The following is a 113,040-nucleotide window of genomic DNA, read 5'->3' on the forward strand; positions in this document are numbered from 1 at the left end:
TGCTACCCGCTCGATCAGCCAATCAGCTCGTTCCGCAACCCGAATGTCGCCGAAAGACATCTTGTGCCTCCGCCAAATAGGTCGAAAGCCCTTGAATCATATTTGCAAAATCCGGGGAATCACTTTTGGGGATCCCGTAGCCCCCGCAAGGGGGGAGGGAACCCGTCCACCGGTGCGTGCCTTACTCGTCGCGCTGCTACCCCAGCAGCACCGCATCCGCGCCGTTCACGGCGTCGGCCGAGTCCGTCACCGTCTTCTCCAGCGAAGGCGCCGCGACCGCGATATTCTCGGCAAAGAACCGTGCCAGCGCCACGTGGCGTTGCGGATCGCCCTCGCCAAGGCCCTTGGCGGCGAGCGCTTCTCCGGCCAGCATGCAGCCGCCGAGGGTGGCGCCGAACAGGCGCAGATAAGGCGTGGCGCCGGCGAGCGCATCGTTTGGCGCAGCAGCCAGCTTCTCCAACAGCCACTTGCTGGTGCGCTCGGTGGCCGCCAGCGCCTCGCGCAGCTTTGCGCCCGTGGTGCCGAAGGCCGGATCGTTCGAGGTCTCTACGCGGCTGACGATCCCGCTGAGCTCGTCGAGCAGCTTCCACACCGACTCGCCGCCATTGGCGCCGAGCTTGCGCGTCACCAGGTCGATCGACTGGATGCCATTGGTGCCCTCGTAGATCGTGGTGATGCGGGCGTCGCGATAGTGCTGCGCCGCGCCGGTCTCCTCGATGAAGCCCATGCCGCCATGGACCTGCACGCCGAGATAGGCGACCTCGTTGCCGATGTCGGTGGAGAACGCCTTCGCGATCGGCGTCAGCAGCGCGCCGCGCGCCGCCGCATCGTCGCGTACCCCGGCGTCCTTTGCCCGCACGGCGACGTCGAGCGCCACCGCCGTGGCGTAGCAGATCGAGCGCGCCGCAGCCGTCATGCTCTTCATCTGCATCAGCATGCGCTTGACGTCGGGGTGCACGATGATGGGATCGAGTCCGTCGCCCTTCCTGCCCGTCGCGCGGCCCTGCTTGCGCTCCTGCGCAAAGGCCAGCGCCTGCTGGAACGCGCGGTCGGCGATCCCTACGCCCTCGAGCCCGACGCCGAGCCGCGCCTGGTTCATCATGGTGAACATGCAGGCCATGCCCTTGTTTTCCTCGCCGATGAGGTAGCCGACCGCGCCGCCCTTATCGCCCATGGTCATGGTGCAGGTCGGGGAGGCGTGGATGCCGAGCTTGTGCTCGACGCCGGAGGCATGGATGTCGTTGCGCGCGCCGAGCGAGCCGTCCTTATTCACGAGGAACTTTGGCACCAGGAACAGCGAGATTCCCCGCGTGCCCGCGGGCGCATCGGGCAATCGCGCGAGCACGAAATGCACGATGTTGTCGGTCATGTCGTGCTCGCCATAGGTGATGAAGATCTTGGTGCCCTTGAGGCGATAGCTGCCGTCGCCCGCCCGCTCGGCGCGGGTGCGCAGCGCGCCGACGTCGCTGCCTGCGCCGGGCTCGGTGAGCTGCATGGTGCCGGTCCATTGGCCGGACACCAGCTTGGCGAGATAGATCTGCTTCAGCTCGTCCGAGCCGTGCGCATCGAGCGCCTCGATGGCCCCGAGCGTCAGCAGCGGGCAGAGCCCGAAGGCGATGTTCGACGCGCTCCAGATTTCCGTGCATGCCGCGTTGATCGCGAGCGGCAGGCCCTGACCGCCGAATTCTTCCGGCCCCGACACCGCGTTCCACCCCGCATCCGCCCAGCGCTTGTAGGCATCCGGCCAGCCCGGCGCGGTCGTCACCACGCCGTTGTCGAGCTTGATACCGTGCTCGTCGCCGACACGATTGAGCGGCGCCAGCACGTCGGCGGCGAACTTGCCGGCTTCTTCCAGCACGGCGGCCGTGATGTCGCCGTCGAAATCGCCGTAATGCCCGGCCTCGACGGCGGCCTTCAGCCCCGCGCCATGGTTGAGCGAAAGCAGGATGTCGGAGATCGGCGCGGTGTAGGTCATGGTGGTGCCCGGGCTGGTGACTGGATAGGGGACGATAGACGATACGCTGCCGTATCACGAACCCGCCGGGCTCTCAATGGGCGGATGGGGGCGGCATGGAAGACTACGGCCCCGGATACCGCCGGTTTCCGGGCGATGGGGCAGGCAAGGGTCGTGCCGCGCTGCGCCGGTCGACCCTCATGGTGAGGAGGCGCGAATCGCCGTGTCGACCATGCGGCCCGGCTCCGGCCCCTGACTTCCATATTAGGGGTCCGAAAGCCGGGCCGGAGCGGTGCAAATCCTTTCTCCCGCCTGTTGAACTCGGTCCACCGGCCCTATAGACCGGCGTGGCCGAAGGGCGCTCGCGACGCGGCCATTGCCGCGCCGTTCCCGAACGGCCCGTTGGGGCGTAGCCAAGCGGTAAGGCAGCGGATTTTGATTCCGCCATTCGGAGGTTCGATCCCTCCCGCCCCAGCCAGCATCGAGCGAGAGCATCCGGCGGATGGTTCCAGCGACGGCGCGCGCCATCGGCAGTTTTCTTGCGGCCATCGCCGCCGCAATGCTGCTGCTCGCCCTTCCCGCCGCCGCCGATCCCACGGCGGACGCCGCGCCCAAAGATCTTCCGGCGTCAACTCACCTTCTTCTTGATCAAGCGAGCGCCAATGTGCCGAGGCTGCTCGCTGCGCAGCACAACGCTGGTCGTGACGGCACCGTAGCCGGCAATACGATCCACGATCGTTTCGAGTTCCTCGGGCGCGGGAACGATGACCTTCAGGATGAAGCAATCCTCTCCGGTGACGCGGTGCACCTCAATAATGTTCGGAACATCCGAGAAACGCTTCAGGCAGGACTTGATATGCTCATGGCTCGTCCGCAGGCGGACGATCGCCATCATGCCCAGGCCGAGGGCACGAGCATTGATGCGGGCCCCATAACCTTCGATGATGCCGGTTTCTTCCAGGCGTTTCACACGCTCGGAGATCGCCGGTTGTGATAGGCCGATCCGTCGCCCAAGTTCCGAAAGTGGCGCGCGCGCATTGGCCTGCAACGCCTCGATGATCTGGAGATCCTTGTCGTCGATGCTGCCGAAGCGATCCAAGTCGAAACTCCTGTCGCACTTTGAAATCATCGGTCAACGGCCTCTGCGGCCGATGACCCTCTATGCAGGTTCGGATTGCTGCGGGCTACAATGCACCCATCGGCGATCAGCTCAAGGGGGTACAATGGATATTGCGTTTGTTACGTTGCCTGGCATCGGCGGCTCAGGCGAGCAGCATTGGCAGACGCATTGGGAGCGTGCGGACACTCGCTTCAAGCGCTTCAAGCCTACGAGTTGGGATGCGCCGGACGTGAGTGACTGGACTGCTGCCGTCGATCGCGAGCTTGGACTCGCGCCGCAATCGGTCGTACTAGTTGCACACAGTCTTGCGTGCTTGCTCGTTGCGCATTGGGCGCAAAAGACTCTGGCGCGCGTTGCTGGTGCCTTTCTCGTGTCAGTGCCGGATCCGGCGGCTACGAAGTTTCCGGCGGCGGCCGCGTCGTTCGCTGCCGTGCCTGCGACTGCCTTGGTGTTTCCGGCTCTCATCGTTGCGAGCACTGACGACCCCTATGGGACCCTTGACTACGCACGTCAGCGAGCTGGCCAATGGAAGGCCGGCATTGTGGAAGTGGGACCCCTCGGGCACATCAACGGAGCAAGTGGCCTTGGCGATTGGCCGCAGGGCCGCATGCTGCTCGAGGCGTTCTCCAGCGGCTTGGGGATGGGACGGTGAGGCTATGACTTGCCGCTGCACTTTGTGCGGCATCGCGTAACGCCCAACTCACGTCCTAACTGCTCGTGCGGAATCTACCGAACATATCTCGGGTGAGGTCGTTGATGCGTCGCAGCAGGTGTTCAGAAACTTCGAGGCCGTTGCGAGTGCAACAGATCCACTCATCTGTCGGCAAGATGGTAATCTTGTCGATGAAGCGAATTCAACGCGCCCAGTCTAATTGAAATTTGACCCGTCCGGTCCCGAACATCAGCCAATGCTGGTGGCAAAGGCAGGTGATGTCGAGCGTTACGCTACGGCGGCTACAGCGCACATTTTTGATGGCAGGCCATACAGGCCGGAGAATTTGGTCGGCGGCCTGCTTGGTGCGCCCGACGAACAGATTTGGGGCGAGGCTGGGCAGGCCCAGCCCGGCTTGGATCATCCTCAACGGGCCTCGTGCGTTGCTTCGGATGTATGGTCAAGATGACCGCAGAGCCCCAGCCAATCCTCCTGTGGGGACTTTTCTCGCTTGGAATGAGTGTCAAGCAATTGAAATTGCTAGAAGGTTGCTCTAAGCGGATTTTGACTCCACCATTCGGAGGTTCGATCCCTCCCGCCCCTGCCAACGTAGTCAGAAGTAGGGGTGCCTGCGTACTCGCCTCGATCTCGATTGCTGCGTTGCGGTCAAACGCCGTCCGTTCGCCCCGTACTTCTTTGAAAGAGTTGATTTGTTGCAATGACGCTCACTCGGCTCCCATGCTTGTCTCGTCGCATCGTGCTGCTGCTGTACCCTGGAATCGAGCTGCTTGATGTAGTGGGGCCGTTGGAGGTCTTCGAATTCGCCAACAGAGTCGTCAATCGTGACTGCGACAGCCGGCGCACCTATTCGATCGAGATGTGGGCCGCGGAATCGGGCGTCGTTCTTAGCCACTCAAACGTCGGGCTTATGGCAAGTCATTCCTTTGGGGATGAGCCCAACTCCCAAGCTATTGACACGCTCTTGGTACCCGGATGCCCTTCACCTAAGACGGGAGGCGAGAAACGGTGTGTCGATTGGATCAGAAAGGTCGCTCCACACGCGCGTCGCGTCGGCGGCATTTGCACCGGTGCCTTTCTTTTGGCGGAAGCCGGATTTCTTGGCGGCCGAAGGGCGACGACTCACTGGGCGTTCTGCAAGGAACTCGCCCGGCAATATCCAGCCGTGGAGGTCGATCCAGACCCCATCTTCATACGCGATGGGCGCTTCTATACATCAGCCGGTGTCACGGCCGGCATGGACCTCGCGCTAGCTATGGTCCAAGATGATCTTGGACGAAAAGCGGCCCTCGCTGTTGCGCAACGACTTGTATTGTTTCTGAAGCGACCTGGTGGGCAAGCGCAATTTAGCGCAAGCCTGAACGCGCAAGCCGCAGGTACAGAGAAAATCGAGGAAGTGCAGAACTGGATACTGGACAATCTTGACCGGGATCTGGGAGTTGGCTGTCTCGCAGACCGCGCTGGAATGAGCCGGCGGAATTTTGTCCGTGTATTCACAAAACGGACAGGCCAGTCGCCTGCTTCGTTTGTTGATGCCGCGAGGCTGGAATCTGCGCGTAGGCAGCTTGAGGACAGTCAGGATCGAATCGAAGTGATCGCTATGCGATCGGGCTTTCACACCCCAGAGACGATGCGAAGAGTATTTCAACGCAGGCTCGGCGTCTCCCCCAAAGCGTATCGAGATCGCTTCCACTCTGCCAATTGAATTGTATCGACTGCTTGAAAGGGAGGAGCGGGATTGCATTGCCCGCGCCTTCTAGTCGGCTGCGTCACGCCAGAGTGCCACGGGAAGTTTCGCGATTTTGGCCCAAGGAGTGGGATGTTTGGCCTATGCTCGATCGAGAGCGAGTGGGAGAGAAGTAGCCTCGACAAGACACTTCAATGTGGGACGAAGCCATGCACGTCTTTATCGAACTCTGGAAGGCGAAGCCTTCCTGGATATCCCTTGCGCTTCCGGAACGAGAGAAGTTCATGGAAGCGATGGGCAGTGCGACCAAGCTGGTATTTCAGCGCGAAGGAATTGAGATCGCCGGTTGGGGCTTCTGCGCTCCAGCGGTGGATCATCGGGCGCCATACGGCTTCTTTGCCTTGTACCGGTTCGAGCGCCTGGAGGCGTTCGCCTCTCTCCAAACCGCCATCATGGGGGGGCTGGTACGAGTACTTCGAACAAGTAAACGTCGTTGGTGAACTCGTTCCGCCGTCGACCATTATTGAGCACCACATCAAGAGCGATGCCTGATCGCGCGCGGCAAGAATTGTGGAGAATATAGCATGAATTGGGAAACTTCATTCCCGAAGGAAATCGCAGGTGTTCGTGTCCCTGACACCTCTCTCGTTCTCGGCGCGATACGATTGGCAAGAGAGGTATCTTCGCCCTTGCTCTTCAATCACTGCATTCGAACATTTGTCTTTGGCTCGCTGATTGCGGAAAAGCACAGCGTAAAATACGATGCAGAAGTTGCTTGCGTTGCAGCCGTCCTGCACGATTTGGGTCTGACCGACCATGCGCATGGTCCGCGTAGATTCGAGGTTGAGGGTGCCGACGCGGCGAAGCGCTTTGCTCTCAAGCATGAAATGTCGGAAGAGAAGGCGGAGATCGTCTGGGATGCCATTGCGCTTCATACCGCATCCGGGATTTCAATCGAGAAGCGCATGGAGATCGCGCTGACGCAAATTGGTGCCTCGGTCGACGTCTTCGGTCGAGGACTGGAGTCGATTAGCGAGTCCGGTCTGAAGGCGGTTCTCGAGCAATTCCCTCGGCTCGACTTCAAGAACGGCTTTCTGGAGTTGCTCACCCGGAGTTGGAGCTCAAAGCCGCCGATGGTGACCGCGTTTACGTTTGGTGCAGAAATCTGCCGAAACCACATTCCTGGCTTTCAATGTCCCACCTTCAGCCAGGCGATGCATGGCGCCGGATTTTCTAGCTAGCGTTTGCCTGGGGGCGATGGTGACGGAAGTTCTGCAGAATTATCTTGGCGGCCGCTGGATCGCGGGTGCGGGCAGCGGTGCGGCATTGTACGATCCGGTTCGCGGCACGGAGTTGGTTCGGGTTGACTCTAGTGGGCTAGACATAGCCGCAGGGTTCAACTTTGCGCGGAAGGAAGGGGCAGAACTCAGAAGCCTCACCTATCGGCAACGCGGAGAGATGTTGAGCGCCATCGCCAGGATGCTTCAGGGGCGCCGCGAGATCTATTTCGAAATTGCGCAGGCCAACAGCGGGACCGTAAGCAATGACTCGGCCGTGGACATTGATGGCGCCATCTACACGATCTCAACCTACGCGAAGCTGGCGGAAACCCTGGGTGACCGGCAATTCCTGTTCGACGGCGAAGCGACGCCGCTTGCTAAGGAAGCCGCTTTCCAGGGCCGTCACGTCCTTGTTCCGACACGCGGGCTTGCCCTGCTAATCAACGCCTTCAACTTTCCCGCTTGGGGTCTGTGGGAGAAGGCGGCCCCTGCCTTGCTCTCTGGAGTACCTGTTGTTGTGAAGCCAGCGACAGCCACGGCTTGGCTCGCGCAAGCCATGGTGAGGGACGTAGTTGCAGCCGGAATTCTGCCGGTAGGTGCGCTTTCCGTAATCTGCGGAAGTTCAGCGGGATTGTTGGACGCTCTAGAACCGTTCGACCTGGTCTCCTTCACGGGCTCAGCGGAAACTGCGAGCACGGTCCGTTCGCATCCTGCCATTGCAAGGCGCTCGGTTCGTGCCAACATCGAGGCGGATAGCGTCAATTCAGCGATCCTTGTCGATGGCGAAGCTGGCGGCGGGCCAGCATTCGACCTTCTGGTGCGGGAGGTCGTTCGCGAAATGACGGTGAAGTCTGGACAGAAATGCACGGCCATCCGTCGTATTCTTGTTCCTGCCAGTCAATATGACGCTGTTGCGGATGCCATATCCTCGCGCTTGAGCAAAGTCACTGTCGGCGATCCCCGAAACAATAGGGTACGCATGGGTGCCCTCGTCAATCGTGCTCAGTACGTCGCCGTGCAGGAGGGGCTTGCCCAACTACGCAAGGAGACGAAGATATTGCACGATGGCGCGAGCCATGACCTCATTGATGCAGACCCTGCGGTCGCATGCTGTCTCGGTCCGACATTGCTGGGGGCGCCCGATCCCGATCGCTCCGAGATCGTGCACGACATCGAGATATTTGGACCGGTTGCAACCTTGATGCCTTACCGAGATGAGGCCCACGCGTTGGCACTGGCGCGCCGGGGGCAGGGATCGCTGGTCGCCTCCGTTTACGGATCGGGGGCCGCGGCGTTATCGCGTGTGGCGCTTGAATTGGCGGACAGTCACGGTCGTGTTCACGTTGTGAGCCCCGAGGTAGCGGACGTTCAAACTGGCCACGGCAACGTAATGCCGCAATCGCTGCATGGTGGTCCTGGCCGTGCCGGCGGGGGCGAAGAACTCGGCGGCGCGCGCGCGCTGAATTTCAGCCACCGGCGTGCGGCGTACAGGGGTCGAAGGTAGTCATCGCCGCCCTTGGTTCTTAGAGATAAGCTAGAGGAGCCGATTGATATCAACCCCTGCCAGGCATCAGAGGAGCTGCTACAGCTCATCAGCAGTGCCTGATGATAGACCTTGCGCCGCATGCTTTCGTCGAGGCCAGCAACCTCGGCGAAGCGCATCGCCAGCACACAGGATCGAAGCGCGAAATCTCGGGAATGGCCCGTAGCCAAGTCCGTGGCGTAGGCCAGCGCCATGAGAAAGTCTGCCCGCCTGACCGCCGGTGCCGTCATGCCTCATTCCCCCGACACCCGCCCGAGTCTTCGAGCCTTCCGGTTGGTGGCTTGTAAGGCCGAAAAGTCTCCGGCGCCAGAATCCGGGCAAATGTGCTGAAATTTCCCCGGTATTTCAAAGGCCTTCTTTCAACCGGGAAGGTGCGAGTTCGATCCTCTGGACGGCAGCCACTTATTCGTGGGTTTCGGCCAGGCTCCTAGCGGGACGCGAGAATGGGCCGGAAATCCCGGCTCGATCCGTTCGCGACCAAGTTGCTTCGTGACAGGTACTACCCGGTCAGCAATCTGCGTTCGAAAAGCGGGCAGAAATTTGCGCTGTCCGGCAAGATTGCGAACCGCGCGGTTTAAATTGGGACTTGAAGCGGAGAAACGACGCTGCTATAATTTAAACGACCAGTCGGATTATTATTAGGCCCAGCCAGAAACGGGCGGATTCCGGATGCAAGGGGAGGAACGGCGATGAACGTGATGCCGCGCGCGTCGCAATGGGAGGAACTGATCCGCCCGGACCGGGTGCATGGCTCGCTTTACAGCGATCCGGCGATCTTCGAGGCCGAGCTGCAGAACATCTGGTACCGCACCTGGGTCTATGTCGGCCACGAGAGCGAGGTTCCGGAGGCAAACGACTACGTCGTCAAGTCGATTGGCCCGCAATCCGTGATCATGACCCGCGACGAGAAGGGCAAGATCAATCTTCTGCTCAACCGCTGCTCGCACCGCGGGAATCAAGTTTGCTCCTACGACAAGGGCAATGCGCGTTCCTTCACCTGTCCGTTCCACTCCTGGACGTTCGCCAATGACGGCCGGCTGGTGGGTTACGCCTTCCCCGACGGCTATGAAGGGCAGGACAAGTCCCAACTCGCGCTCGGCCGCGTCACGCGCGTCGAATCCTATCGCGGGTTTGTCTTCGGCTCCTTCGCAGCGGAAGGGCCGACACTGCAGGAGCATCTCGGCGGCGCTGCAGAGACCATTGATCGTCTTGTCCGCACCTCGCCGGAGGGTGAGGTCGAGATCACTGCAGGTTTTCTCAAGCATCGGGTAAAGGCGAACTGGAAGTTCATCCTTGAGAATGAATGCGACGGCTACCACCCGGCCTTCGTGCATTCTTCGATCTTCAACGTTGCCGAAAGCTCGATCGGGAAACTCTACGGCGGCTCGTCCACTGCGCTGACGCGCGACTTCGGCAACGGCCATACCGAAGTCGACTTGCGCCCGGAGTTTCGGAAGCGCGACGTGCCGATGAGCTGGTTCGGAACGACCGCAGATCGTTTGCCGGACTACACGGCGCGAATGAATGCTTCTTACGGCGAGAGGAACGCGCGCGAGATCATGATCGACGGCACGCCGCATGTCATGATCTTCCCGAACCTGTTTATCGCCGAAATCCAGATGTTCGTGATCCAGCCGCTCGCGGTCGACGATAGCGTGCAGCACGTCACTGCGCTGCAGTTCAAGGGCGCGCCGGACCTCAATCGCCGGCTGCGACAGCAGACCATGGGATCGGTAGGACCGGCCGGCTTTCTGCTGGCCGACGATTCCGAGATGTACGAGCGCAGCCATCGCGGCGTGATGGCGCGCAATCCGGAATGGGTGTTCCTGGGAAGAGGCGAGAAGCGCGAGCGCATCGACGAGCTCGGCTTCAAGGTAGGCCACGTCACAGACGAGGTGCCCTCGCGCGGAATCTGGAGCCATTACCGCAAACTGATGGAGGCGCGCTGATGCTGTCGCGTGAGAGCAGCGCCACGTTGCTGGGCGCCGTCACGGAGTTCATCTACAAGGAAGCGCGTCTCCAGGATGAGCATCAATATGAGGCGTGGGAAGCGCTGTGGACCGATGACGCCATCTACTGGGTGCCGGCCAATGGCGCCGATATCGACCCCGAAAAGGAGATGTCGATCATCTACGACAACCGCTCGCGCATCGCGCTTCGTGTCCGGCAGTACCTGACCGGCAAACATTTCACCCAATCGCCGCAGTCGCGGCTGCGGCGGCTGGTGTCCAACATTGAGCTGCTGGACCAGCAGCCGGGCGGCGACATCGCCGTCGGCAGCAACAGCATGATCTACGAGTCGAGCCTGCGCGACGACACGATCTGGGCGGCCCGCAACGAGTATCGGCTGCGTCATGTCGATGGCGAGCTGCGGATGGCCTACAAGAAGGTCACACTCGTCAACAACGAGAAGGCCATTTACACGCTTTCCTTCCTGGTGTGAACGCGATGATCGACAAGGGGCCGGTTCTCCTCGACGTGGCCGACGGCATCGCGCGCCTGCGCCTCAACCGGCCCGATGCCGCGAACGGCATGAGTGCGGAATTGCTGAGCGCGCTGTGCGACGCTATCATGGCCTGCCACGGCCATCCCGATCTGCGCGTCGTGCTGCTGACCGGCGAAGGCGCGAACTTTTGCGCCGGCGGCGACGTCCGCGCCTTTGCCTCCAAGGGTGAGAAGCTGCCGGACTATATCCGTCAGGCAACCGCTTATTTGCAGAATGCAGTCACCGGACTGCTGCGGCTGGAAGCGCCCGTGATCGCCTCGGTGCAGGGCTTTGCCGCGGGCGGCGGCGGCTTCGGACTGGTCTGCGCGTCCGACATCGTGATCGCAGCCGAGTCCGCCAAGTTCCTCGCCGGTGCGACCCGTGTTGCCATGGCGCCGGACGCCGGGGTTTCCGTCACGCTGTCGCGGCTGGTCGGGTTGCGCAAGGCCATGTCGATCCTGCTGACCAATCCCGTGATTTCTGCGGCCGAAGCGCTCGCGATGGGCATCGTCACCAGGGTCGTGCCGGATGCGGAATTGGCGAGCGCCTCGCTGGCGCTGGCGCAGGAGCTGGCGGCCGGGGCGCCGAAAGCGCTTGCCGCGACCAAGCGGCTTGTATGGGCCGGCACCGGCACCAGCATCGAGCAGTGCCTGTCGGAAGAGGCGCGCACGGTGTCGGAGCTCTCCGGCATGGCGGATGCGCGCGAAGGCCTCGCTGCCGTGATTGAGCGGCGCAAGCCAAGATTCACGGGACGCTGACGCGTGCCGGCCGCGAGCCCGCTGCCCTTTGGACGGCTGGACGGCCGCCGCGCCCTTGTCACCGGCGGCGCGAACGGGATTGGCGCTGCGATCGTGCGCGGCTTTGCTGCGGCGGGCGCAACGGTCGTGATCGCCGATCTCGATGCGATGGGCGCCGCTGCGCTCGCCAGGGAAGCGGGTGCCAGTGCAGTGCGGCTCGATGTCAGCGACACCGGCCAGGTGCACGAGGCCGTGGCGACGCATGGTCCGTTCGATATCCTCGTCAACAACGCCGGTATCGACCAGCATGCCTTCTTCTCCGATACCACGGAGCAGGACTGGGCGAAGCTGATCGCCGTCAATCTCGTCTCCGTGCTGGCCTGCACCCACGCCGTGCTGCCCGCGATGCAGGCGGCCGGTTTCGGACGCATCATCAACATCGCCTCGGAGGCCGCGCGGCTGGGCTCGAAGGGCGGCGCCGTCTATGCCGCCGCCAAGGGCGGGGTGATCTCCTTCACCAAGAGCATCGCGCGCGAGAATGCGCGCTACGGCATCACGGCGAATGCGATTACGCCGGGACCGATCCGCACGCCGATGCTGGAACAGGCGGTAGCCGAAGGCGGCGACAAGCTGCTTCGCGCCATGACGGATACGACGCTGCTGCGCCGGCTCGGCGAACCCGAGGAGGTTGCGGCGGCGGCGCTGTTCCTTGCATCCGACCAGGCAGCCTACATCACCGGCGAGACTCTCGGCGTCTCCGGCGGCATGGGGCTCGGCGGATGACGCTAGCCGCTGACGACATGGCGATCGATCCCGTCGAGCGCGCCATCGGGCGCATCCAGTCCGTGTACGGAAGCTGGAGCCGCAACACCTCCGTGGCGCAGATGCGCAGCGATTGGGATACGGCCTTCGCCGGCTGCACGGTGCCGGTGTCATGCCGGCCGGTTGCCGCCGGTGGCGTCGATGGCGAATGGATCGTCCCCGCCGATGCGGCGCCCGGCAGGGCAATACTGTATTTCCACGGCGGCGGGTTTCGTCTCGGTTCGGTCGCCTCGCACCGCGATCTGATTGCGCGGATCGCGGCAGCAAGCGGCTGCCGCGTGCTCGCCGTCAACTATCGCCTCGCGCCGGAGCATCGCTTTCCGGCGGCGCTGGAAGACGCAGTCGCGGCCTATGCGTGGCTCCGCGAGCAGGGCCTCAAATCGGGGAACATCGCGCTTGCCGGCGACTCCGCCGGCGGCAATCTCGTCCTCACCGCGATGCTCAGCCTGCGCGACCGCGGCGAGCCTCTGCCGGCGGCCGGCGTGCTGATGTCGCCATGGACCGACCTCGCCGCCACCGGCGGGAGTTATGAAAGCCGCGCTGCCGCCGATCCGACCCACCAGCGCTCGATGATCCTGGCGCTGGCGAAGGGATATCTGGGCGAGGACGGCGATCCCAAGAATCCGCTGGCTTCGCCGCTCTACGCCGATCTCTCCGGCCTGCCGCCGCTCTTGATTCATGCCGGAGATCGCGAGACGGTGCGTGACGACGCCACGATGCTGGCGGAAAAGGCAAGCGCCGCCGGGGTCGAAACCGAATTGCAGGTGTGGGAAGGCATGATCCACGTGTTCCAGATGTTCCCCGAAATCCCGCAGGCGAGGGAGGCCGTTGCTGTCATCGCGGCCTTCCTGCGCCGGCACCTTCACGTCAGCGCCGAGAGGGCAAAATGAATGTCATGAGCGCCGATCCCCGCGCATCGCACGAAGCGGAGTTTCACTTCGCCGATCCCCCGAACCTCTCCGAGGAGCTCAGGATGCTGCGCGAGCAGGTCCGCCGCTTCGTCGAGAAAGAAGTTCTGCCGCATGGCGAGGCGTGGGAGCGCGACGGCAAGATCCCGCGCGAGATATTCCGGCGCATGGGCGCGCTCGGCTTCCTCGGCATGCGCCACGAGAGCGAATATGGCGGAACCGACATGGGGCCGCTCGCCTCGATGGTGTTCGCGGAGGAGCTCGGGCGCTCCAGCTTCGGTGGATTCACATCATCGACCCTGGTGCATTCCGACATGTCAGCGGTGCACATCACCCTGCGCGGCACGCCTGAACAGAAGCGGAAATATTTGCCGGCGATCATCCGCGGCGAGACGGTTTGCTCCATCGCGGTGACCGAGCCCGACGCCGGCTCCGACGTGGCCGGCCTGAAGACGCGCGCGCGCCGCGACGGCGACTCCTGGGTGATCAACGGCTCGAAGATGTTCATCACCAACGCGGTCTATGGCGACATCCTGATCGTGGCCGCGCGCACCGACCCGGCGGCAAAGGGCAGCCGCGGCATTTCGCTGTTCATCGTCGAGCGCAACACGCCCGGCATTTCCGCGACCAAGCTCGACAAGCATGGCTGGCTGTGCTCCGACACCGCCGAGATTGCCTTCCAGGATGTGCGCATTCCCGCCGAAAACCTGCTCGGCGAAGAGAACCGCGGCTTCTACGGCATCATGGAGACGTTCCAGAACGAGCGGATCTGCATCGGCGGCATCTGCGCCGGCGAATCCGCCAAGGCAATCGAACTGACGACGAACTACGTGAAGAGCCGGCAGGCCTTTGGCGGCCCGCTGTGGAACCAGCAGGGGGTCCGCCTGAAGCTGGCGTCGCTGGCCGCCAAGGCCGCCGCGGCGCGGGCGTTGTCCTATCACGCCGCCGAGCTCGCCGAAGCCGGCAAGCCCTGCGAACGCGAGGTCTCGATGGTAAAGGCGCTGTCGCCGGAAGTGCTGCACGATGTTGTGCACGGCTGCCTGCAGTTGCATGGCGGCACCGGCTTCATGCGGGGAACGCCGATCGAGCGCATGGTCCGCGATGCGCGGGTGCTCACCATTGGCGGCGGCGCCACCGAAGTGATGCTCGAGGAAGTGGCTAAGCGGATGTAGGCGGCCGCAAGCGCACTATGCCGTCGTTGGTTTTCCCTGACCGACGGCACGCGCGACGACGTCGGGCTTGAGCCGCCAGTCCGGGCCGAAATCCTGCAATGAATGAAAGAACAGCGGCTCGGTCGTCTCGATCTGCGTCAGCCTTGCGGCATAGTCGTCGAGATAGCGCCGCCGCGTCGCCTCGTCGACGAAATTGACCGACCAGGACACGAAGGGTGGCAGCACCTTGCAGCCGGCATAGGCCAGGGCGCCGTTCTGGATTGGCCAGAGGATGACGTCGAGCGCGCCGACCAGGCCATCGGCAGCGCACATGTCGGGATAGGCTGCGGTACTGGTCACGACCATCGCGCGCCGTCCTTTGAGCCCGCCGGTATCGTAGCGGCGGCCGCTGCCGTAGACCGCGCCGTTGACGAAGACGCGATCGATCCAGCCCTTCATGATGGCGGGTACGGAGAACCACCACAGCGGAAACTGCAGGATCAGCATGTCGCACCACAGCAGCTTCTCGATCTCGCCCGATATGTCGTCGCTCAGGCTGCTCTTCTCGTAATTGTACTTCTGCTCCCTGTCGTATTGCAAAACGGCGGGAAACCGCCGCTCGCGAAAATCCTCGGCGGTCGCCACCGGGTTGAAGCGCATGGCATAGAGATCGGAAACCCTGATCTCATGCCCGCACGCGGTCAGCACCTCGACCGACCGCGTGAGAAGCGCAGCGTTGAAGGACTGCGCTTCCTGATGGGCGTAGACGATCAGGATCTTCACGATTGCCTCAGTTCACCGGCTTGAAGCTGATCGTCGCTGTATCGGCCTGCATGATCTGCAGCTTCTGGTTCGAGAAGCGCACGCCCGGACCGAAGCTGATCGGCGCCATCACGCCGGTTGCGACGTTCTTGGTCTTCTCCAGTTCCGCGATGGTGCAGGCCCAGGTCGGCTGCTTGCCGCAACGCTCGATCGCCGAGATCAGCACCTTGGCGGCGGCATAGCCGGTCATGGTGTAGCGGTTGATGCCCTTGAACTCGGCTTCCGACACCAGCGGCTTCGCCTTTTCCAGGAATGCCTTGCCGGCTTCGCCTGCGAACGGCTCGACGTAGTCGACGGCATAGATGCCGTTGCCGGCCGGGCCCATCAGCTTCAGCACCGGCTCGACGCGGCCGGGCCAGAAGATGCCGGTCACCGGCTTGACGTTGAGCTTCTCCAACTCCTTCATCATCGCGATGTTCTCCGAGATGATGCCGCCGGCCAGGAAGACTTCCGCGCCGGAATCCTTCAGCTGCAGCATGTCGGACGAGAAGTCCTGCTGGCCCTTCTTGTAGTTGCCGCTGTAGACGACGTTCAATTTCTTCGCCTTGACGACGCTGTCGAAGCCATCGCGCACGGTGATGCCGTAATCGTCGTCCTGCGTGATCAGGCCCCATTTCTTTCCGGGGTTCTTGTCGGCGAGGTATTTGACGAGGTGGATGATGCCTTCCTCATAGGACTGGCCGACCACGAACACGTTCTTGCGCGGCGGCTCCCAGAGGAATTTCACCGGCGCCACGTCGATCACCGTGGGGATGCCGGCCTTCTCCAGCACCGGCATGACCGCAATGGACTGGCCGGAGCCGGAAATGCCGAGCATGGCAAAGGCCTTGTCGACCTCGATGACCTTCTTGACGCCCTGGATTGTGCGCGCGGTGACGTAGCCGTCGTCTTCCAGCACATACTTGATCTTGCGGCCGTTGATGCCGCCGGCGTTGTTGGCCTCCGCAATCGCGATCTTGTGGCCGATCGAGGCGGCGACGCCGAGCAGCGCCGGGGGGCCGGTGAGCGGCTCGACGTCGCCGATCACGATTTCGGTGTCGGTGATGCCTTGCTGGGCGAGAGCAGGCCCGCCGGCGAACAGAACGGTTGCGAGCAGCGATGCGGTCGCCAGATACTTCCTCATTCCTACCTCCCTTTGTGTTGTTGCCTTGGTCAGTAACGCAGCGGCCAGTGCACCCATGTCCGCCTCAAATCGTGCCAGACGCCGACCAGCCCGCGCGGCTGGAAGCGCAGGAACAGGATGATGACGAGGCCGTAGAGCATGCTCTTCAGCTCCTGCGCGCCGGTGGAGAACAGCGCGTCCATCTGGGCGCTGAACAGGCTGAAGACGAGGCGCGCGACTTCCGGCAGCAGCACGATGAAGACGGTGCCGAGCACGGCGCCGAGCGCCGAACCGAGCCCGCCGACGATCAGGATCGCCAGCGCCTCGATCGAGAGCAGGAAGGGAAAGCCTTCGACGCTGACGAACGACAAATAGATGCCGTAGAGCGCGCCCGAGATGCCGGTGATGAAGGCGGAGGTAACGAAGGCGAGCAGCTTGTAGGCGTGCAGATTGATACCCATGACGCGCGCGGCGGTGTCGTTGTCGCGGATTGCGACAAAGGCGCGGCCGACCCGGCTGCGGCGGATGTTGAGGGTGGCGAACAGCGTGGCGATGGCAAAGCCGAGGCAGAGCCAGGTGAAGGCCGCGTCGCTGTCGAAGCTGATGCCGAAAATCTCCGGGCGCTGCACGGCGATGCCGCGGGCGCCGTTGGTGAGCGTGCGGGCTTCCAGGATCACCGTATTGATGATGAAGGAGAACGCCAGCGTGGTGATGGCAAGATACAGACCCTTCAGCCGCAGCGACGGCGCGCCGACGATCAGACTTGCAGCGGCCGGCACCAGACCGGCGCCGAGGAAGCCGACGAGCGGGTGCATCTGATATTTGGACACCAGCACGGCATAGGCATAGGCGCCGGTGACGAGGAAGCCGACATGGCCGAGCGAGATCAACCCGGTATAGCCGGTCAGGATGTTGAGGCCGAGCGTGCCGACCACCGTGATCAGGATGATCGTCACGAAGGAGAGCGCATAGGCGTTCATCGCATAGGGCGCGGCGATCAGGGCGGCGACCAGTACGACCGACCACAGCCAGACCGGCGGTGAATCGACGAGAGCCGTGAGTTCGCCATAGGTTTGCTTGTAGTCGCCGGTGCGCATCGCCTAGACCCTTTCGATGTCGCGTTCGCCGAAAAGGCCGAACGGACGGACCATCAGCACGACGATGATCATCAGGAAGCCCGCCACTTCCTTCATTCCGGAGCCGAAATAGCCGCCGGCGAGATTTTCCGTGATGCCGATCAGCAATCCGCCGATGCCCGACCCGAGCACGGCGTCGAGCCCGCCGAGAATCGTGGCCGGAAACGCCTTCAGGCCAAGCTGGAACATCGCCGGCGACAGGTCGTAGGTGATGGCGAAGAAAACGCCGGCGATACCGGCAATGACGGAAGAAGCCGCCCAGGCCGCGGCGTGAACGCGCGGCGCACTGATCCCCATCAACAGCGCGGTGCGGTCGTCGGCTGCGACCGCGCGCATGGCGACGCCGAACTTGCTGTAACGGAAGAACGCCCAGATGGCGGCCAGCAGCACCAGCAGGGTGGCGATGACGGCAATCTGCCCGGTGCGGACGCCGATGTTGCCGACGCGGACGATATCGCGCCCGAAGCCGACGTCGAGCCCGTGCGGATAGGCGTCCCAGATGAAGTTGATGGAAGAACGCAGGATGACTGCCAATCCGATGGTCACCATCACCGTGGCGAATACCGGTTCGCCCAGCATCGGCCGCATCACCACCCGCTCGATGACGAGGCCGAGCACGATCGCGGAGATGATGGCGCCGGCAGCCACGATGAACAGGTTGCCGCTGATCGTCGTCGAAATGGTCCAGGCGATATAGGCCACGATCATGGTCATCTCGCCCTGGGCGAAATTGACCAGGCCCGTCGACTTGTAGATCACGGCAAAACCCATCGCGATCAGGCCGTAGATGGCGCCGATGGCGAGGCCGGAGATCAGAAGCTGGGTGAGGTACTGCATCAGGCCTCCGCCGGATAGATGATCGATAGCTCCCGCGCGAACTTCTTCTCGATCATGGCGCGCCGGACCTTCTGGGTAGCCGTCAGCTCGCCGTCGTCGTGATCGAGTTCCTTCTCGAGGATGGCGAAGCGGCGTATGTTCTCGACCCGCGCAAAGCGCTTGTTGGTCTCGCCCACGATGCGCTCGACCAGCTCGTGCACCTCGGGGAGTTGCGACAGGGACTTGTAGTTGGTGTAGGCGAGTGCCTTGTCGCGGGCCCAGCGGCCGACATTGTCGTAATCGACCTGGACGATGGCGCCGAGATACTTCCTGGCCTCGCCGACCACGATGGCTTCCTTGATGAACTCGCTATCCTTCAGCGCGTTCTCGATCTCTGAGGGCGCGATGTTCTTGCCGCCGGCGGTGATGATGATCGCCTTCTTGCGGTCGATCACCGCGATCTCGCCATTGTCGAGCACTTCGACGATGTCGCCGGTGCGGAGCCATCCACCCGGCTCGAGCGAGGCGGTGGAGGCCTTCTCGTCGAGGAAATAGCCTTTGAACACACCCGGATTCTTCAGCAGGATCTCGCCGTCCGTGTCCTGCTTCCACTCGGTTTGCGGCATCGGCAGGCCGCAGCCGCCGAGGCGGTGATGGCTTTCGGTCTGGATGAAGGCGACGCCGCCACTCTCGGTGAGTCCATAGCCCTGCGATACCGGCCGGCCGATGATGTCGAAGAAGCGCAGCGTCTCCGGGGATATCGACGCGCCCGCGCAGAGCCGGTGCCGGCTGCGGGCAAGGCCGAGATGCCGCTGCAAGTTGCGGAACATCAGGACGTAGAGCAGGGCATAGGCAAGGGAATCGAGCCACCCGGCGCTGCCGTCCTGCCGGCGGTCCGACAGGGTCCGGCCCCAGGAGAGGCAAGCCTTGGTGAACCACTGGCGCAGCCTGCCGCTTTCGCCGAGCCGGAACAGGAATCCCTGCTGCAGCTTCTCGTAGATGCGGGGGACGCCGACGAAGAAGGTCGGCGCGATCTCGCGGATGTTGAGCGCGACCGTGTCGATCGACTCCGCGAAGCTGACGGTGCCGCCGAGCACGAGCTGCGTCACCGCGCCGTAGCAGCGCTCGGCAACGTGGCAAAGCGGCAAATAGCTCACGGCCTCGAACGGCTTGTCCGATATCCCGACGGTCTCGGCATAGGTCCATGCCGCGTAGATCAGGTTGCGATGGGTGAGCATCGCGCCCTTGGGCGGCCCGGTGGTGCCCGAGGTATAGACGAGGATGCAGACGTCGTCGGGAGCGCCTTGCGAAATCAGCCGGTCGAGCGTCGCCTCAGCATCTGGGTTCTCGCGCGCAAAGGCGCGGCCGCGCTCGCAGAGCTTTTCGAACGACATCAGCTCCGACTGGCGATAATGGCGCAGGCCCTTCATGTCGATGCAGACGATGGCTTCCAGCGCCGGCAGGCCGCCATTGTGGCTGATAGCATCGAGCACCTTGTCGGTCTGCTCCTGATCGCCGGTGATGACGACGCGCGAGCCGGAGTGCCGCACGATGTATTGCAACTCGACCCATGGATTGGTCGGATAGATCCCGACCGCGACGGCGCCGATCATCTGCGTGCCGAGATCGGCGTAGAACCATTCCGGCGTGTTCTCGCCCGCGATAGCGACGCGGTCGCCGGGCTTGATGCCGAGCGACATCAGCCCCAGCGCAACGGCCCGTGCGGTCTCGAAATAGTGGCGCCAGGAATAGGGATTCCAGATGCCGAATTCCTTTTCGCGCAGCGCCAGCCCGTCGCCATGCATGTCCGCGCGCTGGCGCAGCAGTTGCGGAATGGTGATGGCTGCGTTGTGCAGGGCCGTGCGCAAGGCGGCGGCGCCGCTATCCGGGGCGGCCTTCGCCGGGTTCGCGACCGTTGGCTGCGCTGTGCGCATGGTATCGATGGCGGACATCACGCGCTCGCCTTGGCTGGATGGGCGCGCTGGCTGCCGAGATAGGCTTCCGTCACCGCCGGGTCGCGCCGCACTTCGGCGGGCGTGCCTTCGGCGATCTTGCGGCCAAAATTCAGCACGTGCACGCGGTCGGAAATATCCATGACGATCCGCATCTCGTGCTCGATCATCAGCACGGTGATGCCGAGCTCGTCGCGGATATCCAGCACGAAGCGGGCGATGTCCTCGGTTTCCTCCTGGTTCATGCCCGAAACCATCTCGTCGAGCAGCAGCAGTTTCGGCTCGCAGGCGAGTGCGCGCGCGAGCTCCACGCGCTTTTGCTGGCCATAGGAAAGGGTGCCGACGATGGCGTCGCGGACATGCTCGATCTCGAGAAACTCGATGATGTGCTCGACCCGCTGCCTCGCCTCGATCTCCTCGCGTCTGGTGCGGCCGAGGAACAGCACGGCGTCCAGCACGCCCGAGCGCAGATGGGTGTGGCGGCCGGTCAGGATGTTCTCGACCACGGTGCCGTGCTTGAACAGCGCAAGGTTCTGGAAGGTGCGGCCGATCCCGAGCGCGGCAAAGCGCCAGGGCGACACGGTCGCAAGATCGATGCCGTCGAAGACGATCCGCCCGCCGCTCGGCCGCAGCACGCCGGAGATCATGTTGAACAGGGTAGTCTTGCCGGCGCCGTTGGGGCCGATCACGCTGCAGATCTCGCCAGGCGTCACGGTCAGGCTGACGTCGGCAACGGCCTGCAGGCCGCCGAAGCGCTTGCTGAGGTTTTCGGCTGTGAGGAGGGAGGTCACGACAGCCACCTCTTGCGCCGCTTGTAATGCTTGACGTCGCGCAGGCTCTTGCGGCCGGAAGAGGAGACGCCGAGGTAGAACTCCCGCACGTCCTCGTTGGCGGCGAGCTTCCTGGCCGTGCCGTCGAGCACGACGCGGCCGGTCTCCAGGATATAGCCGTAGTCGGCGATATCGAGGGCGCGCTGCGCGTTCTGCTCCACCAGCAGCACCGTCATTTTCATTTCGTCGCGCAGCCTGACGATCACTTCATAGATGCGGTCGATGATGAGGGGCGCGAGGCCGAGCGACGGCTCGTCGAGCGCGAGGAGCACCGGATCGGTCATCAGCGCGCGGCCGATGGCGAGCATCTGTTGTTCGCCTCCGGACATGTAGCCCGCGATCTGGTCGCGCCGCTCGAACAGGCGGGGGAACAGCGCAAACACCTTGTCGCGGCGCTCGCGCGCCTCGGCCTTGGTCCTCGTGTAGCCGCCCATCTGCAGGTTTTCATCGATGGTGAGCGCGGGAAAGACACGCCGGCCCTCGGGCACCTGCACGATGCCGCGGCGGACGAGTTCGTCCGGAGCAAGGCGATGCACTTCCTGGTCGCGGAAGCGGATCGAGCCGTTCTCGACCTCGCCCTCTTCGGTATGGAGGATGCCGGACATCGCCTTGAGCAGCGTCGATTTGCCGGCGCCATTGGAGCCGAGCAGCGCGACGATGCTGCCCTCCGGGACCGCGATGCTGACGTCGCGAATCGCCTCGATCGCATTGTCATAGACGATGCGGATGTTGCGGAACTCGAGCAGGCGGGCGTCCTCCGCCCTGGTATGGCTGCCCACCGTCTCCGCTTGCGTCGTCATCGCCATCGGCAAGACTCTCAGCCGGCCAGCGGCACGCGCCGCTGGCTGAGGATCGCGTCGGTGACGAGCTTGGCCGTCTCGGCGCAGGCCTGCGTGCCGCCGTTCCCGTATTGCTTGACGGCATCGCCGACGCACCACAGCCCCTCGATGCCGGTCTCGCGCGGCAGGTCGTAACCGGCGCAGCTTCGTTGCGCCGGCCAGTCGTCGCGCATCACGCGGATGGAGAGAATTTTCGCCTGGCCGAAATTGGGGAACTGCTCGCGCAAGTCCTCCAGCGCGAGCGCCACTTCGGCGTCGGAATCGAAGTCGCCGAGCGCGGGCACCGGAACGGCGTAGGCGACGTAGAGATTCCAGCCCGGGGGCGCCAGCTCCGGGCAACTCGCCGAGAGGTTGGCCATGTTGCAAAGCCGCCGCGTCTTGCCGAAGGTGACGATCCCGGGATGGGAGATCAGCGGCTCGCGAGTTGCGATGTTGATGACGATGTTGGCGGCCGGGCGCAGGTCGCGCCGCACCTGTTCGACATAGGCGGGCGGGAAGGCGGCCTCGCCGCCGAGCGCGACCGTGGCTTTGGGGCCGGCATTGCTGATGACGAGATCGGTATCGATCCTGAACTCCTGCCCGTCGCGCAACACGGTGACGCCTTCAACGCGGCCGCCGGCGCTGTGGATCTTCACCGCAGGCGTCGCGAGCCAGATGTCGCCATTGCGCCTGACGACCGAAGCCAGCGAATTCCAGACTCCGATCGTGCCCTCGGGGCAGAAGCCGAAGCGCTTGAACGCGCCCTTGCCGGTGAAATAGGTCAGGAATGCGCGGGCCGGCAGCTCGTTGGCATTGCAGGCAAAGATCGCTGCGCAGAGATTGCGGAACAGCGCATGGACCGTGGCGTTGCTGGTATAGGCCTTGAGCCAGTCCTCGGTCGATTGCCGGCCGTCCGGCAGGTTCCCGGAACGGGCGTCGGCGAATTTTTCCAGGATGCGGGCGGCCTGTTTGGTCAGTTGGCCGAGCAGCAGCGACCAGCCGCCGCGGCCGACATCCACCAGCTTGCCGTCGATGAAGAATGAGCTCGCCGGCTCCGGCGCCCGGATATTGAGCGGCGCGCCGACGGTATGAAAGGTTTCCTCGAACACACCGCCGTATTCGATCGCGATCGCGCCGATATTGACCTTGAAGCCGTCGATTTCCTCGGTGGAGGCGCGGCCGCCGATGCGGTTCTTGTCGTCGACGACGAGCGTATGAAGTCCGGCATGGGCCAGCCGCGCCGCGGCACAAAGCCCGCCGGCGCCGGCACCGATTACGACAGCATCCACCCGTGGCTGGCTCACAGCGTTTTCCTCCCCGAGAGCGCGGCCGCCGGTTTGTCCCGGCGTGTCCGGCTTGTCTGACGGAGAGGGATCATATTATAATCCGACCGGCCGTTCAAATAATTTTTTCGAGGTCGATGCCGGTCGGGTCGATCCCGTTGCGGGGAGGTCAACCGGGGCCGGGATTGGGGCGGTATGATAATGAAGGTGCAGCAGGGGATTCGGGTGCCGCGGCGGCAACCGATCAGGAGAGGCTCGCATGGCGCGAACGCGCTCTGAACATTACGACGACATCCAGCGCGGCATCCTGAACGCGGCCTGTGCGCTGTTTGCGCAGCTGGGCTATATGCGCGCCTCGATCGCGGACCTGGCGGAGGCCTGCCAGATCTCGCGCGGGGCGCTCTACCACTATTTCGATTCCAAGGAAGCGATCCTGTTTGCGATCCTCGATGCGCATGTCCGCCAGATGATCGCCGACGTCGAAGCCACGATGGCGCGCCAGTCGACCAGCCTCGATCGCTTCCGCGCCGCGATCCGCGCCATCGTCGAGCTGAACGCGCGTTCCTCGAACGAGCAGCGCCTGATCCTGAACGATCTTTCCTTCCTCGCCGAAGCCGAGCAGAAGGCCTTGAAGGCCCTGCAGCGTCAGCTTGTTGACACCATCTCGGACCTGCTGATCCGGCTCGACACCGAGGGCAAGATCGTCAAGCGCTCGAAGAAGGTCTACACCATGATGCTGTTCGGCATGCTCAACTTCAGCCACACCTGGTACGACCCCAAGGGCGATATCGAGCCGAAGGAGTTTGCCGACATGGTGGTCGACCTGTTCCTGTACGGCTTCGCAGCGCCTGCTGCAAAGGGAACGGTGTCCCGCAGGCAGCACGCCTGAAACGGCGAACCTGCGTCAGCTCGCTCCTGTCGCCCGTTCCGGCTGTTTCCGAGTCAATTCGGGTTCGATGACCGCAACCACGGCATTGCGATCGACGGTATCGCCGGCGTCGAAGTGCACCGCCGTGACGATGCCGTCGACCTTGCTGGTAATCCGCAACTCCATCTTCATCGACTCCATGACGATGGCGGCATCGCCCGCCTTGATACGATCGCCGCGGGCAACATTAACCTTCAACACGACGCCCGTCAGCGGGGCTCGCAGCTCCCCGCTCGCTTCGGGTGCCGCGCTGATATGTTTCAAATAGGTGATTGCCGTCATCGTGTGGACACCGCGCGGGTTCCGCACGAAGATGACATTGTCTTTCCGCCAAATGCGCACGATTTCGCGGCGCGTGCCCATGCTGGCGATGAACTTGTCGTCCGGAAGCGCTGCAAGCCGGACGGGGATTTTGACGTCGTTTACGCCGACCAGCATTGAGCCGTCAGGTTTCAAGGGAGCGAACCGGATCTCGGCGCTGTTCCCTGCGCTTTCGAGGTGCAAGACCGGAATCGGCGACATTCCTTCATCGTCAGTGCCCATTTGCCAGCCGGTCATCCCGACCGATTGCCACGGGTTGTCCGGTGAAGGCTGCCGCTGGCGCATCATCCAGAAGTACGCTCCCAGGGCCAGCGCTTCGGGATCCGCTGCATCGGCGCGTTGCAGGAGAGTGTCGAGCTGTTCGTCGATCAGGCGCGTATGAAATGTCGCCGCCCGCGTTGCGGGCAGGCCGAGCAGGCGTACGAGGAATTCGCGGTTGGTCGTGACGCCGAGGATCGACGTTTCGTTGAGCGCGCGGCCGAGCAGGTCGAGCGCCTGATCGCGGGTTTCCGCGTGGGCGATCAGCTTGGCAAGCATCGGGTCGTAATAGGGCGTGACGGTCGAACCGCTTTCGATGCCGGTTTCGACACGGACGCCGTCAGGCGGAAAGCCCGCATACGCGATCTCGCCGGTGCACGGCATGAAAGCCTGGTCCGGATCCTCGGCGCAGATGCGGGCTTCGACCGCATGTCCGGCGCAGACGACGTCATCTTGCGCAAACGGAAAGCCCTGGCCCGCGGCGATGCGCAGCATGATTTCCACGATGTCGATGCCGGTCACCATTTCGGTCACGGGATGCTCGACCTGGAGCCGGGGGTTCACCTCGAGGAAATAGTAGTCGCCGCCGCTGACGATGAATTCGACAGTGCCGACCCCGCGGTAATTGAGGCGATGCCCGAGCCGGACGGCGTCTTGCAGCATCCGTTCGCGCAGTTCCGAAGAAAGGTTGGCCGCGGGGGCTTCCTCGATCAGCTTCTGGTGACGGCGCTGCAGCGAACATTCCCGCTCGAACAGGTGAATGACGTTGCCGTTGCCGTCGCCGGCGATCTGCACCTCGATGTGCCGGCCCTGCTGCACCAGTTTTTCGACGATCAGGCCTGCATCTCCGAAGGCGTTCTTCGCCTCGCGCATCGCAGATTCGATTCCCTCCTGCAACCTCTCGAGCGACGTAATGGACCGCATGCCTTTGCCGCCGCCGCCGGCGGCGGCCTTCAGCATCGCGGGCAGTCCGAGCTGGCGGACCGTCCGTTCGATCTCCCTGGGGTCTTCGCTCGGCGTGTCGCTGCCGGGTATGGTGGGAATGCCGGTCGCAACGGCTTCGCGCTTGGCGGACGCCTTGTCGCCGAGGCGCTCGATCGTCTCCGCCGTGGGTCCGATGAAGGCAAGGCCCGCGGCCTCGACCGCGCGCGCGAAGGCGGCATTCTCGGCCAGGAAGCCGAAACCCGGATGAATGGCTTCGGCGCCGACTGCTCTCGCGGCGGCAATGATGGCGTCAATCCGCAGATAGCTCTCGGAAGCCGCCGCGCCGCCGATCTCGATGGACTCGCCGATCGTCTTGACGTGCAGCGCGTCCGCATCCGCCGTGGAATGAACGCCCGCCACCGCGATGCCGAGGCGGCGGCAGGTGCGGGCGATCCTGCATGCGATCTCGCCGCGGTTGGCGATCAGTATTTTCCTGAACATGGTTCGACCCCGCGCCTACATTCGCAACACGCCGAAGTCGGTATGCTGCTGCGGCAGCCTGCCGGCGAGGTCGAGCAGCAGCGCCATCACGCTGCGGGTTTCGAGCGGGTCGATCACCATGTCGCACCATGTGTTGCGGGCGAAGTTGTAGGCATTGGCGAACTGCTCGAACGTCTGCCGGGTCGGCGCCATGTAGGCCTCGCGCTCGACGTCGGTCCAGCTCGTGCCTTCGCGCCGGTGCACGTCATCCCGGACCATGGCGAGCGTGGTTGCGGCCTGATCGGGGCCCATGATCGCCGAGCGGGCGTTCGGCCACATCATCATGGCATTTGGGCGGAATGCGCGCCCGCACATCGCCAGATATCCCGCACCGTAGGCGTTGCCGATGATCAACGTGTATTTCGGCACATTGGCGCTCGCCATTGCCGTGATCATCTTCGCCCCGTCCTTGGTGATGCCGCCTTCTTCGGCCTCGCGGCCGACCATGAAGCCGGTGACGTCGGCCATGAACAGGAGCGGGATGTTGCGCTTGCAACAGAGATCGATGAAGTGCGTGGCCTTCAGCGCACACTCGGAAAACAGCACGCCGTTGTTGCAGAGAATGCCGATCTCGAAGCCCATGATCCTGGCAAATCCCGTCACCAGCGTATCGCCATAGAGCGGCTTGAACTCGTGGAATTCGCTGCCGTCGACCAGCCGCGCCAGGATTTCGCGATTGTTGGTGGGAACACGGGGATCCGCGCTGACGAGACCGTAAATCTCGCTTTGGTCGAACAGCGGTTCGCGGAGCGGCGCAACCGTCCACCGTTGCGGAGGGATCTCGCCGAGATTGGCGACGATCTCGCGCGTAATGGCGATGGCGTGGGCGTCGTTCTCGGCAAGATGGTCGGTCACTCCACTGATGCGGCTGTGCATTTCGCCGCCGCCGAGCGCCTCGACGCCGACCTTTTCCCGCGTCGCCGCATAGACCAGTTGGGGGCCGCCGAGGAACATCGCGCCCTGGTTTCGGATGATGACGGTCTCGTCGCAAAGCGCCGGCATGTAGGCGCCGCCGGCGGTGGAGGGGCCGTGGACGATCGCGATCTGCGGGATGCCTTCGCCCGACATCCTGACCTGATTGTAGAAGATCGAACCGAACTGGCCCTCGTCCGGAAAGATGTTGGGTTGATCGGGCAGATTGGCGCCTCCCGACTGGACCATGGTGATGCAGGGCAGGCGATGCTGCCAGGCAAAGCGCTGGGCGCGCACGTGCTTCTTGCAGGTGATGCCGTAATAGGTTCCGCCCTTCACCGTCGGCTCGTTCGCGATGATCATGCAGGGCCGGCCGGAGATCATGCCGACGCCGGTAATGATACTGCCGCCGGGCGGCACGCCCTCGTACAGGCCTTCGCCTGCAAGCGGGCAGAATTCGAGGAAGGGCGATCCGGGATCGATCAGGGCGGTGATCCGCTCCCGCGGCAGCAATTGACCGCGCTCCTTGTGGAGTGTTCGCGCTCGTTCGGGCCCGCCCAGGGCAGCCTCGGTCCGGCGCCGTCTGAGATCGGCCACCCGCTCGGCATAGGCTCCGCGGTTGACCTCGTATTCCGTGCCCGAGGTGAGGGCTTCCGAATTCATCACTGCCATTTTACCGGTCCTGACAGGGCTGTACGGCAGACCCGTCTGTGAAATTCTAACAAATGTTAGAATCCGCCACACGCTTTTGCAAGGTGACGGCAGGGGTCGCTTATGCAGAAGTCTTCAGCCGGCGTTCCAGCTCGTGGCGCTGAACCTTGCCGCTGGTGGAGCGCGGGAACTCCGCAAATTCGATGAAGCGGAATTCCCGCGGCCGCTTGTAGCCGGCAAGCTCGCGGCGGCAGAGGTCGGCGAGTTCGACCTCCGTCGCCGGTGTGCCATCGCGGCACGCGACGAAGGCGACCGGCGCCTCGCCCCATCTGGAATCGGCGGCACGGACCACCGCGACTTCCGTGACCCGCTTGTCGCTCAGCAGGACACGCTCGATTTCGGCGGGATAGATGTTCTCGCCGCCCGACTTGATCATGTACTTGGCCCGATCGACGAAATCGAGCGAGCCGTCCTCATTGCGCCGGAAGACGTCGCCCATGTGAAACCAGCCGCCCCGGAAGTCGTACGCGTTGGTTTCCCGGGCCTTCCAGTAGCCGGAGAAGAGGGTCGGCCCGCGGATCGCCAATTCTCCGGGCCCGCCGGGTGCGACCTCGTTGTCGGAGGAATCGACCAGCTTGATCTCGCAAAACGCATTTTGTCGCTTGGACAGGCGGTTCGGGAGTTCGCCGGGTGCGATCAGGGCCCTCGTCGCAGGAGGCAGGCCCGTCTCGGTCGAGCCGAAGCTGTTGAGATAGGGCGCCTGCAGGAGTTCGGTGACCGCGGCGATGGAATGCGGTGGCACGAGGTCCGCCATGGCGCCGCAAACCCGTACTCCCCTGGCCTTGACGCGCTGCGCCTTCAGCCCCTCGGTGAAAGCCTCGACCATGCCCGGTATCAGGACAAGCCAGCCGATCTCATGCTCCGACACTGCCTTCAGCAATGGTTCAACCTGAAAACCGTCCACCACGACGACCGTGCCGCCGCGCAACAGGGTGGCGAGCGCGTGGTCGGTCGAAGCCATGTGGAAGAGCGGCGCCCACGCGACGAAGCTCTCGTGCGGAGTAATTCCAAGCTCGGACGTAAAGACCAGCGCCCGCATTACCATGGCGCGGTGGGAGATGACGGCGCCTTTCGGCAGGCCGGTCGTCCCGCTGGTGTAGAGGATGACAAGCCCGTCTTCCGGCTCCGCCGTGGGCGACGGCGCACGCGCAGGCTGCCGCGCGAGCTCTGCCTCGTAGTGCGGTCCGATCTCCAGAACCGGACATGTCCTGCTCTCCGCCGGAACGCCGGACGTCAGGTCGGCCTCGACGATCAGCAGCGTGGGCGAAACCAGTTCGATGCAATAGGCGAGTTCTCGTTCGGACAGTCGCCAGTTCAGGCACGCCGTGATGACGCCCAGATTGGCCGCCGCGAGCTCCACCTCGAGATATTCGGGACGATTCCGCGACAGAATCCCGACGCGATCGCCCCGTTTCAGTCCCCGGGCGGCGAGCACGGCGGTCAGCCGCTTCACGCGGTCGAGCAGTTCGCCATAGGTTATCGAGCTGCCGCGGTATTCGACTGCGACGCGGCGGGCGTGAAGTTCGGCGCAGGCGCTGAACAGGGCGCCCACCGTGCCGATTCCGCACGCAGCGCCGATTTGTGCGTCGAACCCGGATGACATCGACGTTTCCTCGAACGTTGTCTTGGGACAATCTCGTTCCAACGCGGCGCTTGCGCCGGCGGCCCGCGAAATCTAACATCTGTTAGAAAGAATTGATAGCGCTGGCAACAGGAGCATGCGCATGTCCGATCGATACGCCGCCTACACGCGACTGAAGCTCGACTACCCTTCCGAACGGATATTGCGGATCACCTTCGATCGTCCCGAGACCTACAACTCCGTGGACGCCCAAACCCATACCCAGCTCACCCACATCTGGCGCGACATCGACAACGACCCGGACATCAACGCCGTGATCGTGACGGGAGCAGGAAAGGCGTTCTCGGCCGGCGGAGATTTCGAGCTGATCAAGGGCCTGCTCGACAATCCGGCCGCCCGCATGGCGACATGGAAGGAGGCCAAGGACCTCGTCTACAACGTCATCAACTGCAACAAGCCGATCATCTCCGCGATCAACGGCGTTGCGGTCGGCGCCGGCCTCGTCGTCGGCATCCTCGCCGACGTGTCGATATGCGGGAAGTCGGCGCGAATCGTCGACGGTCATACGCGCCTCGGCGTCGCGGCAGGCGATGTCGCCTGCATCATCTGGCCTCTGCTGTGCGGCCTGGCCAAAGCCAAGTACTACCTGTTGACCTGCAAGCCGCTGTCGGGCGAGGAGGCCGAGCGCATCGGACTGGTCTCGCTTTGCGTGGAGGACGCCGAGCTGCAGAAGATTGCGCTCGAAACCGCTCAGGATCTGGCCACCGGCGCCCAGAGCGCGATCCGGTGGACCAAGTACGCGTTGAACAACTGGCTTCGCGTCAATGGGCCGTTGTTCGATACGTCGACGGCCCTGGAAATCCTGGGCTTCGCCGGCAATGAGGCGCGCGAAGGACTCGCATCTCACCTGGAGAAGCGCAAGCCGTCGTTCCCCCGCGATTGTCCGATCTAGGCTGATTTGGAAGTGCCGAGTCGTTTCCGGAACTGATCGATCGCTTCGGGGTTGGCGAGCGCCGACAGGTCGCCTGGATCGCGGTTCTCGTAGACGGCGCGGAGCACGCGCCTCATGATCTTCATGTTGCGCGTCCTCGGCAGGTCATCGACCAGCAGGACCTTGTCGGGGCGATAGGACGCGCCCATTCCGTGCACCAGCGCCCGGGACAGCTCTTCCGAAAGCGCAGCGGGATCCTGCGTCCCGGCCATCGGCACGCAGGCGCACACGATCGCCGAGCCTTTCACGGGGTGAGGGATGCTGAAGACCGCGGCTTCGGCGACCTTGCCGGTGGCCGTCAGCACGCCTTCCAGTTCCGCCGGACCGACGCGTTTGCCCGATATCTTGATGGTGTCGTCGGAGCGGCCAAGAATGTAGTAGAGGCCGTCGCGCCCGCGCATGGCGAAATCCCCGTGCACCCAGATGCCGGGAATCGTGTTCCAGTAACTCTCCAGATAGCGCTGATCGGCCTTCCAGAGGCTCTTGGTCATGCCGATGGATGCGTGACGCAGGACGAGCTCGCCGACCTCCCCGTCGCCGACGCGGTTTCCCGCGAGGTCCACGATGGCGGCTCCAACGCCGAGCGCCGGCCGGGAAAACGCGCACGGGTTCATCGGGTGGTTCGCGGTGCCGGTGAAAATGCAGCCGCCGACTTCGGTGCCGCCGGAAATGTTGATGATGGGGATCTTCGACTTGCAGACGTGCTCGAAGAACCATCGCCATGGCGTCTCGGTCCAGGCTTCGCCGCCGGACGTCGTTATCCGCAGGCTCGAAAGGTCGTAGTTCTCGACCTCCGCGCCATAGCGCATCATGCCGCGCACGATGGTCGGCGATACGCCGAGGTAAGTCACCCGGTGCTCGGCGATCAGCCGCCAGAAGCGGCCGGTGTCGGGATAGTCCGGGGTGCCTTCCGCGACCAGCAGCCTTCCGCCGGCGAAGCTCGGGATGCAGGCGCACATCGCGCCGACCATCCATCCCATGTCGCTGAAGAAGAAGAACAGGTCCGACGGCTTGAAGTCGCCGCAGATGATCACGTCGCGCGTGACCATCGAGCCGATGAAACTGACATGCGTCCACACGCAGCCCTTGGGCTCTCCCGTCGTCCCGGACGTATAGAGGAGGATGGCCGGATCCTCGGCCGCCATTTCTTCGGTCGGAACATCCGCGCCGTCCTGCGCGATGTCGTGCCACCAGTGATCCCGGCCTGGTCGCATCGGCGTCTCGATGTCCAGGCCGCCCCGGTCGACGACGACAACGTGCCGGACGCCGGGCGCGCTTTCGAGCGCCTCGTCGAGAACCGGCTTCAGTGGCGCCGCAATGCCGCGGCGCCACGTGCCGTTTGCGGTGATCACCGCCTTGGCTTCTCCGTGATTGAGCCGCGCTAGGATCGGGCTCGGACCGAAGCCGGAGAACAACGGCATGGCGATGGCGCCGATTTTCAGGATGGCAAAGAACGCCATGAAGGTTTCCGGCAGGTTCGGCATGTAGATCGCGACGACGTCGCCCTTGCCGATGCCGAGACGGCGCAAGCCACTGGCCAGCGCGCCGACGCCCGCAGCGAATTCGCCATAGGTCAATTGCCGCCGCTCGCGCTTGTCCTCTCCCTCCCAGACTAGGAAGGGACGATCCCAAATCGCAGTACCGCGGTGCTTGTCGAGGCAGTTGAGCACGATGTTCGTGGTGCCGCCGACGCACCAGCGGGCCCAGGGCTGCCCCCGCGAAAGATCCAGCATCTTCTCGTAGGGGCGATAGAAGCGGACGCCGCAGAAGCGGAATACTTCTTCCATGAGCCAAGCCGGATCGGCATCGGCCCTGGCGGCCAGGGCATCATAGTCCGCCTGTCCGGTGGCGCGGAGAAATGCGGTCAGGTTGCTGTTGTCGACGAGTTCTGCCGGCGGGGTCCAGAGATACGACATGATGTTCCTCCTCGCCCGCGCCCGGATTCCCGTGTCGGCGGCATGGGCTGTATTCTAACAGATGTTAGAATTTGAGGAAATGCCATCGGCGACAAGCGAAAGCTCCTTGGCGGGCGGGAGCGCTCAGGGCTTGCGGACGCCTTCGAAGATCAGCATCTCGGTGCGGCGCGCCAGTTCGAGCACGGCTTGCCTGTTGTCGAGCCGGAACCACTCGATCGTCCAGTTCAGCGATCCAATGACGAACATGCGCAACGGCACGATCTCCATGTCGGCGCGAATTTCGCCGGCGCGCCGGGCATTGCGGAACAGCCTGTCCCAGTACGCAGCGTAGGCCCGCCGCAGCGGCCGGTGCGGTTTCTTGAGATGTTCCGGCAATTGGCCGTAGATGCGGATGTTGGCCGAGGTGAAATCGCTGGTCTCGAGCAGCGCGACGAGGTGGGCCTCGATGGCGAGGCCGATTCGGTGCCGGTGCGATGCCTTGCCGGCGCGCTCGACCGCGTGCTTCACGGTCTCGAAGACGTGACGCAGGCCACGGTCCAGCACCTCGTCGAGGATCTCCTCCTTGGAATGGAAGTGGTAATAGATGCTGCCGGCCTTGATCTTCGCCCGCGCCGCGATCTGGCGCAGTGTCGTGGCGGAAAATCCCTGGTGACGAAACAATTGTGCCGCCGAGCGCAGGATGAGGTCGCGCGACCGTTCGGACTTCGGCTTGGCGGCGGCCCCGCTGGCGGGCGCGCTCTTCGCGCGCGCGGCCGGCACGCGGGCCGGCCTGGGCTTGGACTTGAGCCCGGACTTGAGCTTGGACTTGAACCCGGACTTGGGCTTGAGTCGGGGCTTGGCCGATCCATCGCGGGACCGGTCACCCCTGCGCTGCAATGACCCTGCCGTTCCCATCTCGCCCGGATATTCCCTGAAATTCAGCGCCACCCGAGCGCGGGGGCGACGTGGGTAAGAATCGCTTCGATCACATGCGCGTTGTACGCGACGCCGAGTTGATTGGGAACGGTGAGCAGCAGCGTGTCGGCTTCGGCGATCGCCTCGTCCGCCCTGAGCTGTTCGACCAGTGCATCCGGCTCGGCCGCATAGGTACGCCCGAAAATCGACCGCGTCCGCTCGTCGATGAATCCGATCTGGTCCTCGCCTTCGCCTTCATGGCCGAAATAGGCGCGGTCGCGGTCGTCCATCAGTGCGATGATGCTGCGGCTGACCGAGACGCGGGGCTCGCGCGCATGGCCGGCCTCCTTCCAGGCCGCGCGATAGGCGCGGATCTGGGCGGCCTGCTGCAGGTGGAAAGCCTCTCCGGTCTCGTCGGTCTTGAGGGTTGAACTCTGCAGGTTCATGCCGAGCCGTGCTGCCCAGACCGCCGTGGCGTTCGAGCCGGCGCCCCACCAGATGCGTTCCCGCAGGCCCTCCGAGTGGGGCTCGAGACGGAGCAGGCCGGGCGGGTTTTGAAACATCGGCCGCGGATTTGGCGGCGCGAAGCCCTGGCCGCGCAACAGGTCGAGGAAGACCGCCGCGTGACGCCGCCCCATGTCGGCATCGCTCTCGCCTTCGGCCGGCCGGTAGCCGAAATGGCGCCAGCCGTCGATCACCTGTTCCGGCGATCCCCTGCTGATGCCGAGCTGAAGCCGTCCGCCGGCAATCAGGTCGGCGGCGCCCGCGTCCTCGACCATGTAGAGCGGGTTCTCGTAGCGCATGTCGATGACGGCCGTGCCGATCTCGATGCGGCTGGTTTTCGCTCCCACCGCCGCCAGCAGCGGAAAGGGCGAGGCAAGCTGGCGGGCGAAGTGGTGCACCCGGAAATACGCCCCGTCCGCGCCCAATTGCTCGGCGGCCACCGCGAGATCGATCGACTGCAGCAGGGTATCGGCAGCCGAGCGCGTCTGCGATTGCGGGGAGGCGGTCCAGTGACCGAAGGAGAGGAAGCCGATTTTCTTCATGGGCGCGGTCGATCTCGACGGAACGAATTCGGGCAGGGCTTGCCCGCTATATGGCTCTCACGCGCCACTTCCGGAAGCAACCGGTCAGCGGCAGGCGAGATACCGCCGCATGTCGATCAGGTCGTGGACGACCCCTGCGCGGCGCCGGCCGGCGAGATCGTGCGCCTGCCGCAGCGCTTCGTCGTCCGACCCGGCCGCGCCCGGCGCGATCCACACGCGAAGGCGGTCCTCGTCCTTGCCGGGCCGACCCAGGATCACCACGAAGGCCGGCCCGGCGACGGTTTGCGGCTTCGACCGTGCCAGGTGATCGCAGGGCAGCCCCGGCTCGCCGATTTCGACTGCCACGGCATCGAAGAACAGCGCGCGTCTCCGGCGCTCTTCCTCCTCGCTTCGCTGTTGCGTTTCGGCGGCGTGGCCCTGAAAGGCCGGGCTCTCGGCCTGGGAGGGCTGGGCGTGTGCGCCGTGGATCGGGCCGAGGGCGGCAAGGGCCAGGGAGAGCGTGAGGGGCAGGGATTTGAGGTTCATGCAGTTGCTCAGGCATGGGCATAGTGGACTAGTCAGCCTTTTCCTCAATCTCTCGTCTGAGTTCGTCCAGGCGCTTACCCTGGTAACTCCATTCCCATGGACCTGAGGCGCTGGGCCACTCATAGCCCTTACCGTTCAAAGCTTGAAGCGCAGCATCAGAAAGGGAAGTGACGTCTCCCTTGAAGTTGACCTTGTTCGTGTCATCGACGGTCGTGCATATAATCGTGGGGTCGACGAAGAGTTGAAGCTCCGTTCCCGGCATTATGCCGACCATTGAGAGACGGAAACGTGATCGACGTTTTGCGGCTTCAACCTCTGCCTTGACCTCACTGCTCTCGAATATTTCGTCTCCGAGTTTTACTTCCTTCACAGCCGCAAGACCCAAAGCAGCGCGGGCTCTCTCAGGTGCGAGTCGAAAAAACTCGCGGTTCTTGCTGAGCCGATGATCTCCAAAGGCCTCGTGCAAGCTGTCTTCCACAAACTTGGAGTTTGCAACCTCACAAGCGTAAAACAGCTCAAACGGCAGCGGGACGCCCGTCGAATAGAGGCCGCGGATTCTAATCGCAAGATCGCCGGTCGTTCGCCCAATCTTGACAAGGCCCGGCATCGCTTCGTTGATCAAGACATAGACAATCTCGGCCACCTGAAATCCCTTTCCCATCGCCAGGCAAGAGCGGGTTGAGCAAGGCCTCTTCGGTCTTGCAAGAGGTTAGCCAAGCGCTTCCTTGCGTTTCAGATTCCGTTTTGTAGAACATGCTTGTCAAGCCCCAAAATCAAAAATATTTCTCTTTACCAGAATTCCGATTTCCGTTATGTGTTACCCCGTCCCGTGCCCCTCAGAGGGGCGCTTCGCGGTCGTCACGGAACGTTGGGCGCGGGATGCGGTGGCCGCAGTGGGTGCAGGTGGTTAATCCACCCGACGAAAGCTTGCTGCGGACGGCGAAATCGTGTGGTCCTGGCGCCGCGACCCTGGCGTCCATCCCCGCCGGCCTGTGCTGGCGGGGCAACGGGGGCAAGACAGGCCGTTCCCCGGGGAGATCACGTATAAGCCGTAAACCCATTGCGCGGGGAAAGCCGGGTCGTCTCGGCTGTACCTGTCAAACCCGTGTGCATTTTTTTGCTACAGATCGCACACGGTTATGCGGGTGCCGCCGGCGCCCGGCTTTCCCTGCGCCCTCTCTTCAATGGGAGGGAGGAAGGAATGGCAAAACCTCGGGCAAACCGTGCCGCGGGAACGAGAGCGTGTGTCTTCCGAATATCCAGGCCGCAATCGACCGCCGCCGCGAGAGCCGCGCGACTATCCCGGCATCAGCCGCAACTGCGCTTCGCTGGCACCGCTGGCGCGGGCCGCTCCCGGCGGAGACGCCATCAGCACCTTCGCAAGATCCTCGGTCAGCTCGATATGCCGCACGATGTCCGGATTGATCGCCTTGGCGTGCGTCAGCGGCAGCATGTGGCCGGCGCCCGGCAGATGTTTCGTCTCCGCGCCCGGAATCAGCGCAGCGAGCTTTGCCACGATGCGCTGGGTCATGTAGGGCGACAGCCCGCCGGAAACCAGCAGCGTCGGCACGCGCAGGCCTGCTGCGGCAGAAGCGATGTTGACCTCGCCGAGAATGGCGGTGAAATCGAACGCCACCTTCTCGATCACCTCGATCATGCGCAGCCGCGCTTCGCCGGGCAGCGTCTCCTGCGGCCCCGAGCCGCGCCAGAATTCCAGGAACCGGTCGAGCGCCTCCATGTACATGCCGTTCCAGAGATCGACATGGACGCGCGTGCCCATGTCGGCGAACACGTCGTGCAGCCGCCGGTCCGCCGCGTTGTCGCGCAGCAGCGTCGGCAACACCGGCTCGATCAGCGTCAGGCTGCGGATGCGGCCCGCCCAGCGCTCGCTGGTCGCCATCTTGAAGGCGACCGCGCCGCCATAGGAATGGCCGACCAGGTGAATCGGCCCTTCCGCGCGATCGATCTCTTCGCCGAGCGCTGCGACCTCGTCGGCCAGCGTCGTCGGCAGGATCGGCCGCCCGACATGCTTGCCGTATCCGGCAAGATCGGGCGCGATCATTTCGAAGCCGTCGCCGAGCGCTTCGCCAAGCCGCGTCCATTGCCGCCCCGAACCGAGCGAGCAGTGCAGGGCGATGACGCTGGGCTTGTTGTCCTGTTGGGTGAAGGCGGAGGTCGCCATGGTGCTGCTTTCCCGTCTCTGGCGCGGCCGCGGCATGCGGCGGCTGTTGCAGGCAGGATGAAGCGGCGCGGCGGCAAAGACTTTCAGCCGGGCGTGACTTGTCCTTGGGATATTCCTGATTTTCCCTTGGGAACCGCCAAGCGCGGGAAGCGGATAGATTATAATACCATCGATTTATCAGATGCTTGGGTCAGAAACGTCACATTCTCGGGCCCCGTGGTATACCAGCAATTGTCAGGTCCCCCGACATGCGATAGACACGCCCGCCCCCACGAAAAAGGGGCTTTCCCCGCGCCATGCATGGCCTCGTCTGCTCGGCTCGCGCGCCGGAAAAATTTGGGGCTTCGTTTGAGAGATTGAGAACATGGCGCGCAATATTCTGATCCTGGGGGCCTCCTATGGCTCCCTCTTGGGGACCAAGCTCCTGATGGCCGGTCACAACGTGACCCTGGTGTGCCGGCAGAAGACGGCCGACCTCATCAATCGCGACGGCACGCAGGTGCGCATCAAGCTGCGCGACGAGGCGGAGCACCGCGCGATCTTCTCGCGCGACCTGCCCGGCAAGCTCGATGCCACCACGCCGCAGGCGGTCGACATCTCCCGCTACGACCTCGTCGCGCTCGCCATGCAGGAGCCGCAATACACCAACCACACCGTGCGCATGCTGATGGTGAAGATCGCGGCCGCTGGGCTACCGTGCCTCTCGATCATGAACATGCCGCCGCTGCCGTATCTCAAGCGCATCCCGGCGCTCTCAGGCATGGATCTCGAGGAGGCCTACACCAATGCCGCGGTGTGGGAGCGCTTCAAGCCGGGGCTGGTGACGCTGTGCTCGCCCGATCCGCAGGCCTTCCGTCCGCCGGAAGAGGCGGCGAACGTGCTGCATGTGGGGCTGCCCACCAATTTCAAGGCCGCGATCTTCGAGGACGAGAAGCACAACAAGCTCTTGCGCGAGCTCGAAGCCGATATCGACGCGGTCACGCTCGACGGCAAGGACGTGCCGGTGAAGCTGAAGGTGTTCGACTCGCTGTTCGTGCCGCTCGCCAAATGGTCGATGCTCTTGACCGGCAACTACCGCTGCATCACGCCCAGCGATCCGCAGTCGATCCGCGACGCCGTGCACGGCGACATCAAGCAGTCGCAGGCCATCTACGACCATGTCGACGCCATCGCCCGCAAGCTCGGCGCCGATGCCGCCGACCAGGTTCCGTTCGGCAAATACGCCAAGGCGGCGGAAAGCCTGCTGAAGCCGTCATCGGCCGCGCGTGCGGTTGCCGCCGGCGCCCCCTTCATCGAGCGCGTCGACCTCCTGGTGAAGCTGATCTCGCATCAGCTCGGTCAGCCCAATCCCGAGATCGACCGCACCGTCGAGATCGTCGACCAGAAGCTGAACGAGAAGATCGTCGGGGGAGGGTCGGGCGCGGCGTGATTGATCCGTCATTCCGGGGCACGCGAAGCGAGCGACAGAGGGTAGGATGGGTAGAGCGAAGCGAAACCCATCATGGCTCCACGACGGAGTGATGGGTTTCGCTGGCGCTCTACCCATCCTACGGCTCCGAGAGAGGGACGACAAAATGGCGCAAGCCGCAAGCCATGGCGTCCGCGCATAAACCCGCTATCCTCCTCGGATTGCTCACCACCCATTTCAGGAGACGCAGGATGCAGGTCTGCAACGTCGTGAAATTCAAGGTCAAGCCCGGTCAGGAAAACGCCTTCCTCGACGCCCACCGCGCCGGCAAGGCGAAGTGGCCGGGCCTGGAGCGCGGCGTCATCATCAAGACCGGCGATCAGACGTTCTGCCTGATCGGCACGTGGCCGAGCCAGGAGGCCATGGTCGCCGCGCGGCCCGCGATGATCAAGACGCTCGACAGTTTCCGCGCCACCCTCGACGACCAGGGCGAGGGCCGCGGCGTCACCGATGCCGTCTCCGGCGCGGTGGTGCTCGATCTGTAATATATTGCGCGCCGCCGGGTCGGCGGCATGTCACGATTTGATTCAGAGCGCATCCTCAATTCGGAGGATGCGCCGGCGATCGAAGGCAAGTAGTTTTCATCGATGCCTGCCGCGGATGAGTTTCGTTCGCAGCAGGCAAGCTTGCCAGCACAGAACGGCGGCTGCTAGAAAATCCCGGGCGTGATTTGCGCCCGTTTGAATTGATGGAGATACTTCGTGAAGTCCTACACCAAACCGACGCTCGTCAAACTGGGTACGCTTTCGCTGATCAAGTCCAACGCCACCGGTCCGAGCACCGACGGCAAGAAGTATTCCGGCTTCTTCAAGTAATATTCTGGATCGAACGAAAATCTCGGCGGCGGGCTTGTCGAAAGCGCGCCGCTTTTTCTTTGTCCCGCTTCAATGATCCGCAAATCGCGCGACCATCAGCCCGGCAACATTCTTCGCCGACGCATGCCGGATGAAGGCTTCGCGCCATCCCAGATAACCCATCAGCGCCATCACGGAACGCGTGGAGCTGGTGGTCATCCCGAACGAGAGCTGCTCCAGCGCGTAGGCCGCCGCGCGGCGGTCGATCCAGCCCTCGGGCACGGTGTGCAGCAGCGCATCGAAATACGGCCGGCCCTTGTTGGCATATTTCAGCAGGAACGAATCGAAGGTGAACGTATCGTTTTGGCGTGCACGCAGCGAATCCGGCACGATGCCCTTCTGGCTTTCCCTGAGCAGCTCCTTGTAACGGCCGTCGAAATCATGCACCAGCAGCGCGCTCACCTCGCCATAGACGAAGTCGAGCAGGGGCAGGTCGCAAAAGGGCGAGGCGTCGGTGAGGCCCTTCGCGGCAAAATGGCTTTGCGTCACCGTCCGCGGTGCGGCGGGATAACCCCAGTCGTCGCAGATGATGCCGTCGCCGACCAGCTCGCGCTCGCGGGCGTATCTCTCCTCGGTATAGGCGCGAAGGCCCTCTCCGCAGCGCAGCCACGGCACCCTGTCGGTCAGCATGCGCTGCATGTTGACGTCGCCGACGTCGAACGGATTCCAGCGCCCACCGGCAAAGGCGCCGTTGAGCCGCTGGTGCAGGGCTTCGGGCAATTGCGACAGCACACTTTGCCAGCCGAGATTGGCCCGGCCGCGCGACAGCAGGCGGCTCGCCGGCGGCAGCGCTCCGGCAAACAGCGCGTATTGGCGATGCCGCAGCAGCCAGGGCAGGAACGACGGCGAGCGCAGGAACAGCTGGTCCGCGCCGAAACCGGTGAACACCAGCGAGCCGGGCTCGGCAACCCCGGCGACCGATCGCGAAAACCAGTCGCCGAACCAGAAGAAATCGCTGGGCTCGTCAGAGTAACCGGGATCGGTGTCGACGGCATCGGGCAACGCTTCCGGCGGCATGATGACGAGATCGATGCCGTAGCGATCGGCGACCTCTCGCGCGTAACCTTCGCTGATCGCGTGCGAGGGCAGATGCGGCTGCGAAAACATCACGCCGCGAATACCGGAGGCCTGCTCTCCCAGGAGGCAGGCGATGAACGACGAGTCGAGCCCGCCGGAGATCTCGACGCAGATCCTGGCATCCGCTGCAGCGGCAAGGCGGCCCTTGATCGAGTCGCGCAGGATCGCGAGGATCTGCGGCGCCACGTCCTCGCGGCGCTGCCCGGCATCGAGAAGATAGCCGTAGCTTCTCCGCACCAGCTGTTCTCGCGTGATGGCGCCCCCGAGGCGGATCAATTCTCCCGGCAGCACGCGGCTGACGTCGCGCAGCGGCGTCTCCCTGGACAGGAACTGATAGCCGGGTACGATGAGCACGTGCCGGGCGAGATAATCCTCGTTCCAGCGCGTCGCGGCGGCGTCGAAGAAAAATCCAAGGCGATTGGCAACCGCGCCGTCCGCTTCGCGGTAGTAGAGCTGGTACTGCGAGGTGAAGCTTTTGAATCCGTAGACCGCGTCATCGGCCGCGATCAGCGCGACAAAGTCGCCTTCCGCCCTGGCGATCGCCTGAGGCCCCTCGCGGCCGATCATCTCGGCGAGGTGCCGAAGCGCCTCCGGGCCGGTCCGACCGTCGAGGCGGAAGACGGCGCCCTCGATCAGGATCTTTCCCAGGGTGCAATCGATGGTGCGGCAGCCGCGATCCGCACTCCACCGGATCGGCGCGGGCCGCGCATCGACGTTTGCTTGCTCCAGCGCAGGGCTCATTGCAGCTTTCGGGCCTTGTTTGCTATGTTTCGCAACGAAGAGCCTTACAGAACCTTTTGCCCATGAGCACGCTCGTTTTATTCCTCTCGCACTTTTCCACGAAGCTGTTCGGCATCGACCGCACCGTTGCGTTTTTCCGATGGCTGGGGCGCGTGGCGGGGCTCGGCCGCTCGGGACTGAGCGCGGAAGAGCTCGCCGAACGCGCGATTCGCGGCATGCAGCTGCTGCCGCTTCGCGTCGAATGTCTCGACCAGGCGATCGTCACCTGGTACGCGCTCAACCGCCATGGTCATCCGGCCTCCTTGCGGATCGGAATGCGGCTGGCTCCGCTGTCGGGGCATGCCTGGGTGACCTGCAAGGAGCAAACGTTCGTCAAAACGCCCGGCATGGAGGATTTCACAATCGTGGCGTCCTATCCGCCCTGGTCGGAACACGCCTCCGCCAGCTTGAGCTGAACCAGCTCGCCGATCAGCACGTCGAGATCGCCCCGCAGTTCCGCGCGCGTGGCGCCATATTCGTCCGCGAGCCTTGCCGACGCATCGTCGAGACCCATCTCGAGCGCCAGCCGCACCATCCGCGCAGCCGTTTCGTTGAGGCCGTAGGAATCGCCGGAGCGAACCGAGAACAGCACGTCCTTGCCGTCCACATTGGTGAGGGTCGTGCCGGGAGCCAGTCGAATGCGCATGTTGATCCGTTTCAATGCGAGGGGTCTTCGGGAGGACGAACGAAGGATGAGTGCTCGCCGCCGGGCAACCGCCCGCCGGTCTGGTGCCGCCAGAGGGAGGCATAAAGCCCGCCGAGCGCGATGAGCCGGTCGTGCGATCCTTGCTCGACGATGCGGCCGCCGTCGAGCACGACGATCCGGTCCATCCGGGCCAGCGTCGAAAGCCGATGCGCGATCGTGATGACGGTCTTTCCGGTCATCAGCGTATCGAGCTGCTCCTGGATCGCGTGCTCCGCCTCGGAGTCGAGTGCGGCGGTGGCTTCGTCGAGCACGAGGATGGGCGCATTCTTCAGGAGTACGCGCGCCAGCACGATGCGCTGGCGCTGGCCGCCCGAAAGCTTCGCACCGCGTTCGCCGGCGCTGGCCTCGAGTCCGGCGCGCCCCTCTTCATCGAGCAAGCCGTCGATGAACTCCGAGACGCGGGACTGGCCGAGCGCGCGCACGAGCTCGTCTCGCGAGGCGTCGGGCTTACCGCACAGGATGTTGTCGCCGATGGAGCGGTGCAGCAGTGCCGTGTCCTGGGTAACGACGCCGATGCGGGAGCGCAGGCTGTCCATCGACGCCGCGCGAATGTCCTGCCCGTCGACGCGGATCGCGCCGCCCTTGATGTCGTAGAGCCTGAGCAGCAGGCTGACCAGCGTCGACTTGCCGGCGCCGGAGCGCCCGACGAGGCCGACGCGCTCGCCCGGCGCGATCGCCAGCGAAAAGCCGGCAAACAGCGGCCTTTCGCCGGAATAGCCGAAATCGATACCGTCGAACTCGATCGCGCCGGCCTTGATGTCCAGCGGCCGTGCATCCGGCGCATCGACCATCGTATTGGGCGCGGCGATCGATGCCATGCCCTGCTTGACGTCGGCGAGATTCTGAAAAATGCCGGACACTTCCCACGCTACCCAGCCGCCGGTGCTCGCCGCCTGCCACACCAGCGGCAGCGCCATCGCCACCGCTTCCGCCTCGATTGCTGCGTTCACCCACAGCGCGACGGCGATGGCGCCCGTTCCCGTCAGCAGCACCGTGTTGAGGAGTGTGAGCGCCGTCATGAAGCGGGTGATCATCTGTGCGTGACGCAGCTGCGCGTCATCGTGCGACAGCAGCGCGTTGCGAACGTGATCCTTGTCGGTCGCCTCATAGGAGAACAGCTTCACCGTCAGGATATTGCTGTAGCAGTCGACGATGGCGGCCATCAGATCGGAATAGGCCTGCGAGCTGCCTTCGGCCCTCGTCTTGAGGCGCGGCACGAACCAGCCGAGCAGCGCGATATATCCGGCAAACCAGCAAAGCAGCGGCAGCGTCAGCCGCCAATCGGCCTCGCCCAGCAGGAAGATGCAGGCCCCGCCATACATCGCCAGATACCAGACCGCGCGAATCGCGGCTTCCGCCGTTTCGCGCAGCGATCCGGCAGTGTGCATCACCCGATGCGCCAGCCGGCCGGGAAAATCGCCCTGGAAGAATTGCCAGCTCTGGCGCACGACATGCCAGTGGCTGACCCAGCGGATGCGCGACGTCACGCCGGGAGCGAGATAGGCGTTGCGCAAGCGCAGGTCGAAATAGATCAGGAGGGGGCGCGCGATCCCGATGGCAATGAGAAATGCGAGCAGCGTCGGCCAGTACTCGTGCCACGCTTTCCAGCGATCGGTCTGACCGACGAATGCAACCACCTTGCCGACGAAGACGGAAACGAGTGCGTCGGCGCAGGCCACGCCGAAGCCGCAGAGGAACAGCCATCCGAGGATGCGCTTATGTTCCGCAAGGAAGTACCGGTAGAATGCCAACAGCGTTGCGGGCGGCGTGCCGGGCGGAGGGGAGGCGGCAATATCCATTCGGCTCATGGCAACGTGATTTGGCAGCAATCTGGCTCTCAGTATCTCTTGGCGTGCGCATTCGCGTCAATTCGTCCCGCGGCCGGCCGGTCGCGCAACCCATGGTAATCGAGGGCTTTCGCCTTGAGGACGCATCCAATGCCGGCTCGCTCGATTTCCCGCATCCTGCCGGCGCTGGCAGTCGCAATGCTGCTCGCGATCCAGCCGACCGCGGCTCAACCTGTGTCACAGGAGTCGGCTGATGGCAAACGGGCAAGCCTTATCGCGGCGGCCGATCTCTATCGCGCGCAGACAATCGTGACGGGGCAGGGCGAAGCCAACCGCATCATCGGCTTCGCCTCATGCCTGGAAGATGTCCTCGTCAAGGTATCCGGCGCGTTGCGGCTCGCCGGCGACCCCCGGCTCGCCCCCTACAAGTCCGAGGCCGCGAAGCTGGTTCGCGGCTTTTCCTATCGCGACGAAAAGGGCGGCAAGCCGAAGAACGACGAACAGGGCACGCGGGACCGGTCCTTCTTTCTGGCCGTTGATTTCGACGAGGCGGCCATCAACGAAATCCTCGCCGCAATGGGCGTTACACCCTGGCTTTCCCGCCGCCCGGTGCTCGGCGTCTTCGTGGAGATGCAGCAGGGCCCGAGAAGATACGTGGTCGCAGCCGACTCGCGGCAGACCGATCTGCAAGGCGCCGCGCTTCTGTCGGCCGCGGCCAAGCGCGGCATGCCCATCATGTTGCCCGATGTCGCAACGCTGGACGAGGTCGGCGCCAATGACATGGTGCTTGCCGCCATCGCGCCCGGGAAGCTGGCGCAGGCCGCGGCCAGGCGAGGCGGAGAGGTCTTGTTGACCGCCCGCCTGGCCTGGGACGACCAGGACCTGCGGTGGACCGCGGACTGGCAACTTGACTGGCACGGCAAGCCGCAACGATGGCGGCTTTCCGCGGTCACATTTGACGAAGCCTTTCGACAGGGCATCGGCGGCGCCGCACAGATCATCGCCGCGCAACAGTAATGCGGCCGTGGGACCCGAGGCCGCGCAAACTTCACGCGGCATTCACGCGCACGTGTGCATGATGTGAACCGCTCGGTGCAATAGAGCAAAGGCATGCGCTCGCGCATGCCTCGCATTCTCACGCGCATCTCAAGCTTATCTGGAGGAAAAATCCTGCCTATCTGAAAGTCCTGGAGGCCGTCTGCATGCATGGTGCAGGCGGGGAAGGGGAGCTTGACCCTCTTCAACAGGATGAAACCACCATGAGCATGCTGAACCACATTTCCGACTCTTCCGCTTCACCCATCGCGATTCGACGGTCGCTCGGGGTTCTGGGCCGCGGCATCTTCCGCGCCGTCAACAACGCGATCGCTGCCATCATCGCGCAGCGCGAGCGTCAGGCGCAGCTGACGATTCTGCGCCGGCTGTCCGACCGCGAACTGCGGGACATCGGGCTTTCGCGCAGCGACATCGGTGCCGGCCTTGCCGAGGCCGCAAAGGACCGCACGCGGTCGCAGCGCCTGCTTGCGGCACGGTCGTGACGCATGGACGATGTTTTTTCGTCGAGCCTTCTTCCCTCTGACCGGCGGCCGGCGCCTGCATGCCGGCCGCCGGCGGGGTTGGGCAGCCGTGGCCGGAAACCCGCCGACGCTGGAATATATTACTGAATTGAACTGCGCAGGCGCCGCTTGCTATGCTGGGGCATGACCGAAATCCTTCCCGACACCATCCGCCGCCTCTATTCCGATCCCGGCGAGTATATCGACAGCGATCATCCCTCCGTCCAGCAATTCGCCCGGGCCGCGGTGCCGGCGAACGCCAGCGACTGCGAAAAGGCGAGCCTGCTCTACACCGCGGTGCGCGACGGCATCCGCTACAACCCTTATGTGGACATGCGCACGCCCGAGACCTTCCGTGCCTCCAGCGTGCTTGCGGCCGGCACCGGCTATTGTGTCGGCAAGGCCTCGCTCTATGCGGCGGCCTGCCGCGTCCACGGCATCCCGGCCCGTGTCGGTTTTGCCGACGTGAAGAACCATCTCACCACGGAAAAGCTCCGCGCCAGCATGGGCACGGATATCTTCACCTGGCACGGCTTCACGGAGGTGTTCGTCGACGGCGCATGGCGCAAGGCGACGCCCACTTTCAACGCCACCCTGTGCGAAAAGGTCGGCGTCAAGCCGCTCGATTTCGACGGCCACAGCGACGCGCTGCTGCATCCCTTCGACGGAGCGGGGCGGGCCTACATGCAATATGTCAACGACCGCGGCACCTACCACGACGTGCCCGCAAAATTCCTGATGCGCGAAATGGCGCGCGACTACGCCAACATGCAGGGCGAGGAGCTTTCCGGCCGCGACATGGAGCGGGAGGCGGCGGAGAGCTGAGCGACACTGCGGCGTTGCTCCGCTTGTGAATTTTTCGTCACGCGGCTAACCGTGGCCAGCCTTTATTTGCGGAAGTATACCGCCGCGGTGGTTTCTTCGCATGAGCCGTTTCCGGAAAGTCCTAGTTGTCCAGGAAGTGTACGCCGACACGGCGCTCGCTGCGCCAGACGAGGTGGCAAGCCTTGCGCAACTGCTCGCTGGCAATCACCAGCGTGAAGCGGTCGGGAAACCATAGCGGACTGTTAATTTCCAGCGCCGCCCCCGAACTGGACAGATTTCGCACCACGCACGGAAGAATGCTGCCCCCGAATTCGATGGTCCCGGTCTTCAATACGCGTCGCCTCGATGCGGCCCGATGCTCGCTCATCCCTCAATCAGCGTCTCCGACGGGGGTGTCCTGGGTGTCCGAGTGGCGCGCGGAGTAGAAGTGTCGCTGGGAGCCGAATTGCTGTTCGCCCGCGGCGCTTCCGGCTGCACGGGCGGAAAATTGCGGGCGATCGCGTGACTCGGCCCGTGAATGCCGTTCATGTGAATCGCGCGCGATTCGCGATCTCATTTCCGTCAGATCGATGAAGTCGTCGGCCTGACGACGCAGTTCGTCGGCGATCATCTGCGGCTGGCTGGCGATTGTCGAAATCACAGTGACGCGCACCCCGCGGCGTTGGACCGCCTGCACCAGAGAACGAAAATCCCGATCGCCGGAAAACAGCACCATCTGGTCAATGTGCCTGGCGAACTCCATGGCATGAACGGTTAGCTCAATATCCAGATTGCCCTTCACCTTGCGGCGGCCGTCCGTGTCGATGAATTCCCTCATCGTCTTGGTGACGACGGTGTAGCCGTTGTAGCCCAGCCAGTCGATCAAGGGACGGACCGAGGAATACTCCTGATCTTCAAGGATCGTCGTATAGTAGAAAGCGCGTAACAGCGTTCCGCGACCGCAGAATTCCGCGAGCAGGCGCTTGAAATCAATGTCGAAGCCTAGCGACCTGGCCGTGGCGTGGAGATTGATGCCGTCTATGAACAGTCCCAGTTTGTTGGCTCGCAAGCTTCTCCCCCAGAGATCAAGCGAGGACGCGTCCATGCTGGTGAAACTTGGTTGTGTCGCGGTTTCTGCCCAGAAAAACTTCGGCGCATGCCCCCTCGATCGAGGTTAGCTGAGTTGCACGTCGAAGTTCCAGCGACCCAACGGGTTCGAGGCGGTTATTTCGATGTCCAGCTTCGGCAAGCTGCCGCGCTGGGATGCATCCGGCGATGCTGAACATGCAGTTTACTCGCAATTGCAATTGCGGCCCGTCGTTGTCCTGTGCACATCCCAACTGACACTATCCGGTTTCTGAAAATGGGATGAAAAGCGACGCTTGCGACGCTTTGCCCGCATCGGCGCCGGATCGTTTCGCCTTGGTTGTATTCATTGCCGGAATCGATAGTATTTCGAAGTCATCAGTTCATTTCACCGATTGTACCCGTGGCACCACCATTCGCTCGTGCTGGCGAACTCGCCGCTTTCAACGCCCGTACAATCAGATTTGAGGAGCCCGGCGAGTTCGCCCGCTCGATGACCGGGTTTGATGCGCGATACCTGCCAACCACGAAGGACCACTGGTTTTCCAAATTGGAGTTGCCGCTTGAGGGCGGCCGAATGGTCGTCGTGACGCGGCCACCGATGCTGTTCGAAGGGGCTGTCGCCGCCGACCATGGCGTCGTGACGTTTCAGCTCGAGGCCGGTCTCGAAGCCCGAGTGAACGGCGGTTCCGCGAATGCCGACACCATCGCACTTTGGAAGAGAGCCACCGATTATCGCGGATACCAGCAGTCTCGGCTCACGCATTGCTCGCTGTTTGTGACCGACGCCTTCTCCACACGCGGTTGGCTGGAGCCGACGCCCGGCGGGCGCATGCTGGCGATTGGGAAGGACAACAGCTCAAACTTGCGGACTTGCGTGGGCGACATCGTGAGGGTGATCCGGCGGGATCCGGTCCGCACGATAAATCCGAATGTGCTGAAGGGAATGGAGCAGAGCATCTTTGGCAGCCTGGATGAGACGTTTTCGAACGTAATGTTGTCCCCCGGCAGGCTTGCTACCGGCCGCCATCTCGCGACTTGCAGGCGCGCCAGGGAGTATTTGCGGGAATCCCGGTTCTCCGTCCAATCCAATATCGAGGTGGCGGCCGCCTGCGACGTGCCCGTGAGAACGCTGCACAATGCTTTTGTGTCGGTGCTTGGCATGAGTCCCCAGAAATATCTCTTGCTCCATCGATTGTGGTCTGTGCGTGAAGCGCTGTTGCGGGCAAGCGTCGGCGATCTCGTCAAGTCGATCGCGCTGGATCACGGGTTCTGGCATCTGGGGCGTTTTTCGAGCGTCTACCAATCAAGGTTTGGGGAGTCGCCGTCGACGACCCTTGCGAAACGCGGTTCGATCCGCTGACATCGGCGTTCCAGTTGCGGGCGATACTGCCCGGCGACGGCGACAGCTGAGCCGCGCCCTCCCTTCGGCATTGGGTGCATTTGCAAAAGCTTTAAGTATAAAATATATTGCCCGCCGCCGACGAATTTTCCAGGGAGAGCCACATATGCCCGCAACGCCGCACGCCTCGCATGCGCTGGTGACCGGTGGCGGCCGTGGCATTGGCCGCGCCATTGCAGCGGCGCTCGCCGGGCAGGGAATGACCGTCACGGTGCTCGGCCGCCGGCGTGCGGTGCTGGAGGAAGCGGTTGCCGCAGGCGATGCGCATTTTGCCGATGTCGCCGATGTGGCGGACGAGGCGGCAATCAAGGCTGCGATTGCGCGCGCCGCGGAGCGGCAGCCGATCGACGTTCTCGTCGCCAATGCGGGGGCTGCGGAATCCGCGCCGTTTGCGAAATCCGATGCGGCGCTGTTCGCCCGCATGATGGACGTCAATTTCATGGGCGTGGTGCATTCGATCCATGCCGCGCTGCCGTCGATGCGGACGCGCCCCTATGGCCGCATTGTCGCGGTCGCCTCGACCGCGGGCCTCAAGGGCTACCCCTACGTCAGCGCCTACACTGCCGCAAAGCATGCCGTAGTCGGTCTCGTGCGATCGCTGGCGCTCGAGCTTGCCAACACGCCGATCACCATCAACGCCGTGTGCCCCGGCTTCACCGACACCGATCTCGTTGCCGGCAGCATCGACAACATCATGCAGAAGACCGGCCGCAGCCGCGAGCAGGCAGCGGCCGAACTTGCCAGGCATAATCCGCAAGGGCGCCTGGTGACGCCGCAGGAAGTTGCCGACACCGTGCTCTGGCTGTGCGGCAAGGGTGCCGGCGCCATCACCGGCCAGGCCATCGCGGTGGCCGGCGGCGAGATCTAGCGCATGATCCGGAAAAGTGTGAAGCGGTTTTGCGAAAAGATCATGCGCAAACAAGAGAGCTTAAGGCGGCGACTGACCGCCGTAGAAAGCAGGGAGTTCCCATGAGCCGACCAGCCAACCCCGTGACGCTGCCGCTCGCCGATTACACGCCGAAGCATTTCCTGCTCGCCGTGGTGGACGGGATCGCAACGGTGACGCTGAACCGGCCGGAGCGGAAGAATCCGTTGACATTCGAGAGCTATCGCGAGCTGACCGACTTCTTCCGCGCCTGCGCCTTCGACGACGAGGTCAAGGTGGTGATCGTGACCGGCGCCGGCGGCAATTTCTCTTCCGGCGGCGACGTGTTCGAGATCATCGGCCCGCTCGTCAAGATGGATACCAAAGGCCTCACCGCCTTCACTCGGATGACGGGCGATCTCGTCAAGGCGATGCGCGCCTGCCCGCAGCCGATCGTGGCCGCGGTCGAGGGCATCTGCGCCGGCGCCGGCGCGATCGTTGCCATGGCCTGCGACATCAGGTTTGCCGCTGCGGGCGCCAAAGTCGCCTTCCTCTTCAACAAGGTAGGGCTGGCCGGCTGCGACATGGGGGCGTGCGCGATCCTGCCGCGCATCATCGGACAATCGCGCGCCTCCGAGCTGCTCTACACCGGCCGCTTCATGACCGCGGAGGAGGGCGAGCGCTGGGGCTTCTTCAGCCGCATCGTCACGCCGGAACATGTGCTGCCGCAGGCGCAGAATCTGGCGCGCCAGATCGCGGAGGGGCCGGCCTTCGCCAACACCATGACCAAGCGGATGCTGGCCATGGAATGGGCGATGTCGGTCGAGGAGGCGATCGAGGCCGAGGCGGTGGCGCAGGCGCTGTGCATGACCACGGCCGATTTCGGCCGCGCCTTCGAGGCCTTTGCCAACAAGGTCAAGCCGGTGTTCCAGGGCAACTGACGAGGGAACCGGGACGGTCTCGAAGGGGCCTTGCCGGGAAATTACTTTAGGCTTAAAATATCTCCATTGGTCCGGCGGCTCGACATGCGGAGGCCTTCATGAAGATCGCGATCATCGGTGGCGGCCCGGCCGGTCTTTACGCCGCGATACTGCTCAGGAAGCAGCGGCCCGACGCCGAAATTGCGGTTTACGAGCGCAACCGTGCCGACGACACCTTCGGCTTCGGCGTGGTGTTCTCCGATGCCACTCTCGATAATTTCGAAGCCTGGGATCCGCCGAGCTATCGTCGCATCACCCAGGAATTCGCCTATTGGGACGACATCGCCGTGCATTTCCGCGGCACGGTCCATCGCGTCGGCGGCAACGGCTTTTGCGGCTGCTCGCGGCGCACGCTGTTGATGCTGCTGCAGGAACGGGCGCGCGAGCTCGGCGTGGTCCTGCATTTCGAGACCGAGATCATGGACGACGACGATCCGCGCATCGCCGACGCCGATCTCGTGATTCTGTCCGACGGCATCAACAGCCGCTTCCGCGAGAAATACACCGCGCATTTCGAGCCCGAGGTCGACCTCCGCTCGAATCATTTCGCCTGGATGGGCTCGACCAAGCCGCTCGACGCCTTCACCTTCATCTTCCAGGAGACCGAGTGGGGCCCGTTTATCGCGCACGCCTATCAATATGAGCCGGGGCACTCGACCTGGATCTTCGAGACCGATCCGGAGACGTTTGCGCGCGCCGGATTGAAGGGCCTCGACGAGCGGCAATCCGCCGATCGCATGGCGAAAATCTTCGGCTGGTTCCTCGACGGCCATCCGCTGCTGATCAACCGCTCGATGTGGCGCAATTTCCCGATGATCCGCAGCAAGCGCTGGGTCAGGGGCAACATGGTGCTCCTGGGCGATGCCAAGGCGACCGCGCATTTCTCGATCGGCTCCGGCACCAAGCTCGCAATGGAAGACGCGATTGCGCTCGCCGAAGCGATGAAGGGCGCGGCTTCGATCGCTGTCGCGCTCGATCGCTACGAGCAGGGCCGGCGCGAGGAGGTGGAGAAGATCCAGCACGCCGCCGACGTCTCGCTGGTCTGGTTCGAGCATGTCGACCGCTTCTGGGAATTCGATCCCGTGCAGTTCGCTTTCGGCGTGATGACGCGCTCCAAGGCGATCACCTACGACAATCTGAACCTGCGCGCGCCGGACTTCGTTGCCGAGGTCGACAAGGCCTTTGCTCGCCAGGTGCGCGCGCGCGGCTTCGATGTCGATGTCGAGCAGCCCGTCGTGCCGATGTTCCAGCCGCTGCGGCTGCGCGAGATGCGGCTGGCCAACCGCGCCGTTGTATCGCCCATGTGCATGTATTCCGCGAAGGAAGGCGTGCCCGGCGACTTCCATCTCGTGCATTACGGCGCGCGCGCTGTTGGCGGCGCCGGGCTGATCTTCACCGAAATGACCTGCGTCGGGCGCGACGCGCGCATCACGCCGGGTTGCGCCGGGCTGTGGACTGACGAGCAGGAAGCAGCCTGGCGCCGCATCGTCGATTTCGTCCACGCCAGTTCGGCCGCGAAAATCTGCCTGCAATTGGGACACGCCGGCCGCAAGGGTGCGACCAAGCTGATGTGGGACGGCATGGACCGACCGCTGGAAGAGGGCGGCTGGGACGTGGTGTCGGCGTCTCCCATTCCCTACTTTCCCGACAGCCAGGTGCCGCGCGAGCTCGATCGCGCGGCGATGGACCGGATCAGGGGCGAGTTCGTCGCAGCCGCCCAGCGCGGCGAGCGCTGCGGCTTCGACATGCTGGAGCTGCACTGTGCGCACGGCTATCTGCTCGCGAGCTTCATCTCGCCGCTCACCAACCGGCGCACGGATGAATATGGCGGCTCGCTGCAAGACCGCCTGCGTTTCCCGCTGGAAGTTTTTGAGGCGATGCGCGCGGCATGGCCGTCGCACAAGCCGATGTCGGTGCGCATTTCCGCCACCGACTGGGCCGAGGGCGGCATCTCGGGCGACGATGCGGTCCTGATCGCGCGCGCCTTTGCGGAGGCCGGCGTCGATCTCGTGGACGTCTCGACCGGGCAAACCGTGCGCGATGCGCAGCCGGTCTATGGCCGCATGTTCCAGACCCCGTTCTCCGACCAGGTTCGCAACGAAGCGCGGGTCGCCACCATGTGCGTCGGCAACATCACGACCGCTGACCAGGTCAACACCATCCTGGCCGCAGGGCGTGCCGACCTCGTCGCGCTCGGCCGGCCGCATCTGGTCGATCCCTCCTTCACCACCAGGGCGGCCGCCTGGTACGGGGCGGACGTGGCCTGCCCGCCGCAATATCTGCCCGGCAAGGAGCAGATTTTCCGCAACAGCGTGCGCGACCGGCAGGATTTCGAGGAGCTGAAGATCAAGGCCAGGCCCAGGACCCGGGGCGAGCTGAAGGCGGAGGGGGCAAAGCCGCTTGCGGCGGAGTAACGGACCGTGGCACCCTGACCCGGTATTGAGAATGCCTGGTCTTGTGTGGAGTAACGGGCAATGAAGGCGATTATCGTTGGCGGTGGAATTGGCGGCCTCACCACGGCCTTGATGCTGCGGGCACGCGGCATCGATTGCGAGCTGTATGAGCAGGCCGACACCATCAAGGAGCTCGGCGTCGGCATCAACACCTTGCCGCATGCCATCCGCGAGCTCGCAGGCCTTGGTTTGCTGGACAAGCTCGATGCCGCTGCGATCCGCACCTTCGAGCTGTTTTATCTGACCCGCCACGGCCAGCAGGTCTGGCATGAGAAGCGCGGGCTGGATGCCGGCCATGAAGTGCCGCAATTCTCCGTCCATCGCGGCCGACTGCAGGGTGTGATCCATCAGGCGGTCGTGGAGCGGCTCGGACCGGAGTCGATCCGCACCAGCTGCCGGCTCGGTTCCTTCACGCAGGACGAGGGTGGCGTCAGCGCGTTCTTCTTCGACCGCAACGGCGCGCATGTGCATACCGCGCGCGGCGACATCCTGATCGGCGCCGACGGCATCCATTCCAGGGTACGCGACACCCTGTTTCCGGAGGAGGGGCCGCCGCTCTGGAACGGCCTGATGCTGTGGCGCGGGGCGCGCGACTGGCCGGTGTTCCTCTCCGGAAAATCCATGATCATCGCGGGCGGCTTGAATGCCAAGGCCGTGGTCTATCCGATCGCGGAAGGCACGAGCCCGGCGACGCGCCTCACCAACTGGGCGGTGCTGGTGAAGATCGGCGACGGCTCGGCGCCGCCGCCGCGCCGCGAGGACTGGTCCCGTCTCGGCAACCGCGACGAACTGATGCCGCATGTCGCGGGCTTCTCGATCCCGCAGGTGGACTTTGCCGGACTCATCCGCGCCACGCCGGAATTCTGGGAATATCCCTGCTGCGACCGCGACCCGCTGCCGTACTGGACCAGCGGCCGCGTCACGTTGCTGGGCGATGCCGCGCATCCGATGTATCCGGTCGGCTCCAACGGCGCCTCGCAGGCTATCCTCGACGCCCGTTGCCTTGCCGACCTGCTGGCGCGAGCCGAGCACCCGCGCCAGGCGCTGGCGGCCTATGAGAAGCAGCGCCTGCCGATGACATCAGACATCGTCGCCTCCAATCGCCGCGGCGGCCCGGAAGGCGTGATCGATGCGGTGGAGCAACTCGCGCCGCAGGGGTTTAGCGGCGACGTCGACGGCGTACTGCCCTACGAACAGCGCGAGGCGATCGTGCGCGGCTATGCGGCCAAGGCCGGCTTTGCGGCGCGGGTGGTGGCGCGGTCGTAGCATCGCCGCAGGGTGGGCAAAGCGAAGCGTGCCTGCCTTTCGTGCGCGGTGCCTGTGAAGGTGGGCACGGCGCGAGTGCGCCTTTGCTCACCCTGCATCCGATGCCTGGTCTACCGTCGCGCAGTGCTCTCTCTTCGCGGCGTCGCTCGCTTTCGCCACGTCAGCAAGTCAGCCATGACTACTATCGCCGCGCCAAGGACGAGTGTGCAAAGCGTTGCTTTCGAGACCGTCTCCATCGTCCCCTCGACCAGCATGCTATGAATCACGCTCCCTCCGACGATGACCACCGCGAGGGACATGTGAGCGATGCGCCACGTTCGCGGTCGCAGTCCCCATCGCCGGCGCAGCGCAGCCAGAAGCGCGACGGCGAAGATGGCCCACATGGCGGTCACACCAAAGGGAGAGAATGGCGTCGGCGATGAGAAGAGGAGGGCGTCAATCATGTCCGGCGGACTGGTGATCCAGAGACCGGCGACGTGGACAACCAACGTCACGACCAGCGCGCCGCCGATCCACTGATGCACACGCCGTCCACGATAAGCCGGCAGTCCCGGCAAGTACCCGCCAATCAGCAAGGGCTGAACGAGCACGAGACCCAGTGCGATGATCCCTGCGAAACAGGCCAGTATGTAGACCGGATCGCGCCATGCGAGCAGCGGGCTCGCCGCGGCAAGCGCGAGCGGCACGCCAACAGCCGCTGCAAGGGCGGCCCAGATCAGGGTCACCCTGGCCAATCTCATCCCCTTGATCCCAACTCGTTCAGGCCGGCTGAAGGACGAAGTGCGCCTCCAGGCTGGTATCCTTTACGCTGCGCATCACCGGACGCAGAAAGACGGCTTTGAATTCACCGCTGTCATAGGCGAGATGACCATGCGGCTGGCCAAAGATGGGAATGATCTGCGGCATCTCGAGACGGAACGCGCCGTTCTTGTCGGTGAGCGTGGCTCCATGGCTCTGCGGCTCGTGCTCCCGACCTTCGGTCGTGTGCGCCCAGATCTGGATGCGCTGCCCGGCAAGCGGAGCCCCGTCGCCTGCGCGGCGTACGGTGCCGCTCATCCAGAAGCCACCCTTGCCGATCCGATCCACGATCGCCGCACCCTTGCGGTAGTTGTTGGTCCCGCCCGGCATCGAATCGGTCGGTGCGAGGCCTTGCGCGCGCGCGGGCAACAGGAGCCCGGAAAGCCCCGTTGCCAGGACGGAGCCGCCGGCGGCGAGGAGGCGGCGGCGGTTGAGCAGGACGCTGGTCATGTCAATTCCTTCTGGCGGCCGTGCCGTTGCTTGACCGAGGGTACAACAACAGGCGCGAGACGCCCAGTTGAGGAAGCGATAGGTTGCCATAACAGAGTTGTGAACGGGTGGGTCGCAGGCGCGAGATTGGTGAGCGGTGCGACGACGCATCCGCATTGGGGAGAGAAACGATGGACCTGAAGGGCAAGGTTGCACTGGTGACGGGCGGCAATGGCGGACTGGGGCAGCGCATTTGCCACGCGCTCGCGCAGGAGGGCGCACATGTGGCCGTCATGTACGCGCGCAGCCGCGACCAGGCGGAAGGCGTCGCCATTGAACTGACGTCGCGTCATCAAGTCAACGCCCGAGCTTTCGCCTGTGACATCACCGACGGTGCGGCCGTGGATCGGCTGGTTGGCGAGGTTACCCGGGCCTTCGGCCGCCTCGATGTTCTGATCAATGACGCCGCTTACAATGTATCGATCCCCTTCGGCGATCTCGACAACCTGACGCAGGAGGTATGGGACAAGATCATGGCCATCAACCTGACAGGGCCGATGCGCCTGACCAAGGCGGTAGCCCCCATCATGAAGGCCCAGGGGCAAGGCCGCATCGTCAACATCGCTTCGGTGGCGGGGCTGAGCCCGACCGGCTCTTCCATCGCCTATGCCGTGTCGAAAGCGGGGCTCATTCATCTGACGCGTTGCATGGCGGTGGCGCTGGCGCCCGAGACGATCGTCAACTGCGTGGCGCCGGGTCTGCTGGAGGGTACGCGTGCGACAGCCAATCTCCGGCCCGAGCAGGTCGAGCGCTCCGCATTGGGCTCGCTCCTGAAGAGGCCGGCCGACAAGGACGACTGCGCAGACATGGTGGTCGCCATGTGCCGCACCGAGACCATGACCGGCCAGACCGTCGTCATCGACTCCGGACGCATCTTCCACTAAGACGACGGACGGCCTCGGACGGGTCATCGCGGCCGGCCGAAATGAAAAAAATCGACGGGCAGGAAAATGAAAAGGCTGACACGGCGAACGTTCGTGACTGGCTCGGCGGCGGTGTTGTACGCCCTGCCCGGGAAGACCAGGGCGCAGTCCTCGTGGCCGACGCGCCAGATTCGCATCATCGTGCCGTATCCGGCGGGCGGCCAGACCGACGGCATTGCGCGGGCTTTCGGTGACTATCTGGCGCGGCAGGTGGGAAAGACGGTCATCGTCGAGAACAAGGCTGGCGCAGGTGGCGTCATCGGCGTGACGGAAGCGAAACGCGCAGAAGCGGATGGCACCACCATCCTGTGCACGATTTCTTCGTCACTCATCCAGAACCGTATCACGGTGAAAGACCTTCCATACGATCCCGAAAAGGATTTCGTCTATCTGACCATGGTCAGCGGCGCCGGAGGCCCGGTGGTAGCGGCGAAGAAGACGGGCGCGACGAATCTTCGGGAGTTCGTTGAATATGGAAAGAAAGTCGGCAGCCTGAACTGGGGATCGTACGGCGTGGGCTCGACGCCGCATGTCCTCATCGAGACGATCGCGAAGCAGTACGGCATCAAGTTTCAGGTCATCCAGTACCGCGGCGAGGCGCCGATGTGGAATGACATCGCTGGACAGACACTGGATGGCGCCTCGGGAAGCTATGCCGCGGCGGCACCCGTCATCCAGGCGGGAACCGGAAACCTGATCGGCGTGGTCGGCAGCCGTCTGCCGCCGTATCCGGACACGCTGACAATGACCGAGCAGGGCGCCGTCGGCGACTTCTACGACCTGCGCGCATTCACCACCTTCGCGGTACCGACCGGCACGCCAAGGGAGATCGTGGAGCGGCTCTCGTCGTTATTGATACAGGCGGGAACCGACTCCAGGGTCCAGCAGATGCTGAACAACTTTCTGCTGTCTTCCCCGGCCGACTTTGAAACGACGGCCCGCATCTTCAAGCGCGACAGCGACGTGATGCTCCGCATCCTGCGCGATCTCGGCGTCAAGCCATCGGAGTAATCGCGGATCCAGCCCTAAAGCTGCTTCGCATATTTTCCCGTAAGCTGCGGGGTCATGTCCGGGTAGAGGCCGGGGGTCTTCTCCCTGGCTTCTTCGTGTACCTGGAGGCGGGTCTTGCGCGCCCAGTTGCGCTTCAGATCGTCCTTGATGCCGAACCTCAACCGGCCGAGCCCTTCGGTTTCGAGCTCGATCGTGTCGCCGTCCATGAACGGGTTGAGGCCCCGGTGATTGGTGCCGGTGGCGACGATGTCGCCGGGCAGCAGCGTGTGGATGCTGGACAGCCAGGCGATGCACTTGGCGATGTTGTGACCCATATCGTCGGTATTGAAGTTCTGCATCAGCTCGCCGTTGTTCCACAGCCTGATTTGCAGTTTCTGCGGGTCCGGGATCTCATCGGCGGTGACGAGATAGGGGCCGATCGGCGCAAACGTGTCGCGGCTCTTCATCTGGAAGAATACGTTGCCGGGCGGCGGCAAGCCGCGCGCCGAACCGTCGATGAAGTTCATGTAGCCGAAGACGTAGCTCAGCGCCTCGGCTTCGCTGACATGGCTGCACTTCCTGCCGATGACGACCGCCATCTCGGCTTCGCCCTCGAAGATCGTGGCCGGTACGTCGGGCAGCACCATCGTGTCGCCGTGTCCGATGATCGCGCCCGGCGATTTATGGAAGGCGTTGATCGGCGCCGGTGCGCTGCGCGTGCCATCTTCCATGTAGTTGACCGCCATGCAGTCGATGGTGCGCGGGCCCGGCACCGGCGGACGGATGCGGACGCTCGCCACCGGCACCCCTGCGCCTCGCGCGACCGCCGCCTCGAGCCGCGGCTTGTAGCTGCTCCAATGTTCGATCAGCCCGTTCATCAAATCGCCGGGGCCGGTATGCGGGATGTCCTTCACCTCGGCACTGACATCGACCACGGCGTCGCCCTTCAGCACGCCGAGCTTGAAATCATCGAAATAGAGTAACTTCATCGTGTTCGCCCCCCTTTTATGCCGAGCCTGCGCCCACGTCGGTCCGGTCGCCGCGGTCGGACGCCGCACCAATCTCTCCGGCGATGAGCTTGCACCGCGCGCGGACAAGAACCGGCTTGTTCGTACACGCCTCAGCCCGGAGGCGGCGGCAGGAAGTGGATGTTGTGCTCGGCGGCCAGCCGGACCACGTCGTCGGGGTTCTGCTGCTTCATGTTGTGGATGGCCCAGAACAGGTCATACAGCCTGCGCGTCGGCGTCACCCAGAACAGCGTCTTGGCCGTCTGCTGCGACTTGTTGAAGATGCCGTGCGGCTTGCCCATCGGCAGCCGCACCGTGTCGCCGGCGGTGGCGTACTCGTCGGCGCCGTCGAGAAAGAAGTCGAGCCGTCCCTCGAGGATGTAGAGATATTCGTCCTGGTCGGGATGGATGTGCGGCGGCACGAAGGTGCCGACCGGGAAGGTGGCGTGCCAGGAGAAGGAGTGCTCGGTGCGGTTCTTCGGCACATAGACCTGGCCGAGGATATTCCAGGTGATGCCCTGAATGCCTTCATTGGCGCGGGTGATGCCCGCGATCTCGTTCAACATCGGCGTATTCCTTCCCTCAACTCTACTCGACTCTACTTTACTTGGCGGGCTTGCAATCCTTGGCGTAGCTGTCGCCAGTTTCCGAAAACACCTTCTCGACGATCTCGGTCTGGAATTTGCCGTCCGGCCGCTTGGCGACCTTGGTCAGGTAGAAATTCTGGATCGGATAACCGTTGGTGTTGAACTTGAAGCTGCCGCGCAACGAGGTGAAGTCGGCCTTCCCCAACGCGGCCGACACCGCCTCCTTGTTGGAGAGGTCGCCCTTCACGGCCTTCACGGCGCTGTCGATCAGCATCGCGGCGTCATAGGCCTGCATGGCATAGGTGCCGGGCACCATGTTGTAGGCAGCTTCGTACGCCGCCACGAATTTCTTGCTCTGCGGGTTGTCGAGATTGGGCGCCCAGTTGGCGCCGCCGAACATGCCGACCGCGGCATCCTGCTGCGCCGGCAGCGTGGATTCGTCGACCGTGAAGGCGGAGAGCACGGGAATGCGATCGGCAAGGCCGGCCTGGCGGTATTGCTTGACGAGGTTCACCCCGAGGCCGCCGGGCATGAAGGTGAACACCGCATCCGGCTTCTGCGAGTTGATCTTGGTCAGCTCCGGCTGGAAGTCGATCGTGTTTAGCGGCAGGTAGCTCTCCTCGACGATCTCACCCTTGAAATCGAGCTTGAAGCCGGCGACGGAATCGCGTCCGGCCTGATAGTTCGGCACCATCAGGAACATGCGCTTGTAGCCGCGGTCCTGTGCGACCTTGCCGAGGACCCGAAAATTCTGGTCGTTCTGGTAGGACGTCACATAGAAGAACGGGCTGCAATCCTTGCCGGCATAGCTGGAGGGGCCGGCGTTCGGGCTGATCAGGAACGTCTTGTTCTCGGTGACCGGCTTGTGGATCGCCTGCAGGATGTTGGAGAAGATGGGGCCGACCACGAAATCGACTTTCTCGCGCTCCAGAAGTCCCCTGACCTTGATGACCGCGCCGTCTGGCTTGAGCTCGTCGTCGACATTGACGATCTCCACCTCGCGGCCGCCGATCTTGCCGCCGAGGTCCTTCACCGCCAGCGCAAAGCCGTCCCGCACCTGGGCGCCCAGCGCCGCCGGGGGGCCCGACAGGGTCACGATCACGCCGATCTTGAGCTTTTCCTGTGCCGTCGCCGCGCCTGCGGTCAGCGCCAAAAGAACCGCCGTCGCGGCCAAGGTCAGCTGCTGCTTCATACCCCTACACTCCACAATTGGCGGTTTGGTCCGCGTCGGCTCGTTCCGAAGGCAAGCTTATTCCGATGACGGCCGGCACCGCAAGCAACGGTCACGCCGGCAGCACAACATGCAGGCAGCGCACAATGCAAGCGGCGCGCCAATTGCTTGAAGCCTAAAGAAATTGGTTGTACGAGGGGATATGGTTGCCGGATCCAGTGAACTGTTCAAGAACCTGGACCGCGACAGCTTTCGGGTGTGATGCAACATGATCCTCGATTCCGAGACCAAGGCCGTCGAGCAGCCTGACGATCACGCCGATGAGCTGCGGCTCTGGCTGCGCCTCTTGACCTGCACCAACCTGATCGAGGGCGAGGTGCGCGGCCGCCTGCGCGAGCGCTTCGACGTCACGCTGCCGCGCTTCGACCTGATGGCCCAGCTCGACAAGGCGCCCGACGGCATGACGCTGTCCGACGTCTCGAAGCGGATGATGGTTTCCAACGGCAATGTGACGGGGCTGGTCGAACGCCTGGTGGTATCAGGTCATCTCGACCGCCGCACCTCCGAGACCGACCGCCGCGTGCAGGTCATCCGCCTGACCAGGAGCGGACGCGCCGAGTTCCGCAAGATGGCGGCCGAGCACCAGACCTGGATCTCCGACATGTTCGGCGATCTCTCGCCCAAGGACGTCAAGGAGCTGATGCGCCTGCTCGGTAAGACCAAGGGCTCGGTGCAGAAATCCGCGCGCCGGCGCGCAGGCGAGGCGCGGTGAGCGATATCGACTACGAGGCCGAATACAACAACCGGGCCCGTGTGCCGGAGCATCCGGCCGTGATGGCGGGCTGGGTGAAGGACGCTGCAGCCTGGCGCGAAAAGCATCCGCCGCGCGTGCTGCGCTATGGCTCCGGCGAGCGTCACCGGATCGATCTCTTTGCCGGCAACAGCGACGGCCCGATCGTTGTCTTCATTCACGGCGGCTACTGGCAGGCGCTCGACGCTTCCTCCTTCAGCCATTGCGCGCGTGGACTGAATGCGCACGGCATTTCCGTGGCGGTGCCGACCTACGATCTCTGTCCGGCCGTCACCGTGGCTGACATCATCACGCAGATGCGGATGGCCTCGCGCGAACTGGCCAGGCTCGGCCATCCCCTGGTCGTGAGCGGCCATTCCGCGGGCGGTCATCTCGCCGCCTGCATGCTCGCCACCGACTGGACAGCGTTCGACGCCGCGCTGCCGAAGCACACGGTCAGTGCCGCTTACGCAATCTCGGGCCTGTTCGACCTGCCGCCGCTGCTGGGCACTTCCATCAACAAGGCGGTTGGACTTGACGCAGTCTCGGCCCGCGCAGCGAGCCCGCTGTTCTGGACGCCCCCCGCGCATGGCAGTCTCGACGCCGTCGTCGGCGGCAACGAGAGCGCCGAATATTTCCGGCAGAGCAAGACCATCGTCGAGGTCTGGGGCAGGGGCATTGCGGCGCGCTTCGGCACGGTGGCCGGCGCCAATCATTTCACGGCCATCGCCCCGCTGGCGGATCCCGGTTCACCCATGGTGCTCCGCCTGAAGGAACTGGCCCGCGGTTGAAAATCGCGGGAGCCGGCCAATTCCGCCCTTGCGCCGAATTACTTTAAGTATAAAATGATTTCCGGATAGCGTTGCCGGGCATCCTCTTGGTCTCCTAGCGAGGGCGATATGTCAGGTGGAATTGCGAGCCTCGGCCCCTCCGGCCATGTCGATGATTTCGCGCGGCGCAACCTGCCGCCGTCTGAACAATGGCCGGAATTGCGGCTGGAGCGGCCGGAATTCCAGTACCCTGATTACCTCAATGTTGGCGTCGAACTCACCGACCGCATGGTGGAGAAGGGGTTCGGCGATCACACCGCGCTGATCGGCAACGGCCGCCAGCGCACCTACAAGGAGCTCGCCGACTGGTCGAACCGGCTCGCGCATGCGCTGGTGGAAAACTACGGGGTCAAGCCGGGCAACCGTGTGCTGATCCGCTCCGGCAACAATCCGGCGCTGGTGGCGGCGTGGCTCGCGGCCACCAAGGCGGGGGCCGTCGTCGTCAACACCATGCCGATGCTGCGCGCGGGCGAGCTGACCAAGATCGTCGACAAGGCCGAGATCGCGCTGGCGCTGACCGACAGCCGCATTGCGGATGAAATCGTGGCGTGCGCCAAGACCAGCCGCTTCCTCAAGCAGGTCGTCAATTTCGACGGCACTTCCAATCACGATGCCGAGCTCGACCGTGTCGCGCTGAACAAGCCGGTGCGGTTCGACGCGGTGAAGACTGGTCGCGACGACGTCGCGCTGCTTGGCTTCACCTCGGGGACGACCGGCCAGCCGAAGGCGACCATGCATTTCCACCGCGATCTCCTGATCGTCGCGGACGGCTATGCGAAGGAAGTGCTCAAGGTCACGCCGGACGATGTCTTCGTCGGCGCTCCGCCGCTCGCCTTCACCTTCGGCCTCGGCGGACTGGCGATCTTTCCGCTGCGCTTCGGCGCCACCGCGACACTGCTGGAGAACGCCTCGCCGCCCGAGCTGGTCAAGATCATCGAGACCTACAAGGCCACGATCTGCATCACCTCGCCGACCGCCTACCGCGCCATGATGGTGGCGATGGACAACGGCGCCGACCTGTCGTCGCTGCGGCTCGTGGTTTCCGCCGGCGAAACCCTGCCGGCGCCGGTGTTCGAGAAGTGGACCAGGAAGACCGGCAAGCCGATCCTCGACGGCATCGGCGCCACGGAACTCCTGCACATCTTCATCAGCAACCGCCTCGACGATGCCGTGGCGGGCTCGACCGGTTATCCCGTGACGGGATATGAAGCCAGGATCGTCGACGACGACATGAACGAATTGCCCGACGGCACGGTCGGCAAGCTCGCCGTGCGCGGCCCGACCGGCTGCCGCTATCTCGCCGACCCCAGGCAGGCCAACTATGTGCGCGACGGCTGGAATCTCACCGGCGACGCCTTCGTCCGCAGCAACGGCCATTTTTCGTTCGTGGCGCGCGCGGACGACATGATCGTCTCCTCCGGCTACAACATCGCAGGTCCCGAGGTGGAGGCGGCCTTGCTGTCGCATCCGGCCGTAGCCGAATGCGGCGTGGTCGGCGCGCCCGATGAGGCGCGCGGCATGATCGTGAAGGCCTATGTCGTGGCCGCGCCGGGCGTGACCACGGATGCCGCGCTGGTGACGGCGCTGCAGGATCACGTCAAGCACGCGATCGCGCCCTACAAGTATCCGCGCGCAGTCGAATTCATCGAGAAGCTGCCGAAGACGGAGACCGGCAAGTTGCGCCGCGTCGAGCTTCGGCAGATGGCGCAGGCGGCCGCGACATCGGGCATGGCCGCCGAATAATCGAATGGAGAATTGTTCGTGACGACCGTGAAGGGACCGACCCTTGCAATGGCGCCGGCCGCCGGGGGCGAGGGCGTGCAGGTGCTGCAACCGGGCGGCTGGCCGGCGCCGAAGGGCTATGCCAACGGCATGGCCGCCGACGGCCGCATCGTGGTGACCGGCGGCGTGATCGGCTGGGACGAGAAGGAGCGCCTCGCCTCCGGCTTCGTCGCGCAGGTGCGCCAGACGCTCGCCAACATCAAGGCCATCCTCGAAGCCGGCGGCGCGCGGCCCGAACATCTGGTGCGCCTGACCTGGTACGTCGTCGACATCGAGGAATATCTCGCCAACCTGAAGCCGCTGGGCCAGGCCTATCGCGAGACCTTCGGCACGCATTATCCCGCCATGGCGCTGGTGCAGGTGGTGCGCCTGGTCGAGAAGGCCGCGCGGGTCGAGATCGAGGCCACCGCCGTGGTGCCGCGCTGAGTTCGCTCTTGCCAGCATAAAGCTCCTACACCCCGTAGCGAATACCGGCTACGATGCTGCCATCGTGGTGTTGCTTGCTTTGATTCCTGTGAGGCGATGGTTGCCGCATGACTGATAGCCGGTCCGTCGTTGCAGACCCCGAGGTCATCCGTGCCCGCGCCATGGAGAGCCTCTTTGAGCGGCTCGAATCCCTGTGCGAGGGCGCCATCGCCATCGATACCGCGGGCCATGTGGTCTACGTCAACGAGAAATACCTGCCCGCGCTGGGGCTGGCGCATATCTCGGAGGCGATCGGCCGGCCGATCGAGGAGATCATCCCCAACAGCCTGATGCGGCGCGTGGTGGAGACCGGCAAGCCGATCCTGCTCGACATCATGGAGCTCGGCCGCGAGCAGCTCGTGGTGACGCGCATGCCGATCGAGGACGAGAACAAGCGCATCATCGGCGCGATCGGCTTCGTGCTGTTCGACCATCTCGACAGCCTGAAGCCGCTGATCGCGCGGGTGAACCAGCTCGAAAGCGAGCTGCGCCACGCGAAGCGGCAATTGTCGCAGCCGCGCAGCGCGCGCTTCACCTTCGAGGATTTCGTCGGCGAAACCCCGGGCATCGCGCAGGCCAAGGAACTGGCCCGCCGCGCCGCCCGGCAAAGCGTGACGGTGCTGCTGACGGGAGAGACCGGCACCGGCAAGGAAATGCTGGCGCAGGCGATCCACAATGCCTCGGCGCGTGCGGACAAGCCGTTCGTCAGCGTCAACCTGGCGGCGGTCCCCGACACGCTGATCGAGTCCGAATTCTTCGGCGCGGTGGCGGGCGCCTATACCGGCGCCGACCGCAAGGGCCGCGACGGCAAGTTCCGCATTGCCGATGGCGGCACGCTGTTTCTCGACGAGATCGGCGAGATGCCGCTGCAGCTGCAGGCCAAGCTCTTGCGCGCGTTGCAGGAGCGCGAGATCGAGCCGCTCGGCTCTGACAGGGTAATCAAGGTCGACGTCCGCGTCATCGCCGCCACCAATCTCGACCTGCAGAAGAAGGTGACCGAAGGCGCCTTCCGCTCCGATCTCTATTACCGGCTCAACGTGCTCGCCATCACGCTGCCGCCGTTGCGCGATTGCCCCGGCGACCTGCCGGCGATCTGCGCGCGCCTGCTCGACGACATCCGGACGTCCGGCGACTATTTCAACCCGCGCATCACGCCGTCGGCGCTGGCGGTGCTGGCGCGCTACGACTGGCCGGGCAATGTGCGCGAGCTGCGCAACATCCTGGAGCGCGCGCTGATCCTGAGCGATTCCGGCCGTCTCACCGGCGAGGATTTTGAACGCATCCTCCCCGTTGGCAGCGCGAAGGTTGCGGCGCCGGCAAGGCCGGCCGGTCCCGTGGTGCCGCTGGCGCAGGCCGAGGCCGCCTTCGAGAAGCAGACGCTGGAGCATGCCCTCATCGCCAGCAACGGGCAGATCGCGGAGGCGGCGCGGCGCCTGCGCATCTCGCGCGCGACGTTCTACAAGAAGCTCGGCAAATACGGGCTGGCGCCGTCGGGCTGATCCTGTTGCGTCACAAGCGCTCTAGCTCCTCACCATGAGGAGCTTGTGACGCAGCAAGGCTGACCGGCGTCCGGATTTGGCGACAGCAACTGTCTCGAATCTCAGACTCGCGACGCTTCCGCCAACCAGCGCACGGTGGCGCCGCGAAGGAAATGCCTGCTTTTCCGACAATTTGACTTCTCCCGGTGCAGTTGGCGCAGCGCTTGCACTGCACTGCGACACAACGCGCGTGCAATGCGCAATCGTCAAGGGAGGGACAGATGAGCGGAGCGGCTACTACTGCAGGCATGCTGGAAAGCAAGCAGCCTTCACACGTCACCGTCGCAACGGCCAGCCTGATCGGCACCGCCATCGAATGGTACGACTTCTTCCTCTACGGCACGGCGGCCGCGCTGATCTTCAACAAGCTGTTCTTTCCCACCTTCGACCCGATGATGGGAACGCTGCTGGCGTTCGCCACCTACGCGCTCGGCTTTATCGCGCGACCGCTCGGCGGCCTCGTCTTCGGTCACTACGGCGACAAGCTCGGTCGCAAGACCATGCTTTACCTCACGCTGCTGATCATGGGCGTTGCGACGGCCATCATCGGGATTCTGCCGACCTATGAGACCGCCGGCATCTGGGCCGCCGTCCTCCTCGTGACTTGCCGGCTGGTGCAGGGCTTTGGCCTCGGCGGCGAATGGGGCGGGGCCGTGCTGATGGCGGTCGAACATGCGCCCGATGACCGGAAAGGCTTTTACGGCAGCTGGCCGCAGCTCGGCGCGCCGCTGGGCCTCGTGCTCGGCACGCTGGTGTTCTCCGTGGTTTCCGCGTTCCTGACCGACGCGCAGCTCCTTGCCTGGGGCTGGCGGATTCCGTTCCTGTTCAGCATCGCACTCGTCGTGGTCGGCCTCTGGATCCGCTTCACCATCGCGGAGTCGCCCGAATTCCAGAAGGTCAAGGACGAGAAGCAGGAAGTGAGGATGCCGATCGTCGACGCGATCCGCATGTATCCCAAGAACATCCTGCTGGCGATGGGCGCGCGTTTTGCCGAGAACGGCTTCTTCTACATCTACGCCACCTTCGTGCTCGCCTATGCGACCCAGTCGCTCGGCATCGTCAGGCAGGACATGCTGAACGGCGTGCTGATTGCGGCTGCGATCGAGGTTTTCACCATTCCCGCCTTCGGTCTGCTCTCCGACTATGTGGGTCGGCGGCCGGTCTATATCTTCGGCGCCGTGTTCTCGGCGCTGATGTCGTTCCCGCTGTTCATGCTGCTGGCGACCAGGAACCCGCAAATGGCCTGGATCGCCATCATTCTCGGGCTGGCCGTCGGGCACGCGGCGATGTACGGCCCGCAGGCCAGCTTCCTGTCGGAATTGTTCGGCACCAAGGTGCGTTACAGCGGCGTCTCGCTCGGCTACAATCTCGCCTCGATTTTCGCCGGCGCCTTGTCTCCGCTGATCGCGACGGGCCTGATGACGGCGTATGCGCCTGCGACCTGGCCGGTCTCCGTCTACATGATCGTGCTGGCGCTGATCACCATCGTCTCGGTTTACTTCGCCACCGAAACAAGGGGGAGGGCCGGGGCCTGACGGGAGGACCATCGTGACTCAGCATCCTGCGCTGCCATACCTGCGCAATTCCGAGAAGGGAAAGATTGTGACGGCCGCCGAGGCCGTCCTTCTTATCCGCGACGGCGACACGGTCGCCACCGGCGGCTTTGTCGGCATCGGATTTGCGGAGGAAATCGCGGTGGCGCTGGAGGAGCTCTATCTCGCCAACGAGGGCGATGCGCCCCACGGGCAGGGCAAGCCGCGCAACCTGACGCTGGTTTATGCGGCCGGGCAGGGGGACGGCAAGGACCGCGGCCTCAACCACTTTGCCCATGACGGGCTGGTCCGGCGCGTGATCGGCGGGCATTGGGGCCTGGTGCCCAAGCTGCAGCAGCTTGCGATCGGCAATCAGATCGAGGCCTACAACCTGCCGCAGGGCGTGATCACGCATCTGTTCCGCGACATCGCCGCCAGGCGTCCCGGCCACGTCTCCCGCGTTGGGCTCGGCACCTTCGTCGACCCGCGGCAGGGCGGCGGCAAGCTCAACGCCCGCACCACCGAGGACATGGTCGAGCTGATCACGCTCGGCGGACAGGAATGCCTGCACTACAAGACGTTCCCGATCAATGTCGGAATCATCCGCGCCACCACCGGCGATCCCGACGGCAATCTCACCATGGAGCGGGAAGCGTTGACGCTGGAGGCACTGGCGATCGCCATGGCGGCGCACAATTCCGGCGGCATCGTCATCGCGCAGGTGGAGCGGGTCGCCGAAAGCGGCAGCCTCAACCCGCGGCAGGTCAAGATTCCCGGCATCCTCGTCGACTGCGTCGTGGTCGCCAAGCCCGAGCATCACTGGCAGACCTTCGGCACGCAATACAACGCCGCGTTCTCCGGCGAAATTCGTGTGCGCTCGGGCTCGCTGCCGCCGATGCCGATGAGCGAGCGCAAGATCATCGCGCGCCGCGCCGCCTTCGAGCTCAAGGCCAACAGCGTCGTCAATCTCGGCATCGGCATGCCCGAGGGCATTGGGGCGGTGGCCAACGAGGAGCGCATCATCGACCTGATTACGCTCACCGCCGAGCCCGGCATCATCGGCGGCATCCCGGCGAGCGGCATCGACTTCGGCGCGGCGATCAACACGCAGGCCGTGATCGACCAGCCCTACCAGTTCGACTTCTACGACGGCGGCGGCCTCGACGTCGCCTTTCTCGGCCTTGCGCAGGTCGACCGCGCCGGCAACCTCAATGTCAGCAAGTTCGGTCCGAAACTCGCGGGCGCCGGCGGCTTCATCAACATCAGCCAGAACGCCAAGAAGGTCGTCTTCGTCGGCACGTTCGGCGCCGGCCGGCTGCGCGTCCACGCGGCCGACGGCAAGCTGGTGGTTCTCGAAGAGGCCAGGGCGCGCAAATTCGTCGAAGCCGTCGAGCACGTGACCTTCAGCGGAAAATTCGCCGCCGCGCGCGGGCAGGGCGTGCTCTACGTCACCGAACGCTGCGTCTTTGCGCTGCGGCCGGACGGCCTCGAGCTGATCGAGGTCGCGCCCGGCATCGACATCGAGCGGGATATTCTGGCGCTGATGGACTTCAGGCCGATTGTCCGCCGCGACCCGCTGCCGATGGACGAGCGCATCTTCCGCGAAGGCCCGATGGAACTGCGCGAGGACCTGCTCTCGATCCCGCTCGACCAGCGCTTCATCTACGACCCGCAGCAGAACCTGTTCTTCGTCAACCTGGAGCATTTCGCGCTGCGCAGCCGCGCCGATATCGAGGAGATCGCCGGCACCGTCGAGGCCAGGCTCGGCGGATTGGGCAGGCGCGTCTACGCCATCGTCAATTACGATCACTTCACGATCCTGCCCGAGTTGCTCGACGACTATTCTGCCATGGTGCGCCGGCTGACTGACCGCTTCTATTCCGGCGTGTCGCGCTACACGACGTCGGGGTTCCTGCGCATCAAGCTCGGCGAAGCGCTGCAACGGCGCGGCGTCGCGCCCCACATCTTCGAGAGCGCCGAGGAAGCGCGCTCGGACTGGCACGACGAGGAGCACGCGCATACCGCCGAAACCCAGCCTGCGCCGCAAAAAGGGGCAGCATGACAGTGCAACTCATTTTCAACGGCGCCGCCAATTGCAAAGTTCGGCGGGCTGTGCGAATCGCTTGATCAATCGAGACCGACTTCAGGAGGAAACACCGTGCGTCTATCATTCGTTCTCGCAACCGCCGTGCTCGCCGTCACCGGAGGCGTCGCCGTCGGCGCCGACGATCTCAAGGTGGCCCTGATCCACGGCAAGACCGGCCCGCTCGAAGCCTACGCCAAGCAGACAGAAACCGGCCTGCGCCTGGGTTTTGAATACGCCACCAAGGGCACGATGACGGTGGACGGTCGCAAGATCGTCATCATCACCAAGGACGACCAGAGCAAGCCGGACCTTTCCAAGGCGGCGCTGGCGGAAGCCTATCAGGACGACAAGGCGGACATTGCCATCGGCACGACCTCGTCGGCTGCAGCGCTTGCGATCCTTCCCGTTGCCGAGGAGAACAAGAAGATTCTGATCGTCGAGCCCGCGGTCGCCGACCAGATCACCGGCGACAAGTGGAACCGCTACATCTTCCGCACCGGCCGCAACTCGTCGCAGGATGCGATCTCCAATGCGGTCGCCATCGGCAAGCCCGGCGTCAGCATCGCCACGCTGGCGCAGGACTATGCCTTCGGCCGCGACGGTGTGGCCGCCTTCAAGGAGGCGCTGGCCAAGACCGGTGCCACGCTCGTCGCCGAGGAATATGCACCGACTACCACGACCGATTTCACCGCGGTGGGCCAGCGCCTGTTCGACGCGCTGAAGGACAAGCCGGGCCGCAAGATCATCTGGATTATCTGGGCCGGCGCCGGCAATCCGCCGGCGAAGCTCCAGGACATGGATCCAAAGCGCTACGGCATCGAGCTCTCGACCGGCGGCAACATCCTGCCTGCGCTCGCAGGCTACAAGATCATGCCCGGCATGGAAGGCGCGACCTACTACTACTATGAGATACCGAAGAATCCGGTGAACGACTGGCTGGTTGCCGAGCACCAGAAGCGCTTCAACGCGCCGCCGGACTTCTTCACTGCAGGCGGCTTTGCCGCTGCCATGTCCGTCGTCACCGCCGTGACCAAGGCGAAGTCCACCGACACCGAGAAGCTGATCGCGGCGATGGAGGGCATGGAGTTCGACACGCCCAAGGGCAAGATGATCTTCCGCAAGGAAGACCATCAGGCGCTGCAGAGCATGTATCACTTCAAGGTCAAGGTCGATCCGAACGTGGCCTGGGCTGTGCTCGAGCCGGTCCGCGAGCTGAAGATCGAGGAAATGAACGTCCCGATCCGCAACAAGCGGTAATCTCTCCTCACCCTCTCCCCGCTGTTCGCGGGGAGAGGCATAGGCGGCCTTCTGCCGCCGTCCTTGAGAATGACGCCGATGCGAAGCATCGGCTATGGGTGAGGGGCTCTCTCCATGCACTCGACTCGTGGAGAGAGCCCCTCACCCGGATCGCATCTGCGATGCGATCCGGCCTCTCCCCGCAGGCGGGGAGAGGCGAAGAAAGAGAGTTCGCTACGCAGGCACACGAAGGCCCCATGCCCCTCTCGCTCGAAACCCGTGACCTCACCATCCGCTTCGGCGGCCATGTCGCAGTCGACCATGTCAGCTGCGCTTTCCGGCCCGGCGAGCTCACGGCAATCGTCGGCCCCAACGGGGCGGGCAAGACCACCTATTTCAACCTGATCTCCGGGCAGCTGCGTCCGAGCGAAGGTTCCATCCTGCTCGACGGCGCCGACATCACGGGACTGAGCGCGCCCCTGCGCACCCGTGCCGGCCTCGGCCGTGCCTTCCAGCTCACCAACCTGTTTCCGAACCTGAGCGTCGAGGAGAACGTCCGCCTCGCGGTGCAGGCCGAAAGCCGCGTGCATTACGACATGCTGCGGCCGTGGATGACGCGGCGCGACCTGATCGAACGCGCCGATGCCATCCTCGACCAGGTCGCGCTCGGCAGCCGCCGCGGCGTCGCGGCGACCGCGCTGTCGCATGGCGACCAGCGCAAGCTCGAGGTGGCGCTGATGATGGCGCTGCAGCCGAAAGTCTTCATGTTCGACGAGCCCACCGCGGGCATGAGCATCGACGAGGTTCCGGTCGTGCTCAATCTCATTGCGCAGCTGAAGCAGGATACGAGCAAGATCATCCTGCTGGTCGAGCACAAGATGGACGTGGTGCGCTCGCTCGCCGACCGCATCATCGTGCTGCATAACGGCAAGCTCGTCGCCGACGGCAAGCCGGCCGAGGTGATTGCGTCGCCGATCGTGCAGGAAGCCTATCTCGGCGTCCCCGCCGGAAAGACCGCGGCATGAGCGATCTCCTGACACTGACGGGCGTCCACACCCATATCGGGCGCTATCACATCCTGCAGGGCGTCGACTTCGCGGTGCCGGAAGGCCAGGTCACGATGCTGCTCGGCCGCAACGGCGCCGGCAAGACCACGACGCTGCGCACCGTCATGGGCCTGTGGCCGGCCTCGCGCGGCGAGATCGTGCTCGCCGGCGAGCGCATCGAAGCGGGCACCACGCCCGACATCGCGCGGCGCGGCGTCGGCTACGTGCCCGAGAGCATGGCGGTGTTCTCCGACCTCACCGTCAGGGAAAACCTCGTGCTCGGCGCGCGGGACCGCGATCTCGACGATGCCAGGCTGGACTGGATCTTCGGCTTCTTCCCGGCGCTGAAACGCTTCTGGCTCTCGCGCGCCGGCTCTCTCTCCGGCGGCCAGAAGCAGATGCTGTCGATTGCGCGCGCCATCGTCGAGCCGCGCAAGCTGCTGCTCATCGACGAGCCGACCAAGGGGCTTGCGCCCGCCATCGTCATGGCGCTGATCGAGTGCCTCAAGGAAATCAAGCGTCGCGGCGCCACCATCCTCATGGTGGAGCAGAATTTCCACGCCGCGCGCGAGCTCGGCGACACCGTGCTGGTGATGGACAACGGCGCCATCGTCCATCGCGGCGCCATGGCCGATCTCGCCGCCGACGTGGCGCTGCAGGAACGCCTGCTCGGCCTCAGCCTGGAGACGCACCAGTGAGCGACACCGCAACATCGGACGCCCTGCCGAAGCCGAAGCGCGACCTGCTGCCGGTGCTGCTGCCGGCCGCCTTTGCGCTGTTGATGCTGCCGCTGGTCGGCTCGGCCAGCTCCTGGGCGACGCTGCTGGCGGCAAGCCTCGCCATGGGCATGATGATCTTCATCATGGCTTCCGGCCTGACCCTGGTGTTCGGCCTGATGGACGTGCTCAATTTCGGCCATGGCGCCTTCATCGCGGTCGGCGCCTACATCGCAACGCTGGTGTTCCTGCCGCTCGCCGGCTGGTCGCAGGCCGACTCGCTCCTCACCAATCTCGCGGTGCTGGTGCCGGCCGCCGTGCTCGCCATGGGCGTCACCGCCTTGCTCGGCCTGTTCGTCGAGCGCGTGTTGATCCTTCCCGTCTACGGCCAGCACCTCAAGCAGATCCTGATGACCACCGGCGGGCTGATCGTCGCCGAACAGACGCTCTATGCGCTGTGGGGGCCGCAGATCATCCCGATGCCGCTGCCGGCTTCGCTGCGCGGCTCCTTCATCTTCGGCGAGGTTGCGGTCGCAAAATATCGCCTGCTGGCGATGCTGGTCGGGCTCGCCGTCTTCATCGCCATCCAGCTCGTGCTCAACCGCACCAAGATCGGGCTCTTGATCCGCGCCGGCGTCGAGAACCGCGAGATGGTGGAGGCGCTGGGCTACCGCATCCGCCGCCTGTTCCTGGGCGTGTTCATGGTCGGCGCGGCGCTCGCCGGTCTCGGCGGCGTGATGTGGGGACTGTACCGCGAGCAGGTGCATGCCTCGATCGGCGACGAGCTCACCGTGCTGGTCTTCATTGTCGTCATCATCGGCGGCCTCGGCTCGGTCGGCGGCTGCTTCATCGGTGCACTGCTGGTCGCCATGGTCGCCAATTTCGGCGGCTTCCTGGTGCCGAAGCTGGCGCTCGTTTCCAACATCCTGCTGATGGTCGCGATCCTGATGTGGCGGCCGCGCGGACTTTATGCGGTGACTAGCCGATGATGATCCTTTCCGGCGATCCCCCGCGCAGCCGGCTGCTCGCCGTCCTGCTCATCGTCATCGTCGCCATGCTGGTGCTGACGCCGTGGCTGTTCCCCGGCGCCAAGGCGATGAATGTCGCGGTCAAGATCTGCATCTTTGCCGTGCTGGTGGCGTCCTACGATCTCCTGCTCGGCTACACCGGCACGGTGTCGTTCGCCCACACCATGTTCTATGGCATCGGCAGCTATGCGGTGGCGATCGCGCTCTACGCGATGGGGCCGAGCTGGGCGGCGATCGGGACCGGCATCGTCGTCGGCCTGCCGATGGCGATGCTGCTGGCGCTCGCCATCGGCCTGTTCTCGCTGCGCGTCGCGGCGATCTTCTTTGCGATGATTACGCTCGCGGTCGCTTCCGCCTTCCAGGTGCTGGCCTCGCAAATGTCCTGGCTCACCGGCGGCGAGGACGGCCGCACCTTCCGCCTGCCGGAGCTGCTGCGGCCCGGCACGGTGCTGATCGACAAGAGCGCGTTCGGCTTCGAGATCAACGGGCGAACGCTGACCTATTACCTGGTCTTTGTGGTGTCGGCGCTATTGATCCTCGCGCTGCTGCGTGTGGTCAATTCGCCGTTCGGCCGCGTGTTGCAGGCGATCCGCGAGAACCCTTTCCGCGCCGAGGCGCTCGGCTATCGTACCGTGTTCCATCTCACCTACGCCAATTGCATCGCGGCCACGGTCGCGGCCTGCGCAGGCGTGCTGAATGCGCTGTGGCTGCGCTATGTCGGGCCCGATACGTCGCTGGCCTTCTCCATCATGCTGGACATCCTGCTGATGGTGGTGATCGGCGGCATGGGCACCATCTACGGCGCGATCATCGGGGCGGGCATCTTCATCATCGCGCAGAACTATCTGCAGACGCTGATGGGCGCCGCCTCCAGCGCCGCTGCGGATGCCGGGCTCCCGTTGCTGCCGGGGCTGCTGCATCCGGACCGCTGGCTGCTCTGGCTCGGCCTGTTGTTCATCGCCAGCGTCTACTTCTTCCCGACCGGCGTGGTCGGGCGGCTGCGGCGTCCGAAGGCGGGTGCCGCCTAAGCTGCTGTGGCCGCTTCGGAAAAGCGGAGCGCGTAGGATGGGTAGAGCGCAGCGAAACCCATCATCTTTGCCGCAACAGGGTTCGATGGGTTTCGCTTTCGCTCAACCCATCCTGCAACCCCTGACCGCTGCTTCGGTAATTCGACAGCGAAGAAAATTCGCAAAATCATTATTGTAACGCTTGACAGTTCCGCAAATCAGAATTATATCCGACCACAGCCCGCGCCACCATGAGGGGACGCTTCGCGGTCGTCACGAACGTTGGCGCGGGTTGCGATGGACGCTGCGGCGTCAGGCGGGTTCATCTCGCCAGACGAAACGTTGGCAGCGTACGGCGAAATCGTGTGGTCCTGGCGCCGCGACCCTGGCGTCTATCCCCGCCGGCCTGTGCTGGCAGGGCAACGGGGGCAAGACAGGCCGTTCCCCGGGGAGAGCGCGACATAAGCCGTAAAGCCATTGCGCGGGGAAAGCCGGGATGTCTCGGCTGTACCTGTCAAACCCGTGTGCATTTTTTTTCGCTACAGATCGCACACGGCGATGCGGGCGCAGTCGGCGCCCGGCTTTCCCTGCGCCCTCTGATCGAGGAGGGAGCAACGAATGGCAAACCTCGGGTGAATCACGCCGCGAGAACGAGAGAATATGTCCGCGACATGCAGAGATGCGGTAGGGTGGGCAAAGCGCAGCGTGCCCACCGTCAAATGCACGCAAGCGAGGGTGGGCACAGCGCTTCGCGCCTTTGCCCACCCTACAGCTGAAAACATGGCCGTCACCTCCATTCCTGCAGCGCCTGGGCAATCCGGGCCAGCTTCTGGTCGATGGCCGCTACCTCGCTTCTCAGCACCTCGATCTGCGATCCCGTGGACGGATCGAGCGCGCCCACCGCCACGCCGCAGGCGGAACATTGCACCAGCGTCAGCTTGCGGCTGTCGCCGATCGGCGTGAACAGCGCCAGCTCAAAACTGTGTCCGCCGCATTTGCCACAGGTCGAAATGGTCATTTGAGTCTCCTATGAGCCGATAGGCGCCACGCATCGGGCGGCCGGGATCTTCCCATAGCCTAAGCCTATATTTCACTGTCCACCCCTCCGGCATCTTGCGAACGCATTGTTTCTGACAAAGATTTCCACGACCAACGAATTCGCTTGCGGCGCCCAGTAGCCGCATCGCTTGCAACGGGAATAGTCTCATATGAACCGACGCCTTTTCGTTTGCCTTGCGACCCTGCTGGCCGTTGCTTCGCCCGCACTCGCCCAGGAAAAATCGATCATCGTGGCGTCGACCACCTCCACCCAGGACTCCGGCCTGTTCGATCACCTGCTGCCGCTGTTCAAGTCCAGGACCGGCATCGACGTGAAGGTGATCTCGCAAGGCACGGGGCAGGCGCTCGACACCGGCCGCCGCGGCGATGCCGACGTGGTGTTCGTGCATGCGCGGCCGCAGGAGGAGAAATTCGTCGCCGACGGGTTCGGCGTGAAGCGTTTTGCGGTGATGTACAACGACTTCATTCTGGTCGGCCCGAACAGCGACCCGGCAGGGGTGAAGGGCAGCAAGGACATCGTCGCCGCGCTGACCGCGATCAGGAACAAGGCCGCGCCGTTTGTCTCGCGCGGCGACAAATCCGGCACCCATGCCGCCGAGCTTGCGCTCTGGAAGGCCGCCGCCATCGATATCGCCGGCGCAGACAAGGGGCCGTGGTATCGCGAGATCGGGCAGGGCATGGGCGCGGCGCTCAACACGGCGTCCGCCATGAACGGCTATGTGCTCGCCGACCGCGGCACCTGGCTCTCGTTCAAGAACCGCGGCGAGCTCGACATCGTCGTGCAGGGCGACAAGCGCCTGTTCAACCAGTATGGCGTCATGCTGGTCAATCCGGGCAAGCATGCCCACGTCAAGAAGGATGCGGCACAGGCCTTTGTCGACTGGCTGATTTCCTCGGAAGGCCAGAAGGCGATTGCCGACTACAAGATCAACGGCCAGCAGCTGTTCTTCCCGAACGCCGACGTGCCGGGCGCGTGATGGTTTCTCATCACCCCTTCATCTGAGCCGGATCATAGAAGAATTGTTCCGCGACCAGCTCATTGCCGCGCCATGTCTGCACGGCGATCTCCTCCATCACCCTGGCAGGGCCATTGTCCTTGGGAGTAAATTCGAAACGCCAGTGGATCGCGGAGTGATCGCCGTCGATGAAGATCGGGCTGAGCCGCCTGGTCTCGACCTTGGCGACCGAAGCGAGCACCGCGGCCTCGCGGGCGGCGAGCGCCTCGCGGCCTCTGCGTGGCTCGTTCTGGTTCTCGCGGGTCGAGGCATCAGCCGCATAAAAGCGCTCGATGGCGCCGACATGGTCGCTGGATTCGACGGTGGCGGCGAAGGCTTCGACGACATGACGGTCCGGCATCGGGCAGCTCCATATTTCGACTGTTGGTCGATATTTGTCGACCGGCGGTCGGAAGTCAATGGCGCGGGCTTCACGAATCCGCTAAGCAACAGGCATGGCAACGCATGCGGAACGACGCGCCGGGACGCAAGGCTCGGTGATGAAGGCGGCGCGAAAACTGTTCGGCGAGCGCGGATTCGCCGCGACATCGGTCGACGACATCGCCGCCGCCTCGCGCGTCGCCAAGGGCGCGATCTACCATTACTTCAAGACCAAGAACGATCTGTTCGAAGCCGTGTTCGAGGAGGCCTCGGCCGATCTCGTCAGGGAGATCGACGGCGCGGTGCGCAGCGAAAAGGATACGCTCGCAGCACTCGCCTCCGGCACGCAGCTCTATTTCTCCAAATGCGCGAAAGGACCGACGGGCCGGATCATCCTGCGCGACGGGCCCGCGGTGCTCGGCTGGCAGCGCTGGCGCGAGATCGACGAGAAGCATTTTGGCGGCAAGATTCCGCGCGCGCTCAACATTGCGATGGACGCCGGTGTCATTGCGCGCCAGCCGGTCGAGCCGCTGGCGCGGCTGTTGCTCGGCGCGATCAGCGAAGCGGCTGCCGCCTGTTCCGGCCGCAGCGATATCGAGGCGGTGGGCGCCGACTACGCGCGCGCCTTCCGCTCGCTGCTCGATGCGCTCAGGCGGCGCTGAGCCGATCGTCCGTCCAGCGGAATAAGCGCATGCAAAAATCCCGGCTCACCTTGCTTGGCGGGAGCCGGGCAGGGGTCTAGATTGCCCGTCAACCGCGTAGTGGAAAGGCCGAAAGCGGCCTCGCGCGATGGGAGGAACAAATGAAACACGCCTATATCCCGCGGACGACGACTTACAACCTCAATCCGGGCGAGGAACTGAACGATCTGCGCATGTCGGATGAAGTCCGTCCGCTGTACGAGCACGTCAAGAAGTTCATCCGCGAAACCGTCGACCCGATGTCGGTCGAGTTCATGCGCCTCGGCGAAGGCAAGAAGGACCGCTGGAGCTTCACGCCCGAGCAACTCGCGGTTCTGCAGAAGGCCAAGGACAAGGCCAAGGAGGAAGGCCTCTGGAACTTCTTCCTGCCCGACGACGAGACCGGCCAGGGCCTGAAGAACCTCGACTATGCCTATATCGCGGTCGAGCTCGCGAAAAATCCGCTGGCCTCGGAGACCATGAACTGCTCGGCGCCCGACACCGGCAACATGGAAGTGCTGGAGCGCGTCGGCACCAAGGCGCAGAAGGAGAAGTGGCTGAAGCCGCTGCTCGCCGGCGAAATCCGCTCGGCTTACGCCATGACCGAGCCGAACGTCGCCTCGTCGGACGCCAAAAACATCTCGACCACCGCAAAGCTCGTCGGCGATGAATGGGTGATCAACGGCGAGAAGTATTACATCTCGGGCGCCGGCGATCCGCGCTGCAAGATCATGATCGTGATGGTCAAGACCAATCCCGACGCGCCGCCGAGCAAGCAGCAGTCGCAGATCCTGGTGCCAATCGACACGCCCGGCGTCGAGATCCTGGGCCCGATGCACGTGTTCGGCCACGACCACGCGCCACGCGGCCATATGCACCTGCGCTTCAACAATTGCCGGGTGCCGAAGGAGAACATGCTGCTCGGCGAGGGCCGCGGCTTCGAGATCTCGCAGGTCCGCCTCGGACCGGGCCGTATCCACCACTGCATGCGCACCATCGGCAAGGCGGAAAAGGCGCTCGACCTGATGGTGTCGCGCGGCCTGACCCGCGAGGCGTTCGGCAAGAAGATCGCTCATCTCGGCGGCAACCTCCAGATCATCGCGCAGGCGCGCTGCGAGATCGAGGCGATGCGGTTGATGGTGCTGAAAGCGGCGAAGGCGATGGACGTGCTCGGCAACAAGGAAGCCAGGATCTGGGTCAGCATGGTGAAGGCCATGGTGCCGGAGCGCGCCTGCAAGATCATCGACCAGGCGATCCAGATGCACGGAGCCACCGGCATTTCGCAGTGGAGCCCGCTCGGCGAAATGTACCAGGACGTGCGCCATTTGCGCTTCGCCGACGGTCCGGACGAGGTGCACTGGATGGTGGTCGGCCGGCACGAATTGAGCATGCCGTAGGATCCGGCGGCAGCCGCAAACGGAAATCGGCTCCCTCGCGGGAGCCGATCGCGCGTTAGAAATCCGGCTCTTCCTCGACCACGCGGTTCTGGTGGCGCAGGTGCTGCCATATCGCCAGCACCACAGAGGCCACCGCCGCCAGCAGCAGCACGCCCGAAATCGGCCGGGTCAGGAACAGCAGCGGATTCGGGTCGGTCATGATCGCGCGCACGAGGTTGATCTCGATCTGGTCGCCGAGAATGAGGCCGAGGATCAGGGGCGCGAGGGGAAAGCCGAGCTTGACCAGAACGTAGCCGACGACTCCGAACAGCAGCAGCACGTAGACGCTCTGCATGGTGTTGTTGAGGGCGTAGGCGCCGACCACGCAGAGCACCAGCACCACCGGCGCCAGAACCGCCATCCGCACCGAGGTCACGCGCAGCATCAGCGGCATCAGCGCGACGCAGATCAGCAGCATGCAGGGATGCGCCAGGATATAGGCCGCATAGATGCCATAGGCCAGGTCTGGATTCTGCGAGATGAACAGCGGTCCCGACTGTATGCCGTGGATCGTCATCGCGCCGAGCATCACGGCGGTGACGGCGTCGCCGGGAATGCCGAAGGCCATGATGGTCATCAGCGAGCCGCTGACATTGGCGTTGTTGGAGGCTTCCGATGCGATGATGCCTTCGGGGTGGCCCTTGCCGAACAGCTGCGGCGTCTTCGAGAATTTCTTGGCCTGGTCATAGGCCATGACGCTAGATGCGCTGCCGCCGATCGCCGGCAGGATTCCGATGATCAGCCCGACGATCGTTGCCCACGCCAGCAGGAAAGGCTGCCTGAAGATTTCAATGTTCACCTTGAGGTGCGAGAAGCGCTCCAGCCTGACCCCGGCCAGCGATTGCGCCGGCTGGCCGCGCGAGCCATCGAGCTTCTCCAGGTCGGTCATGATCTGCGCAAAGGCGAAGATGCCGATCAGCACCGGGAGGAACGGAAAGCCGCCGCCGATGAACTCGGAGCCGAAAGTGAAACGCGGCACGCTGCCGATCGGATCGTGGCCGACCACCGTGATCAACAGCCCGATGGCGGTCGAGATCAGCCCCTTGAGCAGCGAGGATTCGGTGAGCCCCGCCACCATCGCCATGGCAAGCACGAACAGCGAGAAATATTCCCACGGTCCGAATTCCAGCGCGATCGCCGCCAGCGGCCCGGTGAGGAACACCAGGAACAGGGCGCCGAGCAGGCCGCCCCAGACCGAAGCCCACACGCCGAGCCAGATGGCGCGGCCCGGCTCGCCGTTGCGGGCCATCGGGAAGCCGTCGAAGGTGGTGGCGATCGAAGCGGGCGAGCCGGGTATGCCGAGCAGGCAGCAGGCGATCAGGCCGCCGGTCGATCCGCCGACATAGACGCCGGTCATTGCCGCAAGCCCCGCCAGCGGATCGAGCCCGTAGGTGAACGGCAACACCACGATGACCGTCATGGTGATGGTGACGCCCGGCAGCGAGCCGCCGATCACGCCGATGAAGGTGCCGGCAAACAGCGGGAACAGGTATTTCCACTGGGCGACGTTGACGAGGCCGTGCCAGAGCAAATCGAGCATCTAGAAGCCCGTCCATGCGCCGCGCGGCAGCAGAACCAGCAGGTACCGCTCGAAGATGAAATAGCTCACCATGGCCGTGCCGATCGCGATCGCGGCGAGTACCGTCCACTGTCGCGCCGTTTGCGGCCGGCCCAGCGCGGCCTGCAGTGCGCCGACGAACAGGACTGTGGCGAGACGAAATCCCAGCAGCGGCAGCAGCACTACGTAGGCGCCGACGATCGCGAACGCGATCGCCACCAGGCGATAGTTTCGCGACGGCGTAACCGTTGCGGCAGCGGCGGCCGCCGGGCGGCCCTTCATGAGGTCCTGCAGGACCAGCAGCGCGCTTGCGGCCGCCATGAAGGACAGCACGATGGCCGGGTAAAAGCCCGGCCCGACCGGAACGATGGGAAGGGAGGGAAGCTGGAACGACTTGACCAGCAGGACCAGGCTGATTGCGAGCAGAACCAGCCCGGCAATTCCGTCGCGGCCGATACTCATTTCTTGATCAGGCCGAGGTCGGTCATGATGACCTTGCTCTCACTGTCGATCTTGTCGAGGAATTTGCCATAGTCACTGGCGTTGAGGTACGCCACGCGGGTTCCCTGGGCCTTCATCGACTGGGCGAACGCCGGCTCCTTGGTCGCCTTGGTGCAGGCCTCCTCGAGCTTGGCGCGCACCGGCGCGGGCGTCCCTTTCGGGACCAGCACGCCGCGCACCACCTCGTATACGATGTTCATGCCGAGCTCCTTGAGCGTCGGCACATCCGGCGCCTCCGGGTCGCGCTTCTCGCTGGCGATCGCGATGAAGCGCAGCAGGCCGGCTTCGACCTTGCCCTTCTGCGTCAGGTTGGAGTCGGTGAGATTGATATGGCCGCCGAGCAGCGCGTTCATCCGCGGGGCCAGGCCTTCGTACGACACGAATTTGAATTTGACGCCGGAGGCCTTCTCGATCATGGCCGGGAAGATGTGGCTGGTCGAACCGAGCGTGGCGCCGACCGTGATCTCGCCCGGCCGCTTCCTGGCATCGTCGGCGAGCTCCTGCCAGTTCTTCCAGGGCGTCTTGGCGCTGGCGGTCAGCACCGATGGCGTCGCCGCGACCAGGCAGATCGGTTCGAAGTCGCTGTATTTGACGTCGCTGATGCCGGCGTAGAACGTCAGGTGGATATAGTCGTGCACGGCGTAGACCGTGTAGCCGTCGGGTGCCGACTTCTGCGCTTCCCGCGCGCCGACGGTGCCGGATGCGCCGCCGACATTGGCTACCACCACGGGCTGGCCGAGATGTTTCTGGAATTCGACGGCGAAGGGCCGGAAGATGTTGTCGGTATCGCCGCCTGCGGCCCATGGCACGATCATCTTGATCGGGCGGTCGGGATACTGCGCCATTGCGGGCGCCGATAAGGCAGCCAACACACCGGTCAGCGCGGCAACGCCGGCCGTCGTCACGAACGTCCTCGCCATTCGTATCCTCCCTGTCGTCTGGGTGGGCCATTCAGGCTCTCGACCGGCAGACTAACAGCCGAACTGCGCAGGGGAAAGCCCCGCGCGAGGCGCGCGCCGGGTCTGGCCAACGCGCTAGGTGACCGTGAAGCCCACGCGGGGGAAGTGGATCACCATTTCTCCCGCGCGGTCGTCCCGGCGCCTGATCGCGATGTGCTGCGCCGACAGCGAGACGATCTCGCCGCGGATATCGGTCTGCCAGGCGTCATCGGAGTGGACCGAGACGACATCGCCGGGCTTGCGGCCGTTGGGGTCGTTCGGATCGGCCGATAACTTTGCCTGCGGGGTCGCCCTGGTGCCGATCTGCAGCGCCTCGGCCGTCGAAATCTCGCTACGTGTGCCGTGGCCGAACGCCTGAATCCGTTTTTCCCATGCCGACGTCCGCGGCAAATGCTGCAGGATGTCCTCGATCTCGGGCAGGTTCTGCCGCGTGTACCAGACGTTCATGTAGGCGTTGACGTCGGCAAGGCTGAACTCACCCAGCAGAAACGGTCTGCCGCCGGCCAGCTGCGCCTCGATCCAGTCGACATTGGCACGGAACTGGTCGCGCATCTGCGGGATCGCCGCCGTCATCGCGGCAACGTCGAACTTTGCGCCGCGCAGCTTTGAGCGGTCCTCGATGAAGTCCTGCGGAACCTTGTCGCCGAGCGATCCGAACACGAGATTGACGGTGCTCTGGAAGAACGGACGGTCCGTCCACATGCCGAGCGCCCATGGCATGCCGGCATTGCCGCCCGGGAACAGCGTCGGATCCGGAAACCGCGTCTCGAGTTCGCGGATGATGATCTGGGTATCGCAAAAGATGTCGGCGCCGATCTGCATCACGGGGGTGCGGCGATAGCCGCCGGTGAGCGGCATCAGGTCCGGCCGCGGCATGATCCGCGAGATCAGGCAGGACTTCCATGCAATCTTCTTGAAGCCGAAGACGACGCGGATTTTTTCGGAGAACGGCGAAGGATCGAAATGATGCAGGATGATGTCGCTGGACGACGACACGAATTCCTCCTCCGCGCCGTGTTCGGCGTCTGTTACACGTGCACCGCCGTGCGGACGCGGCCGACATCGCCGAATACGCGCAGGTACCGATCGACCTCGGAGGCGATACCGGTTGCCTTCTCCGGATTGTCCGACAGTTTCACCGCGGGCCGTCCGTCCGCCGATGTCACCTTGCAGACGATCGAGATCGGGTCGAGATCGATCGAGCCGTCGGGCGAGCAGCCGACGAAATCATTGGTGAGGTTGGTGCCCCAGCCGAAGCTGACGCGGACGCGCCCCTTGAAGTGATGGAAGGTCTCTTCGATGGAATCGACGTCCATGGCATCGGAGAAGACCAGCAGCTTCTCCCTGGGCTCGCGGCCTTTCTGCTTCCACCATTTGATGATCTCCTCGCCGGCCGAGATCGGCGGCGCCGAGTCCGGGCGAAAGCCGGTCCAGTCGGCGACCCATTCCGGCGCGTCGCGCAGGAACGGCTTGGTGCCGAAGGCGTCCGGCAGCGCGATCAGGAGATTGCCGCCATAGGTGTGCCGCCACTGGTCGAGGACGCGGTAGGGCGCCCAGCGCAGCTCGGTGTCGTCGTTGGCAAGGGCCGCGGCCACCATCGGCAGCTCATGCGCGTTGGTGCCGATCGCTTCCAGATCGTTGTCCATCGCGAGCAGCACGTTCGAGGTGCCGGTGAACGAAGGCCCGAGGCCTTCCTTGACCGCCTCGACGCACCAGCGCTGCCAGAGGAATCCATGGCGGCGCCGCGTGCCGAAGTCCGACAGCCGCAAGCCGTCGAGCTTGCGCAGCCGCTCGACCTTGGTCCACAACTTCGCCTTGGCGCGGGCATAGAGCACGTCGAGCTCGAAGCGGCCCATGCCCTTCATGACCTGGCGCGAGCGCAGCTCGTTCAGAATCGCGAGCGCCGGAATCTCCCACATCGTGGTGTGGGTCCAGTGGCCGTGGAAATGCAGTTCATACTGCCCGTCCACCTTGTTGAGCTCGTATTCGGGCAGGCGGAAATTGGCGAGCCAGTTGATGAAGTCGGGCGAGAACATCTGGGTCTTGCCGTAGAAGGTGTTACCGGCGAGCCAGATCAGTTCCTTCTTGGCGAAGCGGATGGAGCGGGCGTGGTCGAGCTGGGCGCGTAACTCGCCCTCGTCGATGATCTCGGCAAGCCGCACGTGCTTCGAGCGATTGATGACCGAGAAGGTGGTGCGCGTGTCCGGATAGAATTCCCGGATCATCTGCAGCATCAGCAGTTTGTAGAAATCGGTATCCAGCAGGCTGCGCACGATCGGGTCGAGGCGCCAGCCATGGTTGTAGGTACGCGTTGCGATGTCTGTTACTGCGGTCATGGCAGGAACCTTACCGTGCCGGGCGGAGGGCAGCCAGTGCCGGAACGAGCAGAACTGGGCTGCTTTTTAGTGAACCGAGGCGGATTTTAGCCTCGAAATTGCGACATCGATGCCCGTCCAGGCCGGTTTGCCGGGTGCGAATTGCCGCCTGATGTAGCCGACCAGCTCGGCCAGTTGACGGTCCGACAGGCTGTCCTTGAAGGCCGGCATATAGCCGAGGTCGGGCGATACCGGCGCGGCGATGCCGTGCAGGATCACCTGGATCAGATTGTCGGGCACGTCGCTGTGGACGTTGCTGTTCAGCGACAGCGATGGCCGGCTGCCGAACAGCGCGGGGCCGCCGACTTCGTGGCAGACGGCGCAGGCGCCCTGATAGAGGCGCGCGCCGGGCGAGGCGGCGGTAACGGAGAGCGTCGCGCCTTCCAGCCTCGCGGCAAGCGCGTCTGCGGCCTGCTTGTCCGGTGCGCCCTCGTTGAACGAGGCGAGATAGACCGCCATGGCGCGGAGGTCCTGGTCGGGCAGCGCCTTCAACTCCTTCACGACCGGCGCCATCGGCCCCGCGGCGACGCCATGGAAGCGGGACTCGCCGGTGCGCAGATACGCATACAGTTCGTCCTCGCTCCACGGGATCGGCGCGCGCGACAGCGAGGTCAGGGCAGGGGCTTCCCAGCCCTCGGCAAATCCGCCGGCGAGATAGCGGCTCGCGATCTCCGCGCCGAGTTCGTTGCGCGGCGAGTGACAGGCGCCGCAATGACCGAGGCCCTCGACCAGATAGGCGCCGCGATTCCATACTTCCGATTTCGACGGGTCCGCCCGGAATGTTTGCGACGAATGGAACAGCGCATTCCAGCCGGCCAGCAGCAGCCGTTGGTTGAACGGGAAGGCGAGCTTGTTGTCGGGCGTCTCGGCACGCACCGGCGTCTGCGCCATCAGGTAGGCATAGAGCGCCTGCAGGTCGGCATCCGTTGCCTTGGCGTAATGCGTGTAGGGGAAGGCGGGATAGAGATGCTTGCCGTCGCGATGGATGCCCTCGCGCATCGCGCGCTCGAACGCGGGGTACGACCAGTTGCCGATGCCGGTCTTCTCATCGGGTGTGATGTTGGTGCTGTAAATGATGCCGAACGGCGTCTCCAGCGCGCGTCCGCCGGCATTGACCGTGCCGCCTGGAGTGGTGTGGCAGACCATGCAATCGCCGAGGGCTGCGAGTTGCTGGCCGCGGGCGATGGTCGCGGCGGAAAACACCGATGGATCCGGCCGCGTGATGGGTGCGATTGCGCGCCACGGCAGCGCTGCGGTGCCGACGGCGATCGCGGTCGCGCAGACCGCGGCGAGGCCGGCGAAGACGCCGGGCCGCACCGCGAAGGGATTCTTCCATTTGTTTGCGGGTACCGCAGGCGCCGCTGCTGGCAAAGCCTCGGGAGCAATCGGCACCTCGCCGCGCAATCCCCGCAGGATGCGCTCGGGCGTGAACGGCGGATCGCGAAAGCGAACGCCGGTCGCGTCGAAGATTGCGTTCGCGATCGCGGCCGCGCTCGGCACCGATGCGGACTCGCCGACGCCGAGCGGCGCCTGGTCCTGGCGCGGCAGCATCAGCACGTCGATTTTGGGTACGTCGGGGAATTTGATGATGGGGTAGGCGCCCCATTCCCGCGCCGCCACCGTGGTGCGCTCGAACGGAATCTCTTCCATCAGCGCGCGACTCGTGGACTGGATGACATTGCCTTCGATCTGGTGCCGCACGCCTTCCGGGTTGATCATCAGCCCGGAATCCTGGCCTGCGACCACGCGCGTCACGCTGACGTCGCCAGTTGCCTTGTTGACGGCGACGTCCGCAATCCAGGCCGACCACGCCGCACCATAGCCGGGGAACTTGCTGTGCACATACAGCGCATAGGCGAAGCCGCGCCCGTGCAAGACGTCGCCGTCCTTGTCCTGCCGTACCGGCCGCGGTTTCCAGCCGGCGCGCTCGGCAACCGCATTGACGAGATCGATGGCGCGCTGGTCCTTCAGATAGCGCAGCCGGTATTCGATGGGATCGACACCGGCTTCGGCGGCGAGCTCGTCGATATAGCTTTCATGCGCGAATGTATTGGGCAGCGCGGAGACGCCGCGGAACCAGGACGCGCGCACGATCGGCGGCATGTCGTTGGCGACCACGCGCATGTGCTCGTAATCGTAGGGCGGGATCGCGGTGCGGTCGCCCATCTCGAACACGGCCGGCTTGGGCTCGACCTTGCCGGTGAGCAGCAGCGCCAGCGTCGGCGCGCCGTTGGAGGGATAGCGGGTCGCGAAATCATAGGCCGCGGGGCCGCCGTCGGCGGTGAGCCCGCCATTGACGTCCATCAGCTGTGCGGTGCCCTTGGGCTCCCACACATGCTCCTGTTCTCGGGTGAGCTGCACGCGCACGGGGCGGCCGACGGCGCGCGACAGCAGAAGCGCATCCGCCGTGACGTCGTCGGCGCAGTTGCGGCCATAGCAGCCGGCGGCCTCGAGCCGGATCACCTCGATCTCGCTGTCGGGCCGCTCGACCAGCAGGGCGAGATCGCCGCGCAGGATGTGCGGGTTCTGCGAGCCGGACCAGACGCGGGTGGCGCCATCCTGATAATCGGCGACGGCGCAGGAGGGGCCGATCGAGCCGTGCATCTGGTAGGGCCACGAATATATCCGCTGCATCGGTTTCGCGGCCTCGGCAATCGCGGTATCGACATCGCCCTTGTCGATCAGGACGCGCGGCTGGGCCGGATTGGCGCGCAGCGCCTTCTCGAGTTGTTCGAGGTCGGGCAGGACGGGGACCTGCTTCCAGGTCACCCTCAACTGTGTCGCTGCCTTGATCGCATTCTCCTCGCGCTCGGCGACCACGCCGACGAAATCTCCGATCTGCACGACCTTCACCAGGCCGGGGATATCGCGCACCGAGGATTCGTCGACGGAAATCAGGCTGGTGCCGACAAAGGGCCCGGCATCGACGCCGGCATAGGGCGGCCGAACGACGCGGCCGTGCAGCATGCCGGGCACGCGCACGTCGTGGACATAGACGAGCTCGCCGGTTGCCTTCGCCGGCAGGTCGATACGCGGCACCGATTGTCCGACGATGCTGTAGGCATCGACCGCCTTCACGGCAACATCGTCGGCAAGCTCGAGGCGAATGGTTTCGCCGGCGATCAGCTCGCCATAGCTGACGCTGCGATTGTCCTTGCCGCGAACGAGACCGTCCTCGATCGTCAGCTCTGCCACGGGCAGTTCGAGCCGCTCCGCCGCGCGTGCGGCCAGGAAATGCCGCGCCTGTGCTGCCGCCTTGCGCAAGGGGACGGCGGTGATCTGGATGGTCTCGCTTGCGATGGTCGCGCCCTGGTTCGGCGTATGCGTGGTATCGCCGAGCACGATGACAACGCGTGCAAAGGAGACGTCGAGTTCTTCGGCGACGATCTGTCCGAGCGCGGTGCGGATGCCGGTGCCGAGATCGACATGGCCGTTGAAGGCGCTGACCGATCCGTCGGCGGTGATACGGATGAAGGTCTCGAAGGTGCCGTTGCCGCCGTTGCCCGCGGGGCGAGCGACCGACAACGATCCCTGATTGCCGGAAGATGGCGCGGCCATCAGTCGCGCGCCTCCAGGACATGTCCCGCCGCGCGCATCGCAGCGCGGACGATCTCGATATGTGCGCCGCAGCGGCAGAGATTGTAGCGCAGCGCCTGCAATATCTCCGTCTCCGTCGGATGCGGATTGGCCGCGAGCAGCGCCTTGGTGCTCATGATCATGCCGTTGAGACAGTAACCGCATTGCGCGGCCTGCTCTTCGATGAAGGCCTGCTGCACGGGATCAGGACGCTCGCGTGAGCCAAGTCCTTCCAGCGTCACGATGTCGCGGCCGGCGCAGCCTTCGATCGGGATGACGCAGGAGCGCGCGGCGACGCCGTCGATCAGCACGGTGCAGGCGCCGCACTCGCCGAGCCCGCAGCCATATTTCGGTCCGTTGAGCGCGAGATCGTTGCGCAGCACGTAGAGCAGGGCGGTGTCCGGCGCGGCGTCGACGTCGTGATCCCTGCCATTCACGGTCAGGCGCATCGTGCAGGTGCTCCCGTTGGCGCTTGCGAAACTATGCGTGGAGACTACCGTTTGTACACAAACGTGCAAGCCGCTGATGCCGCGCCGCAGCGCTGTGCCCGGTTTGTGGACAAGGCGGCGAGCAGACTGAGTTATTATGCGGCAGCAGGGCTTTTTCGCGCCGCTTGCCGCTTGACAGGTTTCGGCCTCGCGCGCAGGATCATTCGTATACGAACGAATGCGGCGGCAATGCCGTCGCGAAAGCTCTAATGGGCAGGCGTGCTGATGGCGATGGAAGTGACCGCCACGTCTGGCGACAAGATCCGCTGCGATGCGTGCCCGGTGATGTGCTACATCAAGCCGGGTGCGGCGGGCGCCTGCGACCGCTACGCCAATCAGGACGGCCAGCTCGTGCGCGTCGACCCGCACATCCTGCTGGAGCGCACGGTCGAGCATGGCGGGCGCGTGGTGCCGTTCCAGGCCAGTGGCGACTGGGACGGCAAGATCGTCAACCAGCCTGACGTATTCGTCACCGCGATCGGCGCCGGCACCACCTATCCCGACTACAAGCCCGCGCCGTTCATCGTCTCGTCCGAAGTTGACGGCGTCGACATGGTCACCGTGGTGACTGAGGGCATTTTCAGCTATTGCGGCGTCAAGGTGAAGATCGACACCGATCGCCATCTTGGCCCTGAGACCGCCACCGTCCGCGCGCAGGGCGAGGCGGTCGGCCACGTCACGACCGGCGAATACGGCTCGCAGATGCTGTCGCTCGGCGGCGTGCACCATCTCACCGGCGGCTCCAAGAAGGAGGGCCGCGTCACCTGCGACACGCTGATGGACCTCAGCAATTGCAAGCCGGTGGAGCTGACCATCGACGGCGGCGCGACCGTGATCGTTCAGGCTGGCCATCCGCCGGTCGTGAACGGCGTGGCTGAAGAACGCATGCGGGTCGGCTGCGGATCGGCGACCATCGGCATGTTCGCCAAGCAGTGGCACGGCAAGGTCGATGAAGTGGTTGTTGTCGACGACCACATCACCGGCGTGCTGTCGGAACATCAGGCGGGCAAGCTGCTCGATATTGCCGATACCGGGATCAAGATGAAAGGCCGGCGCTCGACGCCGGGGCGTTACTTCCAGGTCGCCGAACCCGGCACCGGCTGGGGCGGCACCAACATTTCCGATCCGCTCTCGGTTCTCGGCCCGTTCAACGCGAAGGAAGCGCGGCCGGGCCTGACCATGCTGATGGTGTCGACCACCGGCGAGCATTCGGGCTACTACGTGCTCGACGAGGCGCTGCGGCCGGTGGAGGCGGAGATGCCGCGGGACCTGCGGCTTTCGGTCGAGCGCATCCAGGAGAATTGCGAGCCGGCGCTGTGCACGGTGCTGTTCATGGCGGGCGCCGGCGGCTCCCTGCGCGCCGGCGTGACCGACAATCCGGTTAGGCTGACGCGCTCGGTGAAGGACGCATTGACGCGCGTCACCAGCGGCGGCGCCCCGGTCTATGTCTGGCCGGGCGGCGGCATCACCTACATGGTCGACGTCACGCTGATGCCGGCCGGCGCCTTCGGCTATGTGCCGACACCGGCGCTGGTCGCGCCCATCGAGTTCACTCTGAAACTTGCCGACTACGCGGCGCTGGGCGGTCATATGGATTATGTCCGTCCGCTGTCGTCGCTCAGGGATAGCGCCGAACTCCGGCCGATGCCGTACATGCCGGGGCGACGCGCATGAGGAGGCCGCCGCAAATCGCGCTTCTCGCCGACGGCAAGCGGCTGCATTTGCAGGACGGCCCGATCGATCTGATCGTGGAGGCGGGCGGACGCGAGGCGGATGTGCGGGCTTCCTACGAGGCTGCGGCGCGACGCTTCACCGGTCTGCTCGACGAGCTCTGCGCGGAGCTCGTGCAATTGCGTAAGGCTGCCGATCCCGCGCGAACCGAGCTGAAGGGCGTCATCGCTCGCCGAATGTACACGGCCGTCGCGCCCTTTGCTCCGGATTGCTTCATCACGCCGATGGCGGCGGTCGCGGGGAGCGTGGCCGAGGAAATCCTGGGCGCGATGCTGGCTGCGGCGCCGCTCGATCGCGCTTATGTCAACAATGGCGGCGACGTCGCGCTGCATCTTGCCGGCCGTGAGCAATTCACCGTGGGCCTGATGGATCGTCCGGATGCCCATGGCGTGATGCGCACCATGACGGTCGATGCCGACGACCCCGTCCGCGGCATCGCGACCAGCGGGCGCCATGGCCGCAGCTTTTCGCTCGGCATTGCCGACGCCGTCACCGTGCTGGCCGGTACTGCTTCGCAGGCCGACGCCGCCGCTACCGTCATCGCCAACGCGGTCGATCTGCCCGGTCATCCCGCCATCCTTCGCGTGCCGGCGAATGCATTGCAGCCCGACAGCGATCTCGGCGATCGGCTTGTCACCCGTGATGTCGGCGCATTGACGGAACAGGAGACAGAAGTGGCGCTGGCGGCAGGTGCGCTCTGCGCGCGGCAGCTGCTGGCCGCCGGCCTGATCGAAGGCGCGGCATTGCGCCTTCTTGGCGAAACCGTCGTCATCGGCGCAAGAGAGATCGTGGCGCCGCATCCGCTTCACAAAGCTCCGATACAACATGCGATCCATGCCTGACCGGGAAAGTTCGAGATGAGCGCGGTAATCAGAAAGATCGTCACCGTGGTCGAGGAAACCCATATCGAGATGGGCAGGACGATCGCCCCGCCGACGCGACGGGCGGCGGCGATCGCGGTGATCGAAAATCCCTTTGCCGGCCGCTATGTCGAAGACCTGTCGCCGCTGATCGCGATCGGCGAGGAGCTCGGCGATCTCTTGTCGAAGCGGGCGGTGGCCGCACTCGGCATCGACGGCGCCAAGGCGCATTCCTACGGCAAGGCGGCGGCGGTCGGCGAGAACGGCGAGCTGGAACATGCCGCCGCAATCCTTCATCCCAAGATGGGGGCGCCGGTGCGCAAGGTGCTGTCGAAGGGCGCGGCGCTGATTCCCTCATCGAAGAAGCGCAGCGGCCCCGGCACGACGCTCGACATTCCGCTCGGCCACAAGGATGCGGCGTTCGTGCGCAGCCATTTCGACGGCATGGAAGTGCAGATCAACGACGCGCCGCGCGCCAACGAGATCATGGTCGCGGTCGCCGTGACCGACTCAGGCAGGCCGCTGCCGCGCGTCGGAGGGCTGACGGTCGCCGAGATCAAGGGCGAGGACGGATTACGATAGGCTTTATTCAAAACAGCGGAGGTGAAGGGATGCGACGTAGACATTTGTTGGGCGCTGGACTTGCGGCCGTGGTTGCAGGCTTGTCCGGCAACGCCATGGCACAGAGCGAAATCAAGATCGGCGAGATCAACAGCTATTCGCTGTTGCCGGCCTTTACCGAGCCGTACCGCAAGGGCTGGCAGCTCGCGCTGGAGGAGGTCAATGCCGCGGGCGGCATCAACGGCAAGAAGCTGGTGGTGATCTCCAAGGACGACGGCGGCAAGCCGGCCGACGCGCAGACCGCCGCCAACGAGCTGGTATCGAGCGAGAATGTCGCGATGCTCTGCGGCACGTTCCTGTCCAACATCGGTCTGGCGGTCAGCGACTTCGCCAACCAGAAGAAGGTATTCTTCCTCGCGGCCGAGCCGTTGACGGACGCCATCACCTGGTCGAAGGGCAACCGCTACACCTTCCGCCTGCGTCCTTCCAACTACATGCAGGCGGCGATGCTGGTGGAGCAGGCGGCGAAGCTGCCGGCCAAGAAGTGGGCGACCATCGCGCCGAACTATGAGTACGGCCAGTCGGCGGTTGCGGTGTTCAAGAAGCTGATGTCGGAGAAGCGTCCGGACATCCAGTGGGTCGACGAGCAGTGGCCGCCGCAGGGCAAGATCGACGCCGGTCCGGTGGTGCAGGCGGTTGCCGCCGCCAATCCCGAAGCGATCCTCAACGTCACCTTCGGCGCGGACCTGGTGAAGCTGGTGCGCGAAGGCAATACCCGCGGCCTGTTCAAGGGCCGCTCGGTGGTGAGCTTCCTGACCGGCGAGCCCGAATATCTCGATCCGCTGAAGGAGGAGACGCCGGAGGGCTGGATCGTCACCGGCTATCCCTGGTACGATATCAAGACGCCGGAGCACGACAAGTTCCTCAAGGCGTATCAGGCCAAGTACAACGATTATCCGCGGCTCGGCTCGATCGTCGGCTACCAGACCATCAAGGCGGCGGCGGCGATCCTCATCAAGGCGAACTCGACCGATCCGGAGAAGCTGATCGCGGCGACCGAGGGCCTGTCGATGGGCTCGCCGTTCGGCGAAATCACCTTCCGCAAGATCGACCACCAGTCGACGCTCGGCGCCTTCGTCGGCAAGACCGCGCTTAAGGACGGCAAGGGCATCATGGTGGATACTGCCTACAAGAAAGGCGCGGACTTCCTGCCGAGCGACGCCGAAGTGGAGAAGCTGCGTCCGAAGAACTGACACTGCATCTCCCTCTCCCCGCTCTTCGCGGGGAGAGATGAGGCCTCATGGTTCGAGACGCGCGACGTTGCCGCGCTCCTCACCATGAGGGTCCCCCGACCTCATCCTGAGGAGGCGCGGTAGCGCCGTCTCGAAGGATGAGCCACGCGCGCATGACCACGCCAAAGCGGACCGCCAATGGCTTTTTACGTCGTCCAGTTCCTGACCGGTCTTGCCAGCGCGGCGTCGCTGTTCCTGGTCGCGTCGGGTCTTTCGATCATCTTTGGCGTGACGCGGATCGTGAACTTCGCGCACGGCGCGTTCTACATGCTCGGCGCCTATGTGGCGTTCACGCTGACCGAGCGCTTTTCGGGCGCGCTCGGATTCTGGGGCGGCATCGTCGTAGCCGCCCTGGTAGTGGCCGTGGTCGGCGTGATCGTCGAAATGGTGCTGCTGCGGCGGATCTATCATTCGCCGGAGCTTTTCCAGTTGCTCGCGACCTTCGGCCTGACGTTGATGGTCGAGGACCTCGTGGTGTTGATATGGGGCCCGGACGACCTGCTCGGCCGCCGCGCGCCGGGCTTCAAGGGGGCGGTCGATTTCTTCGGCCAGAACATCCCGAGCTATGACCTGTTCCTCATCGTGATGGGTCCTGTCGTGCTCGGGGTTCTCTGGCTGCTGTTCCAGCGCACGCGCTGGGGCATTCTGGTGCGTGCGGCGACGCAGGACCGCGACATGGTGGCGGCGCTCGGCGTGAACCAGAAGTGGCTGTTCACCTCGGTCTTCGCCGTCGGGGTCTTTCTCGCCGCGCTCGGCGGCGCGCTGCAGATTCCGCGCGATGCCGTGCATCATGCGATGGACCTCAGGATCATCGTCGAAGTCTTCGTCGTGGTCGTGATCGGCGGCCTCGGCAGCATCATCGGCGCCTTCGTTGCCGCGGTACTGGTGTCGGAGCTCAATGCCTTCGGCATCCTGATCTTTCCGAAGATCTCCATCATTCTCGTGTTCCTCGTCATGGCCGCGGTCCTGATCGTTCGTCCATGGGGCCTGTTCGGCAAGCCGGAGGCGCCGGCGCGGCGCACGCCGGGCCTCACCGTCAATCCCTGGCGGCCGCTCACCGCCAACGAGCGTATCGCAGCGCTGGCGGCGCTTGCGCTTGCTGCGGCGCTGCCCCTGGTCGGCGGCAACTACGCACTGACGGTCGGTTCCGAGATCGCGATCTACGTGATCTTTGCCGCCAGCCTGCACTTCCTGATGTCGGTCGGCGGGCTCGCGTCGTTCGGTCATGCGGCGTATTTCGGTCTCGGCGCCTACGGCATCGCCTTCCTCGCCAAGATGGCGGGGCTGCCGATGATCGTGTCGCTGTTGCTCGGTCCCTTGCTCGGCTGTCTCGGTGCGGCGGTGTTCGGCTTCTTCTGCGTCCAGCTCTCCGGTGTCTATTTCGCCATGCTGACGCTCGCCTTTGCGCAGATCGTCTGGTCGATCGCGTTCCAGTGGGTAGCGGTGACCGGCGGCGACAACGGCATCCTCGGTGTCTGGCCGGAGAAATGGGCGGCGGGGCCGGCGAGCTTCTACTGGCTGTCGCTGGCGATATCGGCGCTTTGCGTCGTCATTCTCCGTCTCATCGTGTTTTCTCCCTTCGGCTATGCACTGCGGGCGACGCGGGACTCGCCGCTACGCAGCGAAGCCATCGGCATCAATGCCAAGCGCATGCAATGGACAGCCTTCGTGATCGCCGGCACGGTGGCCGGTATCGGCGGCGCGCTGTTTGCGTATCTCAAGGGCAGCGTTTTTCCGGACAGCCTCGGCATCTCGCTTTCGGTCGATGCGCTCGTCATGGTGCTGCTCGGCGGCGTCGAGACGGTGTCGGGGGCGGTGATCGGGGCCATCGTATTCAAGACGCTGAACGTCTGGCTGGTCAGCCAGACCGACTGGTCGAAGCTCGTGCTTGGCGGCTTCGTCGTGCTGATCGTCATTGCATTCCCCAAGGGCATTGTCGGCACGCTGGAAGTGCTGATCGCGCGCTGGCGTCCAAATTCGCCGAAGCCTCCATTGGCTACCAGCCGCGTCGAGGTGGCCGAATGAGCGGGCCGCGCACATTGCTGTCGGTCGAGGGACTGACGAAATCCTACGGCGGCGTGCACGCCGTGCGCGGCGTGTCGTTCGAACTGAGAGCCGGTGAAATACTCGCGTTGATCGGGCCGAACGGGGCGGGCAAGAGCACCTGCTTCGACATGCTCAATGGCCAGAACATTCCGGACTCCGGCCGCGTCACGCTGCTCGGGCAGGACACGATCGGCCGCAAGCCGCGCGAGATCTGGCGGCTCGGCGTCGGGCGCACCTTCCAGATCACCGCGACCTTTCCGACCATGACCGTGCGGGAGAACGTCCAGGTGGCGCTGGTGTCGTACGGTCAGGCGCTGTTCAATTTCTGGTCCTCGGCGCCGCAGTTCGCGCGCGAGGAGGCCGGGCGGCTGCTCGATCTCGTCGGCATGGACGGCTATGCCGAGCGACCCTGCGGCGAGCTCGCTTATGGCGACCTCAAGCGGCTGGAACTGGCGGTGGCGCTGGCCAACCGGCCAAAACTGCTGCTGATGGACGAGCCGACCGCCGGCATGGCGCCGCGCGAGCGGGTCGAACTGATGCGCCTCACGGCGAAGATCGCGCGGGAGCAGGCGATCGGCGTGCTCTTCACCGAGCACGATATGGACGTCGTGTTCGAGCATGCCGACCGCATCCTGGTGCTCAACCGCGGCAGCCTGATCGCCGAAGGCACGCCCGAGCAGGTTCGCGCCAACCGAGAGGTCCGCGCCGTCTATCTCGGCGAGGGCCTGGTCTACGACGCGCGGCATCGCGAGGGGGCGCATTGATGAAGCTCCAGGTAGCCGATCTCAACAGCTTTTACGGCCCTGCGCATATCCTGTTCGATATCGCGCTCGAGGTCGGCGAGGGCGAAGTGGTGGCGCTGCTCGGGCGCAACGGCGCCGGCAAGTCGACCACCTTCCGCTCCATCGTCGGCCTCGTCGCGCAGCGCTCCGGGCAGATCCTGTTCGAGGGCAGGGACGTCTCGGCCCAGCCGACGCATGCGATCGTGCGCGGCGGGTTAGGTTACGTGCCGGAGGAGCGGCGCATCTTCACCGACCTCACGGTCGACGAGAATCTCGAAGTGGGCAGGCAGCCGAAGCGCGCCAATGCGCCGCACTGGACGCGGGAAAAGCTGTTCACGCTGTTTCCTAATCTCGGCGAGATGCGCAACCGGCCGGGAGGGCGCATGAGCGGCGGCGAGCAGCAGATGCTGACGATCGCGCGCACGCTGATGGGCAACCCGTCGCTGGTGCTGCTGGACGAGCCGTCCGAAGGCCTGTCGCCGAAGATCGTCGAGCAGATGGTCGATGCGATCCTTGCGATGAAGAAGGAAGGCGTCAGCATCGTCGTGTCCGAGCAGAATCTGCATTTTGCGCGGCTGATTTCCGATCGCTCCTACATCATCGAGCGCGGCCGCATCTGTTTTGGCGGCACGATGGCCGAGCTCGACGCGCGGCCGGACATCCGCGACGCGCATCTGTCGCTGTGACGGGAGACTGGGCATGGGAAGGGCCGTTGCAACCAGGCGAAGCGTCAAGCAACCAAGACCCGCTTACCTGCTCGACGAGCAGATCGGTTTTATTCTGCGCCAGGTCTGGCAACGCCATGCCGTGATCTTCGCCCGCGACATCGGCATCAACCTGACGTCGGCGCAGTGGGCGGCGCTTGCCAAATTGACCGAGACCGGGCCGTGCTCGCAGAACCAGCTCGGGCGGCTGACGGCGATGGATGTCGCGACCATCAAGGGCGTAATCGACCGGCTCACCGCGCGCGGCCTGACCGAGACTAGTCCAGATCCTGAAGACGGCCGCCGCCTGCTCGTCAGCCTCACCCGTGCGGGAGTGCAATTGGTCGAAAAAGCCGCGCCCAATGCGCTCGCGATCTCCAGGGAAACGCTGGCGCCGCTCGACGCGAAGGAGCGCGAGACGCTGATGAGCCTGCTGAACAAGCTGCGTTGATTTCGGGCCCCGCAGGGCTACCTGCGTCCGAGAATGCCGCCGACCATGCCGCCGAGCAGGTTGCCCGGACCCTCGAGCACGCCGCCGGGTTTCCTGGGACTTCCCGCGCTACCTTGCCTCGGGCGAGCCGCCGGCTTTTCCTCGCCCGAACTCGTCTCCGCGGGCGCGACGATTTCGGCCAGCAGCGCCTTGTGCTGCAGCTTGTTGAGGAAGCCGCTCATGGGATAGCCGCGCGCAGCCTGCCAGCGCATGATCACGCTCCGCGTGGGATCGTCGAACTTGCCGGTTACGTCGGTATCGAAACCCAGCGCGTTTAGCCGCCGCTGCACTTCGCGGCGTTGGGTCCTGTTGAGGCCGATCTGGTCCTCCGTGATCTGGCTGGATTCCTCGGCAAAGGTGGCCGGATCGATGGCCACGCTCGGATTGCGAGTCATGCCCTCGCCCTTCTCCAGATTGGCGAGGCGCGCCAGCGCCAGCGCCCTGAATTGCCCATTGGGGTAGTTTGCCAGGTAGGCATGCAGTTCCTCTGGCTTGTTCGAGTCCCTGATCGAACGCCAGAATTCGAGCTCGGTTTCCGATGCAGCCTTGACCATGGAGGCTGGCGTATCGGCGGCAGCGGCGGGCGATCCGGCCGGGACGGCGACCGGATTGAGATAGACAGAGCCTATGAGATTGGTGTGGCCCCAAGGCAATTGGCCCTTGCTGGTCTCTTCGTTGACCTGCGCGCGGACCTGCGTCATCGCCTGCTGAATCTCGATTCCGGGCTGCGCGATGTTTGCCAGCAGCGCCCGGGTAAATGGACTATTGGATCCTTGCTGGCCGTCCGATGCAGTTTGCCCGGGACCAGTGGCGAACGCGATCAGTGTACCTTCGCCGGATTTCATTTCGGCCAGGCCAGTGTGCACTGTAACGCTGCGCGAGCGTGCAGCGGACCTGATTTTCGACGCGAACGGGTTGTCGCGGCAGGCATCGAGGAAAACGAGCTTGACCTTGGCGTCTCCCATGGTCTGGTCCAGCGTAACATCGATGTTGATCGCGTTACCGAGCTTGACGTCCATTTCGGACCTGATGTCGACGTCGACCGGCAACAGGTAATTGGTGCCGTCCACCGCGATGCCATGGCCCGCGTAAAAGAACATCGCAACGTCGGCGCCCTGCGCCCGCTTGCCAAATTCGATCAGCCGCTCGGTCATCTTGTCGCGGCCGAGATTGATACCTTCGACCACCTCGAAGCCGACGTTGCGGAGCAACGACGCCATCGACCTCGCATCGATCGGCGGGTTGGGAAGCGGCGTCACGTTCTTGTAGGCGCCGTTGCCGACGACGAAGGCGACGCGTTTGCCGGCCGTTGCGGTATCCGCGCCGGCAAGCATTCCCAGAACCGTCAATGCAATGATCAGGAAGCGCATGGTCTGCCGATCCCAAGATTTCTCATGTTTTGCGGTGCCGCCGGGCGCCGCATCATGGCTGAATCCCAGTTAGCGCTGCCGCAGGCCGGAAACGTTGATTTGGCGCAAAAGGTTACGCGGACTTCGAGCGGGGCTGGAATCCCCGGTGGGCGGTGCCGGGCCTTCACTGATCCGGACGCCGTGCGAAAAATTCGCGCCTGAAGTGTGAGAGCCGTTGGAGGCACGTGCCTGGCGATTGCCGGCATGCGGCCGCTGCCGCCCGCGGAAACCTCCGGCAACAACGCACAGCGGTTCGACTGCGGAGAGGAAAAGCGCTTATTCGCTATTCTCCTGCTTCATTATCTCAGCTTTGGTCTCCAGATCTTCCATGATTTTCCTGAGTTGTTGCTCTCCGGTGCTTTGAACACTCGCTTCCACGATTTCCACCAGGCCCAGTCGGTGGGCGATTTCCTGCTTTGCGGCTGCTGCATCGGGAACTTTGGCGTTCCAATATTTGCTGCCGTCTCCCACCCGGGACAACGCGCCTCCTCGCGTGAGCGAGATGCTCTCGACCTCGTAGGTCTTGGGGTTGATGCCAAAGAAGTTCGTCGTGATCTGATCTTCCGGTTTCGCCATCTACCGTACCTCCGTGACTTCTATCGAATTCCCCCAGGATTGTTGGCAAGCAAACGCCGAGTTGCTGTTGATCTTGCTCAAGTTCTGGAACGCGCCGCCATCTGCAGAGCAGGGGCCGGTCCGGATCGGGCGGAGGGTCTGTCGGGATCAGGGCTGTGGTGCGGCTTGCTCGGCCAGATGGCGATAGCGCGTCAGGCTGTTGCCGAGATGGGTGCGCATGGCGCGCCGCGCCGCCGCGACATCGCGCGCGCGTATCGCGGCAGCGATCTGGCGATGTTCGTTCTGGATCTTCTTCAAATAGGTGGTCTGCCGGTTGCCGGAGGTTACCGTGGCACGCACGCTCTGCCGGGGGATGACATGCCGGCCGATGAAGCGCAGGAATTCAGCGTAGTGCAGGTTGGCGGTGGCTTCGGCGATCGCCATGTGAAAGGCGAAATCCTCCGATATCGCCGTGTCGCCGCGCCGGATGGCGCGATCGACGTCGGCGAGCGCCTCTTCAATCGCCTCAATCGCCGGGTTCGTTGCGCGTTCAGCCGCAAGCGCCGCGGCCTCGACCTCCACGGCAAGCCGAAGCTCCATCACGCCGATGACGTCGGCGATGGACGCCAGGCCGTCGGGGTCGATTCTGAAAGAAATCCGCGCTTGATCCGGAGCGACGAAGGCGCCCGCACCCTGGCGGGTGATGACCAATCCATTGGCCTTCAGCGCCGCCACGGCCTCGCGCACGACGGTGCGGCTGACGCGCATTGCGCTCATCATCTCCGCTTCCGTCGGCAGCCGCGCGCCCGGCGCCAGCCGGCCGCTGGCGATCTCGCCGGAGATGCGATCGATTACCTCCGATGTGCGGTTGCGAACCGGACGAAGCGGAGCGAGCAGCGCATGCTTGTCAGCGCTGTCGGGCGCTGCTATCCATTCGTGTTGTACGGTCATCGTACAAGTCTAGCATCGCCCCGGAGGCCGTACAAGATTCCCGGCAAGGGAATGGACGGAACGCGGGGGCGCAACGAGACAAGCGGGTCTGGCGGCGCCTTGCCGCCGAGCCGCGAACCGATCCGGGGCCGGAACGCGAACAAGGGAGTGCGCCACCATGAAGCGACGCGATTTTCTCAAGCTCGGGGCGGCTGCGACAGCCGCCGGAGCGCTTGGCACGACATCCGCCTTCGCGCAGGCGAAGATCGTGCTCAAGGCGACGGACGTACATCCGCTCGGCTATCCGACCGTCGAGGCGGTCGAACGCATGGGCAAGAAACTCGAAGCCGCCAGCGGCGGACGTCTGTCGATCCAGATGTTCCCGTCGATGCAGCTCGGCGGCGAAAAGGAGATGATCGAACAGGCGCAGGTCGGCGCCTTGCAGATCGCCCGCATCTCTGTCGGCCCGATGGGGCCGCTGGTGCCGGAACTCAACGTCTTTAATCTGCCGTTCATCTTCCGCGACGAAGCGCACATGGAGAAGGTGATCGACGGGCCGATCGGCGACGAACTGCTGAAGAAGCTCTCCGATCACCCCACCGCCGGCCTGATCGGCCTCTGCTACATGAATGCGGGCGTTCGCAACGTCTACAACTCGAAGAAGCCGATCGAGAAAATAGAGGATCTCAAGGGTCTCAAGATCCGCATGATGGGCAATCCGCTGTTCGTCGACACCATGAACTCGCTCGGCGGCAACGGCGTCGCGATGGGCTTCGACCAGCTCACCAACGCCATGCAGACCGGCGTCGTCGACGGCGCCGAGAACAACGAGCCCAGCTACGAGAGCGGCCAGCACTATCGCTACGCCAAATATTACTCGAAGACCGGGCACCTGATGATCCCCGAGCTTCTGGTGTTCTCCAAGGTGACCTGGGAGAAGCTTTCGAAGGATGACCAGGCAATGATCGCGAAATTCGCCAGGGAAGCCCAGCAGGAGCAGCGCCAGCTCTGGCACGCACGCGAGGCGGAGTCGCTGAAGAAGATGAAGGAAGCCGGAGCGGTCGTGACCGAAGTCGCCGACCGCAAGCCGTTCCAGGAGGCCGTCAAGCCGGTATGGGACAAATACGGCGCCCAGCACAAGGCGTTGATCCAGCGCATCCAGGACGCCAAGTGACGCGGACGTGAAACGCCGGAGCCGGCGAGATCGCCGGCTCGGCTTCCGCCAGGCGGGCAGCGGCGCCTGCCCGGTCTTGCGCGATTGCCGGCCCTAGATCGGCGCGAAGGGGGAATTGGAATGAAAGCGCAGTATTTTCGCGCGATGGATGCGATCCATCAGGCCTGCCTGTTCGTCGCAGGCTGCTGCCTTGTCGTCATCGTGTTGATCATCCCGTATGGCGTTTTCTGCCGCTACGTGCTCAACAGCGCCGCGTCCTGGCCCGAGCCGGTCGCCATCCTGCTGATGATCATCCTGTCCTTCCTGTCCGCGGTCGTGTGCTATCGCGAATACCTGCATATCGGCGTCGGCGTGCTGCCGATGTTCCTGAAGGAGCCGGCGAAGAGCTATCTCGGCTGGTTCCTCGAAATGTGCATGCTCATCACCAACCTGTTCATGCTGTGGTGGGGCATCAAGCTGGTGCACACCACCTGGTTCCAGGGCATTCCCGAATTCCCGCTCATCTCGGTCGGCATGTCATACCTGCCAATCCCGATCGGCGGCGGGCTCACCGCGCTGTTCGTGATCGAGCGGTTCATGACGCAGAAATTCTTCTCCGAGCCCGAGCCGGAGACCGTCAGCCAGTTCGCGACCGAGTAGGCAGGGATCCCGCGAAATGGACGTTTTCGTTCTGATCGGAACCTTTGCCGTCGTCTGCCTGCTCGGCATGCCGGTCGCCTATGCGCTCGGCATCGCAGCCATCGCAGCGGCCCTGTGGATCGACATCCCGCTCGAAGCGGTGATGCTCAAGGTCTCGGGCGGCATGAGCGGCTTCTCGCTGCTGGCGATCCCGTTCTTCATCCTGGCCGGCTCCATCATGGCGGTCGGCGGCATGGCCGAACGCCTGGTCAACCTCGCCAAGGTGTTCGTCGGCTTCATCCGTGGCGGCATGGCACTGGTGAACATCCTTGCCTCGACGATGTTCGGCTGCATCTCCGGCTCGTCGGTCGCCGACACCGCCGCGGTCGGCTCGGTGATGATCCCGCAGATGATCAAGAACGGCTATCCGCGGCTGTTCGCCGTCAACGTCACGATCTCCGGCTCGCTGCAGCCGCTGCTGGTGCCGCCGTCGCACAACATGATCATTTACTCGATTGCGGCCGGCGGCACGATCTCGGTGGCGCATCTGTTCATGGGCGGCATCATCCCGGCCCTGTTGCTTGGGCTGTCTCTCATCATCCTGGTGCTGATCATCGCGCATCGCGAGAACTTTCCGAAGGGCGAGGTGGTGCCGCTCCGGCAGGCCCTGAAGATCGCGCTCGATGCCGTCTGGGGCATGGTCACGGTGTTCATCATCCTTGGCGGCATTCTTTCGGGCGTGTTCACGCCGACCGAAGCCGGCGCGGTCGCCTGTGTCTACGCGTTCCTGGTCACCATGTTCGTCTACCGCGACGTGAAATGGAGCGAACTGCCCAAGCTGATCGGTCGCGTGGTGCGCACCGTCGGCATGGTCATGATCATGATCGGATTCTCGATCGCCTTCGGCTACATGATGGCGATCATGCGCATTCCGGCGATCGCCACGCAGTTCTTCATCGACATCTCCAGCGACAAATACATGTTCCTGCTCTGGATCAATATTCTGTTGCTGCTGCTCGGGACCTTCATGGACCTCGCGCCGATGTTGTTGATCTGTACGCCGATCTTCCTGCCGGTGATCAAGGCGTTCGGCATCGATCCGGTGCATTTCGGCATCGTCATGATCCTCAATCTCGGCATCGGCCTGCTTACTCCGCCGGTCGGCCCGACAATGGTCGTCGGCTGCGCCATCGGCAAGGTGAGCATGGAAGCCGTATCGCGCAGCATCCTGGTGTTCTATATCCCCATGCTGATCGTGCTGGCGCTGGTCACCTATATTCCCGAGCTAACGCTCTGGCTGCCGCGCATGCTGCTCGGCAAGTAACGCACGAGAGCCGCGATGGCGGCCGATGTTGGCGCGAACCAGTTGCGTGCGTTGAATGCCAGCTCAACCGGAGGCGGATCGATGATCTCGAGGCTGATCGTGCGGGTCGCTTTGGGCGTGGCTGCCGGCGTGGCTGTTGTGATCACCTTGATCACAATCCAGCCACCCGCGTGGATCGTATTGCTGGTCGGATCGATGGTGCTGGCCGGGCTCTACATCCACGTAAGAAAGAACTCGCGCTTCGACCCGCTGGACCCGCGCTTCGGCAGCTGCATCCCGCCACCGCCAAGGCAAAGGGATCAATAGCCGTGATCCTCTGCCCGTGTGTGACGCGATGCGCCCTCGCGCCGTGCCGCACGGGGTTGCGTCAGCGCGGCACGATCTCCGGCACCTTGCCCGCAGGCGGCGTGTTACGGCTGCGCTGGGTGCAGACGATGCCGTCGATGACGGTCATGCCGATGCCCGGGAGGTCGCCGAGCTGCACGCTCTCCAGAATGTTCCTGCCCGGCGAATGCTGCGCCTTGTCCATGAGGACGAAGTCCGCGGCGCGGCCGATTTCGATCAGGCCGCAGTCGAGCTCGCGCATCCGCGCGGTATTGCCGGTGGCAAGGCAGAAGGCGATCTCGGCCGGCAATTCGCCCAGCGAGGACAGCATCGAGACCATGCGCAGAATGCCGAGCGGCTGCACGCCGGAGCCGGCCGGCGCATCGGTGCCGAGGATGACGCGGTGAAGATCGCCCATCTCGCGCGCGGTGCGCAGCGTGAACAGCGCCGAGCGCTCATTGCCGTTGTGCACGAGCTCGAGCCCGCGCTTGCAGCCCTCGCAGATGCAACGGATCTGGTCGTCGGGCAGCGCGGTGTGGCCGCCATTGATGTGACCGATCACGTCGGTGTCCGCCTCCAGCACGACGTCCTTGTCGATCAGGCCGGAGCCGGGGATCGAGGGACCGCCGGTGTGGATGGTGCTCTGGATGCCGTATTTGCGCGCCCAGCCGACCATCTTGCGTGCGGTCGGTCCGTCCTTCACCCCGCCGAGGCCGACTTCGCCGAGCAGCTTGACGCCGGCTGCGGCCATCTCCTTGAAATCCTCCTCGACCATCTCGCATTCGATCACGGGCGCACCGGCATGCACCTTCACGCCGCCCGGACGCAGCGTCCAGAACGCGCGTTGCGCAAAGATCGCCATGGCCTTCAGCCCGACGACGTCGCGCGGACGGCCGGGCATGTGCACTTCGCCGGCCGAGATCATGGTGGTGACGCCGCCGTGCAGATAGCTGTCGATCCAGTTGATCTGGTTCTGCCGCGGCGTCCAGTCGCCGGCGACGGGATGGACGTGGCTGTCGATCAGGCCGGGCGCCACCGTGGTGCCGTTGGCGTCGACGATGGTGGTGGCGCCCTCGGTGTTGACGTCCTTCAGCCGTCCGATGGCGGTGATTTTCCCGTTCTCGGCGACGATGGTGTCGGCGTCGAGGATCGGTTTCTCCAGCGCCCCCGACAGCAATAGCCCGATGTTGCGGATGACCAGCTTGCTGGGGCCGGTCGCCTGGGGTGCGTCGTGGGCCATGGGGCGGTTCCCTTGTTGAAATTACTGGCGAATTTGAGCCCGGCTTGACCTTCGGATCAAGCCGGATTATTTGTTTGTATACGAATGATCGTATACGAATGAATTGGCCGGTCAACGGCCCGGCAAGCGAGCCGGAGCGGGTTCAGGAAAAGCGTCATGAGCAATTTCAACCAGGAGAGCGTCACCAGCGTCCACCACTGGACCGACAATTTGTTCTCCTTCACCACCACGCGCGATCCCTCGTTCCGCTTCCGCAACGGCGAGTTTACCATGATCGGGCTGAAGGTCGGCGAGAAGCCGCTGCTGCGCGCCTACAGCGTCGCCAGCGCGAACTACGAAGACCAGCTCGAGTTCTTCTCGATCAAGGTGCAGGACGGCCCGCTGACCTCGCGCCTGCAACACCTGCAAGTCGGCGATCCCATCATCGTCAGCCGCAAGGCGACCGGCACACTGGTCATCGACAACATCGAGAGTGGCCGCAACCTGTACCTGGTCGGCACCGGCACGGGGCTGGCGCCGTTCCTCTCCGTGGTCAAGGATCCCGAGACCTATGAGCGCTTCGAGAAGGTCGTGCTTCTGCACGGCTGCCGCCGCGTCAAGGAGCTTGCCTATGGCGAGATGATCACCGAGAAGCTGCCGAAGGACGAACTGATCGGCGACTACATCCGCAACCAGCTGATCTATTACCCGACCGTGACGCGCGATCCCTTCCGCAACCGCGGCCGCATCACCGACCTCATCACGTCGGGAAAGCTGTTCGAGGACATCGGCCTGCCGCAGCTCGATCCCGCGCATGACCGCATCATGATCTGCGGCAGCCCGGCACTGGTTGCCGACACCCGCGTGCTTCTCGGCGATCGCGGCTTCGTCGAGGGCAATCACGGCGAGCCCGCGCAGTTCGTGGTCGAAAAGGCTTTTGCCGAGCGCTGACTACCTCCCGAGCGCAGGGCAATCACTGGGCGTGACGGCAATGCCGTCACGCCCTTTTTCTTTTGTGCGGGCTGCAGCCGCATCTCCTCGTTTGACCTCTCCCAAAGGGAGAGGTCGGAACGCATCGCAAGATGCGTTCCGGGTGAGGGGTTGTGCTCTCTCGTGGGACCTGAAGCCCTCACCCGGCGCTACGCGCCGACCTCTCCCTCCGGGAGAGGTGAAAGACCTGGCGCTATCGATTCAATCAATTGATCCCAGCTACCGCTGCGGGCCCATCAGCCGGTCGTCGTTCTCGGCGCAGAGCACGTGGTGATGCAAATTGGCGATCCACTGCCGGCCGGACACGGTCATGGCGAGATATTTGATCGCACCGCCGAGATGCTCAGACACCGTGTTCCAGTAGAAGCTCGGATAACGGTCGATCAGATCGGCGGGCGAGGAATAGCCGAGCTGGCGGTTCATGCCGACCTCCTCGAACTCCCAGAATAGCGCATTGGCCTTGCGGGAATAGAGGGGATCGCCGAGCTGGCCGATGAGATCGGCAGCCTGCACCAGCCGCGGCTCCTGCGAAAGCTCGGCGGCGTCCCTCATGGGCGGCGGCGGAAAGCGCGTGCATTCGATCGCGTCGGTGATGCGCTGGACGTCGATGCGCGGGGATTTTTCCAGCCGCTCGCGGGCAAAGATCTTCGAACGCTCGACATGGTAGGGCGCCAGCGCCGCGTCCGAGGCGCCGCGCGGCAGCTCGATGGTCGTGCCGGCGTCGTCGATGATGAACTCGTCGGCGGTGTCGCCGCTCAGCACGCCCCGCATGTAGCCGATGTCGTGCAGCAGGCAGGCCACGGTCAGATGCGCATAGTCCTCCGGCTCGATGCGGTGCGCCAGCGCCATGCCCTGCAATATGTCGCGGCCGACCAGGGTGACCTGAAAAGTATGCTCGTAGTTGTGATAGAGGGCGTCACTGCGGGCAAGGCATTCGATGGTGGAGCGCGCCAGCGTGCCGAGCCGCTCGGCGAGATCATCATGGGTGGTACCGAAAATACTTCGGAAGTCCTTGGTGAGGAAACCACCAAGCTTCTTGGCTGCCGATGCGGTGATGGTTTTCACGCAACGCCTCCCACGCCGGTGTCGATCCTAACATTTCCCCTGCAAACGAGAAGCGGAAAGCGGCGCGCCCGACGGTGTCAGGGGAGGGGGCTCCGCTGTTCTCTTATCGCCTTGGCGCGGAAGAGATGTTGCGTCCCGTCAAATCCATCGCGCGGCCGGTGCCGGCCATCGCGGCGGCGCACGTCCCGGTGCAAACGAGCGCGCGTCGTCGCCGCCACAGCCGCAAGTAGCTCGCTCGATCCTGCGCGATTCCAGGTCGCCGGCGCCCGCGGCATTGGCAGGAAATTCGATGCGGCTTGCCGGACCTCGCGCATGTCCGACTAAGCTGCTGATAGCAAAGAACATCTGCGGCCGGGAGGCGCGGTTGCAAACGACGGGATTTCGCGCGAGTTCGCGTTCCACGGCAGGCTTAATTAAACGCTAACGCGACCCTGCTAAATTCTGCACATGCCCATGCATCCGGCGATGAGGCCGGCATGCGTCGAACGATGTTCGGCTCTCATTTCAGGACCACGTCAGATGTTCTCCCGCATCAGCTTCAAGCTCGCCCTGATCATCGGCATCAGCCTCGTCGGCATGCTCGCGATGGGCCCGATCGCGCTCTACGAAATGCGCTCCCAGATGATGACGGACCGCCAGGCCAAGACCCAGCAGATGGTCGATATCGGCTACGGCATCCTCGCCCATTACCAGAAGCTGGAAACCGACGGGAAGATGTCGAAAGCCGATGCCCAGGCCGCGGCGATCGCCGAGATCAAGGGGCTGCGCTACGACAAGGTCGAGTATTTCTGGATCAACGACATGTCGCCGAAGATGGTGATGCATCCGATTCGGCCGGAACTCGACGGCAAGGACCTCAGCGAGAACAAGGATCCTTCCGGCAACCGCCTTTTCATCGGCTTCGTGGACGTCGTGAAGAAGCAGGGCGCCGGCTTCTACGCCTATCTGTGGCCCAAGCCCGGCTTCGACAAGCCGGTGTCGAAGATTTCCTATGTGAAGGGCTTCGCGCCGTGGGGCTGGATCATCGGCACCGGCATCTATCTCGACGACGTCGATGCCGTGTTCCGCCAAACCGCCATCACGTTCGGGATCATTGCGCTGATCCTTCTCGCGGTCGTGCTGGTTGCCTCGGTCATCATCAGCCGCAGCGTCACAAAGCCGCTCAACGTGATTACCGACCTCACCGGACGGCTCGCCGCCGGCGACCAGGCGTTCGAGGTGCCCTACACGGCGCGCAAGGATGAGATCGGCGGGCTTGCCAAGGCGCTCGGCGTGTTCAAGGACAACGCCGGCGCAATGGCGAAGATGCATGCCGAGCAGGCGGAGATGAAGCAGAAGGCCGACGCCGAGAAGCGCCGCACCATGATGGAATTCGCCGGCAAGTTCGAGGCGAGCGTGCAGGCCGTGGTCGGCGAAGTCATCGCCGATTCCGGCGACATGCGCGAGGCGGCCCAGAGCATGTCGCAGAACGCAGGCGCGGCCTCCGAGCGCTCGAAGGTGGTGGCAGATGCCTGCCAGGAGGCGTCGGAGAACGTGCAGACAGTGGCCTCTGCCGCCGAAGAGCTGTCGGCCTCGATCGCCGAGATCGGCCAGCGCGTGACGCAGGCGGCGCAGGTCGCCGACAAGGCCGCAGGCGACGGCCAGCGCACCAACCAGGCGGTCGAAGGCCTGGCCGCCGCCGCCGACAAGATCGGCGAGGTCATCAATCTCATCAACAACATCGCCTCGCAGACCAACCTGCTGGCGCTGAACGCGACCATCGAGGCGGCGCGCGCAGGCGAGGCCGGCAAGGGCTTTGCGGTGGTGGCAAGCGAGGTGAAGTCGCTGGCGAGCCAGACGGCGAAGGCGACGGAGGAGATCAGCGCCCAGATCACGGCGATCCAGACCGAGACCAAGCAGGTGGTCGAGAACATCCAGGGCATCTGCGCCACCATCCTGCAGGTCAACGAGATCTCGTCGTCGATCGCCGCCGCCGTCGCCGAGCAGGGCGCCGCGACCCAGGAGATCGCCGCCAGCGTGCAGCGCGCGGCCTCGGGCACCAACGCGGTGTCGCAGAACATCACCAGCGTGACGTCGGCCACGACGCAAACCGGCGAGGTGGCGCATGTGGTGCTGCAGTCGAGCGACAAGCTTGCCGGCAAGCTGCAGGTCCTGCAGCGCGAGGTGTCGGAATTCATCGCCGGCCTGCGCGCGGCGTAACTATCGCGCACTATCTCTTGCGTCGGAGTGCGGGGCTTACCCCTCTCCCCAACCCTCCCCCGCAAGGGGGGAGGGAGCCTGACCAATGTGCTTGCGTGACATTACGTCACGGCTATTTCCCGATTTGATTGTTCTTGTCAGGAACGCAGCGGCGGCAGGGTTCCCTCTCCCCTTGCTTGCGGGAGAGAGTTAGGGAGAGGGGTGCCGCTTGCTCCGCTGCCAGTGAAGTGTAGAGAAACGCCAATTGCAGCTTACCTCTCACTCCGCTTCGCGCGGCTTGGTCGCGAACTGCGGGAAGATCTTCGCGACGATCGGGCCGTCGGTGCGCCAGGAATGGCAGCCGTTGATGAAGAACGGCGGCTCCGTGGTGTCGCGGTGGCTGTCCATGGAATCGCCGCCGTCGGGCCGCTTGCCGTAGGACATGGTCTGGAACAGCGTGGTCACCGCCGGGCCGAGCAGCTCGGAGAGATGCGTGCAGGTCTCGAGCTTGCCGATCTTGCGGCGGACCGTCTCTCGCCAGCCGCGGCCGATCTGCTCGCCGACCAGCCGTTGCAGGATGCCCTCGACCTCGACGCAGGTCGGGAAGGGTGTTGCCGCCATGTTGGTCTCGGCCTCGCGGACAACCAGGCCGTCGTCGACGGCAAGGCGCAGGCGGATGTCATGCACGGGCGTGCCGGCCGGAACGTCGCCGCGGAATTGGTCGCGCTGTAGGAAGGGCTTCGTGTCCACCAGCCGCGCCTCGACCTCCCACAGCCCGTCCTCGCGCAGATAGCCGTCGCAGTCGATGGCGCGGCGGTGCATGAGTCGGCGCTTGCCTTGTTGCGTGTTGTTGTTGTCGGGCGTCGGCATGGCCATGATTCCGGTCGGCTGATCTGTTGCGGAAACACAAGCGGCGGCGTGCGCCGATGTCAACGCGCGCCCAGGGAATAGGCAGTTGCGCGTCGCGGCGGCTATGCGTCGGATTCGCGCCATCGGCTCCGGAAAGTCCAACGGGCTGAATTTGCAGGAGATTCGTTCCGGGACGCCGCCACCTCTCGATTGTACACAATGGCATAGGCCTTGCTTCGCCCGGGCAGAGAGTTCTCTCGTTCGGGGCGCAGGTCATGGCGAACGCAAGGGGTTTTTCGCGCGGCATCATCGTCGCGGAGCCTGAGCCGGTCGAACTCGACTGGTCGAAGACCGCCCTCGTCATCATCGACATGCAGCGCGACTTCATGGAGCCGGGCGGCTTCGGCGAGACGCTCGGCAACGACGTGTCGCAGCTTGCGCGAGCGGTGAAGCCGATCTCGGCCGTGCTGGCCGCCGCCCGCGACAACGGCATTGCGGTGATCCATACCCGCGAGGGACATCTGCCCGATTTGTCGGATGCGCCGCCTGCGAAGATCGAGCGCGGCGCGCCATCCCTGCGCATCGGCGATCCCGGCCCGATGGGCCGCATCCTGATCCGCGGCGAGGCCGGCCACGACATCATTCCCGAGCTCTATCCGCTTGCGGGCGAGATCGTGATCGACAAGCCCGGCAAGGGCGCCTTCTACGCCACCGCGCTCGATCAAACCTTGCAGAAGCACGGGATCGAAAACCTGCTGGTGTGCGGCGTCACCACCGAAGTCTGCGTCAACACCACGGTGCGCGAGGCCAATGACCGCGGCTATCGCTGCGTCGTCATTTCCGACGGCTGCGCGTCCTACTTTCCGGAATTTCACGAGATGGGCCTGAAGATGATCAAGGCACAGGGCGGCATCTTCGGCTGGGTCGCGGACTCGGCCGCGGTGCTGCAGGCGATCTATCCGACAACCCAAAAAACTCTTGCTGCGGGGGCATCACGATGAGCACGAGCACGACTGCGATCAAGCCCGACTTCAAGCCGGCGCTGTGGACGCCGGGTGACTGGAACGCGTTCTTCGGTTTCGGCACCAACATCCTTGTCAACATGCTGGTGCTCACCGGTCTGTTGCGCTTCGTGCTGAAGATGCCGGATTCGCTGGTGTTCGGCCGCATCCTGCCGGCGCTCGGCCTGATGATGTGCCTCTCGACGATGTATTACGCCTGGCTCGCCTATCGCCTCGCGCAGAAGACCGGCCGCAATGACGTCTGCGCGCTGCCCTCGGGCGTCAGCGTGCCGCACATGTTCATCGTCACCTTCGTGATCATGCTGCCGATCACCTTGAAGACCGGCGATCCCGTCAAGGGCTGGTCGGCGGGGCTGGTCTGGGTGTTCTTCCAGAGCTTCATCCTGATGATCGGCGGTTTCATCGCGCCTTATATCAGGAGGATCACGCCGCGCGCGGCGCTGCTCGGTACGCTGGCCGGCGTTTCCGTTACCTTCATCTCGATGCGGCCGGCGTTGGAAATGTACATGACGCCGCAGATCGGGCTCGTCTGCTTCGCCATCATCATCGCGAGCTGGTTCGGCGGGGTGAAATATCCGAAGGGAATTCCGGCAGGACTCGTGGCCATCGCAGCCGGCATGTTGATCGCCTGGGGCTCCAATCTGTTCGGCCTCGGACTCGGCGGCCTGAGCCTGAAGGGCGTTGGCGATGCCTTTGCCAATTTCGGCTTCTCGGTGCCGATTCCGGCCATCGGCCAGGTGTTTTCGGGCTTCGAGTTCCTCGGCATTATTCTGGTGACGGCGATTCCGTTCGGCATCTATGACCTCGTCGAGGCCATGGACAATGTCGAAAGCGCGGAAGCGGCCGGCGACGAATATCCGACTACGCGGGTGCTGACCGCCGACGGCGCCGTCAGCCTGATCGGCTGCCTGATGGGAAACCCCTTCATCAACGCCGTCTATATCGGCCATCCCGGCTGGAAGGCGATGGGCGGTCGCATCGGCTATTCCGCGGCGACCGGCATCATGGTGGTGCTGCTGTCCTGGTTCGGCATCATCTCGGTGCTGCTCGCGCTCGTGCCGGTCGTCGCGATCTCGCCGATCCTGCTCTATATCGGCATGCTGATCGGCGCGCAGGCGTTCCAGACCACGCCGGTGAAACATGCGCCCGCGGTCGTGCTGGCGCTGACGCCGCACCTGGCCGCGTGGGCCAAGCTGCAGATCGACACCATGCTCGGCGCGACGCTGACCGCGGCGCAAGGCGTCGGCGCCATGGCCGCCGACAAGGCGGCTGCGGTGAAGGCGGCCGCGATCGCCTCGCTGCCGCAGCAGGGCGTGATCTATCATGGCCTGGAAGTGATGGGCGGCGGCTCGATCCTCACCGGTCTGGTGCTGGGCGCCATCGGCGTGTTCGTGATCGAGCGCGACTTCGTGAAGGCGGCGGCCTTTTCGCTGGCCGGCGCGGTGCTGACCTATTTCGGCTTCATGCACGGCGAAGCCGTTGGCATCGGCGGCGGCCTTGGCGTCACGCCGCCGGTGGCGCTGGCCTATGTGGTTGTCGCCGCGATCCTCTACGGGTTGGCGAAGTCCGAGACGGCGCCGGTGTCGAACGCGGTGGCGGCCCCGGCGGAGTGAGGAGCCGTTACCAGGACTGCGTGCGGCAGCGATAGAAGGCCTGGTTGCGAAGAACCCCCGTGCACCAGGGGCTCTTCAGGCGGACCACGATCCGCCGCTTGCGCGGTGTGCCGGGTGATTCCGCGCCTGTCGCAACTGAATTCCTGGCGCCTGCGGTGCCGGATCGCCTCGCCTGCGGCGGGTTGGCGGCACGCTTGGCCGTCATCGATCCCAGCGCATTGAAGGAGCTAACCAGTTCATCGTCGAGGCGCGAGATTTCCGGCGGCGCCGGCCGGAATTCGAATCGATTGCCGGTGGTCAGCATGATCGTCGCGGTTACCAAGCCGACCGCGCAGCAGGCGAGCGCGGCCGTCATCCAGCGATATTCGAGAGTCTCCTGGTCTAGAGACCTTTGCATCGACGCAACACTCCCGGCGCAGTCTCGCCGGCGCTCGCAATCAACGGGTCACGACCACCGTCAGGCCAGTCATGGTCACCGGCTGGCCCGCCTTGATGACGCCGGCTGTTGCCGCCGGAGCCTCGACGCGCGAGCCGATGGCGAGGGCAGTCATGGCTATCGCGGTGATCAATGCCATCACCACGATCTTGAGATGGGTGCTCCGGTCTGCACTACGGATCGAGTGGTTCATCGCCGCCTCCGAACATCCAGCAGTCAGCTTTCCCTTAGGCGCGACAACCGCCCATTGAAATTTCGTGTGTTGCCTTAAGGAGGTTCACGTAGGTGGCCGCCGGAGTGGAGCGAAAATCCGCGTAAAGCGTGCATTTCGCCTAAAGCATTGTCATTACGTAATTTTTCTTCGATCGCCTCTAGTACGAGAACATCATCTTCTTGTTGACTGGAGCGTTTGATTTGTACATATGTACAAATATAATGATCAAGCTGGACGGGAAAAAGATGCGCAAACCCAACATGCGCGAAGCAATCCTGGCAGCCGCCGAGGAGCTGTTCTCGACCAACGGCTTCAACGCGGTGTCGGTGCGAGACATTGCGCAGGCGGCGGGCGCCAATCCCGGCAGCGTGACCTATCACTTCAAGACCAAGGACGGCCTGCTGCTGGAGATCTACCAGCGCCACTGCGTGCCGATGAACCTTCGCCGTTCCGAACTGCTGGAGGCGGCCAAGCGCGTGCGCGACCTGAAGGACCGGCTGGAAGCGATCGTGCGGGCCTATGTGCTGCCGGCATTCTCATCCGGCAGCGACCTTGCCGGCGGCGGCGCGCGCTTCACGCGGCTGCGCGCGATCATGTCGGCCGAGGGAAATGACGTGACGCGGCGTATCATCGCGCAGACCTTCGACGACACCAGCCACGCCTTCATCGACGCGATCCACGAGAGCCTGCCGCAC

104 protein-coding genes and 1 tRNA gene (1 of these 105 only partly in view) are annotated in these 113,040 nt (G+C 64.3%); 59 read left to right on the plus strand and 46 right to left on the minus strand.

The window, feature by feature from the left end; genetic code table 11:
* Window positions 1-196: 196 nt before the first annotated feature.
* Window positions 197-1,975: an acyl-CoA dehydrogenase gene (locus tag HZB49_RS23790; RefSeq protein ID WP_291615800.1), complete on the minus strand. Its 1,779-nt coding sequence runs from the start codon at window positions 1,973-1,975 to the stop codon at window positions 197-199.
* A 382-nt stretch (window positions 1,976-2,357) separates the two neighbouring features.
* Between HZB49_RS23790 and HZB49_RS23795 the strand changes: the two genes are divergently transcribed.
* A tRNA-Gln gene (locus HZB49_RS23795) sits at window positions 2,358-2,432 on the plus strand.
* A gap of 150 nt (window positions 2,433-2,582) precedes the next feature.
* Here the strand turns inward: HZB49_RS23795 and HZB49_RS23800 are convergent.
* A complete protein-coding gene (locus tag HZB49_RS23800) occupies window positions 2,583-3,053 on the minus strand; it encodes an Lrp/AsnC family transcriptional regulator (protein ID WP_291615802.1) in 471 nt (156 codons plus the stop codon).
* 124 nt (window positions 3,054-3,177) lie between these two features.
* On the opposite strand from HZB49_RS23800, the gene HZB49_RS23805 reads away from it, so the two are divergent.
* The 11 genes from HZB49_RS23805 to HZB49_RS23855 all read left to right on the plus strand — a co-directional run bounded on the left by HZB49_RS23805 (window position 3,178) and on the right by HZB49_RS23855 (window position 14,378).
* Entirely contained in the window at window positions 3,178-3,726 is a 549-nt protein-coding gene (locus HZB49_RS23805) for an alpha/beta fold hydrolase (RefSeq protein ID WP_291615803.1), read from the plus strand.
* 742 nt (window positions 3,727-4,468) lie between these two features.
* A complete protein-coding gene (locus HZB49_RS23810; RefSeq protein ID WP_291615805.1) occupies window positions 4,469-5,449 on the plus strand; it encodes a GlxA family transcriptional regulator in 981 nt (326 codons plus the stop codon).
* A 191-nt stretch (window positions 5,450-5,640) separates the two neighbouring features.
* A complete protein-coding gene (locus tag HZB49_RS23815) occupies window positions 5,641-5,931 on the plus strand; it encodes a DUF6616 family protein (RefSeq protein ID WP_291615807.1) in 291 nt (96 codons plus the stop codon).
* A gap of 84 nt (window positions 5,932-6,015) precedes the next feature.
* Entirely contained in the window at window positions 6,016-6,672 is a 657-nt protein-coding gene (locus HZB49_RS23820; RefSeq protein ID WP_291615809.1) for an HD domain-containing protein, read from the plus strand.
* On the plus strand, window positions 6,650-8,215 hold the full coding sequence (locus HZB49_RS23825; protein WP_291615811.1) for a 3,4-dehydroadipyl-CoA semialdehyde dehydrogenase: 1,566 nt from the start codon (window positions 6,650-6,652) through the stop codon (window positions 8,213-8,215). Before HZB49_RS23820 ends, HZB49_RS23825 begins: the two co-directional genes overlap by 23 nt.
* 728 nt (window positions 8,216-8,943) lie before the next feature.
* A complete protein-coding gene (locus HZB49_RS23830) occupies window positions 8,944-10,203 on the plus strand; it encodes a Rieske 2Fe-2S domain-containing protein (RefSeq protein WP_291615813.1) in 1,260 nt (419 codons plus the stop codon).
* On the plus strand, window positions 10,203-10,697 hold the full coding sequence (locus tag HZB49_RS23835) for an aromatic-ring-hydroxylating dioxygenase subunit beta (RefSeq protein WP_291615816.1): 495 nt from the start codon (window positions 10,203-10,205) through the stop codon (window positions 10,695-10,697). The genes HZB49_RS23830 and HZB49_RS23835 overlap by 1 nt, the downstream gene beginning before the upstream one ends.
* A gap of 5 nt (window positions 10,698-10,702) precedes the next feature.
* The gene (locus HZB49_RS23840) at window positions 10,703-11,497 is read left to right on the plus strand and encodes an enoyl-CoA hydratase-related protein (RefSeq protein ID WP_291615818.1); all 795 of its coding nucleotides are present in this window, start codon (window positions 10,703-10,705) and stop codon (window positions 11,495-11,497) included.
* Between the two features lie 3 nt (window positions 11,498-11,500).
* The gene (locus HZB49_RS23845) at window positions 11,501-12,259 is read left to right on the plus strand and encodes an SDR family oxidoreductase (RefSeq protein WP_291615820.1); all 759 of its coding nucleotides are present in this window, start codon (window positions 11,501-11,503) and stop codon (window positions 12,257-12,259) included.
* A complete protein-coding gene (locus tag HZB49_RS23850) occupies window positions 12,256-13,188 on the plus strand; it encodes an alpha/beta hydrolase (RefSeq protein ID WP_291615821.1) in 933 nt (310 codons plus the stop codon). Before HZB49_RS23845 ends, HZB49_RS23850 begins: the two co-directional genes overlap by 4 nt.
* Complete coding sequence (locus tag HZB49_RS23855) at window positions 13,185-14,378, plus strand: acyl-CoA dehydrogenase family protein (protein WP_291615823.1); 1,194 nt, start codon at window positions 13,185-13,187, stop codon at window positions 14,376-14,378. Before HZB49_RS23850 ends, HZB49_RS23855 begins: the two co-directional genes overlap by 4 nt.
* A 15-nt stretch (window positions 14,379-14,393) precedes the next feature.
* Here HZB49_RS23855 and HZB49_RS23860 read toward each other — a convergent pair whose 3' ends face one another.
* The 8 genes from HZB49_RS23860 to HZB49_RS23895 are packed head-to-tail and all read right to left on the minus strand — an operon-like array spanning window position 14,394 to window position 23,137.
* Window positions 14,394-15,140: an NAD(P)H-dependent oxidoreductase gene (locus tag HZB49_RS23860; RefSeq protein ID WP_291615825.1), complete on the minus strand. Its 747-nt coding sequence runs from the start codon at window positions 15,138-15,140 to the stop codon at window positions 14,394-14,396.
* Window positions 15,141-15,147: 7 nt separating this feature from the next.
* Complete coding sequence (locus HZB49_RS23865) at window positions 15,148-16,302, minus strand: ABC transporter substrate-binding protein (protein WP_291615827.1); 1,155 nt, start codon at window positions 16,300-16,302, stop codon at window positions 15,148-15,150.
* Between the two features lie 29 nt (window positions 16,303-16,331).
* Window positions 16,332-17,378, minus strand: a complete 1,047-nt coding sequence (locus tag HZB49_RS23870; RefSeq protein WP_291615829.1) for a branched-chain amino acid ABC transporter permease — start codon at window positions 17,376-17,378, stop codon at window positions 16,332-16,334.
* Between the two features lie 3 nt (window positions 17,379-17,381).
* Window positions 17,382-18,254 carry a branched-chain amino acid ABC transporter permease gene (locus HZB49_RS23875; protein ID WP_291615832.1) on the minus strand — a complete coding sequence of 291 codons (873 nt, stop codon included), beginning with the start codon at window positions 18,252-18,254 and terminating at the stop codon, window positions 17,382-17,384.
* Entirely contained in the window at window positions 18,254-20,185 is a 1,932-nt protein-coding gene (locus tag HZB49_RS23880) for an AMP-binding protein (RefSeq protein WP_291615834.1), read from the minus strand. The genes HZB49_RS23875 and HZB49_RS23880 overlap by 1 nt, the downstream gene beginning before the upstream one ends.
* Entirely contained in the window at window positions 20,185-20,976 is a 792-nt protein-coding gene (locus HZB49_RS23885; RefSeq protein WP_291615836.1) for an ABC transporter ATP-binding protein, read from the minus strand. Before HZB49_RS23885 ends, HZB49_RS23880 begins: the two co-directional genes overlap by 1 nt.
* Window positions 20,973-21,821, minus strand: coding sequence for an ABC transporter ATP-binding protein (locus HZB49_RS23890; RefSeq protein WP_291615838.1), 849 nt, complete (start codon window positions 21,819-21,821; stop codon window positions 20,973-20,975). The genes HZB49_RS23885 and HZB49_RS23890 overlap by 4 nt, the downstream gene beginning before the upstream one ends.
* Window positions 21,822-21,832: 11 nt before the next feature.
* Complete coding sequence (locus tag HZB49_RS23895) at window positions 21,833-23,137, minus strand: FAD-dependent oxidoreductase (RefSeq protein WP_291615840.1); 1,305 nt, start codon at window positions 23,135-23,137, stop codon at window positions 21,833-21,835.
* Window positions 23,138-23,375: 238 nt separating this feature from the next.
* Between HZB49_RS23895 and HZB49_RS23900 the strand changes: the two genes are divergently transcribed.
* Window positions 23,376-24,005: a TetR/AcrR family transcriptional regulator gene (locus tag HZB49_RS23900; protein WP_291615842.1), complete on the plus strand. Its 630-nt coding sequence runs from the start codon at window positions 23,376-23,378 to the stop codon at window positions 24,003-24,005.
* Window positions 24,006-24,020: 15 nt separating this feature from the next.
* On the opposite strand, the gene HZB49_RS23905 is transcribed toward HZB49_RS23900, so the two are convergent.
* The 3 genes from HZB49_RS23905 to HZB49_RS23915 form a co-directional block, all read right to left on the minus strand.
* Window positions 24,021-26,048 carry a biotin carboxylase N-terminal domain-containing protein gene (locus HZB49_RS23905; protein WP_291615844.1) on the minus strand — a complete coding sequence of 676 codons (2,028 nt, stop codon included), beginning with the start codon at window positions 26,046-26,048 and terminating at the stop codon, window positions 24,021-24,023.
* Between the two features lie 15 nt (window positions 26,049-26,063).
* Complete coding sequence (locus HZB49_RS23910) at window positions 26,064-27,671, minus strand: carboxyl transferase domain-containing protein (RefSeq protein ID WP_291615845.1); 1,608 nt, start codon at window positions 27,669-27,671, stop codon at window positions 26,064-26,066.
* Between the two features lie 100 nt (window positions 27,672-27,771).
* Window positions 27,772-29,313: a class I adenylate-forming enzyme family protein gene (locus HZB49_RS23915; RefSeq protein WP_291615847.1), complete on the minus strand. Its 1,542-nt coding sequence runs from the start codon at window positions 29,311-29,313 to the stop codon at window positions 27,772-27,774.
* A gap of 121 nt (window positions 29,314-29,434) precedes the next feature.
* Here HZB49_RS23915 and HZB49_RS23920 point away from each other — a divergent pair, with 121 nt between their 5' ends.
* Window positions 29,435-30,244: an enoyl-CoA hydratase/isomerase family protein gene (locus tag HZB49_RS23920; protein WP_291615849.1), complete on the plus strand. Its 810-nt coding sequence runs from the start codon at window positions 29,435-29,437 to the stop codon at window positions 30,242-30,244.
* Here HZB49_RS23920 and HZB49_RS23925 read toward each other — a convergent pair.
* The 6 genes from HZB49_RS23925 to HZB49_RS23950 all read right to left on the minus strand — a co-directional run bounded on the left by HZB49_RS23925 (window position 30,241) and on the right by HZB49_RS23950 (window position 36,846).
* Complete coding sequence (locus tag HZB49_RS23925; protein ID WP_291615851.1) at window positions 30,241-32,199, minus strand: AMP-binding protein; 1,959 nt, start codon at window positions 32,197-32,199, stop codon at window positions 30,241-30,243. The genes HZB49_RS23920 and HZB49_RS23925 overlap by 4 nt on opposite strands.
* Window positions 32,200-32,322: 123 nt before the next feature.
* Window positions 32,323-33,075: a TetR/AcrR family transcriptional regulator gene (locus HZB49_RS23930; RefSeq protein ID WP_291615853.1), complete on the minus strand. Its 753-nt coding sequence runs from the start codon at window positions 33,073-33,075 to the stop codon at window positions 32,323-32,325.
* Between the two features lie 41 nt (window positions 33,076-33,116).
* On the minus strand, window positions 33,117-34,139 hold the full coding sequence (locus HZB49_RS23935; protein WP_291615855.1) for an LLM class flavin-dependent oxidoreductase: 1,023 nt from the start codon (window positions 34,137-34,139) through the stop codon (window positions 33,117-33,119).
* Between the two features lie 84 nt (window positions 34,140-34,223).
* A complete protein-coding gene (locus HZB49_RS23940) occupies window positions 34,224-34,664 on the minus strand; it encodes a hypothetical protein (RefSeq protein WP_291615857.1) in 441 nt (146 codons plus the stop codon).
* 28 nt (window positions 34,665-34,692) lie between these two features.
* Window positions 34,693-35,307, minus strand: coding sequence for a GIY-YIG nuclease family protein (locus tag HZB49_RS23945; protein ID WP_291615858.1), 615 nt, complete (start codon window positions 35,305-35,307; stop codon window positions 34,693-34,695).
* 654 nt (window positions 35,308-35,961) lie between these two features.
* Window positions 35,962-36,846, minus strand: a complete 885-nt coding sequence (locus tag HZB49_RS23950; RefSeq protein WP_291615859.1) for an alpha/beta hydrolase — start codon at window positions 36,844-36,846, stop codon at window positions 35,962-35,964.
* A gap of 364 nt (window positions 36,847-37,210) precedes the next feature.
* Between HZB49_RS23950 and HZB49_RS23955 the strand changes: the two genes are divergently transcribed.
* Complete coding sequence (locus tag HZB49_RS23955; RefSeq protein ID WP_291615860.1) at window positions 37,211-38,275, plus strand: 2-dehydropantoate 2-reductase N-terminal domain-containing protein; 1,065 nt, start codon at window positions 37,211-37,213, stop codon at window positions 38,273-38,275.
* A 230-nt stretch (window positions 38,276-38,505) separates the two neighbouring features.
* Complete coding sequence (locus tag HZB49_RS23960; RefSeq protein ID WP_291615861.1) at window positions 38,506-38,799, plus strand: DUF718 domain-containing protein; 294 nt, start codon at window positions 38,506-38,508, stop codon at window positions 38,797-38,799.
* Window positions 38,800-39,198: 399 nt separating this feature from the next.
* Here the strand turns inward: HZB49_RS23960 and HZB49_RS23965 are convergent, their stop codons facing one another.
* The gene (locus HZB49_RS23965) at window positions 39,199-40,986 is read right to left on the minus strand and encodes an asparagine synthetase B family protein (RefSeq protein WP_291615862.1); all 1,788 of its coding nucleotides are present in this window, start codon (window positions 40,984-40,986) and stop codon (window positions 39,199-39,201) included.
* A 62-nt stretch (window positions 40,987-41,048) separates the two neighbouring features.
* Here HZB49_RS23965 and HZB49_RS23970 point away from each other — a divergent pair, with 62 nt between their 5' ends.
* Window positions 41,049-41,441, plus strand: a complete 393-nt coding sequence (locus tag HZB49_RS23970) for a lasso peptide biosynthesis B2 protein (RefSeq protein ID WP_291615864.1) — start codon at window positions 41,049-41,051, stop codon at window positions 41,439-41,441.
* Here HZB49_RS23970 and HZB49_RS23975 read toward each other — a convergent pair.
* The gene (locus tag HZB49_RS23975) at window positions 41,399-41,671 is read right to left on the minus strand and encodes a PqqD family protein (protein ID WP_291615866.1); all 273 of its coding nucleotides are present in this window, start codon (window positions 41,669-41,671) and stop codon (window positions 41,399-41,401) included. The two genes, HZB49_RS23970 and HZB49_RS23975, sit on opposite strands and share 43 nt — an antisense overlap.
* Window positions 41,672-41,682: 11 nt before the next feature.
* Complete coding sequence (locus HZB49_RS23980) at window positions 41,683-43,530, minus strand: ABC transporter ATP-binding protein (protein WP_291615868.1); 1,848 nt, start codon at window positions 43,528-43,530, stop codon at window positions 41,683-41,685.
* 186 nt (window positions 43,531-43,716) lie between these two features.
* Here HZB49_RS23980 and HZB49_RS23985 point away from each other — a divergent pair, with 186 nt between their 5' ends.
* The 3 genes from HZB49_RS23985 (at window position 43,717) to HZB49_RS23995 (ending at window position 45,899) form a co-directional block, all read left to right on the plus strand.
* Window positions 43,717-44,535: a DUF2066 domain-containing protein gene (locus tag HZB49_RS23985; protein WP_291615870.1), complete on the plus strand. Its 819-nt coding sequence runs from the start codon at window positions 43,717-43,719 to the stop codon at window positions 44,533-44,535.
* Window positions 44,536-44,777: 242 nt separating this feature from the next.
* Window positions 44,778-45,056 (plus strand): DUF1127 domain-containing protein, encoded by a 279-nt coding sequence (locus HZB49_RS23990; protein ID WP_291615872.1) that lies wholly within the window; start codon window positions 44,778-44,780, stop codon window positions 45,054-45,056.
* 162 nt (window positions 45,057-45,218) lie between these two features.
* Window positions 45,219-45,899 carry a transglutaminase family protein gene (locus HZB49_RS23995; protein WP_291615874.1) on the plus strand — a complete coding sequence of 227 codons (681 nt, stop codon included), beginning with the start codon at window positions 45,219-45,221 and terminating at the stop codon, window positions 45,897-45,899.
* Window positions 45,900-46,020: 121 nt separating this feature from the next.
* Here HZB49_RS23995 and HZB49_RS24000 read toward each other — a convergent pair whose 3' ends face one another.
* Window positions 46,021-46,266: a PilZ domain-containing protein gene (locus tag HZB49_RS24000; RefSeq protein WP_291615876.1), complete on the minus strand. Its 246-nt coding sequence runs from the start codon at window positions 46,264-46,266 to the stop codon at window positions 46,021-46,023.
* Window positions 46,267-46,269: 3 nt separating this feature from the next.
* On the minus strand, window positions 46,270-46,947 hold the full coding sequence (locus tag HZB49_RS24005) for an NYN domain-containing protein (RefSeq protein WP_291615878.1): 678 nt from the start codon (window positions 46,945-46,947) through the stop codon (window positions 46,270-46,272).
* Between the two features lie 420 nt (window positions 46,948-47,367).
* Here HZB49_RS24005 and HZB49_RS24010 point away from each other — a divergent pair, with 420 nt between their 5' ends.
* The 5 genes from HZB49_RS24010 to HZB49_RS24030 all read left to right on the plus strand — a co-directional run bounded on the left by HZB49_RS24010 (window position 47,368) and on the right by HZB49_RS24030 (window position 53,930).
* Window positions 47,368-48,327: a helix-turn-helix domain-containing protein gene (locus HZB49_RS24010; protein WP_291615879.1), complete on the plus strand. Its 960-nt coding sequence runs from the start codon at window positions 47,368-47,370 to the stop codon at window positions 48,325-48,327.
* Window positions 48,328-48,472: 145 nt separating this feature from the next.
* On the plus strand, window positions 48,473-49,234 hold the full coding sequence (locus HZB49_RS24015; protein ID WP_291615881.1) for an SDR family oxidoreductase: 762 nt from the start codon (window positions 48,473-48,475) through the stop codon (window positions 49,232-49,234).
* A 101-nt stretch (window positions 49,235-49,335) separates the two neighbouring features.
* A complete protein-coding gene (locus HZB49_RS24020; RefSeq protein ID WP_291615883.1) occupies window positions 49,336-50,172 on the plus strand; it encodes an enoyl-CoA hydratase family protein in 837 nt (278 codons plus the stop codon).
* Window positions 50,173-50,270: 98 nt separating this feature from the next.
* Window positions 50,271-52,625 carry a bifunctional salicylyl-CoA 5-hydroxylase/oxidoreductase gene (locus HZB49_RS24025; RefSeq protein ID WP_291615885.1) on the plus strand — a complete coding sequence of 785 codons (2,355 nt, stop codon included), beginning with the start codon at window positions 50,271-50,273 and terminating at the stop codon, window positions 52,623-52,625.
* Window positions 52,626-52,685: 60 nt separating this feature from the next.
* Window positions 52,686-53,930, plus strand: coding sequence for a flavin-dependent oxidoreductase (locus tag HZB49_RS24030; RefSeq protein WP_291615887.1), 1,245 nt, complete (start codon window positions 52,686-52,688; stop codon window positions 53,928-53,930).
* 110 nt (window positions 53,931-54,040) lie between these two features.
* On the opposite strand, the gene HZB49_RS24035 is transcribed toward HZB49_RS24030, so the two are convergent.
* On the minus strand, window positions 54,041-54,670 hold the full coding sequence (locus HZB49_RS24035) for a ferric reductase-like transmembrane domain-containing protein (RefSeq protein WP_291615889.1): 630 nt from the start codon (window positions 54,668-54,670) through the stop codon (window positions 54,041-54,043).
* Window positions 54,671-54,689: 19 nt separating this feature from the next.
* Window positions 54,690-55,178, minus strand: coding sequence for a Twin-arginine translocation pathway signal (locus HZB49_RS24040; RefSeq protein WP_291615891.1), 489 nt, complete (start codon window positions 55,176-55,178; stop codon window positions 54,690-54,692).
* Window positions 55,179-55,348: 170 nt separating this feature from the next.
* On the opposite strand from HZB49_RS24040, the gene HZB49_RS24045 reads away from it, so the two are divergent.
* Entirely contained in the window at window positions 55,349-56,101 is a 753-nt protein-coding gene (locus tag HZB49_RS24045) for an SDR family oxidoreductase (protein WP_291615893.1), read from the plus strand.
* A gap of 66 nt (window positions 56,102-56,167) precedes the next feature.
* Window positions 56,168-57,151: a tripartite tricarboxylate transporter substrate binding protein gene (locus HZB49_RS24050; protein ID WP_291615895.1), complete on the plus strand. Its 984-nt coding sequence runs from the start codon at window positions 56,168-56,170 to the stop codon at window positions 57,149-57,151.
* Window positions 57,152-57,165: 14 nt separating this feature from the next.
* Here the strand turns inward: HZB49_RS24050 and HZB49_RS24055 are convergent, their stop codons facing one another.
* From HZB49_RS24055 to HZB49_RS24065, 3 genes are all read right to left on the minus strand, one after another.
* A complete protein-coding gene (locus tag HZB49_RS24055; protein ID WP_291615897.1) occupies window positions 57,166-58,119 on the minus strand; it encodes a fumarylacetoacetate hydrolase family protein in 954 nt (317 codons plus the stop codon).
* A 131-nt stretch (window positions 58,120-58,250) separates the two neighbouring features.
* Window positions 58,251-58,703: a cupin domain-containing protein gene (locus HZB49_RS24060; RefSeq protein WP_291615899.1), complete on the minus strand. Its 453-nt coding sequence runs from the start codon at window positions 58,701-58,703 to the stop codon at window positions 58,251-58,253.
* A 37-nt stretch (window positions 58,704-58,740) separates the two neighbouring features.
* Entirely contained in the window at window positions 58,741-59,916 is a 1,176-nt protein-coding gene (locus HZB49_RS24065) for an ABC transporter substrate-binding protein (protein ID WP_291615901.1), read from the minus strand.
* A gap of 247 nt (window positions 59,917-60,163) precedes the next feature.
* Between HZB49_RS24065 and HZB49_RS24070 the strand changes: the two genes are divergently transcribed.
* From HZB49_RS24070 to HZB49_RS24125, 12 genes are all read left to right on the plus strand, one after another.
* Window positions 60,164-60,667 carry a MarR family transcriptional regulator gene (locus HZB49_RS24070; protein ID WP_291615903.1) on the plus strand — a complete coding sequence of 168 codons (504 nt, stop codon included), beginning with the start codon at window positions 60,164-60,166 and terminating at the stop codon, window positions 60,665-60,667.
* Window positions 60,664-61,476, plus strand: a complete 813-nt coding sequence (locus tag HZB49_RS24075) for an alpha/beta hydrolase (RefSeq protein WP_291615904.1) — start codon at window positions 60,664-60,666, stop codon at window positions 61,474-61,476. The genes HZB49_RS24070 and HZB49_RS24075 overlap by 4 nt, the downstream gene beginning before the upstream one ends.
* A 108-nt stretch (window positions 61,477-61,584) precedes the next feature.
* The gene (locus HZB49_RS24080) at window positions 61,585-63,258 is read left to right on the plus strand and encodes an AMP-binding protein (RefSeq protein ID WP_291615906.1); all 1,674 of its coding nucleotides are present in this window, start codon (window positions 61,585-61,587) and stop codon (window positions 63,256-63,258) included.
* Window positions 63,259-63,306: 48 nt separating this feature from the next.
* The gene (locus HZB49_RS24085; RefSeq protein WP_291616062.1) at window positions 63,307-63,723 is read left to right on the plus strand and encodes a RidA family protein; all 417 of its coding nucleotides are present in this window, start codon (window positions 63,307-63,309) and stop codon (window positions 63,721-63,723) included.
* Between the two features lie 107 nt (window positions 63,724-63,830).
* A complete protein-coding gene (locus HZB49_RS24090; RefSeq protein WP_291615908.1) occupies window positions 63,831-65,261 on the plus strand; it encodes a sigma 54-interacting transcriptional regulator in 1,431 nt (476 codons plus the stop codon).
* A gap of 260 nt (window positions 65,262-65,521) precedes the next feature.
* Window positions 65,522-66,835 carry an MFS transporter gene (locus HZB49_RS24095; RefSeq protein WP_291615910.1) on the plus strand — a complete coding sequence of 438 codons (1,314 nt, stop codon included), beginning with the start codon at window positions 65,522-65,524 and terminating at the stop codon, window positions 66,833-66,835.
* Between the two features lie 13 nt (window positions 66,836-66,848).
* The gene (locus HZB49_RS24100; protein WP_291615912.1) at window positions 66,849-68,894 is read left to right on the plus strand and encodes an acyl CoA:acetate/3-ketoacid CoA transferase; all 2,046 of its coding nucleotides are present in this window, start codon (window positions 66,849-66,851) and stop codon (window positions 68,892-68,894) included.
* 96 nt (window positions 68,895-68,990) lie between these two features.
* Window positions 68,991-70,175 carry a substrate-binding domain-containing protein gene (locus HZB49_RS24105; protein ID WP_291615914.1) on the plus strand — a complete coding sequence of 395 codons (1,185 nt, stop codon included), beginning with the start codon at window positions 68,991-68,993 and terminating at the stop codon, window positions 70,173-70,175.
* A gap of 236 nt (window positions 70,176-70,411) precedes the next feature.
* Window positions 70,412-71,179, plus strand: coding sequence for an ABC transporter ATP-binding protein (locus HZB49_RS24110; protein ID WP_291615916.1), 768 nt, complete (start codon window positions 70,412-70,414; stop codon window positions 71,177-71,179).
* Window positions 71,176-71,898: an ABC transporter ATP-binding protein gene (locus HZB49_RS24115; protein ID WP_291615919.1), complete on the plus strand. Its 723-nt coding sequence runs from the start codon at window positions 71,176-71,178 to the stop codon at window positions 71,896-71,898. Before HZB49_RS24110 ends, HZB49_RS24115 begins: the two co-directional genes overlap by 4 nt.
* Complete coding sequence (locus HZB49_RS24120; RefSeq protein WP_291615921.1) at window positions 71,895-72,905, plus strand: branched-chain amino acid ABC transporter permease; 1,011 nt, start codon at window positions 71,895-71,897, stop codon at window positions 72,903-72,905. The genes HZB49_RS24115 and HZB49_RS24120 overlap by 4 nt, the downstream gene beginning before the upstream one ends.
* Window positions 72,902-73,972 (plus strand): branched-chain amino acid ABC transporter permease, encoded by a 1,071-nt coding sequence (locus HZB49_RS24125; protein WP_291615923.1) that lies wholly within the window; start codon window positions 72,902-72,904, stop codon window positions 73,970-73,972. The genes HZB49_RS24120 and HZB49_RS24125 overlap by 4 nt, the downstream gene beginning before the upstream one ends.
* 766 nt (window positions 73,973-74,738) lie before the next feature.
* Here the strand turns inward: HZB49_RS24125 and HZB49_RS24130 are convergent.
* Window positions 74,739-74,969 carry a hypothetical protein gene (locus HZB49_RS24130; RefSeq protein ID WP_291615925.1) on the minus strand — a complete coding sequence of 77 codons (231 nt, stop codon included), beginning with the start codon at window positions 74,967-74,969 and terminating at the stop codon, window positions 74,739-74,741.
* A gap of 190 nt (window positions 74,970-75,159) precedes the next feature.
* On the opposite strand from HZB49_RS24130, the gene HZB49_RS24135 reads away from it, so the two are divergent.
* A complete protein-coding gene (locus tag HZB49_RS24135; RefSeq protein ID WP_291615927.1) occupies window positions 75,160-75,987 on the plus strand; it encodes a substrate-binding domain-containing protein in 828 nt (275 codons plus the stop codon).
* Between the two features lie 10 nt (window positions 75,988-75,997).
* Here HZB49_RS24135 and HZB49_RS24140 read toward each other — a convergent pair whose 3' ends face one another.
* Complete coding sequence (locus HZB49_RS24140; RefSeq protein WP_291615929.1) at window positions 75,998-76,366, minus strand: nuclear transport factor 2 family protein; 369 nt, start codon at window positions 76,364-76,366, stop codon at window positions 75,998-76,000.
* A gap of 94 nt (window positions 76,367-76,460) precedes the next feature.
* On the opposite strand from HZB49_RS24140, the gene HZB49_RS24145 reads away from it, so the two are divergent.
* Both HZB49_RS24145 and HZB49_RS24150 read left to right on the plus strand, forming a co-directional pair.
* Window positions 76,461-77,048: a TetR/AcrR family transcriptional regulator gene (locus HZB49_RS24145; RefSeq protein WP_291615931.1), complete on the plus strand. Its 588-nt coding sequence runs from the start codon at window positions 76,461-76,463 to the stop codon at window positions 77,046-77,048.
* A gap of 140 nt (window positions 77,049-77,188) precedes the next feature.
* A complete protein-coding gene (locus tag HZB49_RS24150) occupies window positions 77,189-78,463 on the plus strand; it encodes an acyl-CoA dehydrogenase family protein (RefSeq protein ID WP_291615933.1) in 1,275 nt (424 codons plus the stop codon).
* A gap of 55 nt (window positions 78,464-78,518) precedes the next feature.
* Here HZB49_RS24150 and HZB49_RS24155 read toward each other — a convergent pair whose 3' ends face one another.
* The 7 genes from HZB49_RS24155 to HZB49_RS24185 form a co-directional block, all read right to left on the minus strand.
* Window positions 78,519-80,042 (minus strand): tripartite tricarboxylate transporter permease, encoded by a 1,524-nt coding sequence (locus tag HZB49_RS24155; RefSeq protein WP_291615935.1) that lies wholly within the window; start codon window positions 80,040-80,042, stop codon window positions 78,519-78,521.
* Window positions 80,043-80,522, minus strand: coding sequence for a tripartite tricarboxylate transporter TctB family protein (locus tag HZB49_RS24160; RefSeq protein WP_291615936.1), 480 nt, complete (start codon window positions 80,520-80,522; stop codon window positions 80,043-80,045).
* Entirely contained in the window at window positions 80,519-81,481 is a 963-nt protein-coding gene (locus HZB49_RS24165; protein ID WP_291615938.1) for a tripartite tricarboxylate transporter substrate binding protein, read from the minus strand. Before HZB49_RS24165 ends, HZB49_RS24160 begins: the two co-directional genes overlap by 4 nt.
* A gap of 114 nt (window positions 81,482-81,595) precedes the next feature.
* Window positions 81,596-82,516, minus strand: a complete 921-nt coding sequence (locus HZB49_RS24170) for a glutathione S-transferase family protein (RefSeq protein ID WP_291615940.1) — start codon at window positions 82,514-82,516, stop codon at window positions 81,596-81,598.
* A 32-nt stretch (window positions 82,517-82,548) separates the two neighbouring features.
* Window positions 82,549-83,856, minus strand: coding sequence for a nicotinate phosphoribosyltransferase (gene pncB, locus HZB49_RS24175; RefSeq protein WP_291615942.1), 1,308 nt, complete (start codon window positions 83,854-83,856; stop codon window positions 82,549-82,551).
* Window positions 83,857-83,922: 66 nt separating this feature from the next.
* Window positions 83,923-87,453, minus strand: coding sequence for a molybdopterin cofactor-binding domain-containing protein (locus HZB49_RS24180; protein WP_291615945.1), 3,531 nt, complete (start codon window positions 87,451-87,453; stop codon window positions 83,923-83,925).
* Window positions 87,453-87,920: a (2Fe-2S)-binding protein gene (locus HZB49_RS24185; protein WP_291615947.1), complete on the minus strand. Its 468-nt coding sequence runs from the start codon at window positions 87,918-87,920 to the stop codon at window positions 87,453-87,455. The genes HZB49_RS24180 and HZB49_RS24185 overlap by 1 nt, the downstream gene beginning before the upstream one ends.
* 264 nt (window positions 87,921-88,184) lie before the next feature.
* On the opposite strand from HZB49_RS24185, the gene HZB49_RS24190 reads away from it, so the two are divergent.
* The 8 genes from HZB49_RS24190 (at window position 88,185) to HZB49_RS24225 (ending at window position 96,386) form a co-directional block, all read left to right on the plus strand.
* Window positions 88,185-89,633, plus strand: coding sequence for a 6-hydroxynicotinate reductase (locus HZB49_RS24190; RefSeq protein ID WP_291615949.1), 1,449 nt, complete (start codon window positions 88,185-88,187; stop codon window positions 89,631-89,633).
* Entirely contained in the window at window positions 89,630-90,532 is a 903-nt protein-coding gene (locus tag HZB49_RS24195; protein WP_291615951.1) for a UPF0280 family protein, read from the plus strand. The genes HZB49_RS24190 and HZB49_RS24195 overlap by 4 nt, the downstream gene beginning before the upstream one ends.
* Before the next feature lie 15 nt (window positions 90,533-90,547).
* Entirely contained in the window at window positions 90,548-91,132 is a 585-nt protein-coding gene (locus HZB49_RS24200) for an amino acid synthesis family protein (protein ID WP_291615953.1), read from the plus strand.
* Window positions 91,133-91,161: 29 nt separating this feature from the next.
* Window positions 91,162-92,364 (plus strand): ABC transporter substrate-binding protein, encoded by a 1,203-nt coding sequence (locus HZB49_RS24205; protein WP_291615955.1) that lies wholly within the window; start codon window positions 91,162-91,164, stop codon window positions 92,362-92,364.
* A 177-nt stretch (window positions 92,365-92,541) separates the two neighbouring features.
* Window positions 92,542-94,428 carry an ABC transporter permease gene (locus HZB49_RS24210; protein ID WP_291615957.1) on the plus strand — a complete coding sequence of 629 codons (1,887 nt, stop codon included), beginning with the start codon at window positions 92,542-92,544 and terminating at the stop codon, window positions 94,426-94,428.
* A complete protein-coding gene (locus HZB49_RS24215; RefSeq protein ID WP_291615959.1) occupies window positions 94,425-95,213 on the plus strand; it encodes an ABC transporter ATP-binding protein in 789 nt (262 codons plus the stop codon). Before HZB49_RS24210 ends, HZB49_RS24215 begins: the two co-directional genes overlap by 4 nt.
* Window positions 95,213-95,917, plus strand: coding sequence for an ABC transporter ATP-binding protein (locus tag HZB49_RS24220; RefSeq protein ID WP_291615961.1), 705 nt, complete (start codon window positions 95,213-95,215; stop codon window positions 95,915-95,917). The genes HZB49_RS24215 and HZB49_RS24220 overlap by 1 nt, the downstream gene beginning before the upstream one ends.
* A 13-nt stretch (window positions 95,918-95,930) precedes the next feature.
* Window positions 95,931-96,386 (plus strand): MarR family transcriptional regulator, encoded by a 456-nt coding sequence (locus tag HZB49_RS24225; protein WP_291615963.1) that lies wholly within the window; start codon window positions 95,931-95,933, stop codon window positions 96,384-96,386.
* 17 nt (window positions 96,387-96,403) lie between these two features.
* On the opposite strand, the gene HZB49_RS24230 is transcribed toward HZB49_RS24225, so the two are convergent.
* The 3 genes from HZB49_RS24230 to HZB49_RS24240 form a co-directional block, all read right to left on the minus strand.
* On the minus strand, window positions 96,404-97,795 hold the full coding sequence (locus tag HZB49_RS24230) for a caspase family protein (protein ID WP_291615965.1): 1,392 nt from the start codon (window positions 97,793-97,795) through the stop codon (window positions 96,404-96,406).
* Window positions 97,796-98,110: 315 nt separating this feature from the next.
* The gene (locus HZB49_RS24235) at window positions 98,111-98,410 is read right to left on the minus strand and encodes a hypothetical protein (RefSeq protein WP_291615967.1); all 300 of its coding nucleotides are present in this window, start codon (window positions 98,408-98,410) and stop codon (window positions 98,111-98,113) included.
* Window positions 98,411-98,557: 147 nt separating this feature from the next.
* Window positions 98,558-99,340, minus strand: a complete 783-nt coding sequence (locus HZB49_RS24240) for an FCD domain-containing protein (protein ID WP_291615970.1) — start codon at window positions 99,338-99,340, stop codon at window positions 98,558-98,560.
* 157 nt (window positions 99,341-99,497) lie between these two features.
* Here HZB49_RS24240 and HZB49_RS24245 point away from each other — a divergent pair, with 157 nt between their 5' ends.
* The 4 genes from HZB49_RS24245 (at window position 99,498) to HZB49_RS24260 (ending at window position 102,741) form a co-directional block, all read left to right on the plus strand.
* On the plus strand, window positions 99,498-100,493 hold the full coding sequence (locus HZB49_RS24245) for a TRAP transporter substrate-binding protein (protein ID WP_291615972.1): 996 nt from the start codon (window positions 99,498-99,500) through the stop codon (window positions 100,491-100,493).
* Between the two features lie 120 nt (window positions 100,494-100,613).
* A complete protein-coding gene (locus HZB49_RS24250) occupies window positions 100,614-101,132 on the plus strand; it encodes a TRAP transporter small permease (protein WP_291615973.1) in 519 nt (172 codons plus the stop codon).
* 16 nt (window positions 101,133-101,148) lie between these two features.
* On the plus strand, window positions 101,149-102,435 hold the full coding sequence (locus tag HZB49_RS24255; protein ID WP_291615974.1) for a TRAP transporter large permease: 1,287 nt from the start codon (window positions 101,149-101,151) through the stop codon (window positions 102,433-102,435).
* Window positions 102,436-102,450: 15 nt separating this feature from the next.
* Window positions 102,451-102,741, plus strand: a complete 291-nt coding sequence (locus HZB49_RS24260; protein WP_291615975.1) for a hypothetical protein — start codon at window positions 102,451-102,453, stop codon at window positions 102,739-102,741.
* Between the two features lie 61 nt (window positions 102,742-102,802).
* On the opposite strand, the gene HZB49_RS24265 is transcribed toward HZB49_RS24260, so the two are convergent.
* Window positions 102,803-103,999 carry an amidohydrolase family protein gene (locus tag HZB49_RS24265; protein WP_291615976.1) on the minus strand — a complete coding sequence of 399 codons (1,197 nt, stop codon included), beginning with the start codon at window positions 103,997-103,999 and terminating at the stop codon, window positions 102,803-102,805.
* A 156-nt stretch (window positions 104,000-104,155) separates the two neighbouring features.
* Between HZB49_RS24265 and HZB49_RS24270 the strand changes: the two genes are divergently transcribed.
* On the plus strand, window positions 104,156-104,929 hold the full coding sequence (locus HZB49_RS24270) for a ferredoxin--NADP reductase (protein ID WP_291615977.1): 774 nt from the start codon (window positions 104,156-104,158) through the stop codon (window positions 104,927-104,929).
* Between the two features lie 258 nt (window positions 104,930-105,187).
* On the opposite strand, the gene HZB49_RS24275 is transcribed toward HZB49_RS24270, so the two are convergent.
* The gene (locus HZB49_RS24275; RefSeq protein WP_291615978.1) at window positions 105,188-106,033 is read right to left on the minus strand and encodes an HD domain-containing protein; all 846 of its coding nucleotides are present in this window, start codon (window positions 106,031-106,033) and stop codon (window positions 105,188-105,190) included.
* Window positions 106,034-106,552: 519 nt separating this feature from the next.
* On the opposite strand from HZB49_RS24275, the gene HZB49_RS24280 reads away from it, so the two are divergent.
* Window positions 106,553-108,232 carry a cache domain-containing protein gene (locus HZB49_RS24280; protein WP_291615979.1) on the plus strand — a complete coding sequence of 560 codons (1,680 nt, stop codon included), beginning with the start codon at window positions 106,553-106,555 and terminating at the stop codon, window positions 108,230-108,232.
* A 258-nt stretch (window positions 108,233-108,490) separates the two neighbouring features.
* On the opposite strand, the gene HZB49_RS24285 is transcribed toward HZB49_RS24280, so the two are convergent.
* Window positions 108,491-109,081, minus strand: a complete 591-nt coding sequence (locus HZB49_RS24285; RefSeq protein ID WP_291615980.1) for a DUF2889 domain-containing protein — start codon at window positions 109,079-109,081, stop codon at window positions 108,491-108,493.
* A gap of 254 nt (window positions 109,082-109,335) precedes the next feature.
* Between HZB49_RS24285 and HZB49_RS24290 the strand changes: the two genes are divergently transcribed.
* Window positions 109,336-110,061: a cysteine hydrolase gene (locus HZB49_RS24290; RefSeq protein WP_291615981.1), complete on the plus strand. Its 726-nt coding sequence runs from the start codon at window positions 109,336-109,338 to the stop codon at window positions 110,059-110,061.
* A complete protein-coding gene (locus tag HZB49_RS24295; RefSeq protein ID WP_291615982.1) occupies window positions 110,058-111,695 on the plus strand; it encodes a regulator in 1,638 nt (545 codons plus the stop codon). Before HZB49_RS24290 ends, HZB49_RS24295 begins: the two co-directional genes overlap by 4 nt.
* Window positions 111,696-111,702: 7 nt before the next feature.
* Here HZB49_RS24295 and HZB49_RS24300 read toward each other — a convergent pair whose 3' ends face one another.
* The gene (locus tag HZB49_RS24300; protein WP_291615984.1) at window positions 111,703-112,092 is read right to left on the minus strand and encodes a hypothetical protein; all 390 of its coding nucleotides are present in this window, start codon (window positions 112,090-112,092) and stop codon (window positions 111,703-111,705) included.
* Between the two features lie 40 nt (window positions 112,093-112,132).
* Window positions 112,133-112,324, minus strand: coding sequence for a hypothetical protein (locus HZB49_RS24305; protein ID WP_291615985.1), 192 nt, complete (start codon window positions 112,322-112,324; stop codon window positions 112,133-112,135).
* A 266-nt stretch (window positions 112,325-112,590) separates the two neighbouring features.
* Here HZB49_RS24305 and HZB49_RS24310 point away from each other — a divergent pair, with 266 nt between their 5' ends.
* On the plus strand, window positions 112,591-113,040 hold the 5' portion of the coding sequence (locus HZB49_RS24310) for a TetR/AcrR family transcriptional regulator (protein ID WP_291615987.1). It continues 246 nt past the right edge of the window; the window shows 450 of its 696 coding nt (coding positions 1-450); its start codon is at window positions 112,591-112,593; the stop codon falls past the right edge of the window.

The organism is Bradyrhizobium sp. (genome assembly GCF_016219575.1).
Lineage (GTDB): Bacteria > Pseudomonadota > Alphaproteobacteria > Rhizobiales > Xanthobacteraceae > Bradyrhizobium.

Excerpts from the sequence above, each read along its gene's own strand:
- HZB49_RS23920 (WP_291615849.1), top strand. The coding sequence starts at position 29,435 with ATGTCCGATCGATACGCCGCCTACACGCGACTGAAGCTCGACTACCCT.
- HZB49_RS23935 (WP_291615855.1), bottom strand. The coding sequence starts at position 34,139 with ATGAAGAAAATCGGCTTCCTCTCCTTCGGTCACTGGACCGCCTCCCCG.
- HZB49_RS23820 (WP_291615809.1), top strand. The coding sequence starts at position 6,016 with ATGAATTGGGAAACTTCATTCCCGAAGGAAATCGCAGGTGTTCGTGTC.
- HZB49_RS24035 (WP_291615889.1), bottom strand. The coding sequence starts at position 54,670 with ATGAGATTGGCCAGGGTGACCCTGATCTGGGCCGCCCTTGCAGCGGCT.
- HZB49_RS23975 (WP_291615866.1), bottom strand. The coding sequence starts at position 41,671 with ATGCGCATTCGACTGGCTCCCGGCACGACCCTCACCAATGTGGACGGC.
- HZB49_RS23905 (WP_291615844.1), bottom strand. The coding sequence starts at position 26,048 with ATGTTCAGGAAAATACTGATCGCCAACCGCGGCGAGATCGCATGCAGG.
- HZB49_RS23955 (WP_291615860.1), top strand. The coding sequence starts at position 37,211 with ATGGCGCGCAATATTCTGATCCTGGGGGCCTCCTATGGCTCCCTCTTG.
- HZB49_RS24165 (WP_291615938.1), bottom strand. The coding sequence starts at position 81,481 with ATGGCGAGGACGTTCGTGACGACGGCCGGCGTTGCCGCGCTGACCGGT.
- HZB49_RS24145 (WP_291615931.1), top strand. The coding sequence starts at position 76,461 with ATGGCAACGCATGCGGAACGACGCGCCGGGACGCAAGGCTCGGTGATG.
- HZB49_RS24260 (WP_291615975.1), top strand. The coding sequence starts at position 102,451 with ATGGCGGCCGATGTTGGCGCGAACCAGTTGCGTGCGTTGAATGCCAGC.
- HZB49_RS23970 (WP_291615864.1), top strand. The coding sequence starts at position 41,049 with ATGAGCACGCTCGTTTTATTCCTCTCGCACTTTTCCACGAAGCTGTTC.
- HZB49_RS23910 (WP_291615845.1), bottom strand. The coding sequence starts at position 27,671 with ATGGCAGTGATGAATTCGGAAGCCCTCACCTCGGGCACGGAATACGAG.
- HZB49_RS24055 (WP_291615897.1), bottom strand. The coding sequence starts at position 58,119 with ATGAAGTTACTCTATTTCGATGATTTCAAGCTCGGCGTGCTGAAGGGC.
- HZB49_RS24015 (WP_291615881.1), top strand. The coding sequence starts at position 48,473 with ATGCCCGCAACGCCGCACGCCTCGCATGCGCTGGTGACCGGTGGCGGC.
- HZB49_RS24215 (WP_291615959.1), top strand. The coding sequence starts at position 94,425 with ATGAGCGGGCCGCGCACATTGCTGTCGGTCGAGGGACTGACGAAATCC.
- HZB49_RS24115 (WP_291615919.1), top strand. The coding sequence starts at position 71,176 with ATGAGCGATCTCCTGACACTGACGGGCGTCCACACCCATATCGGGCGC.
- HZB49_RS24210 (WP_291615957.1), top strand. The coding sequence starts at position 92,542 with ATGGCTTTTTACGTCGTCCAGTTCCTGACCGGTCTTGCCAGCGCGGCG.
- HZB49_RS24205 (WP_291615955.1), top strand. The coding sequence starts at position 91,162 with ATGCGACGTAGACATTTGTTGGGCGCTGGACTTGCGGCCGTGGTTGCA.
- HZB49_RS23960 (WP_291615861.1), top strand. The coding sequence starts at position 38,506 with ATGCAGGTCTGCAACGTCGTGAAATTCAAGGTCAAGCCCGGTCAGGAA.
- HZB49_RS23940 (WP_291615857.1), bottom strand. The coding sequence starts at position 34,664 with ATGAACCTCAAATCCCTGCCCCTCACGCTCTCCCTGGCCCTTGCCGCC.
- HZB49_RS24065 (WP_291615901.1), bottom strand. The coding sequence starts at position 59,916 with ATGAAGCAGCAGCTGACCTTGGCCGCGACGGCGGTTCTTTTGGCGCTG.
- HZB49_RS24025 (WP_291615885.1), top strand. The coding sequence starts at position 50,271 with ATGAAGATCGCGATCATCGGTGGCGGCCCGGCCGGTCTTTACGCCGCG.
- HZB49_RS24095 (WP_291615910.1), top strand. The coding sequence starts at position 65,522 with ATGAGCGGAGCGGCTACTACTGCAGGCATGCTGGAAAGCAAGCAGCCT.
- HZB49_RS24090 (WP_291615908.1), top strand. The coding sequence starts at position 63,831 with ATGACTGATAGCCGGTCCGTCGTTGCAGACCCCGAGGTCATCCGTGCC.
- HZB49_RS24125 (WP_291615923.1), top strand. The coding sequence starts at position 72,902 with ATGATGATCCTTTCCGGCGATCCCCCGCGCAGCCGGCTGCTCGCCGTC.
- HZB49_RS23790 (WP_291615800.1), bottom strand. The coding sequence starts at position 1,975 with ATGACCTACACCGCGCCGATCTCCGACATCCTGCTTTCGCTCAACCAT.
- HZB49_RS23950 (WP_291615859.1), bottom strand. The coding sequence starts at position 36,846 with ATGGCGACCTCCGCCTTCACCCAACAGGACAACAAGCCCAGCGTCATC.
- HZB49_RS24285 (WP_291615980.1), bottom strand. The coding sequence starts at position 109,081 with ATGCCGACGCCCGACAACAACAACACGCAACAAGGCAAGCGCCGACTC.
- HZB49_RS23925 (WP_291615851.1), bottom strand. The coding sequence starts at position 32,199 with ATGTCGTATCTCTGGACCCCGCCGGCAGAACTCGTCGACAACAGCAAC.
- HZB49_RS23865 (WP_291615827.1), bottom strand. The coding sequence starts at position 16,302 with ATGAGGAAGTATCTGGCGACCGCATCGCTGCTCGCAACCGTTCTGTTC.
- HZB49_RS23835 (WP_291615816.1), top strand. The coding sequence starts at position 10,203 with ATGCTGTCGCGTGAGAGCAGCGCCACGTTGCTGGGCGCCGTCACGGAG.
- HZB49_RS24150 (WP_291615933.1), top strand. The coding sequence starts at position 77,189 with ATGAAACACGCCTATATCCCGCGGACGACGACTTACAACCTCAATCCG.
- HZB49_RS24180 (WP_291615945.1), bottom strand. The coding sequence starts at position 87,453 with ATGGCCGCGCCATCTTCCGGCAATCAGGGATCGTTGTCGGTCGCTCGC.
- HZB49_RS24135 (WP_291615927.1), top strand. The coding sequence starts at position 75,160 with ATGAACCGACGCCTTTTCGTTTGCCTTGCGACCCTGCTGGCCGTTGCT.
- HZB49_RS23995 (WP_291615874.1), top strand. The coding sequence starts at position 45,219 with ATGACCGAAATCCTTCCCGACACCATCCGCCGCCTCTATTCCGATCCC.
- HZB49_RS24185 (WP_291615947.1), bottom strand. The coding sequence starts at position 87,920 with ATGCGCCTGACCGTGAATGGCAGGGATCACGACGTCGACGCCGCGCCG.
- HZB49_RS24305 (WP_291615985.1), bottom strand. The coding sequence starts at position 112,324 with ATGAACCACTCGATCCGTAGTGCAGACCGGAGCACCCATCTCAAGATC.
- HZB49_RS23805 (WP_291615803.1), top strand. The coding sequence starts at position 3,178 with ATGGATATTGCGTTTGTTACGTTGCCTGGCATCGGCGGCTCAGGCGAG.
- HZB49_RS24290 (WP_291615981.1), top strand. The coding sequence starts at position 109,336 with ATGGCGAACGCAAGGGGTTTTTCGCGCGGCATCATCGTCGCGGAGCCT.
- HZB49_RS23965 (WP_291615862.1), bottom strand. The coding sequence starts at position 40,986 with ATGAGCCCTGCGCTGGAGCAAGCAAACGTCGATGCGCGGCCCGCGCCG.
- HZB49_RS23990 (WP_291615872.1), top strand. The coding sequence starts at position 44,778 with ATGAGCATGCTGAACCACATTTCCGACTCTTCCGCTTCACCCATCGCG.
- HZB49_RS23915 (WP_291615847.1), bottom strand. The coding sequence starts at position 29,313 with ATGTCATCCGGGTTCGACGCACAAATCGGCGCTGCGTGCGGAATCGGC.
- HZB49_RS24045 (WP_291615893.1), top strand. The coding sequence starts at position 55,349 with ATGGACCTGAAGGGCAAGGTTGCACTGGTGACGGGCGGCAATGGCGGA.
- HZB49_RS24050 (WP_291615895.1), top strand. The coding sequence starts at position 56,168 with ATGAAAAGGCTGACACGGCGAACGTTCGTGACTGGCTCGGCGGCGGTG.
- HZB49_RS24155 (WP_291615935.1), bottom strand. The coding sequence starts at position 80,042 with ATGCTCGATTTGCTCTGGCACGGCCTCGTCAACGTCGCCCAGTGGAAA.
- HZB49_RS24130 (WP_291615925.1), bottom strand. The coding sequence starts at position 74,969 with ATGACCATTTCGACCTGTGGCAAATGCGGCGGACACAGTTTTGAGCTG.
- HZB49_RS24080 (WP_291615906.1), top strand. The coding sequence starts at position 61,585 with ATGTCAGGTGGAATTGCGAGCCTCGGCCCCTCCGGCCATGTCGATGAT.
- HZB49_RS23980 (WP_291615868.1), bottom strand. The coding sequence starts at position 43,530 with ATGGATATTGCCGCCTCCCCTCCGCCCGGCACGCCGCCCGCAACGCTG.
- HZB49_RS24295 (WP_291615982.1), top strand. The coding sequence starts at position 110,058 with ATGAGCACGAGCACGACTGCGATCAAGCCCGACTTCAAGCCGGCGCTG.
- HZB49_RS24085 (WP_291616062.1), top strand. The coding sequence starts at position 63,307 with ATGGCGCCGGCCGCCGGGGGCGAGGGCGTGCAGGTGCTGCAACCGGGC.
- HZB49_RS24190 (WP_291615949.1), top strand. The coding sequence starts at position 88,185 with ATGGCGATGGAAGTGACCGCCACGTCTGGCGACAAGATCCGCTGCGAT.
- HZB49_RS24280 (WP_291615979.1), top strand. The coding sequence starts at position 106,553 with ATGTTCTCCCGCATCAGCTTCAAGCTCGCCCTGATCATCGGCATCAGC.
- HZB49_RS23850 (WP_291615821.1), top strand. The coding sequence starts at position 12,256 with ATGACGCTAGCCGCTGACGACATGGCGATCGATCCCGTCGAGCGCGCC.
- HZB49_RS24040 (WP_291615891.1), bottom strand. The coding sequence starts at position 55,178 with ATGACCAGCGTCCTGCTCAACCGCCGCCGCCTCCTCGCCGCCGGCGGC.
- HZB49_RS23875 (WP_291615832.1), bottom strand. The coding sequence starts at position 18,254 with ATGCAGTACCTCACCCAGCTTCTGATCTCCGGCCTCGCCATCGGCGCC.
- HZB49_RS23870 (WP_291615829.1), bottom strand. The coding sequence starts at position 17,378 with ATGCGCACCGGCGACTACAAGCAAACCTATGGCGAACTCACGGCTCTC.
- HZB49_RS24070 (WP_291615903.1), top strand. The coding sequence starts at position 60,164 with ATGATCCTCGATTCCGAGACCAAGGCCGTCGAGCAGCCTGACGATCAC.
- HZB49_RS23890 (WP_291615838.1), bottom strand. The coding sequence starts at position 21,821 with ATGGCGATGACGACGCAAGCGGAGACGGTGGGCAGCCATACCAGGGCG.
- HZB49_RS24110 (WP_291615916.1), top strand. The coding sequence starts at position 70,412 with ATGCCCCTCTCGCTCGAAACCCGTGACCTCACCATCCGCTTCGGCGGC.
- HZB49_RS24060 (WP_291615899.1), bottom strand. The coding sequence starts at position 58,703 with ATGTTGAACGAGATCGCGGGCATCACCCGCGCCAATGAAGGCATTCAG.
- HZB49_RS24020 (WP_291615883.1), top strand. The coding sequence starts at position 49,336 with ATGAGCCGACCAGCCAACCCCGTGACGCTGCCGCTCGCCGATTACACG.
- HZB49_RS24240 (WP_291615970.1), bottom strand. The coding sequence starts at position 99,340 with ATGACCGTACAACACGAATGGATAGCAGCGCCCGACAGCGCTGACAAG.
- HZB49_RS23815 (WP_291615807.1), top strand. The coding sequence starts at position 5,641 with ATGCACGTCTTTATCGAACTCTGGAAGGCGAAGCCTTCCTGGATATCC.
- HZB49_RS23855 (WP_291615823.1), top strand. The coding sequence starts at position 13,185 with ATGAATGTCATGAGCGCCGATCCCCGCGCATCGCACGAAGCGGAGTTT.
- HZB49_RS24255 (WP_291615974.1), top strand. The coding sequence starts at position 101,149 with ATGGACGTTTTCGTTCTGATCGGAACCTTTGCCGTCGTCTGCCTGCTC.
- HZB49_RS24160 (WP_291615936.1), bottom strand. The coding sequence starts at position 80,522 with ATGAGTATCGGCCGCGACGGAATTGCCGGGCTGGTTCTGCTCGCAATC.
- HZB49_RS24235 (WP_291615967.1), bottom strand. The coding sequence starts at position 98,410 with ATGGCGAAACCGGAAGATCAGATCACGACGAACTTCTTTGGCATCAAC.
- HZB49_RS24140 (WP_291615929.1), bottom strand. The coding sequence starts at position 76,366 with ATGCCGGACCGTCATGTCGTCGAAGCCTTCGCCGCCACCGTCGAATCC.
- HZB49_RS24225 (WP_291615963.1), top strand. The coding sequence starts at position 95,931 with ATGGGAAGGGCCGTTGCAACCAGGCGAAGCGTCAAGCAACCAAGACCC.
- HZB49_RS23880 (WP_291615834.1), bottom strand. The coding sequence starts at position 20,185 with ATGTCCGCCATCGATACCATGCGCACAGCGCAGCCAACGGTCGCGAAC.
- HZB49_RS23985 (WP_291615870.1), top strand. The coding sequence starts at position 43,717 with ATGCTGCTCGCGATCCAGCCGACCGCGGCTCAACCTGTGTCACAGGAG.
- HZB49_RS23900 (WP_291615842.1), top strand. The coding sequence starts at position 23,376 with ATGGCGCGAACGCGCTCTGAACATTACGACGACATCCAGCGCGGCATC.
- HZB49_RS24200 (WP_291615953.1), top strand. The coding sequence starts at position 90,548 with ATGAGCGCGGTAATCAGAAAGATCGTCACCGTGGTCGAGGAAACCCAT.
- HZB49_RS24300 (WP_291615984.1), bottom strand. The coding sequence starts at position 112,092 with ATGCAAAGGTCTCTAGACCAGGAGACTCTCGAATATCGCTGGATGACG.
- HZB49_RS24230 (WP_291615965.1), bottom strand. The coding sequence starts at position 97,795 with ATGCGCTTCCTGATCATTGCATTGACGGTTCTGGGAATGCTTGCCGGC.
- HZB49_RS24220 (WP_291615961.1), top strand. The coding sequence starts at position 95,213 with ATGAAGCTCCAGGTAGCCGATCTCAACAGCTTTTACGGCCCTGCGCAT.
- HZB49_RS24245 (WP_291615972.1), top strand. The coding sequence starts at position 99,498 with ATGAAGCGACGCGATTTTCTCAAGCTCGGGGCGGCTGCGACAGCCGCC.
- HZB49_RS24265 (WP_291615976.1), bottom strand. The coding sequence starts at position 103,999 with ATGGCCCACGACGCACCCCAGGCGACCGGCCCCAGCAAGCTGGTCATC.
- HZB49_RS23840 (WP_291615818.1), top strand. The coding sequence starts at position 10,703 with ATGATCGACAAGGGGCCGGTTCTCCTCGACGTGGCCGACGGCATCGCG.
- HZB49_RS23830 (WP_291615813.1), top strand. The coding sequence starts at position 8,944 with ATGAACGTGATGCCGCGCGCGTCGCAATGGGAGGAACTGATCCGCCCG.
- pncB (WP_291615942.1), bottom strand. The coding sequence starts at position 83,856 with ATGACCGCAGTAACAGACATCGCAACGCGTACCTACAACCATGGCTGG.
- HZB49_RS24030 (WP_291615887.1), top strand. The coding sequence starts at position 52,686 with ATGAAGGCGATTATCGTTGGCGGTGGAATTGGCGGCCTCACCACGGCC.
- HZB49_RS24195 (WP_291615951.1), top strand. The coding sequence starts at position 89,630 with ATGAGGAGGCCGCCGCAAATCGCGCTTCTCGCCGACGGCAAGCGGCTG.
- HZB49_RS24270 (WP_291615977.1), top strand. The coding sequence starts at position 104,156 with ATGAGCAATTTCAACCAGGAGAGCGTCACCAGCGTCCACCACTGGACC.
- HZB49_RS24000 (WP_291615876.1), bottom strand. The coding sequence starts at position 46,266 with ATGAGCGAGCATCGGGCCGCATCGAGGCGACGCGTATTGAAGACCGGG.
- HZB49_RS24250 (WP_291615973.1), top strand. The coding sequence starts at position 100,614 with ATGAAAGCGCAGTATTTTCGCGCGATGGATGCGATCCATCAGGCCTGC.
- HZB49_RS23825 (WP_291615811.1), top strand. The coding sequence starts at position 6,650 with ATGGCGCCGGATTTTCTAGCTAGCGTTTGCCTGGGGGCGATGGTGACG.